Annotated in this window: 101 protein-coding genes and 2 tRNA genes (2 of these 103 cut by a window edge); 71 read left to right on the top strand and 32 right to left on the bottom strand. The window is 41.4% G+C overall.

Going from position 1 to position 115343, the window contains the following annotated elements; genetic code table 11:
- A protein-coding gene (locus tag AAEY94_RS05600; RefSeq protein ID WP_101085830.1) for an OmcA/MtrC family decaheme c-type cytochrome crosses the window boundary here: on the top strand, positions 1 to 857 show its 3' end. Its footprint begins 1540 nt before the window's first position; the window shows 857 of its 2397 coding nt (coding positions 1541-2397); the start codon falls outside the window, past its left edge; it ends in the stop codon at positions 855 to 857.
- Positions 858 to 1586: 729 nt separating this feature from the next.
- Here the strand turns inward: AAEY94_RS05600 and AAEY94_RS05595 are convergent.
- From AAEY94_RS05595 to punC, 7 genes are all read right to left on the bottom strand, one after another.
- Entirely contained in the window at positions 1587 to 3122 is a 1536-nt protein-coding gene (locus AAEY94_RS05595) for an MFS transporter (protein ID WP_101085829.1), read from the bottom strand.
- Positions 3123 to 3404: 282 nt separating this feature from the next.
- Positions 3405 to 3743: a PBPRA1643 family SWIM/SEC-C metal-binding motif protein gene (locus tag AAEY94_RS05590; RefSeq protein WP_011636389.1), complete on the bottom strand. Its 339-nt coding sequence runs from the start codon at positions 3741 to 3743 to the stop codon at positions 3405 to 3407.
- A 219-nt stretch (positions 3744 to 3962) separates the two neighbouring features.
- A complete protein-coding gene (locus AAEY94_RS05585) occupies positions 3963 to 6869 on the bottom strand; it encodes a valine--tRNA ligase (RefSeq protein ID WP_350977817.1) in 2907 nt (968 codons plus the stop codon).
- Positions 6870 to 6902: 33 nt separating this feature from the next.
- On the bottom strand, positions 6903 to 7352 hold the full coding sequence (locus AAEY94_RS05580) for a DNA polymerase III subunit chi (protein ID WP_011636391.1): 450 nt from the start codon (positions 7350 to 7352) through the stop codon (positions 6903 to 6905).
- A gap of 466 nt (positions 7353 to 7818) precedes the next feature.
- On the bottom strand, positions 7819 to 8511 hold the full coding sequence (locus tag AAEY94_RS05575; protein ID WP_182744838.1) for a hypothetical protein: 693 nt from the start codon (positions 8509 to 8511) through the stop codon (positions 7819 to 7821).
- Positions 8512 to 8745: 234 nt separating this feature from the next.
- Positions 8746 to 9528 (bottom strand): substrate-binding periplasmic protein, encoded by a 783-nt coding sequence (locus tag AAEY94_RS05570; RefSeq protein WP_182744837.1) that lies wholly within the window; start codon positions 9526 to 9528, stop codon positions 8746 to 8748.
- A gap of 190 nt (positions 9529 to 9718) precedes the next feature.
- A complete protein-coding gene (gene punC / locus AAEY94_RS05565) occupies positions 9719 to 11002 on the bottom strand; it encodes a purine nucleoside transporter PunC (RefSeq protein WP_101085825.1) in 1284 nt (427 codons plus the stop codon).
- A 203-nt stretch (positions 11003 to 11205) separates the two neighbouring features.
- On the opposite strand from punC, the gene punR reads away from it, so the two are divergent.
- A complete protein-coding gene (gene punR / locus AAEY94_RS05560) occupies positions 11206 to 12108 on the top strand; it encodes a DNA-binding transcriptional activator PunR (protein ID WP_101085824.1) in 903 nt (300 codons plus the stop codon).
- A gap of 110 nt (positions 12109 to 12218) precedes the next feature.
- Here punR and pepA read toward each other — a convergent pair whose 3' ends face one another.
- Positions 12219 to 13727 carry a leucyl aminopeptidase gene (gene pepA, locus AAEY94_RS05555; protein WP_101085823.1) on the bottom strand — a complete coding sequence of 503 codons (1509 nt, stop codon included), beginning with the start codon at positions 13725 to 13727 and terminating at the stop codon, positions 12219 to 12221.
- A gap of 272 nt (positions 13728 to 13999) precedes the next feature.
- Between pepA and lptF the strand changes: the two genes are divergently transcribed.
- A complete protein-coding gene (gene lptF, locus AAEY94_RS05550; RefSeq protein WP_101085822.1) occupies positions 14000 to 15112 on the top strand; it encodes an LPS export ABC transporter permease LptF in 1113 nt (370 codons plus the stop codon).
- Positions 15109 to 16167: an LPS export ABC transporter permease LptG gene (gene lptG, locus AAEY94_RS05545; RefSeq protein ID WP_101085821.1), complete on the top strand. Its 1059-nt coding sequence runs from the start codon at positions 15109 to 15111 to the stop codon at positions 16165 to 16167. The genes lptF and lptG overlap by 4 nt, the downstream gene beginning before the upstream one ends.
- 133 nt (positions 16168 to 16300) lie before the next feature.
- Here the strand turns inward: lptG and AAEY94_RS05540 are convergent, their stop codons facing one another.
- The 4 genes from AAEY94_RS05540 to AAEY94_RS05525 all read right to left on the bottom strand — a co-directional run bounded on the left by AAEY94_RS05540 (position 16301) and on the right by AAEY94_RS05525 (position 18327).
- Positions 16301 to 16810, bottom strand: coding sequence for an RDD family protein (locus tag AAEY94_RS05540; protein WP_101085820.1), 510 nt, complete (start codon positions 16808 to 16810; stop codon positions 16301 to 16303).
- A 27-nt stretch (positions 16811 to 16837) separates the two neighbouring features.
- Entirely contained in the window at positions 16838 to 17092 is a 255-nt protein-coding gene (locus AAEY94_RS05535; RefSeq protein WP_011636402.1) for a DUF2960 domain-containing protein, read from the bottom strand.
- 72 nt (positions 17093 to 17164) lie between these two features.
- Positions 17165 to 17440 (bottom strand): DMT family protein, encoded by a 276-nt coding sequence (locus tag AAEY94_RS05530; RefSeq protein WP_277949081.1) that lies wholly within the window; start codon positions 17438 to 17440, stop codon positions 17165 to 17167.
- Positions 17441 to 17832: 392 nt separating this feature from the next.
- Complete coding sequence (locus tag AAEY94_RS05525) at positions 17833 to 18327, bottom strand: GNAT family N-acetyltransferase (protein ID WP_101085818.1); 495 nt, start codon at positions 18325 to 18327, stop codon at positions 17833 to 17835.
- A gap of 115 nt (positions 18328 to 18442) precedes the next feature.
- Here AAEY94_RS05525 and AAEY94_RS05520 point away from each other — a divergent pair, with 115 nt between their 5' ends.
- Positions 18443 to 19015 carry a DsrE family protein gene (locus AAEY94_RS05520; RefSeq protein ID WP_101085817.1) on the top strand — a complete coding sequence of 191 codons (573 nt, stop codon included), beginning with the start codon at positions 18443 to 18445 and terminating at the stop codon, positions 19013 to 19015.
- 18 nt (positions 19016 to 19033) lie between these two features.
- On the opposite strand, the gene AAEY94_RS05515 is transcribed toward AAEY94_RS05520, so the two are convergent.
- The 3 genes from AAEY94_RS05515 to AAEY94_RS05505 form a co-directional block, all read right to left on the bottom strand.
- Positions 19034 to 19777, bottom strand: a complete 744-nt coding sequence (locus AAEY94_RS05515) for a substrate-binding periplasmic protein (protein WP_101085816.1) — start codon at positions 19775 to 19777, stop codon at positions 19034 to 19036.
- A gap of 51 nt (positions 19778 to 19828) precedes the next feature.
- Positions 19829 to 20473: a DUF2913 family protein gene (locus AAEY94_RS05510; RefSeq protein WP_101085815.1), complete on the bottom strand. Its 645-nt coding sequence runs from the start codon at positions 20471 to 20473 to the stop codon at positions 19829 to 19831.
- 157 nt (positions 20474 to 20630) lie between these two features.
- Positions 20631 to 21164, bottom strand: coding sequence for a DUF4136 domain-containing protein (locus AAEY94_RS05505; protein ID WP_162024288.1), 534 nt, complete (start codon positions 21162 to 21164; stop codon positions 20631 to 20633).
- 238 nt (positions 21165 to 21402) lie between these two features.
- Here AAEY94_RS05505 and AAEY94_RS05500 point away from each other — a divergent pair, with 238 nt between their 5' ends.
- Positions 21403 to 21714, top strand: coding sequence for a DUF1289 domain-containing protein (locus AAEY94_RS05500; RefSeq protein ID WP_182744840.1), 312 nt, complete (start codon positions 21403 to 21405; stop codon positions 21712 to 21714).
- 9 nt (positions 21715 to 21723) lie between these two features.
- Here AAEY94_RS05500 and AAEY94_RS05495 read toward each other — a convergent pair whose 3' ends face one another.
- Both AAEY94_RS05495 and AAEY94_RS05490 read right to left on the bottom strand, forming a co-directional pair.
- Complete coding sequence (locus tag AAEY94_RS05495; protein ID WP_350977806.1) at positions 21724 to 22311, bottom strand: TetR/AcrR family transcriptional regulator; 588 nt, start codon at positions 22309 to 22311, stop codon at positions 21724 to 21726.
- A gap of 132 nt (positions 22312 to 22443) precedes the next feature.
- Positions 22444 to 23865 carry a coniferyl aldehyde dehydrogenase gene (locus AAEY94_RS05490; RefSeq protein ID WP_101085811.1) on the bottom strand — a complete coding sequence of 474 codons (1422 nt, stop codon included), beginning with the start codon at positions 23863 to 23865 and terminating at the stop codon, positions 22444 to 22446.
- A 257-nt stretch (positions 23866 to 24122) separates the two neighbouring features.
- On the opposite strand from AAEY94_RS05490, the gene AAEY94_RS05485 reads away from it, so the two are divergent.
- Positions 24123 to 24554, top strand: coding sequence for a universal stress protein (locus tag AAEY94_RS05485; RefSeq protein WP_101085810.1), 432 nt, complete (start codon positions 24123 to 24125; stop codon positions 24552 to 24554).
- Positions 24555 to 24595: 41 nt separating this feature from the next.
- Here AAEY94_RS05485 and AAEY94_RS05480 read toward each other — a convergent pair whose 3' ends face one another.
- The 3 genes from AAEY94_RS05480 to AAEY94_RS05470 are packed head-to-tail and all read right to left on the bottom strand — an operon-like array spanning position 24596 to position 27567.
- Positions 24596 to 25156, bottom strand: coding sequence for a DUF924 family protein (locus tag AAEY94_RS05480; protein WP_101085809.1), 561 nt, complete (start codon positions 25154 to 25156; stop codon positions 24596 to 24598).
- Between the two features lie 4 nt (positions 25157 to 25160).
- A complete protein-coding gene (locus AAEY94_RS05475; protein WP_101085808.1) occupies positions 25161 to 26843 on the bottom strand; it encodes a PH domain-containing protein in 1683 nt (560 codons plus the stop codon).
- A complete protein-coding gene (locus tag AAEY94_RS05470) occupies positions 26836 to 27567 on the bottom strand; it encodes a PH domain-containing protein (RefSeq protein ID WP_101085807.1) in 732 nt (243 codons plus the stop codon). The genes AAEY94_RS05475 and AAEY94_RS05470 overlap by 8 nt, the downstream gene beginning before the upstream one ends.
- Positions 27568 to 27819: 252 nt before the next feature.
- Between AAEY94_RS05470 and AAEY94_RS05465 the strand changes: the two genes are divergently transcribed.
- The 19 genes from AAEY94_RS05465 to dinB all read left to right on the top strand — a co-directional run bounded on the left by AAEY94_RS05465 (position 27820) and on the right by dinB (position 46364).
- Positions 27820 to 28146, top strand: a complete 327-nt coding sequence (locus tag AAEY94_RS05465; RefSeq protein WP_101085806.1) for a winged helix-turn-helix domain-containing protein — start codon at positions 27820 to 27822, stop codon at positions 28144 to 28146.
- Positions 28147 to 28186: 40 nt separating this feature from the next.
- The gene (locus AAEY94_RS05460) at positions 28187 to 29155 is read left to right on the top strand and encodes a magnesium transporter CorA family protein (protein WP_101085805.1); all 969 of its coding nucleotides are present in this window, start codon (positions 28187 to 28189) and stop codon (positions 29153 to 29155) included.
- Between the two features lie 111 nt (positions 29156 to 29266).
- Positions 29267 to 29845, top strand: a complete 579-nt coding sequence (locus AAEY94_RS05455) for an alpha-ketoglutarate-dependent dioxygenase AlkB family protein (protein ID WP_242445119.1) — start codon at positions 29267 to 29269, stop codon at positions 29843 to 29845.
- 377 nt (positions 29846 to 30222) lie between these two features.
- The gene (locus AAEY94_RS05450) at positions 30223 to 31644 is read left to right on the top strand and encodes a DASH family cryptochrome (RefSeq protein WP_101085803.1); all 1422 of its coding nucleotides are present in this window, start codon (positions 30223 to 30225) and stop codon (positions 31642 to 31644) included.
- A 119-nt stretch (positions 31645 to 31763) separates the two neighbouring features.
- Complete coding sequence (locus AAEY94_RS05445; RefSeq protein WP_101085802.1) at positions 31764 to 32063, top strand: BolA family protein; 300 nt, start codon at positions 31764 to 31766, stop codon at positions 32061 to 32063.
- Positions 32064 to 32226: 163 nt separating this feature from the next.
- Positions 32227 to 33351: a TRAP transporter substrate-binding protein gene (locus AAEY94_RS05440; protein WP_162022512.1), complete on the top strand. Its 1125-nt coding sequence runs from the start codon at positions 32227 to 32229 to the stop codon at positions 33349 to 33351.
- Between the two features lie 87 nt (positions 33352 to 33438).
- On the top strand, positions 33439 to 33948 hold the full coding sequence (gene luxS / locus AAEY94_RS05435; protein ID WP_011636421.1) for an S-ribosylhomocysteine lyase: 510 nt from the start codon (positions 33439 to 33441) through the stop codon (positions 33946 to 33948).
- A 201-nt stretch (positions 33949 to 34149) separates the two neighbouring features.
- A complete protein-coding gene (locus AAEY94_RS05430) occupies positions 34150 to 36225 on the top strand; it encodes a TonB-dependent receptor domain-containing protein (RefSeq protein WP_101085800.1) in 2076 nt (691 codons plus the stop codon).
- A 458-nt stretch (positions 36226 to 36683) separates the two neighbouring features.
- Positions 36684 to 38018 carry a Na(+)-translocating NADH-quinone reductase subunit A gene (locus AAEY94_RS05425; protein WP_101086299.1) on the top strand — a complete coding sequence of 445 codons (1335 nt, stop codon included), beginning with the start codon at positions 36684 to 36686 and terminating at the stop codon, positions 38016 to 38018.
- Positions 38018 to 39217, top strand: coding sequence for an NADH:ubiquinone reductase (Na(+)-transporting) subunit B (locus tag AAEY94_RS05420; RefSeq protein ID WP_101085799.1), 1200 nt, complete (start codon positions 38018 to 38020; stop codon positions 39215 to 39217). The genes AAEY94_RS05425 and AAEY94_RS05420 overlap by 1 nt, the downstream gene beginning before the upstream one ends.
- Entirely contained in the window at positions 39210 to 39995 is a 786-nt protein-coding gene (locus AAEY94_RS05415; protein ID WP_101085798.1) for a Na(+)-translocating NADH-quinone reductase subunit C, read from the top strand. The genes AAEY94_RS05420 and AAEY94_RS05415 overlap by 8 nt, the downstream gene beginning before the upstream one ends.
- Complete coding sequence (locus tag AAEY94_RS05410; RefSeq protein WP_101085797.1) at positions 39995 to 40627, top strand: NADH:ubiquinone reductase (Na(+)-transporting) subunit D; 633 nt, start codon at positions 39995 to 39997, stop codon at positions 40625 to 40627. Before AAEY94_RS05415 ends, AAEY94_RS05410 begins: the two co-directional genes overlap by 1 nt.
- 5 nt (positions 40628 to 40632) lie before the next feature.
- A complete protein-coding gene (gene nqrE, locus AAEY94_RS05405) occupies positions 40633 to 41241 on the top strand; it encodes an NADH:ubiquinone reductase (Na(+)-transporting) subunit E (RefSeq protein ID WP_101085796.1) in 609 nt (202 codons plus the stop codon).
- A 46-nt stretch (positions 41242 to 41287) separates the two neighbouring features.
- Positions 41288 to 42535, top strand: coding sequence for an NADH:ubiquinone reductase (Na(+)-transporting) subunit F (gene nqrF / locus AAEY94_RS05400; RefSeq protein ID WP_101085795.1), 1248 nt, complete (start codon positions 41288 to 41290; stop codon positions 42533 to 42535).
- A 121-nt stretch (positions 42536 to 42656) separates the two neighbouring features.
- Positions 42657 to 43670 (top strand): FAD:protein FMN transferase, encoded by a 1014-nt coding sequence (locus AAEY94_RS05395; RefSeq protein ID WP_101085793.1) that lies wholly within the window; start codon positions 42657 to 42659, stop codon positions 43668 to 43670.
- 70 nt (positions 43671 to 43740) lie between these two features.
- Positions 43741 to 43965 carry a (Na+)-NQR maturation NqrM gene (nqrM, locus tag AAEY94_RS05390; protein ID WP_011636430.1) on the top strand — a complete coding sequence of 75 codons (225 nt, stop codon included), beginning with the start codon at positions 43741 to 43743 and terminating at the stop codon, positions 43963 to 43965.
- Positions 43966 to 44198: 233 nt separating this feature from the next.
- On the top strand, positions 44199 to 44669 hold the full coding sequence (gene bfr, locus AAEY94_RS05385; protein WP_101085791.1) for a bacterioferritin: 471 nt from the start codon (positions 44199 to 44201) through the stop codon (positions 44667 to 44669).
- 12 nt (positions 44670 to 44681) lie between these two features.
- Positions 44682 to 45149 carry a bacterioferritin gene (gene bfr / locus AAEY94_RS05380; RefSeq protein ID WP_059746496.1) on the top strand — a complete coding sequence of 156 codons (468 nt, stop codon included), beginning with the start codon at positions 44682 to 44684 and terminating at the stop codon, positions 45147 to 45149.
- A gap of 135 nt (positions 45150 to 45284) precedes the next feature.
- Positions 45285 to 46364: a DNA polymerase IV gene (gene dinB, locus AAEY94_RS05375; protein ID WP_101085789.1), complete on the top strand. Its 1080-nt coding sequence runs from the start codon at positions 45285 to 45287 to the stop codon at positions 46362 to 46364.
- Positions 46365 to 46473: 109 nt separating this feature from the next.
- Here dinB and AAEY94_RS05370 read toward each other — a convergent pair whose 3' ends face one another.
- Positions 46474 to 47937: an aminoacyl-histidine dipeptidase gene (locus AAEY94_RS05370; protein ID WP_101085788.1), complete on the bottom strand. Its 1464-nt coding sequence runs from the start codon at positions 47935 to 47937 to the stop codon at positions 46474 to 46476.
- A gap of 182 nt (positions 47938 to 48119) precedes the next feature.
- On the opposite strand from AAEY94_RS05370, the gene AAEY94_RS05365 reads away from it, so the two are divergent.
- The 4 genes from AAEY94_RS05365 (at position 48120) to AAEY94_RS05350 (ending at position 54539) form a co-directional block, all read left to right on the top strand.
- Positions 48120 to 49661: a M17 family metallopeptidase gene (locus tag AAEY94_RS05365; protein WP_101085786.1), complete on the top strand. Its 1542-nt coding sequence runs from the start codon at positions 48120 to 48122 to the stop codon at positions 49659 to 49661.
- Positions 49662 to 50573: 912 nt separating this feature from the next.
- Complete coding sequence (locus AAEY94_RS05360; RefSeq protein WP_101085784.1) at positions 50574 to 51863, top strand: NCS2 family permease; 1290 nt, start codon at positions 50574 to 50576, stop codon at positions 51861 to 51863.
- Between the two features lie 281 nt (positions 51864 to 52144).
- A complete protein-coding gene (gene proB, locus AAEY94_RS05355) occupies positions 52145 to 53254 on the top strand; it encodes a glutamate 5-kinase (RefSeq protein ID WP_101085781.1) in 1110 nt (369 codons plus the stop codon).
- A 10-nt stretch (positions 53255 to 53264) separates the two neighbouring features.
- Positions 53265 to 54539, top strand: a complete 1275-nt coding sequence (locus tag AAEY94_RS05350; protein WP_101085779.1) for a glutamate-5-semialdehyde dehydrogenase — start codon at positions 53265 to 53267, stop codon at positions 54537 to 54539.
- Positions 54540 to 54621: 82 nt separating this feature from the next.
- Here AAEY94_RS05350 and AAEY94_RS05345 read toward each other — a convergent pair whose 3' ends face one another.
- Positions 54622 to 54957 carry a hypothetical protein gene (locus AAEY94_RS05345; RefSeq protein ID WP_101085776.1) on the bottom strand — a complete coding sequence of 112 codons (336 nt, stop codon included), beginning with the start codon at positions 54955 to 54957 and terminating at the stop codon, positions 54622 to 54624.
- A 630-nt stretch (positions 54958 to 55587) separates the two neighbouring features.
- Between AAEY94_RS05345 and dnaK the strand changes: the two genes are divergently transcribed.
- From dnaK to secF, 12 genes are all read left to right on the top strand, one after another.
- Positions 55588 to 57504 carry a molecular chaperone DnaK gene (dnaK, locus tag AAEY94_RS05340; protein WP_101085774.1) on the top strand — a complete coding sequence of 639 codons (1917 nt, stop codon included), beginning with the start codon at positions 55588 to 55590 and terminating at the stop codon, positions 57502 to 57504.
- A gap of 111 nt (positions 57505 to 57615) precedes the next feature.
- Complete coding sequence (gene dnaJ / locus AAEY94_RS05335) at positions 57616 to 58746, top strand: molecular chaperone DnaJ (RefSeq protein ID WP_011636444.1); 1131 nt, start codon at positions 57616 to 57618, stop codon at positions 58744 to 58746.
- Between the two features lie 103 nt (positions 58747 to 58849).
- Positions 58850 to 60082 (top strand): DEAD/DEAH box helicase, encoded by a 1233-nt coding sequence (locus AAEY94_RS05330; RefSeq protein ID WP_350977784.1) that lies wholly within the window; start codon positions 58850 to 58852, stop codon positions 60080 to 60082.
- A gap of 122 nt (positions 60083 to 60204) precedes the next feature.
- The gene (locus tag AAEY94_RS05325) at positions 60205 to 61011 is read left to right on the top strand and encodes a M48 family metallopeptidase (RefSeq protein WP_162022520.1); all 807 of its coding nucleotides are present in this window, start codon (positions 60205 to 60207) and stop codon (positions 61009 to 61011) included.
- A 79-nt stretch (positions 61012 to 61090) separates the two neighbouring features.
- Positions 61091 to 61708 carry a BamJ family beta-barrel-assembly machinery protein gene (gene bamJ, locus AAEY94_RS05320; protein WP_101085769.1) on the top strand — a complete coding sequence of 206 codons (618 nt, stop codon included), beginning with the start codon at positions 61091 to 61093 and terminating at the stop codon, positions 61706 to 61708.
- Positions 61709 to 61791: 83 nt separating this feature from the next.
- Positions 61792 to 62604: a 4-hydroxy-tetrahydrodipicolinate reductase gene (gene dapB, locus AAEY94_RS05315; RefSeq protein ID WP_101085767.1), complete on the top strand. Its 813-nt coding sequence runs from the start codon at positions 61792 to 61794 to the stop codon at positions 62602 to 62604.
- A 174-nt stretch (positions 62605 to 62778) separates the two neighbouring features.
- A complete protein-coding gene (gene carA / locus AAEY94_RS05310) occupies positions 62779 to 63936 on the top strand; it encodes a glutamine-hydrolyzing carbamoyl-phosphate synthase small subunit (RefSeq protein WP_101085765.1) in 1158 nt (385 codons plus the stop codon).
- Positions 63937 to 63959: 23 nt separating this feature from the next.
- Positions 63960 to 67181 (top strand): carbamoyl-phosphate synthase large subunit, encoded by a 3222-nt coding sequence (carB, locus tag AAEY94_RS05305; protein ID WP_059746481.1) that lies wholly within the window; start codon positions 63960 to 63962, stop codon positions 67179 to 67181.
- Positions 67182 to 67411: 230 nt separating this feature from the next.
- The gene (greA, locus tag AAEY94_RS05300; RefSeq protein WP_101085763.1) at positions 67412 to 67888 is read left to right on the top strand and encodes a transcription elongation factor GreA; all 477 of its coding nucleotides are present in this window, start codon (positions 67412 to 67414) and stop codon (positions 67886 to 67888) included.
- Between the two features lie 458 nt (positions 67889 to 68346).
- A complete protein-coding gene (locus AAEY94_RS05295; protein WP_350977778.1) occupies positions 68347 to 69084 on the top strand; it encodes a hypothetical protein in 738 nt (245 codons plus the stop codon).
- Between the two features lie 136 nt (positions 69085 to 69220).
- Positions 69221 to 71032 carry a protein translocase subunit SecD gene (gene secD / locus AAEY94_RS05290; RefSeq protein WP_350977775.1) on the top strand — a complete coding sequence of 604 codons (1812 nt, stop codon included), beginning with the start codon at positions 69221 to 69223 and terminating at the stop codon, positions 71030 to 71032.
- A gap of 4 nt (positions 71033 to 71036) precedes the next feature.
- On the top strand, positions 71037 to 71960 hold the full coding sequence (gene secF / locus AAEY94_RS05285) for a protein translocase subunit SecF (protein ID WP_350977772.1): 924 nt from the start codon (positions 71037 to 71039) through the stop codon (positions 71958 to 71960).
- Between the two features lie 67 nt (positions 71961 to 72027).
- On the opposite strand, the gene yhbY is transcribed toward secF, so the two are convergent.
- Positions 72028 to 72327, bottom strand: a complete 300-nt coding sequence (gene yhbY, locus AAEY94_RS05280; protein ID WP_011636455.1) for a ribosome assembly RNA-binding protein YhbY — start codon at positions 72325 to 72327, stop codon at positions 72028 to 72030.
- Between the two features lie 90 nt (positions 72328 to 72417).
- Between yhbY and rlmE the strand changes: the two genes are divergently transcribed.
- The 14 genes from rlmE to rpsO all read left to right on the top strand — a co-directional run bounded on the left by rlmE (position 72418) and on the right by rpsO (position 85570).
- Positions 72418 to 73047: a 23S rRNA (uridine(2552)-2'-O)-methyltransferase RlmE gene (gene rlmE / locus AAEY94_RS05275; protein ID WP_101085754.1), complete on the top strand. Its 630-nt coding sequence runs from the start codon at positions 72418 to 72420 to the stop codon at positions 73045 to 73047.
- Positions 73048 to 73092: 45 nt separating this feature from the next.
- A complete protein-coding gene (gene ftsH / locus AAEY94_RS05270) occupies positions 73093 to 75066 on the top strand; it encodes an ATP-dependent zinc metalloprotease FtsH (RefSeq protein WP_101085752.1) in 1974 nt (657 codons plus the stop codon).
- A 123-nt stretch (positions 75067 to 75189) separates the two neighbouring features.
- Positions 75190 to 75969, top strand: coding sequence for a dihydropteroate synthase (folP, locus tag AAEY94_RS05265; protein ID WP_502959384.1), 780 nt, complete (start codon positions 75190 to 75192; stop codon positions 75967 to 75969).
- 54 nt (positions 75970 to 76023) lie between these two features.
- Positions 76024 to 77361: a phosphoglucosamine mutase gene (gene glmM / locus AAEY94_RS05260; RefSeq protein WP_011636459.1), complete on the top strand. Its 1338-nt coding sequence runs from the start codon at positions 76024 to 76026 to the stop codon at positions 77359 to 77361.
- Between the two features lie 139 nt (positions 77362 to 77500).
- A complete protein-coding gene (gene tpiA, locus AAEY94_RS05255; protein WP_011636460.1) occupies positions 77501 to 78283 on the top strand; it encodes a triose-phosphate isomerase in 783 nt (260 codons plus the stop codon).
- Positions 78284 to 78287: 4 nt separating this feature from the next.
- Positions 78288 to 78623 carry a preprotein translocase subunit SecG gene (gene secG / locus AAEY94_RS05250; RefSeq protein ID WP_059746473.1) on the top strand — a complete coding sequence of 112 codons (336 nt, stop codon included), beginning with the start codon at positions 78288 to 78290 and terminating at the stop codon, positions 78621 to 78623.
- A 13-nt stretch (positions 78624 to 78636) separates the two neighbouring features.
- Positions 78637 to 78723 (top strand) — tRNA-Leu (locus tag AAEY94_RS05245).
- A gap of 81 nt (positions 78724 to 78804) precedes the next feature.
- Positions 78805 to 78880, top strand: a tRNA-Met gene (locus tag AAEY94_RS05240).
- 169 nt (positions 78881 to 79049) lie between these two features.
- On the top strand, positions 79050 to 79505 hold the full coding sequence (rimP, locus tag AAEY94_RS05235; protein ID WP_041413431.1) for a ribosome maturation factor RimP: 456 nt from the start codon (positions 79050 to 79052) through the stop codon (positions 79503 to 79505).
- Between the two features lie 31 nt (positions 79506 to 79536).
- Positions 79537 to 81036 (top strand): transcription termination factor NusA, encoded by a 1500-nt coding sequence (nusA, locus tag AAEY94_RS05230; protein ID WP_101085745.1) that lies wholly within the window; start codon positions 79537 to 79539, stop codon positions 81034 to 81036.
- Positions 81037 to 81061: 25 nt separating this feature from the next.
- The gene (gene infB / locus AAEY94_RS05225; RefSeq protein ID WP_162022527.1) at positions 81062 to 83707 is read left to right on the top strand and encodes a translation initiation factor IF-2; all 2646 of its coding nucleotides are present in this window, start codon (positions 81062 to 81064) and stop codon (positions 83705 to 83707) included.
- 66 nt (positions 83708 to 83773) lie between these two features.
- The gene (rbfA, locus tag AAEY94_RS05220; RefSeq protein WP_101085742.1) at positions 83774 to 84205 is read left to right on the top strand and encodes a 30S ribosome-binding factor RbfA; all 432 of its coding nucleotides are present in this window, start codon (positions 83774 to 83776) and stop codon (positions 84203 to 84205) included.
- Positions 84205 to 85158: a tRNA pseudouridine(55) synthase TruB gene (truB, locus tag AAEY94_RS05215; RefSeq protein ID WP_101085740.1), complete on the top strand. Its 954-nt coding sequence runs from the start codon at positions 84205 to 84207 to the stop codon at positions 85156 to 85158. Before rbfA ends, truB begins: the two co-directional genes overlap by 1 nt.
- A 142-nt stretch (positions 85159 to 85300) precedes the next feature.
- Positions 85301 to 85570, top strand: coding sequence for a 30S ribosomal protein S15 (rpsO, locus tag AAEY94_RS05210; protein ID WP_011636467.1), 270 nt, complete (start codon positions 85301 to 85303; stop codon positions 85568 to 85570).
- A gap of 1103 nt (positions 85571 to 86673) precedes the next feature.
- On the opposite strand, the gene AAEY94_RS05205 is transcribed toward rpsO, so the two are convergent.
- Positions 86674 to 88710, bottom strand: a complete 2037-nt coding sequence (locus AAEY94_RS05205; RefSeq protein ID WP_101085738.1) for a putative bifunctional diguanylate cyclase/phosphodiesterase — start codon at positions 88708 to 88710, stop codon at positions 86674 to 86676.
- Between the two features lie 398 nt (positions 88711 to 89108).
- Between AAEY94_RS05205 and pnp the strand changes: the two genes are divergently transcribed.
- From pnp to deoD, 11 genes are all read left to right on the top strand, one after another.
- Positions 89109 to 91205, top strand: coding sequence for a polyribonucleotide nucleotidyltransferase (pnp, locus tag AAEY94_RS05200; protein ID WP_192114422.1), 2097 nt, complete (start codon positions 89109 to 89111; stop codon positions 91203 to 91205).
- A 146-nt stretch (positions 91206 to 91351) separates the two neighbouring features.
- Positions 91352 to 92263 (top strand): lipoprotein NlpI, encoded by a 912-nt coding sequence (gene nlpI / locus AAEY94_RS05195; RefSeq protein ID WP_101085734.1) that lies wholly within the window; start codon positions 91352 to 91354, stop codon positions 92261 to 92263.
- Between the two features lie 76 nt (positions 92264 to 92339).
- Positions 92340 to 93920, top strand: coding sequence for a peptide chain release factor 3 (gene prfC, locus AAEY94_RS05190; RefSeq protein WP_101085732.1), 1581 nt, complete (start codon positions 92340 to 92342; stop codon positions 93918 to 93920).
- 81 nt (positions 93921 to 94001) lie between these two features.
- The gene (locus AAEY94_RS20880) at positions 94002 to 94196 is read left to right on the top strand and encodes a DUF5363 family protein (protein ID WP_502959383.1); all 195 of its coding nucleotides are present in this window, start codon (positions 94002 to 94004) and stop codon (positions 94194 to 94196) included.
- Positions 94189 to 94950, top strand: coding sequence for a TatD family hydrolase (locus tag AAEY94_RS05185; RefSeq protein WP_101085728.1), 762 nt, complete (start codon positions 94189 to 94191; stop codon positions 94948 to 94950). The genes AAEY94_RS20880 and AAEY94_RS05185 overlap by 8 nt, the downstream gene beginning before the upstream one ends.
- 177 nt (positions 94951 to 95127) lie before the next feature.
- Positions 95128 to 96393, top strand: coding sequence for a NupC/NupG family nucleoside CNT transporter (locus tag AAEY94_RS05180; RefSeq protein WP_350977755.1), 1266 nt, complete (start codon positions 95128 to 95130; stop codon positions 96391 to 96393).
- Positions 96394 to 96755: 362 nt separating this feature from the next.
- On the top strand, positions 96756 to 97601 hold the full coding sequence (locus AAEY94_RS05175) for a nucleoside-specific channel-forming Tsx family protein (RefSeq protein WP_101085724.1): 846 nt from the start codon (positions 96756 to 96758) through the stop codon (positions 97599 to 97601).
- 378 nt (positions 97602 to 97979) lie between these two features.
- Positions 97980 to 98753, top strand: coding sequence for a deoxyribose-phosphate aldolase (gene deoC, locus AAEY94_RS05170; protein WP_101085722.1), 774 nt, complete (start codon positions 97980 to 97982; stop codon positions 98751 to 98753).
- A 127-nt stretch (positions 98754 to 98880) separates the two neighbouring features.
- Entirely contained in the window at positions 98881 to 100212 is a 1332-nt protein-coding gene (deoA, locus tag AAEY94_RS05165; RefSeq protein ID WP_101085721.1) for a thymidine phosphorylase, read from the top strand.
- Positions 100213 to 100224: 12 nt separating this feature from the next.
- Positions 100225 to 101442 (top strand): phosphopentomutase, encoded by a 1218-nt coding sequence (locus AAEY94_RS05160; RefSeq protein ID WP_101085719.1) that lies wholly within the window; start codon positions 100225 to 100227, stop codon positions 101440 to 101442.
- Between the two features lie 102 nt (positions 101443 to 101544).
- Positions 101545 to 102255, top strand: coding sequence for a purine-nucleoside phosphorylase (deoD, locus tag AAEY94_RS05155; RefSeq protein WP_059746461.1), 711 nt, complete (start codon positions 101545 to 101547; stop codon positions 102253 to 102255).
- A 76-nt stretch (positions 102256 to 102331) separates the two neighbouring features.
- Here deoD and AAEY94_RS05150 read toward each other — a convergent pair whose 3' ends face one another.
- Positions 102332 to 103024: an AhpA/YtjB family protein gene (locus tag AAEY94_RS05150; protein WP_101085717.1), complete on the bottom strand. Its 693-nt coding sequence runs from the start codon at positions 103022 to 103024 to the stop codon at positions 102332 to 102334.
- Positions 103025 to 103186: 162 nt separating this feature from the next.
- Between AAEY94_RS05150 and serB the strand changes: the two genes are divergently transcribed.
- Positions 103187 to 104173, top strand: coding sequence for a phosphoserine phosphatase SerB (gene serB, locus AAEY94_RS05145; protein WP_101085715.1), 987 nt, complete (start codon positions 103187 to 103189; stop codon positions 104171 to 104173).
- A 118-nt stretch (positions 104174 to 104291) separates the two neighbouring features.
- Complete coding sequence (locus tag AAEY94_RS05140) at positions 104292 to 105200, top strand: alpha/beta fold hydrolase (protein ID WP_101085713.1); 909 nt, start codon at positions 104292 to 104294, stop codon at positions 105198 to 105200.
- 150 nt (positions 105201 to 105350) lie between these two features.
- Here AAEY94_RS05140 and AAEY94_RS05135 read toward each other — a convergent pair whose 3' ends face one another.
- Positions 105351 to 107735 (bottom strand): PilZ domain-containing protein, encoded by a 2385-nt coding sequence (locus AAEY94_RS05135; protein WP_101085711.1) that lies wholly within the window; start codon positions 107733 to 107735, stop codon positions 105351 to 105353.
- 428 nt (positions 107736 to 108163) lie between these two features.
- On the opposite strand from AAEY94_RS05135, the gene radA reads away from it, so the two are divergent.
- On the top strand, positions 108164 to 109543 hold the full coding sequence (gene radA, locus AAEY94_RS05130) for a DNA repair protein RadA (protein WP_101085709.1): 1380 nt from the start codon (positions 108164 to 108166) through the stop codon (positions 109541 to 109543).
- Between the two features lie 86 nt (positions 109544 to 109629).
- Here radA and AAEY94_RS05125 read toward each other — a convergent pair whose 3' ends face one another.
- The 4 genes from AAEY94_RS05125 to ubiU form a co-directional block, all read right to left on the bottom strand.
- Entirely contained in the window at positions 109630 to 109995 is a 366-nt protein-coding gene (locus tag AAEY94_RS05125) for a PilZ domain-containing protein (protein WP_101085707.1), read from the bottom strand.
- 157 nt (positions 109996 to 110152) lie between these two features.
- Complete coding sequence (locus AAEY94_RS05120) at positions 110153 to 111430, bottom strand: YjiH family protein (protein WP_243756207.1); 1278 nt, start codon at positions 111428 to 111430, stop codon at positions 110153 to 110155.
- A gap of 442 nt (positions 111431 to 111872) precedes the next feature.
- Complete coding sequence (locus AAEY94_RS05115) at positions 111873 to 112814, bottom strand: U32 family peptidase (protein WP_350977746.1); 942 nt, start codon at positions 112812 to 112814, stop codon at positions 111873 to 111875.
- 9 nt (positions 112815 to 112823) lie between these two features.
- A complete protein-coding gene (gene ubiU, locus AAEY94_RS05110; RefSeq protein WP_101085701.1) occupies positions 112824 to 113825 on the bottom strand; it encodes a ubiquinone anaerobic biosynthesis protein UbiU in 1002 nt (333 codons plus the stop codon).
- 140 nt (positions 113826 to 113965) lie between these two features.
- Between ubiU and ubiT the strand changes: the two genes are divergently transcribed.
- Positions 113966 to 114463: a ubiquinone anaerobic biosynthesis accessory factor UbiT gene (gene ubiT / locus AAEY94_RS05105; protein ID WP_101085699.1), complete on the top strand. Its 498-nt coding sequence runs from the start codon at positions 113966 to 113968 to the stop codon at positions 114461 to 114463.
- A gap of 223 nt (positions 114464 to 114686) precedes the next feature.
- Here the strand turns inward: ubiT and AAEY94_RS05100 are convergent, their stop codons facing one another.
- A complete protein-coding gene (locus AAEY94_RS05100) occupies positions 114687 to 114938 on the bottom strand; it encodes a YfhL family 4Fe-4S dicluster ferredoxin (protein WP_101085697.1) in 252 nt (83 codons plus the stop codon).
- A 13-nt stretch (positions 114939 to 114951) separates the two neighbouring features.
- Positions 114952 to 115343: the end of a prephenate-dependent tRNA uridine(34) hydroxylase TrhP gene (trhP, locus tag AAEY94_RS05095; RefSeq protein WP_101085695.1), read on the bottom strand. The gene runs 973 nt beyond the window's last position; 392 of the gene's 1365 nt are visible here — the last part of the coding sequence; its start codon lies beyond the right edge, outside the window; it ends in the stop codon at positions 114952 to 114954.

Here is a 115343-nt window from a genome sequence, read left to right as displayed (position 1 = left end):
TGGTTGTTGTTAATACCAAACTAGCTGAAGGTGCAGGAACCGATACTGGTGCTTGTGATGTACCTGTTCCAGCTAACATCGTCACTAAGTACTTTATGTTTGATGCAGTTGCGGCTAAAGGCGTATTAACTGAGGACAATCTACGTTTCGTTAGTCCTGAGTTGACAGCTTATACCTCACCTACACAGGCTGGTAACGACCGTACAACAGCTGACGAAGCTAAATGTAATGCTTGTCATGACAACTTGTCTCACGTTAAATCACCTAACCATGGTGTGACTAACTTTACACAATGTGCTGATTGTCATAACAACAACTATGCAGGTTCTTACCATGCAGATGTTTACAAGCAAGCTGGTGTAGATGCTGATGGCGAACCTACGTTTGAAGTTGTTGAAGGGTTAACTTATAACAACCGTGATCTAGTGACCGTAGCACATCGCTTCCACAGTGGTTTGTTTGCAGGTAGCACAGGTGCTGGCATTTACTTAGGTACAGATGGTGAAACTTGGGTTAACTATCCTGCAACTAAAACAAATTGCCAAGCTTGTCATAAAGATGCGAATGCTGCAGGGGATGCTATGCCATTCTTCTCTGGCACTGGTACGTTAACATCTGGCAGAACTGCAATTGCAATCAGTGGTGGCGAATTTATTTCTCCTGTCGCTGAAGCATGTCGTAGTTGTCACGCTCACTCTGGTGCTGCTGCTCTAGCTCACTTCAAGAGTAATGGTGCGACAGTTGCTGGTGATAGCGTAATGTCTGCTGCCGGTGTACCAATTGAGTCTTGCGCAACTTGTCATGCTGAAGGTAAAACTTACGGTCTTGATAAAGTTCACTCTGGTGCAGCGCACTAAATATCTAGATAACTTCTTAATCATCACTTAAGAAAGTAAGTAAGAGGGAGGCAGCAATGCCTCCCTTTTTTTATTCATTTTATCCATCAGTGTATAAGCACTTAATGGCCAGCCGGTATTAATATTTCTTCTCAAGAAGATATCGTTCAGTATCATTTATTACCCAATCTAATCCGACTTAAACCAAACCAACCTAATCAAATCTGCTCAATCCAACCAATGCCAATAGCTTTAGTTATCGCTATTTAATCGACCATTGAAGAGGTTAATGACATTTCAACGTCAACTGAATCATCTAACCTAGTGGCGCTTTATCTAAACTGATAATGACTTAATGGGCCAGACAGTTCGGCATGTAAATCGTTGAGATTATTGACACATTACGTCTGTTATTTGATGTGCGTCATTTGATGTATATGGGCTACCAATTGGCAGTGGACTGTGTAGATAATAAATAGAGTAGGTAATAAATAGAGTAGGTAATAAATAGAGTAGGTAATAAATAGAGTAGGTAATAAATAGAGTAGGTAATAAACCATAGTCGGTAATAACAACGGAGTTAATGCGTTATAAGTTAATGGGAAGTAAGTTGACGAGAGGGACGTTAACGAGGGACTGTATTATTGCTTCATTAATAATCTATCAACCTATTTTGGGCGAGAAAAACAAAAGGGAAGCATTGCTGCTTCCCTTATATCAAATATGGAAAGTACTCTACAGTCAGCTCAACTAAGCCACTTGTTGGCGCAGCATCCTTAATAGCCATTTTCCGTAGATGAAAATACCTACTGCAGAAATAATCCCAATGGCGGCTATAATATACCAAGCCATGCCGATATTGTTGGCTTGATATAAAGCTTGGGTTAATGCCTGTGGGTCTTGACCTGTGGTACTGACTAAGCGACTAAATGCTTCACCTTGAGGGATGTTAGCAATATCGGTTAAGTTCATACCATGTTCAGATAGCGCTTCACGGGCGATGCGTTCTTTTGACGCGTACATGTCATAAAGCTTAGGGCCGAAATAACCTTCTAACGTCCAACCTATGCCTTGAGGAAGCATGACAAAGCCTAAATACATGGCTTTTTTACCTTCAGGTGCGATGTTACCCATAAACTCGTTTTTCTTTGGGCTGATCATCATTTCGCCGACAGAGAACATGGCAATAGCCAATACAATCATCCAAGCCGCATTAAATGCACCGACCAAGGCAATGGCTAAAATACTCAATAAGCAACCGACAAACATGGTGGTGGTAATGCGATATTTAGCCGTAAGCGCAGCAACAATAAAGCAAGTGGTCATGATCATCCCCGCGTTGAGGTTAAGCATACCCTCTGGCATCACTTTGGTGCCGTCATTATTCAACCCTAGCCAGAACTGCAATATGCCGCTGCTGGTGCCTTCTGGGCCAAATAAAGAGGTGACAATGACGCTGGTATCAACCCATTCCGCAATGTGAATAGGCAATACATCAAATAATGAGTTGTATAAAAACCAAAAACCGGCAAACACCAGCATGTAGTAAATCACCACAGGTTTCTTTAGTTCTCTTAAGGCATCCTTCCACAGTGCTTCTTGTGTGATTTCACCATTTTTCACTTGGCGTGCGCGCTCTAAGCGCTCAGCTTTGCCGGGCTCTTTGTAAGCCAATAAGAATAAAAAGTTAAACGAAATAATGGCTGCACAGGCGTAAAACACGTTATCCCAAGATAATTGACGCATATGTACCGCCACCAATGGACCTAAAAATCCACCGATGTTAACCACTTGGTAAAAAATGCCCCAAGCCATTGAAGTATTATTTCGGTTGGTTGACAGTACTAAAGTGCCTTGAATACCAGGTTTGAATACCCCTGTACCCATGGCTAGCAACATGGCGCCAGCGAGAAAACCCCAGAAGCTAGGGAAGAATGCCATGGTTAAATAGCCACAGATTTTGATGATGGTAGAAACGAAAATGGTTTCTTTGTAACCGACACGGTCAGAAATTCCGCCAGTTAGCACTGGTACGAAGGTTTGTAGCAACGCCCACACGGATATAATAATACCGTAATCGCTTAAATTAATGCCCAGTCCGCCTTGTGATACTGGCGCTTTAGCGTATAAGCCAGCACTGGCTTTGACACCATAATAGGCAATGCGTTCTATTAGCTCCATACCACCGACAAGCCAAAATATATAGCCTAAACTGGTGATCGCGGCCCACATGCCTAACTGTTTTACTTCACTCAAATCATTGTCTGAGTGCGAATTAGTGCTCATAAGTCACCCTTTTATTTTATGGTCTGTTTCATTTTTATAACAAAGGCTGACACTTTACCTAAGTTCGTGATTAATACCAAACCCTATCCATAAGTGATCCGCCAAGAGTGCCGCTCATTTGTGAATTTGTGATGTGGTTACATAGGTAAGCCTCGATTGTTAAGTGTATACAACGTTAACGTTAACAATCTAAAGGCAATAAAAAAGCGGATCGTAAGATCCGCTTCAATATTTAATCATTGGTCCGTTAGTGACCAACGAGCCTAACGTTGGTATTTTGGTTTAAGCACCGCAACACTTTTTGTACTTTTTACCACTGCCGCAAGGGCAAGCATCATTGCGGTTTGGCTTAGCTTCAGAAGTAACCGCTTTGGGTTTATTCAATAAACCAGTTAAATCAACAATGTTTTCAGGCTTATCTGCATCAATAGTGATATTAGCAAAGAGTTGCTGTTCAGCGACCATAGCAGCCACTTCATGTTGGCGAGCTTCGGTTTGAACTGACAATATTAACGGTAACGCTTCCGTGCCCAGTTTGGCGGCACGTTTGGTGTTATAACCACTTTCACCATAAGCTGGCTTAGGGGTTCTACGACCTTTAAAAAAGTATTTATCAGACATGGTTTTGACCCATTAGATAGAATGATGATATTGGCCGAAGCTTATACACCAAAAATGTAAGTTGAGATATCAAAGTTTCAATTTTGAACCAAATAAACCTAATATTATCGCCATGGGTCACATCAACGAATATAAAAAACCAGCGAGTTATTCGCTGGTTTTTTTGAAGAGTGCTTTGTTAAACAAAGTAAACCTTAAGACAACAACTTATGTTTGCCGTTAAATCTTAGCTAATTCGACTTTTTGTTCGTTTAACTTTTCAATGTCACGAGTTAAATCGGTCATTTTAGCGCGTTCTTTATCAATTACCGCAGCAGGGGCTTTAGCCACAAAACCTTGATTAGATAATTTACCTTCAATACGGGCAATCTCTTGAGCAAGCTTTTCTAACTGTTTATCGATACGGGCCATTTCTGCGCCTACATCGATCAAACCTGCCATTGGGATTAATAGCTCCATATTGCCAACTAACTGAGTGCTCGACATTGGCGCCGTTTCACCTTCAGATAAAATGGTCATCGTTTCGAGTTTAGCCAAACTTGCAAAGAATGTTTGGTTTGCTTCAAGACGAATACGATCTTCGTAGCTCACACCACGCAGTAACGCATTAAGCGGCTTTGATGGGGCAATATTAAGTTCAGCACGAATATTACGTACAGCCACAATCACTTGCTTAACCCATTCAAGATCGGCCATCGCGGTCGCATCAACTTGATCTGCTTGATAAGTTGGGAATGATGCTAGCATGATGGTATCGCCAGTTACGCCTGCTAACGGTTTAACACGTTGCCAAATCGTTTCAGTAATGTACGGCATAAATGGATGCATTAGACGTTGCATTTTTTCAAGCACGTTGACCAAAGTGTGGCGAGTGCCGCGCATTTGCGCTTCAGTGCCATTTTGCATAACAGGCTTGGTTAATTCCAAATACCAGTCACAGAATTGATTCCAAGTGAACTCGTATAAGGTGTTAGCGGCTAAGTCGAAACGGAAAGCGGCCATGTGGTCTTCAACGGTTTTCACGGTTTGATTAAACAAACCAATGATCCAACGATCGGCTAACGACAATTCCATCTCACCCGGTTTGCCATCTACTAACAGTTGACCGCAATCTAAAGGCTCGCCCGCTTCATCGCTATCAGGATCCGTCTGCACTTCAGTGTTCATTAACACGTAACGTGACGCATTCCATAACTTGTTACAGAAACTGCGGTAACCATCAAGACGTTTCATGTCCCAGTTGATGTCGCGGCCAGTTGATGCCATTGCTGCTAAGGTAAAGCGCAGTGCATCAGTACCATGAGCTTCAATGCCGTCGGCAAATTCTTTACGGGTACTCTTTTCAATCTTCGCGGCAAGTTGCGGTTGCATCATGTTGCCAGTGCGCTTTTCAACTAAGGTTTCAAGCTCGATACCGTCAATCATGTCTAATGGATCAAGTACGTTACCTTTAGACTTTGACATTTTATTGCCGACTTCGTCACGGATAAGACCGGTAACGTAAACGGTTTTAAAAGGCACTTGTGGCTTGCCATCTTCATCTTTAATAAAGTGCATGGTCATCATGATCATGCGGGCAACCCAGAAGAAGATGATGTCAAAACCGGTAACCAACACGTCGGTTGGGTGGAAGGTTTTTAAATCTTCTAAATTGTCTGGCCAACCTAAGGTTGAGAATGTCCATAATGCTGAACTGAACCAGGTGTCTAATACGTCATCGTCTTGACGTAGTACCACAGAGTCAGCAAATTGATGTTTAGCGCGCACTTCTGCTTCGTTACGACCAACGTAGACTTTGCCGTTTTTGTCGTACCAAGCTGGAATACGGTGTCCCCACCATAACTGGCGTGAAATACACCAGTCTTTAATATCGCGCATCCATGAGAAGTACATGTTCTCGTATTGTTGCGGCACAAACTTAATTTCGCCAGTTTCTACTGCTTCAATGGCTGTTTTAGCCATTGACTGCACAGCCACGTACCATTGGTCGGTTAGTAATGGTTCAATCACCACACCAGAGCGATCGCCATAAGGTACTTTTAAGCCGTGCGGAGCGACCTTTTCAAGTAGACCTAAGCTGTCAAATTCAGCCACGATAGCATCACGGGCTTTAAAGCGATCGAGGCCAACATAACGCTCTGGCAAGGCCATCTCGACGCCTTTGTTTGGGGTGCCATCAGTATTAATCACTTCAACAAAACTGCGTACGGCGGCATCTAAGGTGAAGATGTTGTACATAGGCAGTTGATGACGTTTACCGACTTCATAGTCGTTAAAGTCATGGGCTGGAGTGATTTTTACACAACCGGTTCCAAATTCCATGTCGACATAATCGTCGGCAACAATCGGCACTAAACGGTTAACGATAGGCAATAGAATGAATTTACCAATTAATGACTGGTAACGTTCATCATCTGGATGCACGGCTACTGCGCTGTCACCTAACATGGTTTCTGGGCGCGTAGTGGCCACTTCTAGGTAATCTTTACCGTCGGCTGTTAATGCGCCTTGGGCCAAAGGATAGCGGAAGTGCCACATGTGGCCTTGCTTCTCTTTGTTTTCAACTTCAAGGTCTGAAATGGCGGTGTGAAGCTTTGGATCCCAGTTAACTAGGCGCTTACCACGATAAATGAGCTCATCATCGTATAGGCGAACAAACACTTCTTGAACCGCTTTTGATAAGCCTTCATCCATAGTGAAACGTTCGCGATCCCAATCAACCGATGCGCCCATACGGCGAAGCTGTTTGGTAATCGTGCCACCAGACTGTTCTTTCCAGTCCCACACTTTATCAATAAAGGCGTCACGGCCTAAATCATGGCGAGTTTTACCTTCTTCGGCTTCAAGCTTACGCTCTACCAACATTTGAGTCGCAATACCCGCGTGGTCGGTGCCGACTTGCCATAAGGTATTTTTACCTTTCATCCGCTCAAAGCGGGTAAGGGTATCCATGATGGTGTCTTGGAAGGCATGACCCATGTGCAAGCTACCGGTTACATTCGGTGGCGGGATCATGATGCAGTAATTGCCTTTTGATTCATCACCATGCGGCTTGAAGTAACCTTGCTCTTCCCAGTTTTGGTAAAGGGCTTGTTCGATAGACTTTGGGTTGTATGTTTTTTCCATAGGAGCGTTATGTTCTCTATCTAAATTAAGTGTTTATTCAGCTAATGCTTGAGTGCTGGGCGTAATGCCTACATTCTGATATTGACGGTAGCGATTGCGAGCAATGCGCTTAAGTTCGTCATCATTAGCGACAAAATCGATAATATGGGGCAAGTTTACCGCAAAACTGGGCATTTGGTCTGCAAGATTAATCAGAACTTGACGACTTTTATTTGGCCCTAAAGTGTCAAAACCTATTTCCACAGGTGCACCTGTTACTGGGCCTTCACCTTTTAAGTTGTGTGGTACAAAGGCGTTTGGCTCAAATTGCCACAGTAATTCGTCAATGGCATAAGCTTGCTGTTTGTCTTTGCAGTGAATGTAGACGGTTTTTTGTTGACGATATTGTTGTTCAGCTAACCTGCAAGCAGCTAAATAGAGCGCATCTAATGCACTCATTTGATTATGATTATCAGGCATAAGGTAAAACAAGGCTTGAGTCATGTGGTGATGCTTATAACAGGTTAATAAGTTGGGCTCGAGTTTACACTAAAATCGTCTGCGGGTTAATGGCCTCGTGATGCGATATTCATATGACGTTGGAATAGATTAATATCCCTAGCGTCAGTTTAATACTGCTAATTAATCCTAAATATATCGCGATCATAATGGATTTTCTACGCCGTTCAGGCAGAAGTTCTATAATTGTAGGATGGCGGTCTGACTGCTGAGTAGGGGTTAAACTGGATCGCCACAATAAAAACCAAATGATGGTTAAGTTGTATGGCGTGTTGTTTATAAGGATTTGTTGCTTTCGCCATGGGCTTAACAGCAGTAGTCGACTATAAACCTGTTGCTGATTTATGGATAAGCTAAAACGGGTGGTGACACGATTGTAATAGACATCTATTTTCTGATTATCAATTAAATGTGTTTTGTGTTGTTTGGGTTCAAATCGCATTGGTTTGCCTTAACGGATTAACTCACATTTTACATGAGTAGGACGAGTCCCTTTGGTGCACTCTTTTAAAGCTCTGCGTTGTGCTTTTAACATTGAGTCATAACCATAACCGTATCCATATCTAACATTACCCATATCGTTAACCGATACAGCCAGTGCTTTATGGTTTTTAAAGCCTTCATACTTGATTAACACATCAATAAGTTTCTGATCATTTGTCACAAACTGACACGCTTTAGGTTGCGGCGTTTGTTCACAGGCTAATGGGTAATGGTCAAATACAGGGTAGGAAATATCGATACTGTCAAACCAAGAGGACCAAGTCGTTTCTTGAGTCTCAATTACGATATCAGCTGGAATATGAATTTGCAGTTGTTGGTCGTCAGAATCTTGTTGTCCTAACCAGACTAAGTTGAGTTTATTATCGTTAGGATGGTCATTGGCAACGAACACGTCGCCAGCACAATTGTCACACAGTTGCTCGTCAGCTTTTATGATTGATATTTGAGTTGAGTAGCCAGAAGCGCCACCGCAACTTCTTTCAAAGATAACAGCCTTGTACATTTTATCTAATGAAAGTGATTCGGTGTAAACGTTATTACCGCACATGGAACTGAGTAGCCAGCCCAATAAAATAGCCATTAACCCAAAAAGCGCCAACGCGCTGACTATTGAAATGAGTATGACTTTCATCGCCTTCATCTGAACATTCCTTTCAGTGAGTTTTATTTCATTAAATTATACATTTAAGCTATTTTGGGTTTTATATTAAATTTGTTACTTACATGTAACAAGTTAATCATTGTTTATTCTTAGTCAGTTTGGTTTAGAGAGGATCTTTTGGGGATATTGCATTAAGCATATTTAGCGGATAACGAAAATTCGATAGTAAAAATTATCTATTGCAGTTGTTATGTATTGGAAATTAATGATCCGTTATCGCTTAGCAATATCGGTATCAGTTGGAAAATAATCTTGATAAATGGTCTGGTACATACCTGATGATTTTAACTCATCAAATGCTTGCTGCCATAGTGCAATAACCTCATCAGAAGTGTCGTTTGAAAATGCGATATACAAGGTAGAGTCGTATAACTTAATCGGGGTACGTTCTATTGAGTTGATATCGATATCGGCTGCTTTTGCCAAAAATGGCATCACTAGTTCGCTCATTGGCGCAACATCAACTCGGCCATAACTGAGCATTTTGAGCGATTGTAATTGGGATTTATCAGTACTGAGGTTAGTGAATCCTTGGGAATCCAAATAGGTGTGATCAGCATTACCAAGTACTACACCAACATTTCGGACACGTTTTAAGTCTTCTAAATATGCTAATGAGAGTCCGGAATTACGTTTTTGGTAAAAATACACTCCGCTGCTAATAATGGGACCTACCCATTTCATGTTTACTTCTCTTTCTGGCCTTTTAGCAATGACAAACAACGCAGTGTTTGGTTGTGATTTCAATATCTGAAATGCTCTATTAAAGGGATACATTTCAATGTTGGCTGTGTGCTGGGTATGTTGCATCATCGCTTGAACAATATCGATAGAAAAACCGCTTAAAAGATCATTGTCAAGATAACTAAATGGGGGTAAAGGATGGGTGATAAATCGAACTTGCGGATGGTCTTTTGCAAATAGCTCGCCCGTTGGCGTGAGTGCAAAGCAAACGCTGAGGAAGATGATATAAAGCGTTAAAGGCAAGCGTTTCATTTATTGGTTTGCCAACGCTAATGACATTATCAAGCGGTTGTGTTGCGTCATTCAACCCATTCCTTGTGATTGTTAATTTGATGATTAATTAGAACATTAAATTGTTCAATAAATAACCTAGCATATGATGAAGTTATAGACAAATTTATAACCTCATCATATAAGGCGTTATTTTATCGCCAGACCACGGTTACTGGTCATTTTTAGTTGAGGCTTGAGATAATCTTGCTGGATCAGGAAAGGTAAAATTCTGATGTATTTGTGCCCAAGAATCATGGCTTTTAATTATGTGGCCAACGGCAACCAATACTGAACAGGCCAGAATTCCCCAACCAATAGCGTTATCACCCGCACTTGCCCAAATTGCCACCAGACTTGATGCCCCAAAAGAGATAGTAATCTGCAAAAAGTTTTGTAATCCTGCAGCTTTAGCCGCGTTATTGCTGAACTCTTGCAGAGCATTATTGACCACAATAGGATAAATAGCGCCATTGCTTCCTGCTAGCAAAGAGAATGCAATGAGCAGTGGCAATATTGTTTCTGTATCGAGGATCACACTGGAGGTGAAAATGGCCGCAACACACAAACCAAACAATATCAGTAAACAGTTTAGGCTGCCTTTGGTGCCAAATTTGCGGATCAGTAATTTACTTGAGTAGCCACCGACAATAAACATGATGGTTTGGGGAATAAAACTTAAGCCAATTTCTGTCGCGGCGTAACCATACTGCTCCATCACTGCAGGCCACAACGTTAAGTAAGCAAAAAAAGCCCCTGAACACGCACCAAAAATTACTACATTACCTAGATATTGGGTATTGGCCAGTAGTTGCTTATAGCGGATATGAGTTTTGCTTTTGTGTACGCTAGCTTTTTCTTTTGGCACAAAAAAATACGTCATGGCAATGAGTAATACTGCAATGATACATAAGCTAATAAACACCGCACGCCAACCAAAACTATTCAGTATCAGTGCGCCAGCAATGGGCGCTAATGCTGGAGACAATGCCACTAAAGGCATAATATTAGAGAAAATATTTTGAGCTTTATCGGCTGGGTATTGTTCTATCACAATCGCTTGCCAAATAACGGCTGCACTGCAAGCACCAATGGCTTGGAAGAAGCGGGCAATATTCATCATCAACATGCTGTCACTGAACGCAATGAGTGCACTTGCCAGCATAAACAGGCTTAGACCCGCAAACAGTGAATTCCGTTTACCTATTTTATGCACTAACGGCCCATACAATAACTGTCCGATAGCGAGGCCAGCCAAAAAGCTGGTTAACGAGATGGCCACTTCTGAGGTACTTGCATTAAAAGTCCCTTCAATAGATTTGAATGATGGCAGGTACATGTCGGTAGCGACAAAACCTAACATACTCAGTAAGGCTAAATAAAACAGAAACAAGTAGAATGTTATATTTGTTTGTTTTGTGTTGATTAATATATTGTTATTGTTCAAATTAGGCATATCTATTTTCGTCAGTTCAATAAAGGCCGCTAGCTTAATGGTTTACTAAATTAGCTGGAAACGTTTATTTTTGACAGCTGCTATCAAAAATATTGATACCATGATGTAATTACAGGCATGGAGGGTTTCAGTTCAATATTAAACCTCGAATGCGTTATTCATCTTGTGCTGTTACCGTACATTTTCTAGCGAGTTAAATTGATATGCTTTCACAGCAAGTTTTTGAGCTAATAGACGTTGTCGCCCAAACGGGCAGTTTTACCGCCGCTGCGAAAAAATTGCACAAGGTACCGTCAGCGATAAGTTATTCAGTCAAACAAATTGAAACTGAACTGGGAGTCGAGTTATTTATTCGCCATCATCGCAGTGTCAGCCTAACCCCAGCAGGAAGGCATTTCGCCGTAAAAGCGCGCCAGTTTCTTAACGATATGGAGTTGATGAAACGAGACACTCAACGAGTGGCTAATGGCTGGAAGCCTATGCTCTCTATTGCATTGGATAATATTGTGAGAACGGATAGCGTTCATGCGTTAATTGCAGATTTTTATAGACAGTTTCAAGATGTTGAGCTGATTATTCGGATTGAAGTATTTAATGGCGTATGGGAAGCACTTGCCGCAGGAAGAAGTGATATTGCCATTGGTGCGACAACCGCAAATCCAGTCGGTGGGGCGTTTAAATTCACTAATATGGGCAATATTGATTGGCTGTTTGTGGTCAGCCCTGATCATCCATTGGCAAATATTATGGGTCCACTTCATGATGATGAGTTGCGTGTTTTTCCGTCTATTTGTCTTGAAGATAGCTCTCGTGATATTCCTAAACGGATTACGTGGTTGTTAAACAGTCAACGACGCTTAGTGGTGCCCGACTGGCACAGTGCCATTAACTGTTTTGTCGAAGGTTTAGGGATAGGCTACATGCCGCAGCATTTGGCTGGACCGTTAATTGAGTCAGGTAAGTTAGTCTGTAAAACGCTCCATAGAGTTAAACAACCTAGCGCCTGCTGTTTGGCGTGGAATGATGAACAAATGTCACCCGCGCTGGCTTGGGTATTGGATTATTTAGGCGATGAAGAGCAGTTACATCGTCAATGGTTAGCCTAGTACAGATGGTTTTAAGGGTTTACTTTACAGGTTAATTTATTGGCGTCTTCCACAATAAAAAAAGGGTAAAGCCTTAAGCTTTACCCTTTAATATGCGTCAAAGTTAATACTTATTCGCTAATTTCAACACCAGCACGATTAATTAAGAACTGGCTTAAAATGGGTACCGGACGACCGGTAGAGCCTTTGTTTGCACCGCTGTTCCAAGCTGTACCTGCGACATCTAAATGTGCCCAGTTGTACTTTTTAGTAAAGCGAGACAAGAAACACGCTGCAGTAATCGAACCTGCCGGACGACCACCTAAGTTAGTCATGTCAGCAAATGGGCTGTCTAGCATGTCTTGGTATTCATCCCATAACGGCATGCGCCATGCGCGGTCACCACTTTGCTCACCAGCATTTAGCATTTCGTGTGCAAGCGGGTTATGCGAACTGAATAAACCAGAAGCGTGCTTACCTAATGCAATAACACAAGCACCGGTTAAGGTAGCGGTATCAATCACTAATTCAGGGTCAAAGCGTTCAACGTAAGTTAATACATCACACAACACTAAACGACCTTCGGCATCGGTATTAAGCACCTCAACCGTTTGGCCCGACATAGTGGTTAAAATGTCGCCTGGACGATATGCGTTACCAGCAGGCATGTTTTCACAACCCGCTAATACACCAATAACGTTGATAGGCAATTTCATTTCACACAATGCTTTCATGGTGCCAATAACACCAGCAGCGCCACCCATGTCATATTTCATTTCATCCATGGCTTCGCCAGGTTTTAATGAAATCCCGCCAGAGTCAAAGGTTAACCCTTTACCGACAAGGACAATTGGCTTTTCAGTACTGTCAACGGCGCCCTGATATTCCATCACAGTCATGATAGATTCATTGGCACTAGCACGACCCACAGCAAGGTAAGCGTTCATGCCCAACTTGGCCATTTGCTCTTCGCCTATCGTCGTGACTTTAAGGTTTTCATACACTTCAGCCATTTGACGCGCTTGAGATGCCAAATATGCAGGGTTACAAATGTTAGGCGGCATGTTGGCCACGTCACGACATAAATGCATACCAGCAGATACGGCTGTTCCGTGTTCAATTGCACGCTCACCAATGGTGAGTTCACGGCGTGTCGGCACGTTGAATACCATTTTTCGTAATGGACGACGAGTTTCGCCTTTACGGGTTTTTAATGCATCAAACGAATACAGACTATTTTGGGTGCTCTCAATGGCTTGGCGAACTTTCCAGTAGGTGTCGCGGCCTTTGACATGCAGTTCAGTTAAGAAGCACACAGCTTCCATTGAACCGGTTTCATTTAGGGTACTGATGGTTTTTGTGATAATTTGTTTGTATTGGCGCTCGTCTAACTCACGCTCTTTGCCACAACCAACCAGTAAAACACGTTCGCTTAGTACGTTTGGTACGTGATGCAATAGCAACATTTGCCCTGGTTTACCTTCAAGGTCACCCCGACGAAGTAGGTTACTAATGTAACCTTCACTGATTTTATCCAATTGCTCTGCGATACCAGACAGACGGCGAGGTTCGTACACGCCGACAACGATACAGGCTGAACGTTGTTTTTCTGGGCTGCCGCTCTTTACGCTAAACTCCATGAGCACTCCTAGATTCTTAAAGACAAATTTTTATATTTATTAGATAATGTTTGCATTAGGCCATCTGGCATATAATCAACGAAAAGGTGATAACTGTTTGGGATTATTAACGAAAAGAGGCGTAAATTGACAGCCAAAATAGATGTTAACCATGACCCCAAAGCACCTTCCGCGCTGGTCAGAAAACTAGCAAAACTGCTGAAAGTAGACAGTTTACATGAAAGTTGCTCTGATACCAGTAAAAAGATAAGTTTAGCCACCGGATCCTACTTGTGATTGTATTTAGATATCTTATTAGTGAAGTTTTAAAAGCACAATTTGCGGTACTTTTGGTGCTGTTAACTATTTTTATTAGTCAACAATTTGTGCGCGTTTTAGCCGATGCATCTGATGGTGAATTCCCCGCTTCGTTAGTGATGACATTATTAGGGCTAAATCTGCCTCAATTGACGGTGTTAGTGTTACCGCTGAGCTTCTTTTTAGCGATATTATTAGCTCATGGGCGAATGTATGCTGAAAATGAAATGGTGGTATTGCATGGCGTCGGCGTGAGTGAATGGTATGTCACTCGAGTAACCCTGTTGCTTGCTTTTGCCAATTTATTATTCACAGCTTATTTGTCGGTTTATGTCGGACCTTGGGCCGAAGAACGTCAGAATCAGGTATTAGAAAAAGCCCAATCTGAAGCTGGATTAGCAGCCTTAACACAAGGTCGTTTTCAAGCTAGTCCGAATGGTCGAGCCGTTTTGTTTGTTGAAAAAATAAATAAAGACAATAGCTTAGATAAAGTTTTTGTGGCGCAGCTTCCTGATCCTGAAGATGAAAATGGCCTGACAAATATTGTCGTCGCTAATAAAGGCCGTGTGATTGAAGATAATATTGGCAGCCAACAGTTACAACTTGAAAAAGGCTTTCGTTATCAGGGCAGTCCTAAATCACTCGAACTGCAAGTGATTGAGTTTGGTGGTTATAAAATGGAGATTAAAGAACAGGAAGTGGATGAGCGGCGACGTAAATTATCTGCAATGCCAGTTGATCAATTATTGGATACTCCAGGACCTGAAGCTGCAGCTGAATTTCAATGGCGCTTAGCTATCCCTATCGCGATCCCATTATTGACCTTGATTGCGGTGCCGTTAGCGCGGGTTAATGTTCGCCAGGGTAAGTTTGCTAAAATGGGTCCCGCTATTTTGCTGTATTTAGGTTACTTTGGATTAATGATTGCAGGCCGAAAAGCCCTGCAAGATGAGGTGGTGCCGCAGTATTTAGGCATGTGGTGGATCCATGGCTTTGCGCTGTTATTAGGATTGTTGTTACTTATTAAAGAACGCCCGACAGGGATGAAGTTCTTAGGCTTATTTAAACGTAAGCAGGTGACGGCATGAAAATATTAGACCTTTATATCGCACGTATGATCGTGAGTACATCAGGCTTGTGTTTACTTATTTTGACTGGGCTATCAGGCATCATTAAGTGGGTTGATCAATTACGTTTGGTCGGGCGCGGTGCTTATACCATGCTAGATGCCGGTATTTACGTGCTGTTTTTAGTGCCACGTGATATTGAAATGTTTTTCCCAATGGCGGTACTGCTTGGTGCGTTAATTGGTATGGGCATGCTGGCATCAAACTCTGAATTAGTGGTGATGCAAGTTTCTGGCATGTCACGTTTACAAATCACTCAATCTGCGATGAAAACGGCAATTCCGTTGATGATTATGGTCATGGCGCTGGGAGAGTGGGGCGCACCCATTGCGGAGAAAAGCGCAAAAGAGCTTCAAGCGACTAAAATATCCGGTGGCAGTTTGATTAAGTCTCATCGTGGTATTTGGGCAAAAGATGGTGATTTATTCGTTAATATTGGTGAGGTTCAAGACGTTAATACGCTCAGTAACATCAGTTTATATGAGTTTAACGATCAACAAGAATTAACCCGAGTGACCCATGCGAATACCGCGGTATTTATTGACGATGCTTGGCAGTTATCTGTGGTTGAAAATACTACGGTTAAAGATGATCGGGTTATTCGTGATCACCTTGATACCGATGTGTGGCAATCTTCGTTAACACCAGATAAGTTGAGTGTAGTGTCGGTTAAGCCAGAGGCATTATCCATTAGCGGCTTAATTGACTACCTCGATTATTTGAAGGTTAACCAACAAGATCCTAGTCGTTATGAACTGGCTTTATGGCGCAAGGTTATGCAGCCGGTAACGGTAGCTGTGATGATGCTGGTGGCATTATCGTTTGTGTTTGGACCGTTACGCACGGTGACCATGGGAGCTCGTGTACTACTGGGTGTTGTGGCAGGATTTAGCTTTTATATCAGTAATGAGATATTTGGCCCGATGAGCATAGTATATGAATTGCCAGCGGCGGTGGGTGCAATTGCGCCCAGCATGTTATTTACTGGCTTAGCTTTGTATTATATTCGTAAATAATCACTTGGTTGTTTAGTCTATATTGAAAGTGAAAGTGTATATAAAAATGGCAACCCAAGGGTTGCCATTTTTATTACTTGTTTGATGCGTGTTTATTCGTTTTGCAGGTAAGTTAGTTTGGTATGTGGCTTATTTATGCACCACGCCAGTTACGCATTTGATTGGCTTCTACTGATAACACGACAACCTCAGAACGAGTCATCATGTCTTGTAGTGCTAACTTATCAGCATTGATGATAATCCACAGATTACCAACACCTAATAAAGACCAAATGACGCGAGCACAGGCCGTAATAAAACTTAAGTTCTGACCATTAGGGTGCTGAACCTTAAGTCGCCAAGCTCGCATACCTAAAGTTTGTCCACCTCTGCTCCAAAACATGGCGTAAAACCCACCAACACAAATGGCTATCCAAAATTGATAAATACCATGGTAAAGCGGGGTGTTGTTGAGCAAGTCTGACACATGCTCGTACTCACCCATCGCGATAAGTCCGGTGCTCTGCAGACCAAAGAAAAACCCAAAACCTAACGCACCAGCAAACATATAAACGGCAATAGCAAGCATTGAGTCATACGCCATTGCACCTAAACGTCGAACAAAACTCGCTCGTGGGAAATTAGCATGATCTGAATTCAACATAGTTAGCCCTTACGTAAACCAAAATGATTAAATCTCATCATCTTCACGAACAAATTTGATACTCGTAAAACCAAAACGTGCAAACTCGGTTTTACGAAATTCTTTCTCTGCTTTAGCGCCTTTTTTGGACGTTAACGCAATTTGCTTTTCCAAGATTAGAAACTTTTTTAAATCAATCCCTTCAGCTTCAGCTGCTGCTTCATAAAGATCATGATGTACGTCATAGCTAAAGGCGATAGTTTTGGTTTGGCCTTTAAAGGTATAGATCACTTGGCGCGCCATGGAGAACTCCTGAAATTAATGTAATTCACTTTTAAATATAAATAATACGGCACCTAAAAGGCATAACCCAGCCTATAAACAGTTAAGCTTTAAGGGGTGTTTGAGATACCTAACGGCAAAAGGGATAAATACACATAAGGTGATGACCTCTTGCACAATCTTTAATTGTCCCACGTTAATCACGGTATAACCAAGACGATTCGCAGGAACTTGCAATAAATATTCGAATAAGACGATACCTCTGCTCACTAAAGCCGCGATAATCCAGAGTTTGCTATTTAAGGTTTTTAAATGACCATACCAAGCAAAAGTCATGAAGATATAACTAATACCAATCTCATTAAATATCTGCTCAGTTCAGAGTCTCTCAGGTTTTTCAATTCAAGGCGCATTGATGTAGAAATGGTTGTTCCCTTTTAAATCGATGCAACACAGAAGTGGAATACCTGAGAGACTCCATTCTGGCGGGTTTCAAAGTACTTTATGCTGCGTTAGATGTTTTCAAAATACGACGGCATGGTCTATTTTTTTCCATAAAAAATAAGACATTCCCACCATCCATGGCGGTCAGATGCTGGAGGTAGAGTAACGCAGGAGCTTGTTACCGAGAATCACTATTCGCTTCAATCATCTGCCTTGCCTACAGCACTTTGAACTCCCGCTGAAAGAGCACATATTTAATAGGATTGGTATAACACAATAAACCGATGGTGATGACAGATGGGTGCATGAGATAGACCTTATGATAAGGATAAATACAGGTAACATGCACCAGCAGGATAACTGTCGAGTGACTTTGTCAGTTTTGCTGAGGTGGTGCTTGGTGTAAACCCTTGTTGCTGCCAATAAGTTTGTGCACCTTGCACAGCCACTAGCCCAATGCCATTAACCGCCGCTGATTTAGCCTGATTGACTATATGATTAAACAGCTTTTTACCTATGCCTAAACCTTGAGCGTTGGGTGAGATGGCCATGTCATGTAAATACCAGCTATCGGCATTAATCTGGCCACTTATCTCGGTATCCAGCGATGGGGCATCGCCTTGCAACCAAGGATGAACAAGCGCGTAGGCTAGCATGTTACCTTGTTGTTCAAACACCACACAGCTAGCGGGCGAAGATCGCCATTTACTCTGCATGACAGATAGTGATTCTGGCGTGAGTTCGACATAGCATTGTGCTTGTATCGCCATAATAGCGGGCCAGTCTGTAGCGGTAATTGGGCGGATTGACATATCACTCAGTGTTCATATTATTTAAGTGACAATTATACTCAGAAACAGCCTAAAACCTAAGCGTTAATCTGTGCTAGAGTAAGTATAAAAAATAGATATAAGGAATATCAACATAATGAAACTCGGTTTACGTTCAATGAGTAAAAACCTGTTTACATCGACAATAGTGACGTTAATTGCATGTTCATCATTTACGGCAACAGCGGGTATTGATGCATTTAAATCGGGTTCTGTGATTAAAGACTATGGCAAAGTGGCTGAAGTAAATAGCGGCTTAGTCATACCAGCCGGTATGAAGTTTAAAGTCGCTTTTGATTTAAGTAGTGCATCTAAACCAGCAGAATTAAATCGTAGTATCGATACCCTGGCGCGCTTTATTAATATGCACGTCGCTGCTGGAGTTAAGCTTGAGGACATTTCTGTTGCGATGGTGGTGCATGGTAAAGCGGCTAATGATATGACTAAGGACAGTTTTTATCAGCAACTTAATGCAGGGCAAAAGAATGCTAATAAAGATTTAATTGCGCAGCTGATTAATAATCAAGTTAGGTTTTATGTGTGTGGTCAAACAGCTGCATATTACGGCATTACACCACAAGACTTATTACCAGGCGTTACCATGGCATTATCCGCGTTAACTGCACATGCAGTATTAGCCCACGAAGGCTACAGCGTAAACCCGTTTTAGCGTAATTGTCTTATTGAATTATCGATTAAATACATCTTGCTTGGTGTATTTGTCGATAATGCTTTGAGTTGTACCATTTAGTTCAAGTTCTGCTATAGCGGCATTAATTTGTGGCAGTAAGGCCGCATGTTCTTTACGAAGGCGCATAACTAAGTGGCCTTTTGAATGAATAGCAGCGAGGGTAATTGGGTTGTTGAGTTTTTTGGCCCAATACAACGCTGGTAAATCACCAGATATAGCAGCACCAACGCGATTTTTATAAAGTGCTCTTATGAGGTCGCGTTCAGAAGTAAAATCGACTCGAATAAATTCAGCATCATCATGGTACAAATAACCACGTACTGTGCCTATTTCTTTACCTTTAATGTTATCAATACTTTGCCAATCGTTGGCTTTTTCTTCTAAGGTAATAATGTTTTCTTGGATAGCGATAATGGGGTTTGACTGGACAAAAAGTGTGCCTAATTCTTGATTAGGAAACCAACCAGGGCTCACAAAGTCAAAGTCTAATAAGCCATTATCGAGTGCATAGTTTGTTCTTTTCGGCGGAAAATTGTGTTTTTCAATTTCAATATTAGCTTTGGCAAGCAATAACGGAACCAACTCCCCTAATATTCCAGGCTCTTTTGGCGATTCTGTAATGTAGTAGGGCACCCAACTGCTTGAAGCGTTGACGTTGTACTTCAGCGCTGTGTTCGCTTGAACGGTGGGACCACAAAAAAACATCACAAGGCAGGTGAGTGCAATAAAGCATTTTTTCATGGTGTTTCCTTATTCTTACCGTTGTATTAATACGACACCAACTTTTAATACTTAATATAGATCAAGACACAGTAAGCATAAACTCTGGTGTAAATTGCTTGGCATTAATACGTAAGTTTTATGGTGTTTGATTAATGAGGTTTTTTTATTGCCTGGACTGAGTAATATACCTTGCTCTAGCGCTAAACGAGCCACCAGCTTTTCATCTCCCCGAATGTACATTGAGATGGGTTTTACTATTTTGTCATCTACAATGTGTTGATTAAAATCTTTTGCTGAGATAATTAAACTGGATTTACCATCACTGTCGAGTTTCAGTTTTGCATCAATATCGGTATCGGTGATCACTACCCATTCTTGTGCTGTGAGCCCCGCTAACATGTTCTTAAGACCAACACCTGTAGCGATGTCACTGTTGTTAGCCTGTTGGTATTGATCGGCAATACAGATTAATAATCGTTTTAGTTGAGCCCCAGCTCCTTGACTACGCGCTTGACGGATCCAGGCCGTTAAGTCGTCGGCCATTAGTTTTGAAAAACGTTTTGTTTTTAACGACTCAACCATCCAGTTACATAAAAAATGGCTTTCTTGTGCTGGCGTTCTGACCGCTTTGTGCTGTGACGCGGAGGTGTTTATGGCTTCTATTCCAGCTAGCGCAAGTGTTAATAAAGCTTGGTTATATGTTTCTGTCGTCATTTCAACTGGGTCAATAAAGTAGTGTGATGGCTAGTTTACCGTGTAGTGGCAAATTGCTAAATAGATATTTGTGTTTAGTCGCTTAGTTGAGCGGTAGTCTCTATTTGAATAAGCCGCAATTCACTTATGAGTAAGTTGCGGCTAAATCGATGGTAGATTATTTTTTGGGTGGAAATTGCGCCAAAATAGCAGCAACCGTTTGATTAATACCTTTGGCTTTATCTTCACCGCCCTCGTCAAAGTGGTACTGACCATTACCACGCCAAATGAGGCGTTTATCTGTGGGATCGATAATATCAATTTGAATGGTTTGAGTTTTAGCGGTGTCACTGCCTAGCGGGATACCAATACTGGTGCCAAGACTAATACCGCCACCAGACCCCCAAGTACCCGAACCTAAGCCAATAGATAATCCTGAATCTTTTTCTTTGTTTTCAGTCACAAAAGCATAGTTCACTACAAAGTCGGCATTATCGGCTTTAAATACATAACCTTGGCTAAGTAATGATTGTTTAATATCATCATTAATGCGATCTGCAGTTAACGGATCATCTGTTTGCTTTACAGTGAGTTGGTTGAATGTTTTGAGTGTTGAAAAATCATAATTAACATCATAATCTTGCTTTGGTTTTGTTGCACAAGATGCAAGTAGTACTAAGCCACTTAACAGTAAAATAGTTTTAATCCACATTGGTTTACGTGTTGAATCTTGCCCTGAACGTCTTAAATTTATCATGAGACCCTCCTTATTAACTTGCAATAATGTACAAAATTAGCTCAATTAGTATAACCTTAATATAACAATGTTTAATGCTGGCTTTGGTTGATATGGCAAGCGATTGCTTTCTATCTCAGTTACAAATAACTATATCGTGTATTTAAATGTTAAGTACCAAATTCAATATTAGCTGAGGTTAAGTATTCTAATGATGGAACAGTTAAGTTTTTTTGCGGTGCCCAGTCCATGTATCGGCGTTTGTCAGTCAGACAGTCGTGGGTATTGTATGGGCTGTCTTCGAAGCCGTGATGAACGTTTTAACTGGATGAGTTACAGCGAATTGCAAAAACAAGATGTGATCCGTTTGTGCACACAGCGCAAACGTCGCCGTCAATATGCCTTACATAAAGCTAAGCAGCTGGAGTTACAAACCCAGCAAACGTCACACACTCCACAATTAGATTTTGATAGTGCGTCAACACCTGCTGATGATGTTGATTTAACCAACTTTAGTTTAGATTAATACTTTCTATCACGCTTTCATTGCCTGCCAAAATAGTCTGAAACTGGCGTGTCTGTATATTTCGTCATCACCTAAATGCGGGTTGTCAGTAAAAAAGCGGATGGCCGCTAGGTATTGACCATGGCAATTTTCGAGCAATAAGGCGTTGGGAATGTCAGCGATAATTTGCTGTTGTTTACCTTGAGTAATCAATTCGACGACAAATCCAAGAATGCTGTTCATTGCTTGCTTTCTGACCTCAGCATCAATGTCTGCTGACATCGAGTATTGTAGAAAAAAAAGTTGCTTTAAGGGTTGTGCAATGGCCCAGTCGATGGCTTTTTGCCATAACGTATTGGCATCTTGTTCGATATCGCCACTAAAATCGGTACTGCTCACCATGTTGGTGGCAAACTCTTGTTTAATCGATAAAAAAAGCTGATTCATGATGTCTTTTTTTGTCGGGAAATGATGAAACAACGTGCCTGTTGCCACGCTCGCCGCTTTGGCTATGGATGCCGTCGATGTCGCATTGAAGCCTTTGTTAACAAACAGCTGTAAAGCCGCGTTTAAAATGGCTTGTTTTTTATCGGTGTTCACAATCGATTTATTGCTCATGGAGTCAACATACCTACTTTATCTATTTATCTATTAGGTTATGGATAATTTATCTAGTCATATTTTATGACAAACTTTGCTCAGCAAGTATCGCTAACAACAGCAATACTTGCAGTCGCGACTATGAGAGAGTTAACGTAAGAAAAACTTCATCAATAATTTTTGAATCACGCCGCCATAAGGAGGATGAACAAAAATGCCGGTATTGATTTTGCCACTGTTCAATATGGTCTTAGCATGACTAAAGGTTAAGAAACCTTCCTTGCCATGATAGTGCCCCATGCCAGACGGACCAATACCGCCAAAGGGCGCGTCATCCGCGGCCACATGGAATACTGTGTCATTAATACAAACGCCACCAGAATGAGTTTGCTGCAATACTTGTTGCTGCGTTTGTTGTTCAAAGCTCATGAGATACAAGGCTAATGGTCGGTCATTTCGGTTGATATAACCTATTGCTTCATCTATCGACTGATAGCCAATAATGGGTAATAAAGGGCCAAAAATTTCATCCTGCATAATGAGCATATCGTCTGTGGTATGTGTGACTAGTTGAGTGGCTATTTTTCGCTGAGTTGTCGATATTGAACCATCAATTGCGGAGGTGACTGTTGCACCTTTGGCTTTGGCATCTTCTAGCACCGCTAGCAGACGCTGGTATTGGCGATCATTAATGATATTGCCGTAATCTTGGTTGGTGTCGAATTTAGGGTACATTTTATTAAAGCGACGTTGATAAGCAGCAATAAACGCGTCAACTTTTTCCGCAGGGCACAACACATAGTCAGGCGCGACACAAATTTGGCCAGCATTTAAACATTTACCAAAAATAAGTCGTTCTACAGCGGTGTCGATTGGCATGTCGGGAGCGATGATGGCTGGAGATTTACCACCTAATTCTAATGTTACAGGTGTCAGGTTATCAGCTGCTGCACGCATAACATGGCGGCCAACAACGGTTGAGCCGGTAAACAGAATATGGTCAAACGGTAATGCTGAAAATGCAGCGGCTACATCAGCTTCACCTTCCACTAGCTCGACTTCAGTAGGGGCAAAAATAGTTGCTAACATTTTGCGTAATACGGTGTTGGTCGCCGGCGTAAATTCTGACATTTTCAACATTGCCCCGTTACCAGCAGCAATGGCGGTGGTTAACGGACCCATAGATAACATTACCGGGAAGTTCCACGGCACAATAATACCGATTACGCCCAGGGGCTGATATTGCACCGACACTTTGGCAGGGGAGAGTAATAAACCGGCATGACGACGACTGGGTTTCATCCATGTTTTAAGATGCTTGATAGTGTAATTGATGTTATTTACACAAGGCATAATATCCGAAATGATGGTGTCGTTTGGCGATCTGTGACCGTAATCACTAATTAATGCATCGATGATGGGTTGTTGGTAATCAAGTAAAGCTTGTTTTAGCTTGGTTAATTTATCTACCCGAGATTGGTAATCAGGTGCCGGATTGGACTGAAAACGTGCTCGTTGATCAGTCAGTAACTGTCGCAATTGAGTTTGATTATTATCAACGGCCATATTCATATTAAAGCTCCAGCAAAAATAACGATGTTGATTTGATAAACCCTACATGAATCGAGCTAACAAACCGACTGATTAGTCGGTCTGATATTATGCTTGTTTATGATCCAAAGCAAGTTTTCGCATTTGATTTGATTTTGATCACTAAGTAAGTTTTTAATACTGACTATACTTAATTTGTTGAGATGGATCCGAGTGTGTTCTAGTAAGGGGTGTCATGTCGTTGCAAAAGCACACTTTGCATTGTGGAGGAGAATAATATGCGAACACGTAATATTTTATGGCCTACCGATTTTTCTGATACAGCGGCACATGCTTTACGATATGCCATTGAAATGGCGAATTTATATCAAGTGGGCATTCGTATTTTACACGTAGTAGATCAACCTTTCGGTGATGAGAATTATATGATTCTTGCGATAACGCCCGAAGAGTTGGCTAAAAGTATGGAAGATGCAGCGGCGAGTAAAATGCACGAGTTATTAGGTCAGTTGAATACTAATTTAAAGATTGAAACGGTTATTCGACGTGGTGATGCCATTGATGAAATTTTGGCCGAGGCCAACAGCGGTGACATTGGTATGGTGGTTATTGCCAGCCATGGTCGAAGCGGACTGTCTCATTTTTTGCATGATAATGTGGCTGAAGCGATTGCCAATAAAGCTGATTGCCCGGTGTTAGTGGTTAAATAAAATCGACATTTATCGTTTATGTCGTGGTGATTTTCGTCTGCTTAAAAGCGAGAACCGGGTTGAGTTAAAAATGTGAGTTCGGCAGCCGTAGACTCGCGGCCTAATAAGGCATTGCGGTGTGGATAGCGATTAAATTGAGCAATAATCGCTTGGTGTTGTCGCTGGCTGCGTAAATTGTCGGGTGCATATTGTTCAAATAAAGGCAACGCTTGCTGGTGGATAACTATTGATTCGCTATGCATGTAGGGCATGATTAAAAATGCAGCCTGTTGAATGGGTAACTCTGCTAAACAACCTAGTGCAACGGCTTGTTGCGCAAGCTCTAACGCGATATTGTCAGCGGCAAACGCGGTTGGAGTATCGCGATAAATGTTTCGCGAAAATTGGTCTAATACGATTATTTCGGCCAATCGACCTTGGGCATCTTTACGCCAATGTTGTAACTCACCCTTGATGGCCGCCTGTAACGTGGCGCCATATGTGTTTTTTATGTGCAAATCTAACTCGATATCTTTTACCCACCATTGTTTAGGGGATATTTGAACAAACCAAAAGTCGATAACATCGTCGACGCTGACATTTGTTGTGTGTATTTCATTCATTATATTAAATCCAATTGTGATTATTATGGACCGTGGCATTGAGCGACAGGGCCACTATTTGTTGTGCAACCGATATGGGAATATACGGGAATATCACACTGCCACTGGCTAATCCGATTTCAACATAGGCTAGCTGAGCATGTTTTTGGCCTTTAGTTTGGGTAATTTTAACATGTTGAACTTTGTCAAATGCGACCCGTTTCCATTGTTGACCGAAAAAGCCGCTATGCTGCCAAATAACCTTATCTGCTAATACATATCCCCATTGTTTATAACGAATATAAATCGCTAGCATCATCATTGTTGTAGCAAACCAAGTGAACTCAAAAAACTCATGGCTATGATGACCACTGTAACCCACAATGGTAAGTACGATGGCTACAAACAGCGGTAAAACGATTCGCTTTGTGAGCCAATTAATATGGATAGGCTTATAACTACTGGGTAATGCACTTGCACCGCCACTAATATTTGGAATGCTAGCCAAGAGTGATGCTATTTCAGCTGACTTTACACTAGGAACTAACATGTGCTGCTTGGTTTTTTGTTCAACCTCATGGCCTTTGACTTGTTTAAAGTATAAGGTCCAGCGGTTAAATAAACGTGCAATAGCAGGTTGTTGAACCTGGATTAGTTGAATGCGTTTTATGGCCAACGCATCTTGTTGATGCGAAATGACACCGCCACTTCGCTGTAGGGTTTCATCATGTTTGTCGAGCTGATATGGATGATATTTTAAAATGGCTGCCACAATTGAAATTAACGAAAACAAACTGTAAATCGCAACTAAGGCCACGATTAGCATAATAGTTTGCAAACCAATGTTTTGATGGGTTTGCTGCTGGACCCACAGCCAAAACTGTTGCGCAAGCGGTGAGTCGAATATGTTATCCCAATCTATTTGGCCTGCAATGGGGCCAGCGATAACCGCAAACCAAATAAAATTGTTTTGATAAAAACCAAATAAGACTAAATCAGCTAAACTTTTACGCACAATGGGTTGGGTGTTATCAACGTTTTGTTGACTGTTTACGTTTGGAAGCTCATATGTCGAGGTTGCTTTTGTATGGCTTAAATTTAACAGTAAACGTTTTAACGTTTGTGCCTGTAATGTATCTAAGGCTGCTAAATGAGCTTCGTCTTTTTTAGAACCAGCGGTTTCAATCACTAGAGTGCCGAGTGACAGCGGCTTAAAGTAAAACGGCTGTTCATAACGAATGTTTTGTATTCGGCTTAGCGGTATTTCATCCTTTTTGGTAAATATTAAACCGCGTTTGACTTCAAGTTGATGGTTATGAAGACGAAAACGAAATTTACGCCATTCTATTATCGCAAAAATTGTCACCAGTATTAATAAAACACTCGAGGCCAATATGCCCCACTGCATATCAAAACCTTGTTGCCACCCTGTATACACGATTGGCACGATAGCGAAACCGTTACTGAGGATATTTTTCAACGTACTGAAAATATTACTGACAATGGACCAAGGTGACAATGCTTGCCATTGTTGTAAATCACTTATTGAATTGCTGTTCTGCTCCCTTGTATCGGCGCTATTGTTTTCTATTGTCGTATCAAGGGTATTGGCCACCTCGGCAATATTGGCATCGGATGAACTATTCGTTGCGATGCCATTGGTATCAACAGGCTGGGCATCATCTGATGATGTTGATGACTTATCCATTGTGATTATCCTGTTGAGGAGGTTGAATGGATAACGGATCCATTTCAGCGTCAGATGGCGTTGGATCAACAATTTCTGTTTCGGTGCGGAGTAATTGATGACTTGCTGCTGCTTGGCTCAATAAATGTTGACGTAAATGTTCAGCTAAATCGGCATTAAGACCTGGCAGATCTATCTCAGCTAATCCGCTGCCAGCACTGAAGCATTTTAAGGTGACTAAGTTGTATTTTCGCTCGAGCGGCCCTTGAGACAAATTAACATGTTGCAGCCGAGTGTAAGGTAGTGCCGTTGTTGATACCCAAAATAAACCTTCACGAAACACCATTTCATGTTTAAACAATCCGTAAGCAATTTTATGTGCTTTAAGGTGGATAAGTTTAATCATCACAACGGCCAATAACATGGCTGAAACCAAACCAACTGAGGCTATCATCAATGGCAGCGGTTTAGTGATTAATAGAAATGCGCTTAAAACAGTTATGATTATCACCGCCACGACACTGCTAATGATCAATAATAGTTTAGGGTAATTAGGATCAATATTGCTCAGTGGTAACTCGGTAAGTTGAATATACTCATCTTGGGATAAACGTGGCCCATGGTCATAAACGTGCGCTAATGTGTCTCCTGCAGAGGACGTAGCTGAGTTGGTATCACTTACCGCTGACGGATCATTTGATTGCGGTTGTGCTATTGGGCTCTTTGACTGCGGCGGGGTATCCATGTCTATTGGTTTTCCATCTTTGATGCTATCGATTGTTAAAAACTATAACCAGATTGTCTCTACTTAGGTAGCGTTAATCATAATGGGTTATTGATAAATCAATCAATTATCCTTTGATCCATGATTAATTCAGTCGCAATGCTGCGATTAATTCAGTCACAATCAACTGACACTGGCAATAGTGCTTGCGTGATTGGCTACAGATGCAGTAATTTCTATTAAGTGATGAAGAGGTAATAGGGCGTGTGAAGGATGTTTTCGAATAATTACGTGATCAATAAATCGCAAAAAGCATTTTTACGAAAATTGTATTTAGCGCACCTGCTGGATGAAGAACAACACAACTTATTAAGCTTACATAAACTGACTCTTATGCCAAGAAGGACATTGCAAGATGCGATAGCTGCATTTGCTGATATTGGTATTGAAGTGGATTTTGTGCAGCAAGGTCAGCGTCATAATGAAGGTTATTATCGCATTTCAACTTGGGGCCCAATCAGTAGTGCTTGGGTCAATAGTCATTTTGAGCAGATTAAACAACACATTGAAACGGCTGGCGAGTCAGAGATGATCAGTTAGGCCATATATAGAGTAATAATGGGTTGTTGAAAGGGTTTTCATGGCGATACAAATACTATTATTTAATGGGCAAGGTCAGTTGATATCACAAGGTGATGAGACTCTCATGAGCCAGTATGACCCGCAACAGCAGCTAATATGGGTCGATATTTCAGGCCAGCATAGCCAAGCGTTTTTCAAGCAATATCCTTTGTTTGGGATTGACCACCTCGATTTTGAAGAAGCACAACGGGAGCGTCATCCCCCTCAGTTTGAAGAATATGATTCACATTCATATTTGTTAACCCACGAGCTTATGGCTAGAGATGAGTATCTTCTGCTCGAGCGCAGCCAGTTGTTATTGCATGTAAATGACCGTTTTTTAGTCACTCAGCACCTGAAACCTTCTATCAGTGTCAACAAAGTTATCCAACGCATTAGTGCACAAGGTAGCCTCGAAAGTTCAGAGATGAGCCGAGTCAGTTTTGAATTGATGCGCCAAATTGTGATTGATTATCTGGCGGTGATGTTGGCATTAGAAGAGCGTTTAGGGGAAATAGAAGATGAAATTTTTGATGTATCTACAGATGATTTATTAGCAGAGCTAATCGCTTATAGCAGTAAGCTACAAAAAGCCAAACGTTCGTTTAGTTACCACGAAGAAATCTTGCAACAATTACTAGGCGAGGACACCCATCTGCATATTAAGATGGACTACGAACAATTGAGCTATTTATATAATCAATTTGAACGCCTATCCAGTCGTGCCAGTCTTTATCAAGGTTTAGTGGACAGTTTAATCAATGGTTATATTTCGGTGAGTGCTCATAAAACTAACCGCGTGATGATGACATTAACAATGGTCACCGCGATTTTTTTACCATTAACATTAGTCGCCGGCATTTACGGAATGAACTTTGACAATATGCCTGAATTAAAATGGCATTTTGGCTATTTTTCGGTATTAATCTTAATGGCAGTCATTGTGGTTTCAGGTTTATGTATTGCTAGAATCAAACGTTGGTATTAATTAAGGTAAACGAGATAAAAGGGTGATCGGGTGACAGGATTTCAACATGGATTAGATTTTGGTGAGCCACAAAGCGGCTTCACTCAAGATACCGTTGTTGTGCCAACAGCGATGAACCAAATCAGTCCACCAGTTACTTGGATTAAAGGTTTTTTGTCACCCAAGCAGCAACAGTTGTTAATGATGGAAGTCGAACAATACCCATTAGATCGCGTGGCGATTGAAGTCTATGGTAAGCAGCATTTTATTCCTCGCACCCAAGCTTGGTTTGGTGACCTTGGTTGCGATTATCACTATTCTAAATTACACATCACCGCGCTCGCTTGGCCAAAAGTGTTAAGTCGATTACGGGCAAAATTACTCAACGATCATCAAATAGACAGTAATTCAGTGTTAGTTAATCGCTATGCCGATGGCCGTGACTGTATGGGCTGGCACAGTGACGATGAACCTGAAATTGTCACGGGTTCGGCGATTGCGTCTATCACGTTAGGCGCCTGTAGAGATTTTGTTGTGCGCCATAAACCGACGCAAACCAAAGTTACTTTTCCCTTGGCATCCGGCGACTTACTGATTATGCATCCCGGTATGCAGCAACACTGGCAACATGCGTTACCTAAGCGTCTTAAGGTAACTGAACCGCGTATTAATTTTACTTTTCGACACATTATCCCTAATTACTATGGTTAACAAATCTCGTTAATGGCCATAGCTAAAAGCTAAAAGCTAAAAGCGAAAGGCCTAGAGGCTAGTAAGCTGCGCGGCTAGATGCTATAAAATCTTAGCAGCCAAGCGGTTCCTATCCTATAAATGACAAGCGATAACAAGCGAAAAGCTAAGCGCCTAGGATGCTGCGCGATTAGATGCTATAAAATCTTAGCAGCGAAGCTGTTCCTAGAAGCGAAGCGCTCTATCCGCGTAGCGAACTAGCAGCGAAGCGACTCTAGGACCTCGAAGACCGAAGGTCTAGCTAGTTTGGGGATATCGCTAAAATGGATCATTATTGAACCGTTAACCGCTATGTATACGTACTCATTAGCAATAGTACAAGCCGTGGTAATGAATAGATGAATAATGCTGATGGGCAAACTTTCGAAGAAACGAATTTACAATCGACATCACACTCTACTGTCAATGCACTTTATTGGTTAGGTGATGATCTGCGGGTAGCAGATAATGCCATCTTTGCAGATATAGCCCTGCATGCACAACAGTTGATGGTGGTGTACTGCATCGACCCTAACTGGTTTCGCCAAGCTCAATATCAGGCTGAGTATGTCGGTAAGTACCGACTGCGGTTTTTATTAGAATCATTGCGGGCTTTAGATGAAACGCTTAATCAATATGGTCAACAAGTGCATATTGTTTATGCCTCAGCGCAAAAATCGTTACCCTATATAATTCAAGCCCATAATATTTCAAGGGTATATCGTAGTAACCATAGTGGTGCTGATGAGCAATCGGCTTGGCAAGTCATTCAGCAGCAGTGCTCCAATGTTGAATATTCGACGATTACCACCCAAACTCTGTTTGATCTGCAGCAACTGCCTTTTGAATTAGCCGATCTAGCTCCGACATTTAGTCAGTTCCGTAAAAAGGTCGACAACGTTAATATCAGCCCTGCCATTGATGCAGTATCTTGGCTCCCGTCTATGGTCGCACTTAAGCCACATGACAAACAACTTCAGTCTTGGCTGGCTTATCCTAGCTGGTTGCCACAAACTCAAACGATGAGTAATGTCTTTTGCGGTGGTGAAGCACAAGGGAAATTGCAACTAGACAGTTACTTTTCGTCAAATTTAGCCCATAACTATAAAGCCGTACGAAACGAACTTGATGGCTGGGAATGTTCAACAAAGTTTTCGCCTTGGTTAGCCAATGGTTGTCTATCGGCAAGACAAGTCGTCGCAGCATTAAAGCAATTTGAGTTACAACAAGGTGCTAACGAATCGACCGAGTGTATTTTGTATGAGCTGCTTTGGCGTGAGTATTTCCATTTTTACGCGCATAAATTCAATACGCTGGTGTTTAGATTTTCAGGCATTAATGGACGTAAACCATTAACCAGTTTTTACGCCCAACGCATTCGAGCTTGGAAAACCGCCACTACACCTTATCCGTTTGTGAATGCATTGATGAAGCAGTTAAATGACACTGGCTATATGTCAAACCGCGGCAGGCAAATTGTAGCAAGTTGCTTGGTCAATGAACTGCAATGTGATTGGCGATATGGGGCGGCGTATTTTCAACAGCAATTAATTGATTATGATTCAGCTGTGAATTGGGGTAATTGGCAGTATCTAGCCGGTGTTGGTGCTGATCCACGCGGTTCGAGACGTTTTAATCTGCAAAAACAGCAGCAGACATACGACCCACAAGGATTATTTATTAATGCATGGTTGGGACGTGAGGCATTACAGCAACACAATGAGAGTCATGCGTCATATTGTATCGATAGTGTTGATATAACCGATTGGCCAAGGAGTTAATTTCAGATCGACTTGAGAAAGTTGTGCTCAAACGTTAACTTTTACCCTGCTTGTTTGACCTTTATTCGGCAAACCAGTACCCTTTGATTTAATCGATATGGATTAATAAGAGTACCACTATGTCTGTCGAACAAATCATTACCGATAAATTGAATCACGCCTTTTCGCCTTTGCATCTTGAAGTGATTAATGAGAGTAATCGTCATCATGTGCCGCCTAACTCAGAAACCCATTTTAAAGTGGTTGTAGTTAGCGATCAATTTAGCGAACAGCGCTTACTTGCCCGTCACCGGTTGGTAAACCAAGCGCTAGCAGATGAATTAGCCAATGGCGTTCATGCGCTTTCCATAAATGCTTATAGCCAGCCAGAATGGCAAGCTTTGGATGAAGTGCCTAGGACTCCTAATTGTAAGGGATAACGATAAAGGTTAATTGTTATTAACTTGCTGACAGAACTATACAAAAAACCTCACATGTCCTGTGAGGTTTTTTATTTTGTATTGTAGTGAGGTGATGTTTGTCACTGGTTATGATTATGTTACAGTTATGAAAATAAGCGTGCGATTGAGATAGGATATTTACATGAGCAAGGTGATACAAACCTGCTGGTTGCTGGGCTTAACGTTATTGTTAGGCTGTCAACAAGATACGCCTTCGAAGACAAGTTCTGTTGCGCAAAATGATTATATTCCTCATCAAGTGATTGAATGGCGTTTAGCCACCTCATGGCCAAAAAACTTGCCCGGTTTAGGCATGGCTCCAGAAAGATTTGCTCAATTGGTCGAGCAAATGTCTAACGGTCGCTTAGTGATTTCCGTTTATGGTGCCGGCGAATTAATGCCAGCGTTGTCGGTTTTTGACGGTGTGAGTAATGGCACGATTGAAATGGCTCATAGCGCGTCATATTATTGGAAAGGTAAAGCGCCTGCCGCTCAGTTTTTTTCATCTATACCATTTGGATTAAATGCACAGCAAATGAATGCGTGGCTTCATTATGGCGGTGGCATGGAATTATGGGAGGAAGTTTATCAGCCTTTTGGCGTATTGCCGCTTGCTGGTGGAAATACTGGCATGCAAATGGGCGGCTGGTTTAATAAAATCATTGCAACCCCAGAAGATTTTAAAGGCCTCAAGATGCGCTTACCAGGCATAGGAGGTGAAGTGCTCAAGAAGCTCGGCGGCGTTCCTGTTGATGCACTCGCTGGCAGAGAATTATATGGCGCACTGCAAACTGGCGCGATTGATGCTGCTGAGTGGGTAGGGCCTTATAATGATTTGCCGCTCGGGTTGGATCAGGTGGCTAAATATTATTATTACCCTGGCTGGCACGAGCCGGGTTCGACGATGGAGTTTTTGATTAACAAACAGGCATTTTCCACTCTGCCCAATGATTTGAAAATGATTGTTAAAGTTGCAGCCAGAGCCATTAATCAAGATATGTTAGATGATTATACTCAAGGCCATATTGCTGCAATGGACGTATTGCTTAACGAGCATAATGTGCAAGTTAAACCTTTTCCCGACACTGTGATCCGCGCATTAAAATATGCAAAAGATGATGTGCTTAACAGTGAAGCGGCTAAAGACCCGTTATTTAATAAAGTACTGAAGTCTTACATGGCAAACGAGAAGTCAGTAAAGCGCTACTTTAGTTACACAGAAGACGCCTTAAGTCGCTTTGAGTTAGATGGCAAACATCAACCGTAAACTCTCACTGTGACCATGCATAAATAGTGATATTATCGTGTTATTAGGCTTTATATTGTCAGATTATTATTTACTTTGGAGAAAGCAATGCCTTTATTAGACAGTTTTACCGTAGATCATACACGTATGAATGCTCCAGCGGTTCGCGTTGCCAAGCACATGAGCACCCCTAGTGGCGATGCCATTACGGTATTCGATTTACGTTTCTGTGCACCCAATAAAGATATCCTCAGCGAACGTGGCATCCATACACTTGAACATTTGTTTGCAGGTTTTATGCGTGAACATCTAAACGGTGATGGTATAGAGATTATTGATATTTCTCCGATGGGATGCCGTACCGGTTTTTACATGAGCTTAATTGGTCAACCGACAGAGAGTAAAGTTGCAGACTCCTGGCTAGCGGCAATGGTTGATGTAACCAATGTGATTGATCAGAAAGATATTCCTGAGTTAAATGAATATCAATGTGGTACTTACGAAATGCATTCATTAGAACAAGCGCAAGATATTGCTCGGATGATCATTGCTGCAGGCGTGAGCGTCAACCAAAACGATGATTTGAAACTGAGTGACGAAATTTTAGGGAATCTTTAATCTAATCGATTAACTGATATCTTGATAAAAAAGCGGCTTTAGCCGCTTTTTTTTGCGAAGCAACGATTAATATGTCGAGTAAACGTTAACAGTACGCTATTTTTATGTAACTGAAACCGTTATTGTAATGAACGATTTTTACTAAGTGATTCGCCATTTTAGCGATTTTTTGCGTGAACAGACACATATACGGAGATTAATATGTCTAACCACCCATTTAGCCTGTCAGTGATAGCAGCCGCAGTGCTTTATGTTTGCCATTCTACCAATGCCGTTGCAGAAACGGTGACCGAGTCTATTGATAACCTTAATAATCAACTCGATTTACAACAGTTATCGATAAGCCAATTTCATTATCGCCAAAGTGATATTGCACTAGGGTTGACGGGCGCGACAGTGTTACCTACCGGACCACATCAGGATGTGACGATCACACATGCAGGTGCCACTGACGGTGTTGCCATTTTACAAGATGGTATATTCTTTTCTCCAGCGCCGTATTCTGGACAACATTTAGTATTGCAGCCCAATTTATTGCACCAGCAAAAAGTGTCTTTTTCGAGCATGACCAGTGTGACTGAAAGTTCAGAAGCTGCTTTTGGTAAGCTTGATTATGAGTCTGTACAAATTAGTCCGCAAAAATATGCAACCGATATCAACGTTGAAGGCAGTAACAATAATGCCATCAATGGTGGGGTTGTGCTAAGTGGTACTTCGAAGCAAAATGGCATGTTATTAGCCGTGGATTATCAATCTGCAGCTGACGATGTGGGTTATCGTATCGCCCGAGATGCCGACACGACACAAAAAGATATTCTGTTCAAAATCGCTGCCGATAGTTTACCCGGAGCGCGCAATGAACAAATGACCGAATTTAGTTATCAGTACTCATCGCAAGAAGCTGACCGCGGAACGTTGGGGTTAACCAGTGTTGATTTTTCGGTAAATCCGACTCAATTATATTCAGCAGCCAGCACCGACAATACTGAAGGCGAGCGTCAACGCTACGTGTTAGCACATAAGCTAATCATGTCATCCACTTCGACGATGGCTACCGACTTTTATTATCAAACCTATTCACAACAATCTCAAGCAATGCAATTTGTTGATGGCGAACAAATTAATAGAGCGTTGCTGTCTCGTATTGCCATGTTTGAAGCAACACCTACCGCTGATGGGATGAACTTAGGATCGTTAACCCAAAATAACGATTTTGCTGGGTTTGGTATGCAAACTAAAGGTGTCAGCATGTACGGTCAGCATCAGGTGACTTATAGTGCGCGCTACCATACAGATAAAGCTGAAATGCGTTTAGGTCAACGTGATTGGTCTTGGAACAATGATTTATCACTGACGCCGACAACAGATGATGAATATGCACTGACGTATACTGATGATGCTTCGGCATTTTCATCAGCGGTAGACACTAAATTAAATTATGGTCAGTGGTCTATTAATCTCGGTTTAGGTTATGAGCATGTCAGCGTTTCTCGTGAGCTTGGTGATGTAAATACGAGCCTTAATGCGGCAGACTTTTCTGATGATGGCTGGTCGCCTTCTATTGAAGTAGCTTATCAGAGTGGGCCGTGGTTAGCCGCGTTACAAGCTAAGCAAGCTTGGACAGCCGCTTCAGCCGGCAATATTGAGCAAACGGCGCAAGAAGCGCTGCAATATCAATTAGCATTAAGCTACCAACAAGATGCTTTATCGATTGCCATGACGGCTTATATGCATGATTACGATAACCAACATGTAAGCTGTATGCAGGGCATGATATGTGATTATGAACAAATATCATTACAAGAGAATATTAAGGATGTCTCTGTTGTCGGCGCAGATTTGAGCATAGCGTATGGACTAACATTTGATCACTTTTCAATTCCATTCAAAGCCAAATACCAATATACCCAAGCAGAAACAGACAGTGCTAATTGCAATGAATTGATGGCATGTTTTGCTGCCAATAGCCAACTACCTTGGGTGCCAGAACAACAACTGGCGTTAAGTTCTGGTGTTGTTTATGGTGATATGTCCGTTATGGCGCAAGCTTTGTATCAATCTGAGTTAGGTTATCAAGGTGGGTTCACCAATGAACGTGCTATTGATAGTCAGTGGAAGGTTGATATCGCTGCAACTTACCGTTTGACTGAGCAGCACGAGTTGTATTTACGTGTAGAGAATTTGTTAGACGAAGAGTTAGTGGCAAATAGCACCGCAATGGGATTTCAAGCACAATCTGAAATGACTACGTACTTTGGTTACCAAGGCCATTTCTAAGTGGTTTTTTCCAGACATAGGCAGTGTTGAACACTATTTGAACGCTGCTTGCTGTGCCTTTTATTCCCAAATACTAATACTGCTCAAGTGATGACTCATTTGGGCGGTGTTATTTGAGGCGCAACTGTTCTTGTAAACAAACAACTAAAATTATTTCTTTAAAAATTAATGCTATATTTTTTTTAAATCAGAATTCAGCAGATAACATTCACTCCTAGGTTCTAATTTAATTAGTCTGATCTAAAAGCCACCGATTGTGTTAGGTATTGGTTTGAAAACACCTATAATTTTCGTGGCGATAGTCTCATATTTGCGGTAAAATGCGCGCGACCAGCGTGATTATGATCGCATTTTCGAGTTAAATCTGCGCTAGCTCAAATGGCAAGTGTTTGTTAACACTTTGTTTTTGTAGCGGAACGTGGCGCATTGTCTTTCCTTCAAACGTAGTGCTTGTGGATATGATTACAATTAAGAAAGGATTGGAACTGCCTATAGCAGGCGGACCAGAGCAAGTTATCCATAATGGCCCAGCCATTAGACACGTAGCGACTTTGGGTGAAGAGTATATTGGCTTACGTCCAACGATGAAAATCAAAGTGGGCGACAAAGTACAAAAAGGCCAAGTTCTTTTTGAAGATAAAAAGAATTTAGGCGTTAAATATACGGCTTTAGCCAGTGGTACTATTTTAGAAATCAACCGAGGTGCAAGACGTGTACTTCAGTCAGTTGTTATTGCTGTGGAAGGTGACGATAGCGTTGCTTTTGCTCAATACGATGCTGATAAGTTAGACACGTTAGACGCACAAGTTGTTCGTGATAATCTGATTGATTCAGGTTTATGGACTGCTTTGCGTACACGCCCTTTCAGTAAAGTGCCAGCTGTAGATGCTACTGCTGCGGGTATTTTTGTGACTGCAATTGATACTCAACCTCTTGCTGCCGATCCTGTGGTAGTCATAGCTCAACATAAAGAAGATTTTGCAAATGGCCTAAAGGTCCTAGCACGATTAACTGAAGGTAAAGTTTACCTATGTAAAGCTCAAGGTGCCGATATCCCTGCAGCTAATGCCCAAGTTCAAGAGTTTGCGGGTAAACACCCAGCAGGTCTTGCAGGTACGCATATTCACAACGTTCTACCAGCTTCTGCAACACGTACTGTTTGGCATATTGGCTATCAGGATGTGATTGCTTTTGGTCAACTGTTCACTCAAGGTGTGTTAAACACTGAACGTGTGGTTGCTATTGGTGGTCCTAAAGCGAAAAACCCTCGTCTAGTTCGTACCGTTTTAGGTGCTAGCATGACTGAACTGACTGCTGATGAAACAGTTGGTGATGGTGTTCGTGTGATTTCGGGTTCAGTGTTAAGCGGCCGTACTGCGGTAGGACCTCAAGCTTATTTGGGGCGTTATCATCAGCAGGTGAGTGTACTGGAAGAAGGTGATGAAAAAGAATTATTTGGTTGGGCTATGCCTGGTGCTGACAAATTCTCTATTACACGTGCATTCCTAGGCCATTTAAGCCCATCGCGTCTATTTAATATGACCACTAGTACTGGCGGTTCAGACCGTGCAATGGTACCTATTGGTAACTATGAACGCGTGATGCCTCTAGACATTCTACCTACTATGCTACTTCGTGATTTACTCTCTGGCGACTTTGATGGCGCAGTCCGTTTAGGCGCATTAGAGTTAGATGAAGAAGATTTGGCATTGTGTACGTTCGTATGTCCAGGTAAGTATGACTATGGTTCATATTTACGTGATTGTTTAGATACGATCGAGAGGGAAGGCTAATGAGTTTGAAAGATTTTATCGAACGTATTGAGCCGCAATTTGAAAAAGGCGGCAAGTACGAAAAGTGGTATGCCCTTTACGAAGCGGCAGCCACAGTATTTTATACTCCAGGTAAAGTGAACAAAGGGGCAACCCACGTTCGCGATAATGTCGACCTAAAACGTATTATGATTACGGTTTGGGCATGTACATTCCCAGCAATGTTTTTTGGTATGTACAACGTAGGTTTACAGGCTCAAGTAGCGATGGTGGCCGGTTTCGGTACACCAGATGTTTGGCAAGTAGGCTTATTTGAATTATTTGGCGCTCAACTCTCTGCAGACTCGGGCATTACGTCTCTGATGTTCTATGGTGCGTGTTTCTTCTTACCTATCTATGCAGTGACTTTCATTGTTGGTGGTTTTTGGGAAGTACTCTTTGCGTCAGTGCGTGGCCATGAAATTAACGAAGGTTTCTTCGTTACTTCAGTGCTATTTGCATTAACTCTACCGCCAACAATTCCTTTATGGATGGTCGCTTTAGGTATTACCTTTGGTGTGGTTGTAGCAAAAGAAATCTTCGGTGGCACAGGGCGTAACTTCTTAAACCCTGCATTAGCTGGTCGAGCTTTCTTGTACTTTGCTTACCCATTAAGCATGTCTGGCGATACCACGTGGGTTGTTGCTGACGGTTATTCTGGGGCAACGGCCTTAAGCCAAGCAGCGCAAGGTACATTTGACTACGCCTCAACGGCTAACTGGATTGACTCATTTATGGGCTTCATTCCAGGTTCTGTTGGTGAAGTGTCTACCTTTGCTATCTTGCTAGGTGGTCTAGTTATCATTTACGCCCGTATTGCCTCTTGGCGAATCGTTAGTGGTGTTTTCTTAGGTATGGTCGCTATTGCGACGTTGCTTAATATGATAGGTAGCGACACCAACCCGATGTTTGCAATGCCTTGGTATTGGCACTTAGTGTTAGGTGGATTTGCATTCGGTATGATGTTTATGGCGACAGACCCGGTTTCTGCGTCGTTTACCAATACTGCAAAGTGGGCATACGGTTTCCTCATTGGTGCAATGGTGGTGTTTATCCGTGTGGTTAACCCTGCATTCCCAGAAGGTATTATGTTAGCTATTTTGTTTGCTAACCTATTTGCTCCATTATTTGACCACTTTGTCGTACAGTCAAATATCAAGCGGAGGATTGCTCGTGGCTAGTAATAAAGATTCGTTCGGTAGAACGCTATTTGTTGTTGTCGGCTTATGTCTTGTTTGTTCAGTACTGGTTTCGACTGCTGCCGTGGTGTTAAAGCCTATTCAGCAAGAAAATAAGTTACTCGATAAGCAAAAGTATATTCTTGAAGCGGCGAGCCTGATAAACACCAAAGAAGGCAAAGTCACAAAGAAAGAAATTCTAAGCAAGTATGAGCAATATGTTGATGCTCGCTTAGTTGACCTTAAAACCGGTGAGTTTGTTGAGGGTAATGCTAACCTTTACGATCAACGCAAAGCGTCTCGTGATACTGACACTTCGTCAGTGCCAGAAAACGATATTGCTTCGATCAAACGTGTTGCAGATACCGCCGTTGTATACCTTGTTCATAATGATGAAGGTAAACTGACTAGCGTCATTCTTCCTATTCACGGCTATGGTTTGTGGTCAACGATGTATGCACTTTTGGCACTTGAGGCTGACTTAAACACAGTTCAAGGACTTGTTTACTATGACCAAGGTGAAACACCTGGTTTGGGTGGCGAAGTTGAAAATCCAAAATGGAAAGCATTGTGGAAAGGTAAAAAGTTATTTGATGAGCAAGGTAACTTGGCCATTAGTGTAACTAAAAACCCTACAGTGGCTAGTTCTGTTCATGGTGTCGATGCTCTTTCAGGTGCAACACTTACCAGTAACGGTGTACAACACTCATTGACGTTTTGGTTAGGTAAAGAAGGCTTCGCAAACTTTATCGCTAAAGCACGCAACGGAGGGTTAAGCTAATGGCTGACGTTAAAGAACTTAAACAGGTTCTGACCGGACCGATTATCAATAATAACCCAATTGCATTGCAAATTTTGGGTGTGTGTAGTGCTCTTGCTGTCACTAGTAAATTAGAAACAGCATTAGTAATGACGATTGCATTAACTGCGGTAACAGCGTTTTCTAACCTGTTTATCTCACTTATTCGTAACCACATTCCAAGCAGTGTGCGTATTATTGTACAGATGACCATTATCGCTTCATTAGTGATTGTAGTTGACCAAGTATTACAAGCTTATGCTTATGCCATTTCTAAACAGTTATCGGTATTCGTAGGGTTGATTATTACTAACTGTATTGTAATGGGTCGTGCTGAAGCTTACGCAATGAAAACCCCTCCAATGATGAGCTTTATGGATGGTATCGGTAACGGTTTAGGTTACGGTGCAATTCTATTGTCTGTTGGCGTTGTGCGTGAACTATTTGGTAATGGTTCATTATTTGGCGTAGAAATCCTCAGCAAAATCTCTGACGGCGGTTGGTATCAGCCTAACGGTTTATTACTACTGCCACCGAGTGCATTCTTCTTGATCGGTGGTCTGATCTGGTTGATCCGTACGTATAAGCCAGAGCAAGTTGAAGCAAAAGGGTAAACGCAATGGAACATTATATTAGTTTATTAATTCGCTCCGTTTTCATTGAAAACATGGCGCTAGCGTTCTTCTTGGGTATGTGTACTTTCTTAGCTGTATCAAAGAAAATCACTACTGCAATGGGCCTAGGTGTTGCAGTTATCGTGGTACTGGCTATTTCGGTTCCTGCTAACCAAATTATTTATCAAGGTTTATTAGCTCCAGGCGCATTAGCTTGGGCTGGTTTTCCTGATGCTGATTTGAGCTTCTTGAAGTTCATCACCTTTATCGGTGTGATTGCAGCACTTGTACAAATTTTGGAAATGGCTTTAGACAAGTACTTTCCACCTTTGTACAACGCGTTGGGTATTTTCTTACCTTTGATTACTGTGAACTGTGCGATTTTTGGTGCAGTATCTTTCATGGTTGAGCGTGATTATAACCTTGGCGAGAGCGTAGTATTTGGTATTGGCTCTGGTATTGGTTGGGCGTTAGCAATTGTATTGTTAGCCGGTATCCGCGAAAAGATGAAGTATTCTGACGTGCCAAATGGCTTACGTGGCTTAGGTATTACCTTTGTTTCTGCAGGTCTTATGGCTCTAGGTTTCATGTCATTCTCAGGTGTTTCTCTTTAAGAGACCTTGAGAAGACGCATTAATTTGAACCTTTAAGGATAAGTGAATGGGTATTCTTGAATCTACTCCGCTAGATGTCTATCTAGGTGTGAGTATGTTTACTGTGATTGTCTTGGTTTTGGTGTTAGTGATTTTATTTGCTAAATCAAAACTAGTGGCAAGCGGTGATATCATGATTGGTATTAACGGCGACGCAGATAAAGCAATTAAAACAGGTGCTGGTGGCAAACTACTTAGTGTTTTAGCTGACAACGGTATCTTTGTATCGAGTGCGTGTGGCGGTGGTGGCTCATGTGGCCAGTGTCGTGTACACATTAAGTCTGGTGGTGGTGATATTCTACCTACTGAGCTTGATCACATTAGTAAAGGCGAAGCACGTCAGGGTTGTCGTTTATCTTGTCAGGTAAATGTAAAAACTGACATGGAAATCGAACTTGATGAAGAAATTTTCGGCATCAAGAAATGGGAATGTGCGGTTCTATCTAACGATAACAAAGCGACGTTCATTAAAGAACTTAAGCTGCAAATTCCTGACGGCGAATCTGTGCCTTTCCGTGCCGGTGGTTATATTCAGATTGAAGCTCCTGCTCATCATGTTAAATATGCTGAGTTTGAAGTGCCTGATAAATATCGTGGCGACTGGGAACACTTTGGTTTCTTCAAGTTAGAGTCAAAAGTAGACGAAGAAACCATTCGTGCCTACTCAATGGCTAACTACCCAGAAGAGTTCGGTATTATTATGTTGAATGTGCGTATTGCTACGCCACCGCCACGTAATTTAACCTTGCCTTGCGGTAAAATGTCTTCGTACATTTGGAGCTTAAAAGCCGGTGATAAAGTGACAATTTCTGGTCCATTTGGTGAGTTTTTTGCTAAAGACACCGAAGCAGAAATGGTATTCATTGGTGGTGGTGCTGGTATGGCCCCAATGCGCTCACACATTTTTGACCAATTAAAGCGTCTTAAATCTAAGCGTAAAATGAGCTTCTGGTACGGTGCGCGTTCGCAACGTGAAATGTTCTATGTTGAAGATTTTGACGGCTTAGCGGCTGAAAATGAAAACTTCAAATGGCACGTGGCGTTATCAGATCCGCAAGCTGAAGATAACTGGACTGGTTATACCGGTTTCATTCATAACGTATTGTATGAAAACTACTTACGTGACCATGATGCGCCAGAAGATTGTGAGTTCTACATGTGTGGACCTCCAATGATGAACGCAGCAGTTATTGGTATGCTAAAAGATTTAGGTGTCGAAGACGAAAACATCTTACTAGATGATTTCGGTGGTTAATGAGTTAATCCATAACATCGACATGTAAGTCATGAGATTGCAGCAGTGCAGACAGGGTGGTTAAACACTGGTCTTGCACGCTGCAATTTTTTTGTTTATTTATTACAAGTGTAAATTTGACATGACTGTAAATTCAATCAAGTTATTGCTATTGCCGGCGTTATTGCTATTGGTGAGTGCTTGCAGTTCACCAGAGCCCATTATTTCATTATCTGGTAGTACGATGGGGACCACTTATCACATTAAAGTAGTCAACAATGACCGCTTGCCAGAACCGCAGTTACTGCAAGCTGAAATTGATATGGCATTGGAAGTGGTAAATGATCAAATGTCGACTTATCGTTCGGACTCAGAACTGTCTAAGTTCAATCAATTACAAGTTCAACAAAGCGTTAAAGTATCCGCTGATACCATTAAGGTTATCGAAGAAGGTATGCGTCTTTATCAAGAGACTGATGGGGCGTTAGATATCACCTTAGGGCCAGTGGTTAATTTGTGGGGCTTTGGTCCCGATAAACGACCTACAACCATCCCGACGCAAGCTCAAATCGATAATGCTAAAGCTAAAATGGGCATCAAGGAACTGTCGATAAAAGGCTTAACATTAACTAAGCATAATGCAGACCTGTATGTTGATTTATCTTCAATAGCAAAAGGTTTTGGTGTCGATAAAATTGCCGCGCTATTAGACAAATATCATGTGTCTGGTTATTTAGTCGAAATAGGTGGTGAGCTTAATGTTAAAGGTACTAAAGCCGATAAAACCCCATGGCGAGTGGCTGTTGAGCAACCTACGAGTGAAGGGCAAGCCGTTCAGCAAGTGATTGAACCTGGCACCATGTCATTAGCAACATCGGGTGATTACCGTAACTTTTATCAAGAGAATGGCGAACGTTTTTCACATTTAATCGATCCTCGTAACGGTTATCCTATTAAGCATCAACTTGCCTCTGCAACCGTGTTACACTCAAGTTGTATGACCGCAGATGGATATGCCACCGCTATGATGGTGTTAGGTACTGAGGCTTCATTGGCACTTGCTAAAGAGAAAAATTTAGCAATAATGTTGATTGAGAAGCAAGAACAGGGTTATCAGGTCTATTACAGCGATGCGTTTAAATCGTATGTTAAGTAGGTTCTTTATTTTAAACTGATTGATTAAAAAAGTATTATACCCTTATCTGAATGAGTAATTGGAGTTTGTAATGAGTACATTTATAGCAGCATTTGTAGTGTTATTATTGTTCTTTTTGTTAATGTCTATCGGCTATATCGTAAAGAAGAAAGCGGTAGAAGGTAGTTGTGGTGGTTTAGGTGTTTTAGGAATTGAAAAAGCGTGTGACTGTGATGATCCATGTGACAAACGTAAACGCCGTATGGAAAAAGAGCAAGCTCGCAATGAGTTGCTAAATCAAAATCGAATTATTTAACACCGTTAATTGCCTAAAGCTTAAGTTAATAAACTCATGCTTTGTAAAGAGCCTTCATTTTGAAGGCTTTTTTTATGTTTATGTATTGCTAACGAGTTACAAAGCTTAGTTATAATGATAATGGTTATCAATTGTAAGTGTGTGAAAATAAAGGAAAATTTGCAATTACCCCTATAGTGTTTTATCCTGTTTGTAATTGATCGAGATCACATTATTTATCGAGGGACATTACTATGAAAGGTCATCCTAAAGTCATCAGCCAACTCAATCGTGTACTTACCTGTGAGCTGACCGCCATTAACCAATACTTTTTACATGCTCGCATGTTTAAGCATTGGGGATTGGAAAAGCTTAATGAGAAAGAGTATAAAAAATCGATTGAAGACATGAAGCATGCTGACAAGCTGATTGAACGTGTATTGTTTCTTGAAGGTTTACCTAACCTACAACAGTTAGATAAATTGCGCATTGGTGAACATGCTGAAGAAATGCTTAGCTGTGATCTAACTGCAATTACGGAACAAATTGCCATTTTGCGTGAAGCCATTAAGGTATGCGAAACTCAGCAAGATTATGTTAGCCGCGATTTATTTGAAGATTTACTCGAAGACGAAGAAGAACATCTAGATTGGATTGAGTCGCAGCAAGAGCTAATCAATCAAACCGGTATTCAAAATTATCTTCAATCACAAATTAACGACTAATAGGAAATTATCATGAAAGGCCATCCAGAAGTCATCGACGCTTTAAATAGTTTATTAACCGGCGAATTGTCTGCCATGGATCAATATTTTGTCCATGCTCACATGTATGAAGACTGGGGGTTCAATGAACTGTATACCCGTATTCTGCATGAGTCAGACGACGAGAAGTTGCATGCAGCTAAATTAGTTCAACGCATTTTGTTTTTAGAAGGCACTCCAGATGTTGGCAGCCGTGAAGCGCTGAATATTGGTAAAGATGTGCAAGAAATGCTGAGAAATGATCTTGCATACGAATATCATGTAGCTGATCATTTGCGTAAAGTTATCGCGCTATGTGAAGAAAAAGCTGATTACCAAAGCCGTGAAATTTTAGAAGTGTTATTAGATGACACTGAATCTGACCACATGTACTGGTTAGAAAAGCAACTCGGTCTAATCGAACGTATTGGTTTACAAAACTATTTACAGACCAAAATGTAATGTCTTAATTGCTATGTTACATGTTAATAAAGCCCAACTGCGTTTGGGCTTTTTTGTATCCTTAAGAGAATGATTGAATACTGTTTATATGTACAGTATCATGGTTTTAATTGAGATAATGATGATGGTTATAGAATGCGTAAAATCATTCACATCGATATGGATTGTTATTTTGCTGCGGTAGAAATGCGTGATTTTCCTGAGTTAAGAGGAAAGCCCATTGCTGTTGGCGGCAGAAGTGATCGCCGTGGTGTGATAAGTACTTGCAGTTATGAAGCCCGCAAATTTGGGGTGCGAAGTGCTATGTCCAGTTATCATGCGTTGCAGTTATGTCCGCAGTTAATTTTAGTGCCTGGACGCATGGAGGTGTATAAATCTGTGTCACTCCAAATACGTGAGATTTTTCATCGATACACTGATCTTGTCGAACCATTGTCTTTAGACGAAGCTTATCTTGATGTCACAGATTGCGATGCTCATCAAGGCAGTGCGACATTAATTGCCAAAGCGATACGTGATGACATTTATGAGGTCACTGGATTAACGGCTTCAGCAGGTATTGCACCCATTAAGTTTTTAGCCAAAATTGCATCCGATTTAAATAAGCCTAATGGACAATATGTTATCACCCCAAATCAAATTGCTGATTTTGTAAAAGACCTACCTCTGAGTAAAATTCCTGGCGTCGGTAAAGTCACTTCAAAAAAGTTAGCCGATATTGGCTTAACCACTTGTTATGACGTGCAACAATACCCTAAAGTGCAATTAATTGAGGCCTTTGGTAAGTTTGGCCATGTGTTGGCTGAGCGTGCACAAGGTATCGATTCAAGGCAAATTAGCCCGCACCGAGTGCGTAAGTCCGTAGGGGTTGAAACCACGTTAGCCAAAGACATTTTTACGTTAGAGCAATGTCATCAAGTATTACCACAGCTTATTCAAGAGCTGAGTGCTCGGGTTCATCGGAGTGCGAAAGATAGACAGATCCATAAGCAGGTTGTAAAACTGAAATTTAATGATTTTAAGCAGACCACCATCGAGCATCGCAGTGATGAGATTTCAATTAACCTGTTTCATGAATTATTACTGCAAGCATTACAACGAAGCCAAGGGCGAGGGATTCGGTTACTCGGTGTGAGCGTTGGCCTAGCGGATGTGACGTTGGTTTCTTCCGAGAATAGTGCCGATCAAATTACTCAACTCGATTTACAATTTTAGGCGCCCATTTTATAACGGAAACCATAGAGAGCAAAAAGGCGACATTGCTGTCGCCTTTGATTTATAGCTTATCCGCCAATTATAACCTTGGCCATAATCACTTGATTGATTACGCCTCTTTAGCAGGAATACGCTCTAATACAGCAAGCAGTAATTCCCAATATTGACCAACCGTGGTGATGTTAACCATTTCATCTGGGCTGTGCGGATAGCGAATCGTCGGACCAATCGATACCATGTCCATATGTGGATAAGGTTCTTTAAATAAACCACATTCAAGACCCGCATGAATAACCATCACAGTAGGATCTTTTTTATAAATATCGTTATAGGTGTCACGCACAATTGCCATAACAGATGAGCTAGTGTCTGGTTTCCAACCTGGATAAGCACCGCTTAAATCAATGCTAGCACCCGATAGATTTGATAGTGCGGTTAGCATACCGGTGACTTCTTCACGCCCCGAATCGATTAATGAACGAATAAGGCATAATATTTCTACGCTTTCATCTTCAGTACTGATCACGCCTATATTTAGTGATGTTTCAGTCACACCCTCCACTTCATCACTCATGCGCATTACGCCGTTAGGGCAAGCATGTAATAAGTCGATTAAGGTATTTTGCGCTTCTTCGCCCATGACTTTTGTTGGTGCATCAATAGCGGCTAATGTGAGTAACATCGATGGGTCAGCTACGGCTAACTCTTCACGCACTAACGCTTGGAATGACTCAATAGCTTGTTTTAATGCTTCAACATTTTCAGCTGGCAACATCAATTGAACGTTAGCTTCACGTGGAATAGCATTACGCAGCGAACCACCACTAAAGCTGACCAGCTCTAGGGCTAATTCGTCACTGTATTTAAACAAAAATCGCGCTAATAACTTGTTAGCGTTACCACGACCAAGATGAATATTGACACCAGAATGGCCGCCTTTTAAACCCGACATAGTCAGTGAAAAGCTGGCGTTGCTTTGTTCTGGTGCTTGCCAAGACATTGGTATACTTATCTGTGCATCAACACCGCCGGCGCAACCCATGTAGATTTCACCTTCTTGCTCTGAATCAGTATTAATTAAAATTTCAGCATCAAGGTAACCGGCTTCTAAACCAAAGGCGCCAGTCATGCCGGCTTCTTCATCAATGGTGAGCAGCACTTCGAGTGGCCCGTGCTTAATGTCTTTACTGCCTAAAACGGCCAGCGCCGAAGACATACCAATACCGTTATCTGAACCTAAGGTTGTGCCTTTGGCTTTAACCCAATCACCGTCTACATAGGCTTCTATCGGATCGGTTTCAAAGTTATGTACTTTGTCGGCATTTTTTTGCGGCACCATATCAATGTGCGCTTGTAACACTACTATTTTGCAGTTTTCCATTCCTGCAGTAGCAGGCTTACGGATGATTAAATTACCCACTTTGTCTTCAACAACCGCAAGGCCTTGAGCTTTTGCCCATTGTTGAATATGTTGTGATAACGCATGTTCATGTTTTGATGGATGTGGAATAGCACAAATTTGTTCAAACCATTGCCATAGAGGCTGAGGATATAATTGAGTTAATGCAGTCACGAAACGCCCTCTAAGATGAAATCAAGTCGATATACGACACAAAATATTACTGCCACTATTTTAACATATTCTGCGCAGTTACTTGATATTGCGATAGCGATTTGCCAAGGTTTAGTCCACAAATCTGTAAATAATTATGAACCCACTAATTTATCTATATTCCTAAAGAGTAAGGATCTTGTATGACCCAAGTGAATAAAGCGGTTACCGCGTTCCAAGTGCCAATTATTGATGTCACAAGTGATGAGGCTATTTTTGAAGGCGAAGGTTGGGACGCTGTTGTTGTGATAGCGACGAGTTTAGCTGAGATCAAACAAGATGAAGTGAGTTTGCTTGCTGCACACGCTAGTCAAATAGATTTCCGTGTCGGTAAAAGTGCCACGCTCCTTTTTGCGCCAGGGTTAGCCGGTGGTCGTTTGATTATCTCCCCAGTGACAGATAGCGACAATGAGTATAGCGATGTCAGGATTTTTGCCAAAGCCGCTCGAGAAGGTATTGCCATTGCTAAAGCCGCAGGTGCCACTAAACCTTTACTTGTTGTTCCAAGGGTAACTGACAATCGCTTTGCCAATGCAGAACAAGTTGCCGCACTGGCGTGTGGACAAGAGCTTTGGCAACCGTTAGAGGCGCGAGAAGCAAAGTCTTTGCAACCGAGTTTAGAGGCTATTGGATTATTGAATACCGCCGCGCACAGTAGGTTAATTAATGCGGCAGAATCTGGACGAGTATTGGCGCGCGATCTTTGTGGTACAGAACCTGAGCGTATGTCGGCTATTGGGTTTGCACAATATTGTGTTGATGCTTTTGCTGATAGCGGTTTGGCTGTATCTGTGGTTGATCAAGTCGAGCAGTTAAAAGCGCAATACCCATTACTCAGTGCGGTGGGCAGAAGCTCTTTTGATGTTGCACGTCATCATCCTCGAGTGGTAAAGCTTGAATATGTTGGTGAAGGCCCTATTACAAAAACCTTATTCTTTGCTGGCAAAGGTGTTGTTTACGACACAGGCGGCGCTGATATTAAAGTTGCAGGTTCTATGGCTGGTATGAGCCGTGATAAAGGTGGCGCGGCAGCAGTTGCCGGTTTAATGAAAGCACTATCAATACTGAAACCTAAAGGTATTAAAGTCATTGCTGAACTCGGATTAGTAAGAAACAGTATTGGCAGTGATGCATTTGTCACCGATGAGATCATTACTAGCCACGCAGGTGTGCGAGTCCGTATTGGTAATACTGATGCAGAAGGTCGCTTAGTATTGGCTGACTTATTATCGCATTTGCGAATACAGGCTCAAACCGCAGTGAATCCACAATTATTTTCGGTGGCGACGTTAACTGGTCATGTTGTGCGAGCCTACGGTGGTTACCCTGCATTAGTTGAAAATAGCGCGGCTAAAAAGCAAGGGGTTGCAGCAACACTCGCTGAAGTGGGTCAGTTATGCGGTGAACCATTTGAGGTTTCACGATTACGTCCAGAAGACTTTGATAAAGTTGCCGATAAAAATGGCGCTGCAGATGTGGTGTCATCGAATAATGGTCCGTCTTCAATTACGGCTCGTGGGCATCAATATCCTGCCGCTTTCTTGATAAAAGCCTCTGGATTAGCTCAAACAGAGCTGGCATTTACCCATATTGATATTGCAGGTAGTGCGGTGGAGGGCGATCCTCTGTATGGAAAGCCAACTGCAAGCCCTTTGGTTGCTTTATTACAGTTTTCAAAGTTGTAGTCATATAATATCTAATTATCTGTTTTATATTGATTTTATTTGCAGTTTACATGTTGATAACAATAGTTATACATAGTTTTAATACGAAGTGATTGTAATTAAATCACTTTTAATGATGTTTTTGTGAATTAAAGCAAATAATACTTGTAATTAAATTACAGTTTTGTATAATTCACTTCGTCGACAAGCAATGTGTTTGTCGACTCTAGTTAATCCAGGATGGATATAACCTCCAAGGATCTGAGTGACAAGTTGTCTCAATGGATTTGAGAAATGTACGTTCCAGGGAACCGAGCCAAGCTTTACTAGGTTTATACAACTTTACTTTAATCAGGAGCATGACTATGTCTTATACAGGTAACAGCAAATTTTATTGGCAGAACACTTGGTTTGCCGACGTAACAGTTTTACGTGGCGGTATATTCGCCATGAAACGTTAAGAATTGACCCTCTTTACGTAGTGTTAATATCCATCAACCTTTTGTTCGTCTCGTTTGACGGTTTTAGACAGGGTGGTAAATTAATTAATTTATCGCCACATCACGTTAAGTGGTGCTAGCTTTCCTTTCCCCATATGGGATGCTTGTAACATGTCTGCCTACTCTATTGAGTAGGCTTTTTTTTGTCTTAAATTCAGCTAGCTTTTAGTTAGATTCAAGCTAATTGGTTAGTAGCTAATTGGTTAGTCGCTAATTGATTAGTGCGCTATATAAAAAACTGAAATCTTTCAACAAAAAGGCTATTGATAGCTATAAAGGTCGTAAGTATTTATAATTCCCCGCAATAAAGTAAGCCCTCTGTAATGATGTCGACTCAGCGAGTATGGTCAGTAGCACAAGGCTTACCGCATCCTCATCTGTAGCAATTTAACCATTAATCCAATGTTAACCTTTGCCCAAGGAACCCCGTTCCATGTTAGAAAAACTATTTAAACTTAAACAGAACAACACCAGTCTTAAGCAAGAGGCTGTGGCCGGTCTGACTACTTTTTTAACGATGGCCTACATCATTTTTGTTAACCCTATGATGCTTGCTGATGCAGGGATGGATCATGGTGCAGTATTTGTTGCCACATGTTTAGCTGCTGCCATCGGTTGCTTAGTTATGGGGTTATTAGCTAATTACCCGATTGCATTGGCTCCGGGTATGGGACTGAATGCTTTTTTTACTTACACCGTTGTTGGTGAAATGGGTTATAGCTGGGAAACAGCACTTGGCGCGGTCTTTATGTCAGGAGTGTGTTTCTTAATTTTATCCTTAGTTAGGATCCGAGAGTGGATAGTCAACAGTATTCCAATGTCGTTACGTTTTGGTATCGCAGCTGGTATTGGATTATTTTTAGCCTTAATTGGCTTAAAAAATGCCGGTATTGTAGTGGCTAGCCCTGCAACATTAGTGACTATGGGCGATATCACCTCATTTCCTGCATTGATGGCTGCGTTAGGTTTCTTCTTAATTATTGCTATGGTTCAACGTGGCTTAAAGGGTGCTGTTATTTTCAGTATCCTAATTGTGACTGTTCTGGGAATGATATTTGGCGATGTGCAATACCAAGGCTTAATTTCAATGCCACCGTCTATTGCACCAACATTTATGAAGATGGACTTGTCTAGTGTATTAGAAGTAAGCATGTTATCGGTGGTTTTTGCCTTCTTGTTTGTCGATTTATTTGATACATCAGGTACCTTAGTCGCTGTTGCTCAACGTGGCGGACTGCTTGATGAAAAAGGCCGTTTACCTCGAGTAAAACGTGCCTTAACCGCAGACAGCGTCGCCACGATCACTGGTGCTGCATTGGGTACATCAACTACCACTAGCTATATTGAAAGTATCGCAGGGGTGAGTGCAGGTGGTCGCACAGGTTTAACTGCCGTTGTAGTTGGATTACTGTTTTTAGCGGCGTTATTTGTGTCGCCATTAGCGGGTATGGTGCCAGCGTATGCCACAACTGGAACCTTGTTTTATGTTGCTATTTTAATGATGTCTGGCCTAGTCAATGTTGATTGGGAAGACTTAACTGAAGCCGCTCCTGTTGTCGTGACTTGCTTATTAATGCCGTTAACCTTTTCTATTGCCAATGCTATTGGGCTTGGGTTTATTTCTTATGCTGCGATCAAATTGATGACAGGGCGTTTTAAAGATTTAAATCCAGGTATTTTAGTGGTGGCCGCATTGTTTATTGCCAAGTTTATTTACGGTTAATTAGCTGTCCATGAGTACAGTGAGTTAATAAATTGGCTAAAGCCAATATAAAAAAGGGCTATTAGCCCTTTTTTTGTTTTTCTAATAAGGCGCCAATAACTACCCTATTGCAGCTCAATGCAACTGAGTTAGCAGAATTAAGGACTGTTTGATAACTATTTATTAACCTGAAAATGGTTAATCTAGACAAATATTCCAGTATTAGCGGCTTTCACTATGAATTATCGAGTGAATTGGGTATAAAAATGAACTGAATATTTTTTGTAAGCTGAGTAATACAAATGGGTTATCGCCGCGTAGTAGTTAAGTTAGGCACCAGCGTGCTGACATCGGGCAGTAAAAAGCTTGATAAAGCACATATGGTTGAATTAGCCAGGCAAATGGCCTCGCTTATGCGTTCAGGCGTTGAAGTCGTATTGTGTACATCAGGCGCTATAGCTGCTGGGCGAGAGCATTTACAATATCCGGTGTTGCCAGACACTATGGCCAATAAACAGTTACTTGCAGCTGTGGGTCAAAGTCAGTTAATTTTGGCTTGGTCACAATTGTTCGGTATTTACGGGTTGCATGTTGGCCAGTTATTGTTAACTCGTGCTGATTTACAAGATCGTGAACGTTACCTTAATGCGCGCGACACCTTAAATGCATTATTAGCTCATAATATTATCCCGATAATTAATGAAAATGATGCAGTTGCAACCAATGAGATTAAAGTGGGTGATAATGATAATTTATCAGCCCGTGCAGCCTTACTTTGCGATGCTGATTTACTTATCTTACTGACCGACCAAAAAGGCTTATTTGATGCCGACCCACGCACCCATCCCGACGCACAGTTAATTAAACAAGTTGTCAATATTGACGACAGTTTACGTTTATTGGCTGGCGGTTCAGTGTCAGGACTTGGAACGGGCGGAATGGCGACTAAACTTGAAGCGGCGGATGTGGCTCGACGAGCGGGCATAGAAGTTGTCATCGCTTCCGGTCATCATCCTGATGTTATTGCCAAAGTGGCGGCGAGGGAGTCTGTCGGTACTCATTTTAGTGCAATCGAAAATCCATTAGAAAGTCGCAAACAATGGATATTGGCTGGTCCTGCTTCACAAGGTAAATTAGTTGTAGATGCTGGAGCATCGGTTGCCGTTGTTGCTAATGGTCGTAGTTTATTATCTAAAGGCATTGTCGATGTTGAAGGCAATTTTGAGCGCGGGGCGACCTTACTGATTGTGAATCAAACCGGTAAGATTTTGGCTAAAGGCATTAGCCGATATTGCGCCAATGATTTAACCAAAATTAGCGGTAAACATTCTGATGATATAGAAAGTCTACTGGGCTATAACTACGGCGATGCCGTGGTTCATCGCAATGATATGGTCGTACTTGATAATTAAGGATAAACATATGTCAGCCACAGAAACAGAATATTTAACTCAATTAGGGCAACGTGCTAAGGCTGCAAGTTTTATTTTAGCGAGTTTAACAGCGAAACAAAAAAACGTATTGTTAGCTACGATTGCAGACCACTTAGCGCAGCGGAAAAATGATATTTTACAAGCGAATGCACAAGATATCATTGCAGCGAAGCAAAGTGGTTTAACCGAAGCCATGATAGATAGGTTGATGCTGGACGAAGGGCGGCTAGGCGGAATTATAGCTGACATTGATAATGTCATCGCACTAGCCGACCCTGTCGGCAAAGAAGCTGACAGTCGGGTATTGGATAACGGCTTACGCTTAACTCGTCGCAGTGTCCCATTAGGTGTGGTGGGGGTTATTTATGAGGCTCGGCCAAATGTCACCGTTGATATTGCCGTGTTGGCGTTAAAGACCGGTAATGCAGTAATTTTGCGTGGCGGTAAAGAAACCCTAACCTCAAATAAAGTGCTAAGTGAAGTTATCCGTGATGCATTGGTGAGTTTAGATTTACCTAAAGATGCCGTGCAGCTCATTGATTCACCAGAGCGGAGTCTTGTCAGTGGCTTACTAAGACTCGACAAATATGTTGATATGATTATCCCTCGTGGTGGACAAAACCTGCAGCGATTGTGTGCTGAGCAATCGAGTATTCCTGTCATTTTAGGCGGCATTGGCATCTGTCATTTATTTGTCGATAAACAAGCCGATTTAGTGCGTGCAATCGATGTGATTGCCAACGCTAAAGTTCAACGCCCGACTGTGTGTAATGCCTTAGATACATTATTAATACATCAACAGGTTGCTGCCGAATTTATTCCTAATATTGCCTCACATTTACACTCACTTGGGGTTCATTTCCATGCTTGTGCAATGACTTTACCTTATCTTGATGGGTTAGGTTTTGATGTTACACCTGCACATGATGAATCGTTTTCAACAGAGTGGTTATCGCTCACGTTAGGGATCAAAGTGGTTAACGATATTGACGAAGCCGTGGAGCATATCCGTCATTATTCTACAGGACATTCTGAAGCCATTTTAACGGATAATATTCACACAGCGAATGACTTCATGAATCAAGTAGATTCCGCCGCAGTGTATGTGAATGCCAGTACTCGTTTCACCGATGGTTCACAATTTGGTCTTGGCGCTGAAGTGGCCGTGAGCACCCAGAAATTACATGCCCGTGGTCCAATGGCGTTAGATGCACTGACCACATACAAGTGGCTAGCTTGGGGTGATTACACCTGTAGGCAATAATGCATTTTGTTGTACTTATAACAATAAAGGGCGCAAATAAGCGCCCTTTATTGTTTGTGCTGAGAGACGCTATAACAGAGCGCTATAAATTATAAATAAGATGACTGGGCGTTACTGGCTCAACCAAACGTTCATAGGTGGTTAATAACCAAATTGCAAAAAAGGCACAAGTCATTAATATCGCCACAATTCTAAATGCTTGCGCGTATTCCATCACATAAGTGAAATATCGACGTTGTACTGCATTGGTCATAAAAGTGGCGATAAGTGAAAATACACACAAATACATAGCTGGATATTGTGTGGTACTTACGCCATAAAACTTTTCATAAACTAGAATTACCATAACAATTGCTAAGGTAACAATGCGTATCTTACGTTCGGTATTATCACTGAAATTCCATCTTGGCAGTCCCATTGCCTTACTTCCTCTACAATCATTTGAATTTTTAGTACTTTTTTAAACATCTATATATACTTTTATAACGCTAGTTGTATTTTTTATCAAATGATTAGCGTTATTTAATGCTTTTGTTTGCAGTGTGACAGCAAAATACGACTAACACCGCTGAAATGCCAAGCAGGTTAATATGATATAAACCAATGTCGATTGAAAATGAACGATGTGCTTAATAAACTCAATACTGGTATGAGTAACGATTATATCGCTATTACAATCTAACTCATCATTAGAGTGGGTGACTTTCGGTAAAGTATTAACGTGTCTACGCTTTGTTACTGCACTATTCCGGCTGGTTTTACTGTTTTTTTCACTATTTCGCTTATTTTGGCAGTGGTTGTGATTTATTGTTCATCCATCTTACCTTATTGGTATGGCCCGCATAAAAAAACCCATAAAACAGGATAAATATTTACTTATCCCCTTGTAATTCACTTTGTTGTCCCAATATAGGTATCAAGGCTGATATGAGTGGTTAATTTTGAATCTCAAGTTAAGCAACAAAATGCTTGAAATACTTGTTGTTCATCCCCATATCAACATCAAATAACATATTTGTGACGACTAACGTCAATTTCGGAGGACCCCATGGGCAAAATTATTGGTATCGATTTAGGCACAACAAACTCGTGTGTAGCAGTCCTTGATGGCGGCAAAGCACGCGTAATTGAAAACGCAGAGGGTGATCGCACAACCCCATCAATTATCGCTTATACCGATGATGAAATTATTGTAGGCCAGCCAGCAAAGCGTCAGGCTGTAACCAACCCAACAAACACATTCTTTGCCATCAAGCGTTTAATCGGTCGTCGTTTTAAAGATGACGAAGTTCAACGTGATGTGAACATCATGCCATTCAAAATTATCGCAGCTGATAATGGTGATGCATGGGTTGAGTCACGTGGTAACAAAATGGCACCACCACAAGTTTCAGCTGAAATCTTGAAAAAGATGAAAAAGACTGCTGAAGACTTTTTAGGTGAAGAAGTGACTGAAGCGGTTATTACCGTTCCTGCTTACTTTAACGATTCACAACGTCAAGCCACTAAAGATGCTGGTCGTATCGCAGGTCTTGATGTTAAGCGTATTATCAACGAACCTACTGCTGCTGCACTTGCATACGGTATCGACAAGAAACAAGGCGACAACATTGTTGCTGTATACGATTTAGGTGGTGGTACATTCGATATCTCTATCATCGAAATTGACAGCAACGATGGCGACCAAACATTTGAAGTACTAGCAACCAATGGTGATACTCACTTAGGTGGTGAAGACTTTGATAACCGTATGATTAACTATTTAGCTGATGAATTCAAAAAAGACCAAGGCTTAGATCTTCGTAGAGATCCTTTAGCAATGCAACGTTTGAAAGAAGCCGCTGAAAAAGCAAAAATCGAGCTTTCAAGTACTAACCACACTGAAGTTAACTTGCCTTACATCACTGCTGATGCATCAGGTCCTAAGCATTTAGTGGTTAAAATTACTCGTGCTAAGTTAGAGTCATTAGTTGAAGATTTAATTCAACGTACTCTAGAGCCGCTTAAAGTTGCACTAGCTGATGCTGATTTATCAATATCAGATATCAATGAAGTGATTCTTGTGGGTGGCCAGACTCGTATGCCTAAAGTACAAGAAGCAGTCACTAACTTCTTTGGCAAAGAGCCTCGTAAAGATGTTAACCCTGATGAAGCGGTTGCTGTTGGCGCGGCGATTCAGGCTGGCGTACTTTCTGGTGAAGTGAAAGACGTACTTCTACTTGACGTTACCCCACTATCTCTTGGTATTGAAACCATGGGCAGTGTGATGACAAAGCTTATCGAGAAGAACACCACTATCCCGACTAAAGCTCAGCAAGTATTCTCAACAGCTGACGACAACCAAAGTGCCGTGACTATTCACGTACTTCAAGGTGAACGTAAGCAAGCGAGTGCTAACAAGTCATTAGGTCAATTTAACCTTGAAGGTATTGAGCCAGCACCACGTGGCCAACCACAGGTTGAAGTGATGTTCGACATTGATGCTGATGGTATCTTACATGTGTCTGCAACAGACAAGAAAACAGGTAAGAAACAAAACATTACTATCAAAGCCTCTTCAGGTTTATCTGATGAAGAAGTTGAACAAATGGTACGTGATGCTGAAGCTCATGCTGATGAAGATGCTAAATTTGAAGAGTTAGTTAAAGCGCGTAATCAAGCAGATGGTTTAGCTCATTCAACTAAAAAACAAGTTGAAGAAGCTGGCGATGCACTAGCTAGTGACGAAAAAGAAAAGATTGAAGCAGCAATCGCAACTTTAGAAACTGCCATAAAAGGCAAAGATAAAGAAGCTATTGATACAGCAACTCAAGCGCTAATCGAAGCGTCTGCTAAGTTAATGGAAATTGCTCAAGCTAAAGCTCAAGGTGAAGCAGAAGGTCAAGCGCACGATGCTGGCCAAGAAAAGCCTGCTGATGATGTTGTTGATGCTGAGTTCGAAGAAGTTAAAGACGACAAAAAGTAATTAGCAATTTCAGCTAGTTACCGTTAAAGCGGGCGTTGGGGTTATCCTCAAACGCCCGTTTGTATAATTTAAGTTTAACAATTTACTCACACCTTCGAGAAACAGAACACTATGTCAAAGCGTGATTATTACGAAGTTCTCGGTGTTGGACGTGACACCAGTGAACGCGAAATTAAAAAAGCGTACAAACGCTTAGCGATGAAGTTTCACCCAGACCGTAATCCGGGTGACAAAGCCGCAGAAGCTAGCTTTAAAGAAATTAAAGAAGCGTACGAAATTTTAACCGACAGCGACAAAAAAGCGGCTTACGATCAATTTGGTCATGCTGGCGTCGACCCTAATCGTGGTGGGCACGGTGGTGGCCAAGGTGATTTTGGCGATATCTTTGGTGATGTATTCGGTGATATTTTTGGTGGTGGTCGCCGTGGTGGTGGTCAACGTCAAGCTGCGCGCGGTAGTGACTTACGATACAACCTTGAATTGTCTTTAGAAGAAGCCGTACGCGGCTTAACCAAAGAACTGCGAATTCCTACTTTAGCTGCCTGTGATTTATGTGACGGGAGTGGCGCTAAAAAAGGCACATCTGCAACCACATGTGGTACGTGTCATGGCCAAGGCCAAGTGCAAATGCGCCAAGGTTTCTTTGCTGTTCAGCAAGCGTGTCCTACTTGTCATGGTCGCGGTAAAATCATTAAAGATCCTTGCGGCAAGTGCCATGGTGAAGGTCGAGTTGAGAAAAGCAAAACCTTATCAGTTAAAATTCCTGCCGGTGTCGATACAGGCGATCGTATTCGTCTTACTGGCGAAGGTGAAGCGGGCGAGTTTGGTGCTCCACCAGGTGATTTATACGTTCAAGTTAGTGTGCGTGAACACGCTATCTTTACCCGTGACGCCAATAACCTTTACTGTGAAGTACCTATTTCATTCAGTAAAGCAGCATTAGGCGGCGAGATTGAAGTACCGACATTAGACGGTAAAGTTAGCCTTAAAATCCCAACAGAAACCCAAACAGGGCGCATGTTCCGCCTACGCGGCAAAGGGGTTAAGTCGGTCCGTAGCCATGCAGTAGGTGACTTACTGTGTAAAGTGGTAATGGAAACACCGGTTAACTTGAATGAAAAACAAAAAGAGTTATTGCGTGAGTTTGAAGCAACGTTAACTGGCGAATCAAAAAAGCACAGCCCTAAAGCTGAAGGCTTCTTTGATGGCGTTAAAAAGTTCTTTCAGGATTTAAACAGTTAATCGCGATGATCTAGCGACCTCGTTAAAGGCTGTTTACTTTGGGTAAGCAGCCTTTTTTATTGGCGAATATCGTCAATTTATCCTATTAACATTAGGCGTTAACATGTCATTTTCAGCGTTATCACTCGATTCAAGTTTATTAGCCGCATTACCGCCGACAGTGAATCAGCCGAGTCGTATTCAACAACTGGCTATTCCAACTATATTGGCGGGGCAAGATGTGTTGGCATTAGCCCAAACCGGCAGCGGTAAAACCTATGCTTATGGTTTGCCTGTATTGCAACGCATTAGTCTGCTTCCAACGGCTCATTTGTCTGCCGTGATCATCGTACCGACCAGAGAGTTAGCATCACAAGTATCGCAAAACTTAGTGCCGCTGGCACAATCGCTTAATTTGCGCGTAGAGGTACTGTGTGGCGGTGAAGCAATAGAGCTTCAAATTGATCGCTTAGCTCAACCGGTTAACATCGTCGTTGCTACACCGGGCCGTTTACTCGCATTAGCACAACAAGGTGTTATTGATTTTGAACATCTGCAGAGTTTGGTCCTTGATGAAGCAGACCGATTACTGGACATGGGATTTATCGCTGATATTAATGCGCTGATTACATTAATGCCAGGTGGCCAACGGTTATTATTTTCGGCGACGTTACCCGAATCTTTGGTCGCATTAGCTCAAAAGGTGCAGTCTGCATCTTGCGTGCGAATTGAAGCGCATGCTTTAAATAGTACCGTGGCTGATATTGATCAAACTCTCTATCACGTCAATAAAGGCAGCAAAGCCAAAGCGCTGATTCATTTAATTGCTTTACATCAATGGTCGCAAGTATTGGTGTTTGTGAATGCTAAAGATGATGCTGATGCATTGTGTAAAAAGTTAATTAAAGCGGGTGTTAACGCTGCGGCGCTTCATGGCGATAAAGAACAAGCGCTGCGAAGTAAGACCTTAGAGCAATTCAAAACGGCACAACTGACTGTATTAGTCGCAACCGATGTATTAGCGCGCGGTATTCATGTCGACGCATTGCCAGTAGTCATTAATGTTGATTTGCCTGCCCAAGCAGCAGTATATGTTCATCGTATTGGACGTACTGCACGGGCGGGATTAAGCGGCGTGGCATTATCATTAGTCGGTCATTCTGAATTACTCAGTTTAGAGGCTATTCGAGAATTAACCGGACAGACATTACCATTAGATGAATTAGCTGGTTTTGCGGTAACAGACAAACCGATTAGCGAAAACAGTAAGCGAGCGCCGCGTGATAAGCAAGCCAATCGTCGTACCGCCAATAAACGCAGTATTAGTGATTTCGCTAAACGTAAATCAACACGTTAATTAACACATGAATGCTGGCTGATGTTTAATATCGCAAATGGTGCATTGGTCCAGTTTATTGGTATAAAATAAATGAATGATCGATTAGCTTTTTGGCTAAATGAATTTTAAGGGATGACAACATGAAACCTCTCGCGCTAACCCTACTCGTTTCTGCTTTATTAGTTGGCTGTGTTAATAGTCAATCGCCAACAGGGCGAGGGCAAACCTTGTTGTTTTCTGATACCCAGATGCAGCAAATGGGTGCTCAGTCGTTTGAGACCATGAAGCAAAGTGAAAAAATAAGTCAAAACCAAGCGCAAACTCAATATGTGAACTGTGTTGCCAAACGTATCACTGCGGTGTTACCCGACCAATCGCAGCAATGGGATGTCGTGTTGTTTGAATCAGATCAAGTCAATGCGTTTGCGCTACCTGGTGGCCATATTGGTGTTTATACCGGTTTACTAAATGTGGCGACGAATCAAGATCAGTTGGCTACAGTTATGGGACATGAAGTGGCGCACGTTTTAGCACAACATGGAAACGAGCAAGTATCTCGAGCGCAGATAACGGGTCTTGGCATGCAAGCTGCGGATGCCGCATTAGGAGCATCGGGTATTGCCAATAAAGATTTGTACATGGCCGGACTGGGGCTAGGGGCGAATGTGGGCATTATTTTACCTTTTGGCCGCAGTCAGGAATCTGAAGCTGATATTGTTGGTCTTGAGCTAATGGCCAAAGCAGGTTTTAATCCAGCTCAAAGTGTTAATTTGTGGCAAAACATGGCTAAAGCGGGCGGAGCCCAAGGCCCTGAACTGTTATCGACTCACCCGTCACACAGTCACCGAATTGAAGACTTGCAAGCGGCACAGAATCAAGTGATGCCGCTTTATACACAGGCAAGAAAACAGTCTTTGGCTGAGTGTAAAATTGCTCAAGTTAAATAGCGTTTTTTGCCAACATTTACGGGGTTTATTGTGATAAACTCTTGTGCGAATTTTTTATGTTTATTGAGAGAAAATTATTATGTCAGATTTGTTCAGCACTATGGAACAGCATGCTAGCTACGGTGTAGGTCGTCAAATGGGCGAGCAACTAGCAGCAAACTCTTTTGAAGGTATTGATATCCCTGCTGTTCAGGCTGGTCTTGCTGATGCATTTGCCGGTAAAGAAAGCGCAGTATCAATGGAAGAGCTTCAAGTTGCATTTACTGAAATTAGTCGTCGTTTACAAGAAGCACAAGAAGCTGCTGCAGAAGCTGCTGCCGCTGAAGGTGATACATTCCTAGCTGAAAACGCTAAGCGTGACGGTATTACGATAACTGAGTCTGGTCTTCAATACGAAGTGCTTGTACAAGGCGACGGTGAAACACCAACGTATGATTCAACCGTACGTACTCATTACCATGGTACTTTCATCAGTGGTGATGTGTTCGACAGCTCTGTTGCTCGTGGCCAACCTGCTGAATTCCCAGTATCTGGTGTTATCGCTGGTTGGACTGAAGCATTACAGTTAATGCCAGTTGGCACTAAGCTAAAATTATATGTCCCGCATCACTTGGCTTACGGTGAGCGTGGCGCGGGTGCTTCAATCCCGCCTTATTCAGCTTTGGTCTTCGAAGTTGAATTGTTAGAAATTATCTAGTTGTTAAAAACGCCTAAGTTAACTTAGGCGTTTTTGTATATGCTGTTTGTGTGTTTACCTTTAGTTAACACTGGGAGAATGAAATGACTGCAAAAGTGAGAATTGCTGTAGTTGGTGCCAGTGGCCGTATGGGCCGTACACTGATTGAATCTGCTAAACAGCAACAAGTCATAATACTTGGCGCAGCTATTGAACGTACAGGTTCAAGTTTAATCGGTATTGATGCTGGTGTACTTGCTGGTGTTGGCGCGATGAATGTTGCCATTACCGATTCACTGGATAAAGTGGTTGACGACTTTGACGTATTAATTGATTTTACGTCACCTGAATCTTCCATTATTCATCTCGATTGGTGCGCAAAAAATCACAAAGCTATTGTCATTGGTACCACAGGTTTTAATCATGCTCAAAAAGAGCAAATTGGTGCCTATTCAGAACAAGTGCCAGTGGTATTAGCGCCTAATATGTCTGTCGGTGTTAACGTGATGTGGAAGTTGCTCGCACTGGCTACAGAGGTGATGGGTGATTATACCGATATCGAAATAATCGAAGCGCATCATCGGCATAAAAAGGATGCACCGTCAGGTACTGCACTTAAAATGGGTGAAATTATAGCCCAAACATTAGGTCGTGATTTAGACCAATGTGCGGTATTTGGGCGTGAAGGTATTACTGGTGAACGTGATCCTAATACCATAGGTTTTGCAACGGTTCGTGCTGGTGACATTGTCGGTGAACATACCGCAATGTTCGCTGACATAGGCGAACGGCTGGAAATAACCCATAAAGCATCGAGTAGAATGACCTTTGCTAATGGGGCAATGAGGGCGGCTTTTTGGCTCTCCGATCAAAATGCAGGTCTGTATGACATGCAACAAGTATTAGGATTGAACTAGATAATAAAAACACCATTCGTTGGTGTTTTTTTTTGAAAACAATCCTACAAAATATAGACGTAAAAACGAATTTCTTATACAATCGCTAGAATTTGTCAAAATTTCGTAATTTATCGAAAATTGGTATTTTAGTGCAAAATAAAAACACATAATTTTAAGTGGCTTGGCTCTTTTCTGGAGGTCGCGTTGACACAGTCTGCCTTACTCGTACTCGAAGATGGATCAGTATTCTCTGGCACCGCAATTGGTGCTACCGGTATCTCTGTTGGTGAAGTGGTATTTAATACTTCAATGACAGGTTATCAAGAGATCCTTACAGATCCTTCATATTCACGCCAAATAGTAACATTAACCTATCCTCACATCGGTAACACAGGTACTAATGATGAAGACACAGAATCGGATTCGGTTCATGCATGTGGCTTAATTATTCGTGACTTACCGCTTATGGCGAGTAATTTCCGCAACCAACAATCATTAAGCGATTATTTAAAAGCGAATAATGTGGTTGGTATTGCTGATATTGATACCCGCAAACTAACTCGAATTTTGCGTGAAAAAGGCGCCCAAGCCGGTTGTATTATGGTCGGCGACCTAGATGAAGCGAAAGCTCTGGCAGCTGCGAAAGCGTTCCCAGGTCTAAAAGGCATGGATTTAGCCAAAGAAGTGACCACCGATAAAGCTTATACATGGCGTAACGGTAGCTGGAAATTAGTCGGTGGTTTACCGTCTGAAACACCAGCAGCGGAACTCAAATATAAAATTGTCGCGTACGATTACGGTGTAAAACGTAATATTTTACGTATGTTGGTTGACCGTGGTTGTGATGTGACGGTAGTGCCTGCTCAAACATCTGCTGCAGATGTCCTTGCCATGAACCCTGATGGGGTCTTCCTATCAAATGGTCCTGGCGACCCTGAGCCATGTGATTATGCTATTACTGCTATCCAGCAAATATTAACAACTGATATTCCAGTGTTTGGTATTTGTTTAGGCCACCAGTTACTTGCATTAGCCTCTGGTGCGAAAACCTTAAAAATGAAGTTTGGTCACCATGGTGCAAACCATCCAGTGAGCAATGTTGAAAATGGTCGCGTGATGATCACCAGTCAAAACCACGGTTTTGCTGCTGATGAAACCACATTGCCAGCAAACATCAAGGTGACGCATAAGTCGTTATTTGATGGTTCGTTACAAGGTATTCACCTAACGGATAAGCCAGCATTTAGCTTCCAGGGACACCCTGAAGCGAGTCCTGGGCCAACCGATGCCGCACCGCTGTTCGATCATTTCATCGAGCTAATTGAACAATACCGTCAGCACGCCAAGTAGTTATCTGGGAGAAGACAGAAGCAATGCCAAAACGTACAGATATAAAAAGTATTCTTATCCTAGGTGCCGGTCCAATTGTTATTGGCCAGGCGTGTGAGTTTGATTATTCAGGTGCGCAAGCTTGTAAAGCACTTCGTGAAGAAGGCTATCGCGTTATTCTGGTTAACTCTAATCCAGCAACGATTATGACCGACCCTGAAATGGCCGATGCAACCTATATCGAGCCTATTCATTGGGAAGTGGTACGCAACATCATCGCCAAAGAACGTCCAGATGCAATTCTACCGACGATGGGTGGACAAACTGCACTGAACTGCGCGCTTCAGCTTGAAGCACAAGGCGTACTAAAAGAGTTTAATGTTGAAATGATTGGTGCGACAGCGGATGCGATTGATAAAGCTGAAGACCGTAGTCGTTTCGACAAAGCGATGAAATCCATTGGTTTAGACTGCCCGCGTGCGGGTATTGCTCATAACATGGATGAAGCGTATGGCGTATTAGATATGGTGGGCTTTCCCTGTATCATTCGTCCGTCTTTCACCATGGGTGGCAGCGGCGGTGGTATTGCCTACAACAAAGAAGAGTTTGAAGAGATTTGTTCTCAAGGCTTGGACTTGTCGCCAACTAACGAATTATTGATCGATGAATCATTAATTGGTTGGAAAGAATATGAAATGGAAGTGGTTCGTGATCGCAACGATAACTGTATTATCGTGTGTACTATCGAAAACTTCGATGCGATGGGTGTTCACACCGGTGACTCAATTACCGTTGCACCGGCACAAACGCTAACCGATAAAGAATATCAATTAATGCGTAACGCTTCTTTAGCGGTACTGCGTGAAATTGGTGTTGAAACCGGTGGCTCAAACGTACAATTTGGTATTTGTCCTAATACTGGCCGTATGGTTATTATTGAGATGAACCCACGTGTATCACGTTCATCTGCTTTAGCCTCTAAAGCAACCGGTTTCCCGATAGCTAAAATTGCTGCTAAGTTAGCGGTTGGTTTTACGCTTGATGAGCTTAGCAACGACATTACTGGCGGTAAAACACCAGCGTCGTTCGAGCCTGCAATCGATTACGTTGTGACTAAAATCCCCCGTTTTAACTTTGAAAAGTTTGCCGGTGCAAATGACCGTCTAACAACCCAAATGAAATCTGTGGGTGAAGTAATGGCCATTGGCCGTACTTTCCAAGAGTCATTACAAAAAGCGTTACGTGGCCTTGAAGTGGGTCGTAACGGTTTTGATTCTCTGGTTGATTTACAATCACCAGAAGCGATGCAACGTATCCGTCATGAATTAAAAGAGCCAGGTTGTGACCGTATTTGGTATATAGCCGATGCATTCCGTGCTGGTTTAAGTCGTGATGATATCTTCACTCTGACTAACGTTGATCACTGGTTCCTCGTTCAAATCGAAGATTTGGTTACCCAAGAAGCGAAAGTCGCTGAGCTTGGTATGTCAGGTTTAGAGCAAAACTACTTACGTCAATTAAAGCGTAAAGGTTTCTCTGATTTACGTTTAGCTGATGTGTTAGGTGTGAGTGAAGGCGAAATTCGTAAACTACGTCATCGCCATGAAATTCATCCGGTATACAAGCGTGTAGATACATGTGCTGCTGAATTCTCAACTGACACGGCTTACATGTACTCAACGTACGAAGAAGAATGTGAATCTAACCCATCGAACCGTGACAAAATCATGATTTTGGGTGGTGGCCCTAACCGAATTGGCCAGGGTATTGAGTTCGATTATTGCTGTGTCCATGCTGCATTAGCATTACGTGAAGACGGTTATGAAACCATCATGGTTAACTGTAACCCTGAAACGGTATCAACCGACTACGATACATCTGACCGCTTATACTTTGAACCTGTAACGCTAGAAGACGTACTCGAGATTGTGCGTATCGAAAAGCCAAAAGGTGTAATCGTCCAATACGGTGGCCAAACTCCGCTTAAACTCGCGCGCGAATTAGAAGCCGCAGGCGTACCGATTATTGGTACCAGCCCTGATGCGATTGACCGTGCAGAAGACCGCGAACGTTTCCAACAAGCCATTCAACGTTTGAACATGAAGCAGCCAGAAAATGCGACAGTGACAACAGTTGAAAGTGCTGTGATAGAAGCGGAAAAAATAGGTTATCCGTTGGTTGTACGTCCGTCTTATGTGTTGGGTGGACGTGCGATGGAAATCGTATACGACAAGCAAGATTTACTACGCTACTTCAATGAAGCGGTTAAAGTATCTAATGCATCACCAGTATTACTTGATCACTTCTTAGATGATGCGATTGAAGTGGATATCGATGCAGTGTGTGACGGTGAAACTGTGGTGGTTGGCGCCATTATGGAGCATATTGAACAAGCAGGAGTTCACTCTGGTGACTCAGGTTGTTCATTACCACCTTACACCTTGAGTGCTGATATTCAGGCCAGAATGCGTGACCAAGTGTCTAAACTGGCTTTTGAATTAGGCGTGATCGGTTTAATGAACGTGCAGTTTGCGGTAAAAGATAACGAAATCTATATGATTGAAGTTAACCCGCGTGCCGCTCGTACAGTACCATTTGTGTCTAAAGCGACAGGCGTGCCGTTAGCTAAAATTGCAGCTCGAGTGATGGCTGGCCAAAGCTTAATTTCGCAAAACTTTACTAAAGAAGTGATTCCACCATATTTCTCGGTAAAAGAAGTGGTATTACCGTTTAATAAGTTCCCAGGTGTTGACCCGCTATTAGGCCCAGAAATGCGCTCAACCGGTGAAGTCATGGGCGTGGGTGATACTTTTGCTGAAGCTTATGCCAAAGCACAGCTTGGTGCTACATCTGAAGTGCCTAAATCGGGCCGTGCGTTATTATCTGTGCGTAACAGTGATAAAAAACGCGTTGCCGATTTAGCTTCTAAGCTGATTGAGCTAGGTTATGAAATTGATGCCACTCATGGTACCGCGATTATTTTAGGTGAAGCAGGGATTAATCCTCGCTTAGTTAACAAAGTGCATGAAGGTCGTCCACACATTCTTGATCGTATTAAAAATGGTGAATATACCTACATTGTTAACACCACTGAAGGTCGTCAAGCAATTGAAGACTCACGTCAGATCCGTCGTGGAGCATTGCGCTATAAAGTGAATTACACTACGACATTAAATGCTGCCTTTGCGACGTGTTTAGCGCATTCTGCAGATGATCGTATCAAGGTGACGTCTTTACAAGAGTTACACAAACGCATCAAAAGCTAATTTTATGGTGCGTTAACGATTAAGGTCGCCTTTTGGCGACCTTTTTTATGACATTTTGATGATGGATGACTAGCAAGTCTGTAAAAGCTTAGGTAAGCTGTCTGCCATCATCGAAAAGATGCATCCTAGATACGCACGCTAAGTCGATTGCGTACTTCCAACTGAATTTTTACTGTGTTGACTTATCGTCAGCACGGGATGCTTTTGTTTTTAAAGGAGACAAAGACATTATGAGTAAGGTCCCAATGACTGTAGTTGGCGCTGATCAATTACGTAAAGAACTTGAATTGTTAAAGTTCGATCGCCGTCCAAAAATTACTGAAGCAATTGCTTCAGCACGCGAATTAGGCGATTTAAAAGAAAATGCTGAATATCATGCAGCCCGTGAAGATCAAGGCATTTGTGAAGCACGTATTCGTGACATCGAAGGCAAGTTATCTAACGCTCAAATTATTGACGTCACAAAGTTAGAAAATACTGGCCGAGTCATTTTTGGTACAACAGTAACTATTTTGAACATAGATACTGATGCTGAAGTGACGTATCGCATAGTCGGTGATGACGAGGCGGATATTAAGCAAAATTTAATTTCTGTTAATTCACCTATTGCACGTGGATTAATTGGTAAAAGTGAAGGCGATGAAGTATCGATTACCACTCCAGGTGGATTGACTGATTATGAAATCATAACGGTTAAATATCTTTAAGTATTGTGAATAATCGAGTGTGCCTTTTTCTTAACCATTTGTTTTAGTTATTGTATTAAACTAACTGCTTAAGCATTTATCATACTTTTATGCACAACCCAATACCGATATAATGGCCACTAGCCAGACATCGCACTAAATAGAATACTGTTTAGTGCTTTTTTATATCCATCGTAGAGTTAATGCATGTGCTAGATATGATAGAACATGTAAAAAAATTCATTTGCAGATTAAAGGTGCAATAGATATTATCGTTTAAGTTTACATTGTTGTTACATTTTACTGTATGAGCAATAATATTCTTTGAACAATCTGTTAGAAAATCGTTTAAAAACTAATTTGTTAGATTACTTTATTAGGCAGTGTTGTTAGATGATTTTATTAGATAGTGTTTTTGACATGTTAATTTTAGAATTTTGAATTTTAGAAATTGTGTAGCTTGATTAAATAAGGTCATTATGACGTTTCCATGGGCTCGTATACTACTAATGCTGGTAATTGTGGGGTTGTGTTCAATCTTCCTCCTCAATAGCCGTGTGTTAGTTTTAGCATCGATGCCATTTGCTTCGTCTACTTCTTATTCTTGTTCATATAATGTGGATTCGCTGACAGATGATCGAATTTGTGAACAACCAATAAGTTCAGCCCCTGTTGATATCACCTTGGCGTCAGTTAAATCAATAGACAGTTCAATCGACAATTTAGCCAATAATTTAGTCAATAATTTAGAAAATAATTTAGAAAATAATTTAGAAAATAATTTAGAAAATAATTCAGCAGATAGCACAATTGATACTCTCGTTAACAGTCAAGTAGATTCAAATCAACTAACTGCGTTAACCAATACGCTTATTGATGTTAATAGCACATTGTTGGGCTACGTTGGCGAACCTTCATCAACAAACCCAGTCTCTGAACGTTCGGTTTCTGAGAATTCTAGTTCAAACGATATTCATTTTGTTCCTACCTATTCAGCGCGTTACCTCAGTATTGTTCAATATCAATCGGATGAATCAAAACCTAATTATCTATTGGCCTATGAATTTGTTTCTCCGCCAGTACCAAGTTTAACCATAGGCTATCAAATTAACTTTAGTCCGCAATTGGACTGGGTATTATCAACGGCTTCAGCCCCTTCAAGACTTTCCGCTTGGAAAGAGTCTAATCTACTTTTCGTTCACACTCACACCTGTTAACTACATTATATTGATTAAAAATGTCATTAGCCTTGCTAATGAGTTTTGCTGTGGGTAGATGAATGGGGTCAATACCTATCATCACTCACGTACATTTTTATCGAGGTTTTACCCCGATGTAGTGAGATCAAGTGTTATGAAATCAAAATCGAATACCAAACCGTTAAATCAATATGCTCAGTGGAAATACTGGCTATTAATTAGCACACTCATCATCTTATTTATGAGTGCTTTGCCATCTTGGTATGGTGAAGACCCTGCCGTACAACTTGCCGTTAAACCGACTCAATCGCTAACAGTGGAACAAATTCACTATGTGCTACAACAAGCGGGCATAAATAGTAAGCGTATCGAACAACAACAAGATAATTTACTTGTGGTGTTAGATAATCCCGATATGCAAACCCAAGCTAAAAAGACTTTAGCACAACAGTTTGAACACCAAGCTCAAGTGACCTTAGCGTTAGCTCCAGCAGCGCCGGATTGGTTGTTAAATTTCGGCGTTAAACCGATTAAGCTAGGTTTAGATTTACGCGGCGGAGTGCAGTTTCTACTGGATGTAGATCTTGATTTAGTCTTTCAAAACCAAGCCGTATTAGTGAGTGATGCTGTAAAGCAATTTGTCAGAGAACAACATATCAGCGGTGTAATGGTGCGCTTTGGCGTTGGTCCTGAACTGACAGTTAACAGCGCCAGTGATGATGCTCTTGGACAAATAAGACAATTTATTGCTCAGCAATACCCTCAATGGCATGTCACTGGGCATCAACAAACTCTGAATATCAGTCTGTCTGAAAATGACCAGCTCAAATTAACCAATTTAACGGTACAACAAAACTTACAAATCATGCGCAGTCGTATAGAAGAGCTTGGTATTACCGAAGCGTTAGTTCAACGTCAAGGAGAGCATCGTATTCGAATTGAGTTACCTGGAGTGCAAGACCCTGCTACCGCTAAAAATGTTATCGGCGCGACCGCTAGTTTGGCATTTTATCCTGTGGTGCAGGCAGACTCTGCCAACGCGGTTGTGATGAATGATGAGCATAATGAGCCAGTATATGTGTCAAAAAAACCCGTACTCGGTGGCGATCATATTATTGATGCTCGAGCCACTACTGGCGATTTTGGTATGGCGAAAGTAAACATCAGTCTTGACGCTGCAGGTGGCAAGTTAATGTCTGATTTTTCGCGAGATAATATCGGTAAACCTATGGCAACAGCTTATAGCGAATACAGCCGTGATGAACAAGGTAAAGCCAAACAAACCACTAAAATTATCAGTGTTGCAACCATTCAGAGTCAACTCGGTAACCGCTTTGAAATCACTGGAGCAGGTAGCCATCAAGAGGCGCAGCAATTAGCTTTGTTATTAAGAGCCGGCTCTATGACTGCACCTGTAACCATAGTGGAAGAACGTACTATTGGGCCTAGTTTAGGGGCCGAGAATATTGTTAATGGTTTTGCTGCTCTAGCCTTAGGTTTATCGGCTACATTACTGTTTATGGCTTGTTGGTATCGCCGTTTAGGTTGGGCTGCAAATATAGCGTTAATCGCCAATTTGGTGATGTTATTTGGATTGTTAGCGCTCATTCCTGGAGCGGTATTGACCTTACCAGGTATTGCCGGGTTAGTGCTTACTGTCGGTATGGCAGTCGATACTAACGTACTTATTTTTGAGCGAATAAAAGAAAAGCTTGCGGAAGGTCGTAGCTTTGCCAATGCGATTGATGTGGGATTTGATAGTGCGTTTTCAACCATTTTTGATGCTAACTCCACCACGATGATCACCGCAGTGGTGTTATTTTCGATTGGTAATGGCCCTATTCAAGGCTTTGCGTTGACCTTAGGTTTGGGGTTATTAACCAGTATGTTTACCGGTATTTTTGCTTCACGCGCATTAATCAACTTAGTTTATGGTCGTGACACTCGTCGCGCTATTAAGGTGTAATTTTATGAACTCAACTCAAACAAATTATTCAACAGACAAGCTCAAATACTTAACTAGGTGGCGTTATGCATCGAGTCTGATTTCGATTGTATTAATGCTGTTATCGTTAACCGCGATAGGAATAAAAGGGTTTAATTGGGGCTTAGATTTTACCGGCGGTGTGGTCACAGAAATTCAAGTGGATCATCACATCACTGCCAGTGAAATACAGCCATTAATGATTGCAGCATATCAACAAGAGGTCAGTGTTATTTCAGCCAGCGAACCAGGCCGTTGGGTATTACGATATGCCAATATACCTGATGAGAATCAACGCCCAGAACTGGCTGAAGTATTGGCGCCATTAAAGACTGACATCAACGTGTTAAATAGCAGTATCGTCGGACCACAAGTAGGCCAAGAGTTGGTTGAACAAGGCAGTTTAGCTTTATTAGTCGCCATGCTATGTATTATGGGGTATCTAAGTTTTCGCTTTGAATGGCGTTTAGCGTCAGGTGCACTGTTTGCTTTGGTACATGATGTAGTATTTGTGTTGGCTTTTTTTGCGTTAAGCCAAATGGAATTTAATTTAACTGTATTAGCCGCAATAATGGCAATTTTGGGGTATTCACTCAATGATTCAATTATTATTGCGGACAGGATCCGGGAGCAGTTAGTGGCTAAACCACAGTGGAATATAACTGACATTAACAACTTAGCAATTAAATCAACCTTTTCCAGAACTATGGTCACTTCAGGAACTACATTGATAACGGTTGTGGCTTTATGGATTCTGGGTGGGGCACCGCTTGAAGGTTTTTCTATCGCGATGTTTATTGGTATTTTAACCGGTACTTGGTCATCGATTTCAATTGGTTCTACCTTGCCTGAGTTTCTAGGCTTAAAGGCAGAGCATTATCAAGTTATCCCAATACCTGATCATCCCTGATTAACGATAATTCATCTCCAATAAAAAAGCCGCTGTATTCAGCGGCTTTTTATAAAAGGGTGCGAAATTATTTGGCTTTAGGCAAAGCAATTTTCATTTCAGCCGAATGACGGAAAATAACTAACACATGACCGATAAGTTGCACTTTCGTAGACTGGGTTTCACGTACAATGGCGTCAACGATGGCATTTTTTAGCTCTCTGTCTGCAGAGGCTACTTTCACTTTAATCAATTCATGATGTGTAAGAGCGCTATCAATTTCAGCCAGAACACCTTCAGTTAGTCCATTGCCACCAAGCAGCACCACTGGTTTTAGACTGTGCGCCAGACCTTTTAAATGCTGTTTTTGTTTGGTTGTTAAGTTCATTTGTACCAACTTTTGCTGAGTTACTGTTGAAAAACGGGTATTCTACCCTTATATAGAGCTTATGTAACTCTGAATCGTTGCGGAATTTAAATGACAACCAAAAAACGTACGGCGAGCTCAACTCGCTGGATGCAAGAACACTTTGATGATCACTATGTGAAATTAGCCCAAAAACGAGGCTTACGTTCACGAGCAGCATTCAAGTTAGAAGAGATCCAACAAAAAGATCACTTAATAAAACAGGGTATGACAGTAGTTGACTTAGGTGCTGCTCCTGGTGGTTGGTCACAAGTGGCTGTTAAACTTACTGGCGACAAAGGTAAAGTGATTGCTTGTGACATTTTACCGATGGATCCTATTGTTGGCGTTGATTTTCTTCAAGGTGATTTTAGAGAGGATAAAGTGCTGCAGGCATTGCTTGAGCGAGTAGGTCAAGATAAAGTGGATGTGGTACTATCAGATATGGCTCCGAACATGAGTGGTTCGGGTGCTGTAGATCAGCCAAGAGCTATGTATTTAGTTGAATTGGCGCTAGATATGTGTCATCAAGTGTTGACGCCTAACGGCTGTTTTGCTGTTAAAGTCTTTCAGGGGGAGGGCTTTGACGACTACATAAAAACAGTCAAACAGGCATTCAAAGTAGTAAAAACCCGTAAACCAGACTCCTCTAGAGCGCGCTCTCGAGAAGTCTATCTAGTGGCGACTGGTTACAAGTTGTAGTAGTCTAAAGTTAATAATCGCAGGACTGTTAAGAGGTCGAGTAATTTGAGTGACATGGCTAAAAATTTAATACTCTGGGTTGTCATCGCTGTTGTGCTGATGTCAGTTTTCCAGGGTTATTCCCCCTCTTCTTCGAATTCGCAGAAGATGGATTATTCCGCCTTTTTGGACAATGTTCGAAATGGTCAAGTTAACAAGGTCGAAATAAAAAGCGATCAACGAACTATTGAAGGGACTAAACGTACCGGCGAGAAGTTCACCACAATTATGCCTATATATGATCAAGATTTAATCAATGATCTTCAAACTAAAGGTATTGACTATAAAGGCCAAGAAGCTGAAGAATCTGGTTTCTTAACTCAAATCTTTATTTCATGGTTCCCAATGTTACTGCTAATTGGAGTATGGATATTCTTCATGCGTCAAATGCAAGGTGGTGGCGGTAAGGGCGCAATGTCATTTGGTAAGAGTAAAGCCAAATTGATGAGCGAAGATCAAATTAAAACCACTTTTGCAGACGTCGCTGGTTGTGATGAAGCAAAAGAAGAAGTGAAAGAACTGGTTGATTATTTGCGTGACCCAACTAAGTTCCAAAAATTAGGCGGCCGTATTCCTACGGGCGTGTTAATGGTTGGGCAACCAGGTACAGGTAAAACCTTGCTAGCGAAGGCTATTGCTGGTGAATCTAAGGTGCCATTCTTTACTATTTCAGGTTCTGATTTTGTGGAAATGTTTGTCGGTGTTGGTGCATCTCGTGTGCGTGACATGTTTGAACAAGCTAAAAAATCTTCTCCTTGTATCATCTTTATCGATGAAATTGATGCTGTAGGCCGCCAACGTGGCGCTGGTGTTGGTGGTGGTCACGATGAGCGTGAGCAAACATTAAACCAGTTACTGGTTGAGATGGATGGTTTCGAAGGTAATGAAGGCGTTATTGTCATTGCGGCAACTAACCGTCCAGACGTACTCGATTCTGCATTACTTCGTCCAGGTCGATTTGACCGCCAAGTCGTCGTCGGTTTACCAGACGTGCGTGGTCGTGAACAAATCCTTAAAGTACACATGCGTAAAGTACCTTTGTCAGACGATGTTAAAGCAAGTGTTATTGCCCGTGGTACCCCAGGATTTTCTGGTGCAGACTTAGCAAACCTTGTTAACGAAGCTGCGTTGTTTGCTGCTCGTGGTAATCGTCGTGTAGTCGGTATGGAAGAGTTCGAGCGTGCTAAAGACAAAATCATGATGGGTGCTGAGCGCCGTTCTATGGTGATGTCTGAATCGGACAAAGAGATGACGGCTTATCATGAAGCCGGACATGCTATTGTTGGTTGCTTAGTGCCAGAACATGACCCTGTACATAAAGTGACCATTATTCCGCGCGGTCGTGCATTAGGTGTGACGTTCTTCTTACCTGAAGCTGATGCTGTTAGTCAAAGCCGTCGCAAATTAGAATCACAGATTTCAGTTGCTTACGGTGGACGTTTAGCCGAAGAGCTTATTTACGGAAGCGAACAAGTCTCTACCGGCGCTTCGCAAGACATTAAATACGCGACATCAATTGCACGTAACATGGTTACGCAATGGGGTTTCTCTGACAAGTTGGGTCCTTTACTCTATGCAGAAGAAGAAAACGAAGTTTTCTTAGGTCGCAGTATGGGTAAATCAAAGGCTATGTCAGGTGATACAGCGTCATTAATTGATTCAGAAATCAAAATGTTTATCGATAAAAACTATCAACGTGCACAAACCATGTTGACAGAAAATATGGATATCTTACATGCGATGAAAGACGCACTGATGAAGTACGAAACGATTGATTCGTTGCAAATTGACGATTTAATGCATCGCCGTGAAGTGCGTATGCCAGCTGAATGGCAAAAAGATGAATCATCTGACGATAAAGATAATGGCAATACCACGCCTAAATCTGAAATTGAAACGCCAGTGGATGACGCTAAAACCGACGCTAAAGTCGATAATAAAGCCGATACTAATGATGCGGATGAATCACCAGCTAAATAAATAATTTAGTGAATAAAGAAAACCCCGCAAGGGGTTTTCTTGTTTTTAATCTACTGTAGGAAAATACCATTGTTTCAATTAACTCATGCCAATAAAACGCTCGACTTGTCAGCCCCTGTAGTAATGGGAATTGTAAACGTGACACCAGATTCGTTTTCTGATGGTGGCGAATACATCGATTTCGAACAAGCTTGTCGACATGTTGATTATATGGTTGAACAAGGTGCATTAATTATAGACGTCGGCGGTGAGTCTACTCGCCCTGGGGCAGCAGAGGTTTCTGTTGAGCAAGAGCTCGCACGGGTTATTCCTATTATTGAATATACTGCAAAAACACACGACGTATGGATTTCGATAGACACTAGCAAACCTGAAGTGATGGAACTGGCGGTAAATGCCGGTGCTAATTTGATTAATGATGTGCGCGCATTACAAATGCCTGGGGCTTTAGCAATGGCTGCGACGTTAGATGTGCCAATTTGCTTGATGCACATGCAGGGCGAGCCAAAAACAATGCAAAATAAACCTGAGTATCAGGATGTGATTGATGAGGTTGCCGCTTTTTTTGAATTGCGTATTGCTTACTGCGAAGCAGCCGGAATTGAGCGCGAACGTTTAATTCTTGATCCAGGTTTTGGCTTTGGCAAAACTTTAGCGCATAATTACCGCCTGTTAGCTGCGTTGCCAAAATTGCATGAGTTTCACTTACCTTTACTGGTGGGCTTATCACGTAAAAGCATGATGGGTGACCTGTTAGCGCGTGATACCGATCAACGTCTTGCGGGTAGTCTCGCAGGGGCATTGATTGCTGCTCAGCAAGGTGCGCATATTATACGTGTCCATGATGTACCCGAAACTGTCGATGTACTTAAAGTGATGTCAGAAACAATGGCCTACTTGTAGTGGCAGCGGCACAATAACGTTATAAGTACAGTGAAATCACTTAAGTAGGGATCTGTGAAACAAAGAAAATTTTTTGGAACCGATGGTATTCGCGGCAGAGTCGGGGCGGGTAAAATGACCCCTGAACTGGCATTGAAGCTCGGTTGGGCTGCTGGACGAGTATTGTCTCGAAATGGCACTCAAAAAGTGATTATTGGTAAGGATACCCGTATTTCAGGTTACCTATTTGAATCGGCGTTAGAAGCTGGATTATCAGCTGCTGGATTAAACGTGTTATTACTTGGCCCAATGCCGACCCCTGCAGTGGCTTATTTAACTCGTACTTTTCGTGCAGAAGCTGGTGTGGTAATTAGTGCTTCGCATAATCCTTACTATGACAACGGTATCAAGTTCTTCTCTACCGATGGCAGTAAGCTTGATGATGCAATTGAATTAGAAATTGAGGCTGAACTTGAAAAGCCGTTAGTGTGTGTAGAGTCCCACTTATTAGGCAAAGCTCGTCGAATTGAAGATGCTGCAGGGCGTTACATCGAATATTGTAAAGGGAACTTTCCTGCCGACCAAACTCTTGAGGGCTTAAAAATTGTCGTCGATTGTGCTCATGGTGCAACGTATCATATTGCCCCTAATGTATTCCGTGAATTAGGTGCTGACGTGATTGCTATTGGCGATAAACCCGATGGACTCAATATCAATGATAAGGTTGGCGCAACGTCAATGGCTAAGATTTGTGAGACTGTATTGGCTGAAAAAGCTGATTTAGGGATTGCATTAGATGGTGACGGTGATCGTATTATGATGGTTAATCGTCATGGTGAAGTAGTCGATGGCGATCAGATCCTGTATATTTTAGCGGTAGATGCTCAAAAACGTGGTATTTTAAAAGGTGGAGTGGTCGGCACCTTAATGTCTAATTTAGGTTTAGATTTAGCGTTGCAAGCACTTGATATTCCTTTTGTTCGCTCTAAAGTCGGTGACAGATATGTCATGGAAATGCTGAGGGAGAATGAATGGCGTATAGGTGGTGAAAACTCTGGTCATATTCTCAACCTAGATCATGGTACTACCGGTGATGGTATTGTTGCAGGTATTTTAGTGTTAGCAGCGATGCGTCGTCAAAATGCGTCGCTTGAACAATTAACAGAGCCGATGAAGATGTTGCCTCAAGTATTGGTTAATGTCCGCTTTGAAGGGGACTCTAATCCGTTAGATACCGATGCGGTGAAATCTGCGCAAGCCGATGTTGAGTTGCAATTAGGTGCTCGCGGACGGGTTTTATTACGAAAGTCGGGTACCGAACCGTTAATCAGAGTGATGGTTGAAGGTGATGATCATCCGCAAGTGCTTGCACATGCAAATCGTATTGCTGACGCGGTAAAGGCAGCATGTTAATCATTTGAATATTCAGATATGTTGTTGCTCGCTTAAAAAGTAGACGCTTCGACACTTTATGTGAAATATTCCCCTTTTAGCTCTTGTAACTTGATAAGTGGTTCGCTATTATTCACGCCGCTTTCAGAGGAGACAGTGAATGGCACTCAGACGTCCTATGGTCGCTGGCAACTGGAAAATGAATGGTAATTCAGCACTAGCAGAAGAACTATTTAAGAAGTTTGCTACAAAGCTCCAAAATGATTCCGCTGAAGTGGTTTTATGCCCGCCTTCAATTTATCTTGAAAGTGTTAGGCAGCTGCTTGAAGCCAATAAGCAAACCTTAGATGGTGCGCTTGTTAGAATGGGTGCACAAAATCTTAGTCAACATGATTTTGGTGCATATACCGGCGAAATATCCGGGCAGATGCTAAAAGATTCTGGATGTCGATATGTTATTATCGGCCATTCCGAACGTCGCCGTATGTACGGAGAGACGAGTAATATCGTGGCAGAGAAGTTTGCCGCAGCACAAAAATATGGTCTGACACCGATTTTATGCGTAGGTGAATCAGGGCCAGCTCGTGAAGCAAGACGTACCTTTGAGGTGATTGCGGAAGAGCTTGATATAGTAATTGAAAAAAACGGTACCATGGCTTTTGATAACGCAATTATCGCCTACGAACCTTTATGGGCTGTAGGGACAGGTAAAAGCGCAACACCAGAACAGGCACAAGAAGTACATGCGTTTATTCGCAGTCGCCTCTCTGAAGTATCTCCCTTTATTGGTGAGAATATCAGAATTCTATACGGTGGTAGCGTCACCCCAAGCAATGCGGCAGATATATTTGCCCAGCCTGATGTTGATGGTGGTCTGATTGGCGGTGCAAGTTTGAACTCAAGTGAGTTTTTAAGTTTATGTACCATAGCAATGAGCGCGTAATTATATGTACGAAGTTCTGATAGTTGTATACTTGGTGGTAGCTTTAGGTCTTATTGGCTTAATTTTAATTCAACAAGGAAAGGGTGCCGATATGGGCGCATCTTTCGGAGCCGGTGCCTCAGGCACTTTATTTGGCTCAAGTGGATCAGGTAATTTCCTGACTCGCAGTACTGCAGTATTAGCCATTGGCTTTTTTGCATTAAGTTTAGTGATTGGTAATTTAAGTGCTAATCACACTGAGCAAAATGATCAGTGGAAAGATTTAGGTCCAGCAGCAGAGCAAATCATTGATGATGCGCCTGTTCAGACCGAACAGTCAGAAACGAAAATTCCTGACTAGTATACCAGGTGTCGCCGAGGTGGTGGAATTGGTAGACGCGCAGCCTTGAGGTGGCTGTGTCTTAACGGACGTGCGGGTTCAAGTCCCGCTCTCGGCACCAGATTTAAACTAACAAATCATGGATTGAGTTTGATTAGTTATTGCAAGATATAGTGTAAATCAATATACTTGCATCAGTTGACGCGGGGTGGAGCAGTTGGTAGCTCGTCGGGCTCATAACCCGAAGGTCGTCGGTTCAAATCCGGCCCCCGCAACCAGCTCCTTGTGATTTAATTTCGTAAGAAAATAAATCACAATTTACAGGTTTTATAATAAAATAACCTCGTGATTACGGGGTTTTTTGTTATATGAACTTTTAAATATCCGTGTTAGATGCGGGTTGCAATGGGGCTATTAGCCCTTTTTTTGTTTTTTTGGGGGTCATTTTTGGCAACAATAGAATCCAAGCTAGTTGAAATGTTAACAGTACCTGTTGAAGCTCTAGGCTTTAAACTATGGGGCATTGAGTATATTCAAGCTGGTCGTCACTCAATTCTTCGTGTGTTTATTGATCACGAGAATGGCATCAATATTGAAGATTGTGCAGAAGCCAGTCGTCAAGTTAGCGCAGTTATGGATGTTGAAGACCCTATTTCTACAGAATACACATTAGAAGTATCTTCACCTGGCGTAGATAGACCGTTATTTACCGCCGAGCAATATAGAGCTTATATAGGTGAAGAAACAAAAGTACAATTGACTATGCCTGTTGCCGGTAGTCGTAATTTAAAAGGCGTCATCAGTAGTGTTGATGGGCAAATGCTCACTATCACCGTTGATGGTAAAGACTTGATTGTTGCTTTGGATAATATCCGTAAAGGCAACGTTATAGCTAAGTTTTGATAGTTTCAGGTGAAGAACGAGGCAAGACCAAATGAATAAAGAGATCCTGCTAGTCGCAGAAGCGGTTTCCAATGAGAAAGGCCTTCCGCGCGAGAAAATTTTCGAAGCGCTAGAAATTGCACTGGCTACCGCAACAAAGAAAAAATATGAAGGCGATATCGAAGTTCGCGTTGCTATTGATCGTAAAACAGGCCATTACGACACTTTCCGTCGTTGGATGGTAGTTGACGATAAAGGCGAAGCTTTGGAAAATCCATACAGCGAAATTACGTTTGAAGCCGCTCGTTATGAAGAACCAGAGATTCAAGTGGGTGAGTTTATTGAAGATCAAATCGACTCAGTTGCATTTGACCGTATCACCACACAAACCGCGAAACAAGTTATCGTACAAAAAGTACGTGAAGCTGAACGTGCACAAATTGTTGAACAATTTATTGAACGTGAAGGTGAGATTGTTACTGGTGTTGTTAAGAAAAGCACCCGTGAAAGCGTAGTTGTTGATTTAGGTAACAATGCTGATGGCGTGTTATTTAAAGAAGATTTAATCAGCCGTGAATCTTTCCGTCCTGGTGACCGTGTGCGTGCATTATTGTACTCTGTACGTCCAGAGGCACGTGGTGCGCAGTTATTTTTAACCCGCAGTAAATCTGAAATGTTAATTGAACTGTTTCGGGTTGAAGTACCAGAAATTTACGACGAATTAATCGAAGTAATGGGTGCCGCTCGTGATCCAGGCGCTCGTGCTAAAATCGCTGTCAAATCAAATGATCGTCGCATTGACCCTATTGGTGCTTGTGTTGGTATGCGTGGCGCACGTGTACAAGCCGTATCAAACGAATTAGGTGGCGAGCGAGTCGATATCGTGTTGTGGGATGATAATCCTGCACAATATGTGATCAATGCCATGGCGCCAGCTGATGTTGCATCTATCATTGTGGATGAAGACAACCACTCGATGGATATTGCTGTAGAAGCTGACAGTTTGGCACAGGCTATTGGTCGTAATGGCCAAAACGTACGTTTAGCCACTCAACTTACTGGTTGGGAACTAAACGTAATGACAGTTGAAGACATGAACAAAAAACACCAAGCCGAAAGTGCAAAAGTGATTGATTTGTTTGTAGCTTATCTGGATGTAGATAAAGATTTTGCAGCCGTATTGGCTGATGAGGGATTCACTTCGCTAGAAGAGATTGCTTATGTCCCAGAATCTGAACTATTAGCAGTAGAAGGTTTCGACGAAGGAATCGTTGAAGCATTACGTGAACGTGCAAAGGCGGCAATCTCTACAAGAGCATTAGCGTCGGAAGAAGCGTTAGATGGTGCAGAGCCAAGTGATGATTTACTAGCATTGGAAGGATTAGAAAGACATTTAGCTTATGTTCTTGCGAGCAAAGGCGTAGTGACTTTAGAAGACTTGGCCGAGCAAGGTATTGACGATTTAATTGATATTGAAGAATTAACAGAAGAAAAAGCAGGCGAGCTCATCATGGCTGCCCGCAATATCTGTTGGTTTGGCGAAGAAGCATAAGTCGATCAACAGGGGGATCTAATTGATGGCAGATACAAGCGTAGAAAAATTAGCAGCGGAAGTGGGTAAATCGGTTGATCGATTAATCGAGCAATTCTCACAAGCTGGTATGAACAAAAAACAACTCGATACTGTTTCAGAAAAAGAGAAGCAACAACTTCTTGATTATCTAAAAAAACAGCATGGTGCAGATTCAGTTCCGACTAAAATGACATTGCAACGTAAAACGGTGTCTACGTTAAGTGTTGCAAGCACTGGCGGTCAGTCGAAAGACGTGAAGGTAGAAGTACGTAAAAAACGTACTTTTGTTAAGCGCGATGATGCAGAATTAGCAAAACAAGCTGAATTAGAAACTCAAGCAAAAGCCAAAGCAGAAGCTGAAGCCCAAGCAAAAGTGGAAGCTGAAGCAAAAGCAGCTGCAGAAGCGAAAGCTAATGCAGAAGCGAAGAAAAAAGCGGAAGCAGAAGCCAAATTGAAATCAGAAAAAGTAAAGTCTGAACCTAAAGTAACTAAAGTTGCTGACCCAGAAACTGCAGCAGCAAAAGTTGAAGCAGATCGTTTAAAAGCGACTCAAGAAGCAGTGCTTACTCAAAAGCAAAAAGATGAAGCCGCTAAAGCAGCTGAAACTGCACGCCTCCTTGCTGAAGTAAACTCAAAGCGTTGGGCTGAAGAAGAACGCCAACGTTTAGATGCTGAAAAGAATGGCGATCACCACATCACAACCTCTAAAGTTGCTCGTGCAGCAGAAGACAGTTCAGATGCTGATGATGAAAAACGTGGTCGTCGTGCGCGCAACAAAAACGCCAACAAAAAACGTGGCGGAAAAGATGCTCGTGACGGTCGTGAAAAACACATGCGTAACCGCAGTACAGCACCTGAATCTATGGCACACGGTTTTAATAAACCTGCTGCAGCTGTTAGTCGTGATGTGCGTATCGGTGAAACCGTAACCGTATCAGAATTAGCGCATTTAATGGCAATTAAAGCCACTGTTATCATCAAGCAAATGATGAAAATGGGCACTATGGTAACGATTAACCAAGTACTTGACCAAGAAACAGCCCAAATGGTTGCTGAAGAATTAGGTCATAAAGTGGTGCTTATTCGTGAAAACGAACTTGAGCATCAAGTACTGAAAGATCGCGATGACAATATCCAACTAGAGTCTCGTGCTCCAGTTGTGACTATCATGGGTCACGTTGACCATGGTAAAACGTCATTACTTGATTATATCCGTCGTGCGAAAGTTGCTGCTGGCGAAGCCGGTGGTATTACTCAGCATATTGGTGCATACCACGTTGAAACTGAAAACGGCATGATCACTTTCCTTGATACTCCTGGTCACGCGGCGTTTACGTCAATGCGTGCTCGTGGTGCTAAGGCGACTGATATTGTTATTTTGGTTGTTGCTGCCGATGATGGCGTAATGCCACAAACGATTGAAGCGATTCAACATGCTAAAGCGGGTAACGTACCGTTAATCGTAGCTGTTAACAAAATGGATAAGCCAGATGCTGATCCAGAGCGCGTTAAGAGCGAACTGTCTCAACATGGCATCATGTCAGATGATTGGGGCGGAGATAACATGTTCGTTCACGTTTCAGCCAAAACGGGTATGGGCGTTGACGAATTGTTAGAAGGTATCTTACTTCAATCTGAAGTATTAGAACTTAAAGCAATACGTGATGGTATGGCAGCGGGTGTTGTTATCGAATCAAAACTTGATAAAGGTCGTGGCCCAGTAGCTACTGTCTTGGTTCAAGAAGGTACGTTACGCCAAGGTGATATCGTTTTATGTGGTTTAGAGTACGGTAAAATCCGTGCGATGAAAGACGAAAACGGTCACGCTATTACCGAAGCTGGTCCATCTATTCCAGTAGAGATTTTAGGTCTTTCTGGTGTGCCTTTAGCTGGTGATGAAGCGACAGTTGTACGTGATGAACGTAAAGCTCGTGAAGTTGCATTGTATCGCCAAGGTAAATTCCGTGACATTAAGTTAGCGCGTCAGCAGAAGTCTAAGCTAGAAAACATGTTTGCGAACATGGAAGAAGGCGAAGTACAAGAGCTGAATATCGTACTTAAAGCTGATGTTCAAGGTTCTCTTGAAGCGATTTGTGAATCTTTAGCTAAACTGTCTACAGATGAAGTTAAAGTGAATATTATTGCTCGTGGTGTAGGTGCATTAACCGAAACCGACGCAACATTAGCAGCAGCTTCAAATGCGATTCTTGTTGGTTTCAACGTCCGTGCTGATGCACAGGCTCGTAAGACCATTGATTCAGAAAGTGTTGATTTACGTTATTACAGCATCATCTACAATCTAATTGATGAAGTTCGTGCTGCAATGACAGGTATGTTAGCGCCTGAATTTAGACAAGAAATTATCGGCCTTGCAGAAGTTCGTGATGTGTTTAAGTCACCTAAAATCGGCGCTATCGCTGGTTGTATGGTTACCGAAGGTATTGTTAAACGTAGCGCACCAATTCGTGTACTACGTGATAACGTGGTTATCTTCGAAGGTGAACTTGAGTCATTACGCCGCTTTAAAGACGATGCACAAGAAGTCCGTAATGGCATGGAATGTGGTATCGGTGTGAAGAATTACAATGACGTCCGAGTGGGCGATCAAATTGAAGTCTTCGAAATAGTCGAAATTGCTCGCAGCTTATAAGTACCAATGGAAGGGCGGCTTTAGCCGCCCTTTTTGATTGTAGACCTAACGATATGGCATATCATCATGGCAAAAGAATTTAGTCGTACCCGCCGTATTGCACAACAACTCCAGCAAGAACTGGCAATGGTGTTGCAACGCGATATGAAAGATCCTCGCATTGGTTTTGTCACAGTAAATGACGTCGACGTCTCTCGTGATTTAAGTTATGCAAAAGTTTATGTGACTTTTTTTGAAGAAGACACTGAACTTGTTCAACAAAAAATTGATGCGCTGACTGTAGCCGCGCCTTATGTACGTACTTTAGTTGCTGGACGTATGAAATTACGTGTTATGCCTGAATTACGTTTTATTTATGATAGTTCGCTAGTAGAAGGCATGCGTATGTCTAACCTAGTCACACAAGTCATAAATAAAGATAAAGCCAAACAGCAGCAATTTACGCCTGACGCACCTGATAACAGCGAGTCTGTTGATGGTGAAAAGGAGCAAGATTAATGGCTCGTCGCCCTAAAGGTCGCTTCATCGACGGAATCGTATTACTCGATAAAGATACTGGCATGAGCTCTAATTTTGCCCTGCAAAGAGTGAAGCGTTTTTTTAATGCCAATAAAGCTGGCCATACAGGTGCTTTAGACCCGTTAGCAACAGGTATGTTGCCTATTTGCCTCGGAGAAGCGACTAAGTTCTCTCAGCATCTATTAGATTCGGATAAGCGCTACCTGGTGACCGCTAAATTGGGTCAACGTACTGATACGAGTGACTCTGATGGGGAAGTCGTGCAAACGCGCCCTGTGAATGTGACTCAAGCATTACTAGATGAAAAGCTCGCGTTTTTTCGAGGAACCACTCAACAAATACCATCAATGTATTCGGCATTAAAATACCAAGGTCAACCTTTGTATAAATATGCCCGTGAGGGGATTGAAGTTCCACGTGAGTCACGGCCAATTACCGTATTTGAGCTAAATTTTATTAAGCTTGAAGGTGATGAACTAACCCTAGACATTCATTGTTCTAAAGGGACTTACATACGTACCATTATTGATGATTTAGGTGAAATGCTTGGATGTGGAGCACATGTTATTATGTTGCGTCGTACTCAAGTTGCCGAATATCCTTATGAAAAAATGGTTACCTTAGCGCAATTAGAAGCACTACTTGAACAAGCTCATAGACAAGATGTTGCTCCTCAGACCCTAATGGATCCGTTATTGTTACCAATGGACACTGCAGTGGCTAAATTCGCTGAAATTAACTTGCCTGAGGCGATGTTATATTACGTCATGCAAGGACAAGCAATTCAAGCTGCGGGACTTAAGCCTGATGAGTTAGTTCGTATCACTATTGGCGATGAACGTCGATTTGTTGGTATGGGTATCATGAATGATGATGGTTTATTAGCGCCAAAACGTTTGATTGTAATCCACGATAATGATACTGCTGAGTAGTCGAGTCGGTTTCGTCGTTGGCTTTTTCAGATAAATAATCGAATTTTATTGCGGTTAACTAACAATCTGGTTAGAATATCGCGCTCACTCTGGCTGAGTTAGTGATCGGCTAGAGATACATTTACTTTTTTTGGAGATACACATGTCACTAAGTGCTGAAACAAAAGCAAAAATTTTGGCTGATTTTGGTCGCTGCGAAAACGATACTGGTTCAACTGAAGTTCAAGTAGCTTTGTTAACTGCTCAAATTAATCACCTTCAAGGTCACTTTAAAGAGCACATCCATGATCACCACTCTCGTCGTGGTTTATTACGTATGGTTAGTGCACGCCGTAAGCTTTCAGCTTACTTAAAGCGTACTGACGTAGCTCGTTATACTGCTATGATCCAGAAGTTAGGTTTACGTCGTTAATTCGACATCTGCTTACTTTTGTAAGTAGTTTAACCGTAAAGAGGGAGGCCATAAGCCTCCTTTTTTTATTGCCTAAAATAATGAACTCGCCTCAAAATATTGCCAATTTCGTACCTACCAGTTGTCTTGGCGTTATCTCCCCAATATATGGGAGTATCATCTTGGTAGTCTTTTATATCTTCAGGCTATTCTAATGGCTAAATATCCCAATGTAAGTTGTTGTACGATGTTTTGCTGGACGAGAACCGCTGTTTTTGTTCTTGCATTGTTTATACTCGCTTAATCCCACCCTGCTAGCTAATTTCATCGATATTTATCGTTTAATTGACTATGACTAATTTACGGTTCGATCTTTCATAGTCATCATGATTTCTGAATATTTTATTTCATTATTTCAGAAGATCTTGATTCAGAAACTATATGGCCATTTGATTAAAGATATAAGCTATTTATTTGTCTAAGCATTTACGTTTCAGCATAATCTTCAGGTTATTATTCATCTGCAACATCTTTTAACATCATACCCAACACAGTAAATTGAATACTTAATTTGTTCCATAAACATAGGTGTGAGCACTCTTATATGATTTAACATTGAATGTAGACTAGAGATTGCAGGATTAAAGGCGTTAGGGCTCGCAGGAGTCGTTATCTAGTACAATCACACCAACAATTATGCAGTAGCCAAGAAAGTGCTAATCACTTGCTCAGGGACTTAATAGTCAATGCATGGGCTTTGACAACTTAATATCCTGCCATCGGCAACTTCTAGTGAGTGAGTAAATAAAACAACAATTTGAACCCTACATTTGTCTCAAACCATTACGGCAATGTACTAAGTTTGATGACCATTTCAATAGAGTGCTGCTAGGATTGTTTAGAGAATAGAGAATAGAGAATGCTTACAATTTTGCCGAAACAATTAAGCTCTTTAGATGAGGTAATATAACCTGCGGAAGGTTAAGACAGCCACCTTTAGATAATACCGCTTTATTGTGACGAACTCGCCACAGACCAACCCAACTCTTACGATCAAGCTTTATTCATAATTGGCCGCTAATGAATACTTTGGCATGTCTGATTTAGGCTTGCATTTGTTGCCGTTAAACATGCATTATTTTCGCGGTATTGCAGGCAATATATTTTTCTTCAAATTCTTCTATGGGTAATGGCTGGCTGAAGTAAAAACCTTGACCGATTTCACATTGATTTTCTTTTAACCATTCAAGTTGTTGAATGTTTTCAATACCTTCAGCAACAATGGTCAAATCAAGCTGGCGCCCGAGCATTAAAATAGTTGACGCAATTGCGCTATCTTCTGGAAGATCGCTAACAAATGCACGGTCAATTTTCATTGTGGTAATCGGCAAATGACGTAGATATGATAATGAAGAATATCCTGTGCCAAAATCATCGACCGCAATACCAAAACCCGCTGATTTGAGTTGTTCTAATTTGGTAATTGCTTGTTCAACATCATTCATCAGTGACGTTTCTGTAATTTCTATTTCAAGTAATTCCGGACGTATTTGATAACGGATCGCCAGTTGCTTAATATCAGGTACTAAACTGGCATCTGCAAATTGTTGCGAGGCCACATTCACAGCAATAGGGATAGCATAATTATATTTACGTTGCCATTCCCTGATGACTTTACAGCTTTGCTCGATAACCCAACGTCCAATAGGGATGATAATACCGGTTTCTTCGGCTACAGGGATAAATGACATAGGACTTATTAATCGGCCGTCTTTTTGCCAGCGAATAAGAGCTTCACATCCGACGACTTTATTGGTCTTTAAGTCAAATTTAGGTTGAAAATATAATAAAAACTCGTTGTTTTTCAAAGCATCGTGTAACGAGGCTTCTGTACGTAATCTTACTGCAGCACGTTCGGTCATTTGTTGTTTAAAGAACGACCATTGATTAGAACCAGCGGCTTTAGCGCTGTACATGGCAATATCTGCATGACGAATTAAATCCTCTGCGGTGTTACCATCTTCGGGATATATCGATATACCGATAGACGCTGCTGGGTGAATAGCATGTTCGTTTAGCTGAATTGGAGTGTTTAATTGGATCAGCAACTTATCAACAAAATCAGCTGCTTGTGACGGGGTTTGAATTTCATCGGCTAAAATCACAAATTCATCGCCGCCTAAGCGCGCTACGCTACCTCGATCACCTACCACTCTTTCTAAAATACGTGCGATTCGGGCGAGGAATTGATCTCCTAATGCATGACCTAAAGAGTCATTGACGTTTTTAAAACGATCTAAGTCTATAAAAAGTAGTGCAAAATTTCGCTTATGAACACGTGAACGTTGAATTGTCACATTGAGTGTTTCTAACAATAAGGTTCGATTCGGTAGCCCTGTTAATGGGTCACGCGTCGCCATTTTTCGCAGTTTATTTTGAGTTTGGCTGAACTGTAATAAGATTTGATTAAATTTACTGGTCACTAGGCCTAATTCATCATCTTTATGGGCTTGAGACATCGGCAACAAGTTTTCATCAGGATAGTCTGGATCAATTTTATCAATAGCTTCACTAATGCGTGCGATGGGTTGTGTTAAAAAACGATGAAACACCACTGTTAATACTAAAGTGAGCAATAGTGCGCGAGCCAATGTTGCTATTAGCCCAAGTTGTAGCTGACTAAAGAGTTTAGTCGTCAGTTTTTGGGTGTCGTAAAAAATGGTCAATGTGCCAATGAGTTGCTGTTGTTTGTTGCCTTCAAAGTAGAACGGACGATACAGCGAACGGGAAATTTCTTTCAAATTACCAAAAAGACGATTACTTAACGATATGTAGTTATTGGAAAACTCATCAGATTCATTGGCCACAGATACAAATAGCGAACCATCATCAAGCTCAATGACCGCTGAACCAACGTTATCAACTTTGATGATGCCTTCGAGTGTTTGACTCGCAAGTTTGTCATCTAACGACCATACCGCATTCGTAGTGGTTTGCTCGACGGAATTGAGTAGTTCTTGCTGTGCTGCTGTAAGCTGTTGTTTAGTCGTTATAACAACTAACGCAATTTCTACGATAAAGATGGCAATTGCAAAAAACAAAGCAGTAAATACCACTAAGTTAGTTTGTTTCCATGTAAGAGACTTAAAACGAGCAGTCATGTATTATTCCATGTCATATAAGTGACTAATTCTACGTTGGTTTTAGCATTTTTAAATGCTAAAGTTACTCATGATTTATAGGTTCTATTAAATCAATCTTAACGTGGCTAATTAATTAGTTAACCCTTACAAAAATTGACACTATTGGCTACAACTTTAGTCAAATTCATCTGTCTTGTCATCAATAATCAAATCAAATAGCAAACCTCAGGTCACTTAATCGTAAAGTTTTTTGCTTAATAACGTCTAAATCATTTGTTAATACGATGATCTCATGTAGGAAAATGATTATTTTAAAGATTTTCACATTCTGTAACTCGCGTCTATTTAACTATTCAGTCTAATTGAAGTATACTTGTGCGCGTAATTAAAGGTCATTAAATTAAGGAATGGGTCACGTGAATCCAATTGTAAAGAGTTTTGAGTATGGTCAACATACAGTCACCTTAGAAACAGGTGTTATTGCACGTCAAGCTGATGCTGCAGTTTTAGCAAGCATGGGCGATACCACAGTATTAGTTACTGTAGTTGGTAAAAAAGTAGCGGATTTAAGCCGTGACTTCTTCCCGCTAACTGTTAACTATCAAGAAAAAACCTATGCTGCAGGTAAAATTCCTGGTGGTTTCTTCAAGCGTGAAGGCCGTCCATCAGAAGATGAAACTCTGATTGCGCGTCTTATTGACCGTCCTATTCGTCCTTTATTCCCTAACGGTTTTAAAAACGAAGTTCAAGTTATCATCACTGTGGTTTCTGTTGATCCACAAATCGAGCCAGATATTGTTTCGATGATTGGTACCTCAGCAGCGTTAGCTATTTCTGGTATTCCTTTCAGTGGCCCACTAGGTGCTGCGCGTGTTGGGTATATCAACGATGAATATGTACTTAACCCAACAGTTGATCAGCTTGCAACAAGTTCACTAAACCTAGTGGTTGCGGGTACTAAAGCTGCTGTACTTATGGTTGAATCTGAAGCTAAAGCGCTTGCAGAAGAAATCATGTTAGGTGCGGTAACTTACGGACATGATCAACAACAAGTTGTTGTTGATGCTATTGCCGAGTTCAAGGCTGAAGCTGGCAAACCAACATGGGATTGGACTGCACCAGTTCAAGATCAAGTGTTAGTTGCTAAAATCAAAGATCTTGCAGAAGCTGGCATGACAGAAGCTTACCAAATTGAAGTTAAACAAGACCGCTATGTACAAGTCGGTATTGTTAAAGCTACTGCTAAAGCTGCACTAGTTGCAGAGAATCCAGATGTTGATACTCGTGAAGTAGACAACTTACTCGGTAGTTTAGAGAAAAGCGTTGTTCGCGGCCGTATTATCAGTGGTAAGCCTCGTATCGATGGTCGTGAACCAGATATGATCCGCGCGTTAAGTGTTTTAGCGGGTGTACTTCCACGTACTCACGGTAGTTCATTATTTACACGTGGTGAAACTCAAGCATTAGTAACCTGTACTTTAGGTACTGAACGTGATGCGCAGAAGATTGATAGCATCATGGGCGAACGTACTAATCGCTTTATGCTTCATTATAACTTCCCTCCGTATTCTGTTGGTGAAACAGGTATGGTTGGCTCACCTAAGCGCCGCGAAATCGGTCATGGTAAGTTAGCATGGCGTGGTATGAATGCCGTGATGCCTTCAGCTGAAGAATTCCCGTACAGCATTCGTGTTGTATCTGAAATTACTGAATCTAACGGTTCAAGCTCAATGGCTTCAGTATGTGGTACTTCATTAGCATTGATGGATGCAGGTGTACCAATCAAGACTTCTGTTGCGGGTATTGCAATGGGTCTAGTTAAAGAAGGCGACGATTTCGTTGTGCTTTCTGACATCTTAGGCGATGAAGATCACTTAGGCGATATGGACTTTAAAGTAGCCGGTACTCGTGATGGTATTACTGCATTGCAGATGGATATCAAAATCGAAGGTATCACTAAAGAAATCATGGATATCGCACTGCAACAGGCTTATGGTGCTCGTGTTCATATTCTAAACGTTATGGATCAAGCTATTGGTTCACATCGTGACGATATTTCTGCCCATGCTCCACGAATCACTACCATCAAGATTAACCCAGAGAAGATCCGTGACGTTATTGGTAAAGGCGGTGCGGTAATTCGTGCGCTTACCGAAGAAACGGGTACTACAATTGAGCTTGATGATAATGGTACTGTGAAGATTGCCTCTTCAAACGGTGAAGCGACTAAAGAAGCAATCCGTCGTATTGAAGAAATCACTGCAGAAGTTGAAGTGGGCCGTATCTACAACGGTAAAGTTATTCGTATCGTTGATTTTGGTGCGTTCGTTAACATTCTTCCTGGTAAAGACGGTTTAGTTCACATCTCGCAAATTAGCGATGAGCGTGTTGCTAACGTGTCAGACCATTTAGAGATGAACCAAGAAGTTGCTGTTAAAGTAATGGAAGTGGATCGTCAAGGTCGTGTAAGACTATCAATTAAAGAAGCTCAAGCGAAAGAAACTGCTGAGTAATGTAATTTAAAGGCTTAACGACACAAAAGGAGATCATTTGATCTCCTTTTTTTATCTATAAAAAAATAATCTGTAATGTGCATGGCTCTTAGATTGCCAGATTGCTATGATATTGAATATTAATAGAACCTGATAAGGTAAAGCGGATGGAATGTAAACTACGCACCACAATCGTTGCCGTTGTTGTCGGTGCAAGTATGTTGTTGTCAGGGTGTGCTGCAACGTTAGGTTCAAATGATAATATTGCAGGGCAGATGATTGTCGCGCCGGTTATGCCTGATTATAAATTAGAAGTGACACTCGCAAAGCTAAATGAAATTTTAGCTACCATGGAGTTAACTGACGAACAACGTGCACGTTTTCATTACGATCGAGGGGTCATTTATGACAGTGTCGGATTACGTCTACTTGGCAGAATCGATTTTCATCAAGCATTAAAATTACAACCTGATCTAGCCGATGCATATAACTTTCTTGGTATTTATTACACTCAAGAAGGCGAGTTTGATAGTGCTTATGAAGCATTTGATGGTGTACTCGAACTGTCACCAAACTATGACTATGCCTTTTTAAATCGTGGTATTGCATTATATTATGGCGAACGTTACGAATTAGCCGTTGATGATATGAAAGCATTCTATGATCGTGACCCAAGTGACGGTTATCGAGCTTTATGGTTGTATTTGATGTCTTCCTCAATCGATAGTAAGCCTGCTTTGGCAGACCTTGCGATACAGCGTCAGCAGTTAAAGGATAAAGACTGGTCTAGTGTGTTAGTCGATTTTTACTTAGGTAAGATAAATCAAGAACAAGTATTTGCTGCCGCAAAAGAAGGTTTGTCTCAACCTAAAGAATATGCAGAACGTTTATGTGAAGCCTATTTTTACTTAGCGAAACATGCTGCTGAAAATGGTCAATATCAGCAAGCGGCTAATTTCTATCGTTTAACGTTAGCCACCAATATTTATGATTTTGTTGAGCATCGTTATGCGAGAATTGAATTAGCCAGAATGAAAAATATGATTCAACAATCTAACGAATTGTCATCTAAGAGCTAAAAAACACTTTGCCTAGCCAATTCTATCGATAGGCGCTATAATTTGCGCCTTTTTTAGCGGCTAGTGCAAGGTTAACATGTCAGGCAATAAAGTTGAGGTCGACAAGCGTCGTACCTTCGCCATCATTTCGCACCCCGATGCGGGTAAAACCACCATCACCGAAAAAGTGCTTTTATTCGGAAATGCCTTACAAAAGGCTGGCACGGTAAAAGGCAAAAAGTCTGGTCAACATGCTAAATCTGATTGGATGGAAATGGAAAAAGATCGTGGTATTTCGATTACCACCTCTGTGATGCAATTCCCTTACGGTGGCGCGCTCATCAATTTACTTGATACGCCTGGTCACGAAGACTTTTCGGAAGACACCTACCGTACACTAACCGCAGTAGATTCATGTTTAATGGTTATCGACTCCGCTAAAGGTGTCGAAGATCGTACTATTAAGCTTATGGAAGTGACGCGCTTGCGTGACACACCTATTGTGACATTCATGAACAAATGTGACCGCGATATTCGTGATCCCATTGAATTGATGGATGAAGTAGAAGACATCTTAAAAATAGCTTGTGCACCGATTACTTGGCCAATTGGTTCAGGTAAGGAATTTAAAGGTGTGTATCATATTCTGCGTGATGAAATCATTTTATACCAGAGCGGTATGGGTCATACAATTCAAGATGAGCGTATTATCAAAGGATTACATAATCCTGAATTAGATAAAGTTCTTGGATCGTATGCCTCTGAAATACGTGATGAAATGGAACTGGTCGCTGGCGCTTCAAATGAATTCAATCAAGAAGCTTTTCTAAAAGGCGAGCTTACGCCAGTATATTTTGGTACAGCCTTAGGTAACTTTGGTGTGGATCATATTTTGGATGGTATCGTGGAATGGGCTCCAAAGCCGCTTCCCCGTGAAAGTGATGTACGAAATGTCACGCCTGATGAAGAAAAGTTTTCTGGTTTTATTTTTAAGATACAAGCCAATATGGATCCAAAACATCGAGACCGTGTTGCTTTTATGCGTGTTTGCTCGGGTATATATGAACAAGGTATGAAAATGCACCATGTTCGCATCGGTAAAGATGTCAATGTTAGTGATGCTTTGACCTTTATGGCTGGTGATCGAAGTCGTGCCGAAGTGGCGTACCCAGGCGATATTATTGGATTACATAATCATGGCACCATGCGAATTGGTGATACATTTACTCAAGGCGAAAAACTTCGCTTTACTGGGGTGCCAAACTTTGCACCTGAAATGTTCCGTCGTATTCGTTTAAAAGATCCACTAAAACAAAAGCAGCTGCTTAAAGGGTTAGTGCAATTATCTGAAGAGGGAGCCGTTCAGGTCTTCAGACCAATTGATTCTAACGATTTAATCGTAGGTGCGGTTGGTGTGCTACAGTTTGAAGTAGTTGTTGGACGCTTAAAAAGTGAATATAACGTAGAAGCTATTTACGAAGGTATCAGTGTGAGTACCGCACGTTGGGTGTATTGCAAAGATGAACGTAAATTAGAAGAGTTTCGACGTAAATGTAGTCAAAATTTAGCCCTAGATGGCGGTAATAACTTGACCTATATTGCTCCTACTATGGTGAATCTAAACTTATCGATGGAACGCTACCCTGATGTTGAGTTTGCCAAAACACGCGAACATTAAATGTTAAGAAGTTTTTTACAGATATGTTAAAAAAGGTGGCTGTGCCGCCTTTTTTATTATTATTTTTAACAGGGAATTAAGATGATTAAGGCTATTTTTAGGCTATTTATTGTAAAACCCTGGCAAAGGTACATTTTATGGTGTGATGAGATGGGGTTAACCCTAGAAAATAAACGCAGCTGTGTACCACGATTGAGCGAACCTAAAAATGAAGCATCGACATCTGAGCCCGTCATAAATCAGAATGGCAATAAAAAAGAGCAACCTTATGATTGATACTCATGCTCATCTCGACATGTCAGAGTTCGATGATGATAGAACACAATTATTTGATGCCATGCATCGCCATGGTATTAGCTCTGCTATTTTACCTGGTGTGTCGGTTGATAAATGGCAAAAGCAAATTCTAATAGCACAGCAGTTTAATTGCTATTTCTCCCTTGGTATTCATCCGTGGTACGTGCCTGAGGACATTGATGCTGCCATTATTAAGCTTGAAGCAACGATACAACAATATAGCAAGAATAGGCGTTTGGTTGCTGTTGGGGAGTGTGGGCTGGATAAATTGCACCATTGGTCAGATAAACAATTGTTGTTACTTGAGAAACAGTTATCGCTTGCTCAAATTTACCAATTACCCGTCATTTTACATGCTGTTAAAGCTCACCAAGAATTATTGTCAATGTTGGCACATATTAGACTGCCTAAAGGCGGCGTAGTGCATGGGTTCTATGGCAATAGTGAAATTGCGAAACGTTATATTTCACTCGGTTTTAAATTAGGTGTTGGTGCTTTAATACTCAATCCAAGTGCGAAAAAGCTCCGAGAAACAGTGGTTAATTTACCTTTAGAACACTTTTTATTGGAAACTGATTCACCAAGTATGCCTCCTTTTGATCATCCTAAATCACGTAATACCCCTCTTATTCTTCCTCGAATTGTGTCCGAAATCGCATTTTTAAAGAAAAAGCCGACTGTTTGTATATTAGAACAGTTGAATAAAAATGCATTGCAACTGTTTGAGCTTTAATTGTTTTTTAATGAACATAGAGGCATAAATTGTTTTTAATGTCGTAAGGGTTTGAAATTAAACTTTAAAAACTTGATCAAAACGACGCTTTTCGTTTCACGCTCAGTTATAATCATCAGCGGAAATTAGGTGAGTTAACAACATTCAAAAAAACTGTTAACAAAAGGGTGATGATTAATGGATATAGTAATGAGTTTAGTAGGGGTGGTCACCTTACTATTGATAGGTTTTGCACTATCAAATAATAGAAAAGCAATTAGTGTACGTACCGTTGGTGGTGCTTTAGCAATTCAAGCATTCTTCGCTGGTTTCGTATTATATGTTCCAATCGGTAAAGACATTCTGAAAGGTGTTTCTGACGCAGTATCAAGTGTGATTAGTTATGCACAAGCAGGTACTAGCTTCTTATTTGGTGATTTAGCTAACTTTAAAGTTGGTTTTATTTTCGCCATCAACGTATTACCTGTCATTATATTCTTCTCTTCTTTAATTGCAGTGCTTTACTATTTAGGCATTATGCAGTGGATCATCCGCATTATTGGTGGCGGTCTACAAAAAGCATTAGGCACAAGCCGCACTGAATCAATGTCAGCAACAGCGAACATTTTCGTTGGTCAAACTGAAGCACCGCTAGTTGTGCGTCCGTTTATTGCTACTATGACTCAATCAGAGTTATTCGCCATCATGGTGGGTGGTTTAGCATCAATCGCTGGTTCTGTATTAGCGGGTTACGCGCAAATGGGTGTTCCAATTGCATACTTAGTTGCAGCGTCATTCATGGCGGCACCAGGTGGCCTATTAATGGCTAAACTGATGCACCCAGAAACAGAAGCGGCTATCAATGAAATGGACGATTTACCAGATGATCCTGATAAGCCAGCAAACGTGTTAGATGCTGCTGCTTCAGGTGCTGCATCAGGTATGCACCTTGCATTGAACGTTGGTGCTATGTTGATCGCATTCGTTGGATTAATTGCAATGGTCAACGGTATCATCGGTGGCGTAACAGGTTGGTTCGGTTTAGAGGGTATTACGCTAGAACTTATCCTTGGTTATATCTTTATGCCTCTAGCTTTCTTAATCGGTGTACCTTGGAACGAAGCGCTTGTTGCTGGTTCTTTCATCGGTCAAAAGATTGTTGTTAACGAATTTGTTGCTTACTTAAACTTCGCTCCGTATCTACTAGATGCATCTGCTGAAGGCTTTAAAGTAGTAGCTGAAACTGGCGCAATGATGTCAGACCGTACTAAAGCGATTATCTCTTTCGCATTGTGTGGATTCGCTAACTTATCTTCTATTGTTGCAATCTTACTTGGTGGTTTAGGTGCTATGGCTCCTTCACGTCGCCATGACCTTGCAAAACTAGGTATCCGTGCTGTTATCGCTGGTTCATTAGCTAACTTAATGAGCGCGACATTAGCCGGTTTATTCTTAGCTATCTAAGTTAAGAGTAATTCCAGGGGGAATACCTCCTACAGCTGGGTCTTTACTTTAATAATTATTAGAGACCCAGTTTTGTAATAAAGTTGTTATTGATTTTTGTGTTAATCCACCGTTTCCCAATACGAAGTTATGCTGTTTTAGTGATTGCAAAAGAGGATGCATTAAATTCTCTAGTCAAGATTGAAATGTCAAATTGTTAATGATGTGTGGACAAAAAGTCGCGACATTGTTCACAAAAAAGAATTTTGTATTCGTTTTTTATCGATTAAATATTGAGATTTATATCAGTAACGGTAAAATACGAATGATTAAAAAGAAGTGCTATCCAAGAAGATAGTTAAATAATATACATGGGGTTGATGATGAAAAATGTAAAAATGTTAGCTTTAGCGGGTGCAACAGTTGCTGCTATTTCTGGTAATACTTTCGCGGCAGATCGTACAGATCTTCACGCTACTGATTATAAATGGTTGCAGTTTAATGCGATGTATTCTGTTGGCGAGAAGCCTGATGACAAATCAACTGGTGATCGTCACAATTATCTAGAAATGGAGTTTGGTGGACGTTCTGGTGTTGTTGATTTATATGGTTATGTTGATGTTTTCAACTTAGCTAACCAAGAGTCTAGCAATAGTGATAAAGGTGCTGGAACAAGTAAATTGTTCATGAAATTCAATCCACGTTTTTCACTAGACGCTATTACAGGTAAAGATCTTTCTTTTGGTCCAATCCAAGAAGTATATTTTTCTACACTTTTCAACTGGAATGGTCAAAACAATGATAAATCTGGTAATAGTGTAAACATGTCTTTTTGGGGACTTGGTGCAGATGTAATGGTTCCTTGGTTAGGTAAAACTGGCATGAACCTTTATGCAACTTACGATTTCAATAAAAAAGATTGGAATGGTTATCAATTCTCTGCAAACTGGTTTAAGCCTTTCTATTTCTTCGACAACAAGAGCTTCATGTCTTTCCAAGGTTATATCGATTATCAATTTGATGGCGATGACAAAGGTAACGAATTCGTACCAATGACCTCTAACGGTGGAAATATCTTCTTTGGTTTATACTGGCATTCAGACCAATATGCGCTTGGTTATGGCTTAAAAGGCTTTAAAGATGTATATCTACTTGATGATGGTGCTGGTATTGTCGGCTTAGAATCTACTGGTTGGTCACATTACCTATCTGCAACTTACAAGTTCTAAGATTGGTATAGTGAATCTGTTGGAGTCGCATTAGCGGCTCCAAATTTTACAATAAAAAAATATCGAACTTTCATTTAAAATCATTGTCTAATAAGAGTGTTTTTATATAAAAGTTTGTACCCTACAAAGTTTTATTTTTACGCGCTAAAATGGATTTTTCGCGGAACAGTTGAAACAATTATCTTTGTTTTATCTTTTCCGGTCTTCAAGGATTCAAGTCGTGGTACTCGTTATCAGATTGAATACTTAGGTTAGTAAATAGTAGTAAGATTTACTGGCAATACTGAAGGCCCGGCCATAATTATAATCATATGCCAGCTACATAGTGTTGCCTGAAAAAAATTTATCAACTTTGATTTATCGTTTCGGAGAGCAATTATGACTGATTTAAAAAAAGCGGCACAACGTGGTATTGAATTAATGGATTTAACCACTTTAAATGACGATGATACTGATCAAAAGGTCATCGATTTGTGCCATAAAGCCAAGTCTCCAGCAGGTAATACTGCCGCAATTTGTATTTATCCTCGTTTTATTCCTATTGCACGTAAAACACTAAATGAACTTGATTGTGAAGACATTAAAATCGCAACCGTAACTAATTTTCCACACGGTAATGATGATATTGCCATCGCAGTACTAGAAACTCGTGCCGCAGTTGCCTATGGTGCTGATGAAGTCGATGTTGTGTTTCCATACCGTGCATTAATGGAAGGTAACGAAACCGTCGGTTTTGAATTGGTTAAAGCCTGTAAGGAAGAGTGCGGCGATGATGCGATTTTAAAAGTTATCATCGAATCTGGTGTGTTGAAAGATCCAGCTTTGATCCGTAAAGCATCAGAATTAGCTATCGATGCCGGTGCTGATTTTATTAAAACATCAACGGGTAAAGTACCGGTGAACGCCACACTTGAAGCGGCTGAAATTATGCTAACTGTAATCAGTGAGAAAAATCGCAATGTAGGCTTTAAGCCTGCCGGCGGTGTTCGTGATGCAGCACAAACAGCAGAGTTTTTAGACTTGGCTGCGCGCATTTTGGGTGCTGATTGGGTTACCCCACAAACTTTCCGTTTTGGTGCATCTAGCTTATTAAATAGCTTATTACATACATTAGAATTAGTTGATACCCCTAAGCCTACTTCAGGTTACTAATCGCATAGATAGTCAAAAATCTCAGTATGGCCTTGGATCATTGTCGTACTGAGGCGCTATCACTTGATAGCATCCTATTATTAAAGGCGACCCTAAAGGTGATGGGTTGCCTAAAGGGAGACGTAACATGTTTTTAGCTCAAGAAATTATACGCAAAAAACGTAATGGCGATGTATTAAGCACTGCAGAAATTCAATTCTTTGTTGATGGCATTACTCATAACACCGTTTCAGAAGGCCAAATTGCTGCGTTCGGCATGGCAGTGTATTTCAAAGATATGAATATGGACGAACGGATTGCATTAACGATTGCAATGCGCGATTCCGGAACCGTATTAAATTGGGATTCTCTGGGCCTCAATGGCCCGATTATCGATAAGCATAGCACTGGTGGTGTTGGCGATGTAATCAGCCTAATGCTTGGCCCTATGGCTGCAGCTTGTGGCGGTTATGTACCAATGATTTCAGGTCGTGGCTTAGGTCACACCGGTGGTACGTTAGATAAATTTGATGCTATTCCTGGCTATCAAACTGAGCCTTCAAGTGAATTATTCCGCAAAGTGGTTAAAGATGCTGGTGTTGCCATTATTGGTCAAACCGGTGACTTAGTCCCTGCTGATAAGCGTTTCTATTCGATTCGTGATAATACCGCCACCGTTGAATCTATCTCACTTATCACCGCATCTATTTTATCTAAAAAGTTAGCCGCGGGGCTTGATGCTCTTGCAATGGATGTCAAAGTCGGCAGCGGTGCATTTATGCCTACTTACGAAGCATCTGAAGAATTAGCTCGCAGTATTACTGCTGTTGCTAATGGCGCAGGAACTAAAACAACGGCATTGTTAACTGACATGAACCAAGTATTGGCTTCGTGTGCAGGTAATGCGGTTGAGGTTCGTGAGGCGATAAACTTTTTGACTGGTCAATATCGTAATCCACGTTTATATGCTGTCACCATGGGATTATGTGCAGAAATGCTAATTTTGGGTGGTATTGCACAGAATGAAGCAGAAGCTCGTCATAAACTAAATACTGTATTAGATAATGGTAAAGCAGCAGAGGCATTTGCTAAAATGGTGTCTGGCTTGGGTGGCCCAACAGATTTTGTTGAGGCATATGATAAGTATTTACCTCATGCGAAAATTGTACGACCTGTATATGCCAATACATCTGGCTTTGCTTACAAAATGGATACACGAGAACTTGGTTTAGCCGTAGTGACCTTAGGTGGTGGACGTCGCAAACCAGGTGATGCACTGGATTACAGTGTTGGATTAACTCAAGTATGCGCATTGGGTCAGGAAGTTAACAAAGATATTCCGTTAGCGATGATCCATGCTCAATCTGAAGATGCTTTCGCCGAAGCTGCCGCTGCTATTCAGCAAGCCATTATTATTGGTGATAGCGCGCCTGAGAAAACGCCTGAAATATATCGTTATATTCGCGCTTCAGATTTATAAAGGAAACAAATAATGAAACGTACTTTTATCTTAATGCTCGACTCTTTTGGTGTTGGTGCTGCTACCGACGCCGATAAGTTTGGTGACGTTGGCTCTGATACTTTTGGTCACATCGCGCAAGCCTGTGCTGACGGCAAAGCGGATATCGGCCGTCAAGGTCCATTGAAATTACCTAATCTTGCTCGCTTTGGTCTAGGCCATGCTGGTTTTGAAAGTACGGGTAAATTTGCTGCTGGATTTGCTGATAATGTCGAACTCATCGGTGCTTATGGCCATGCTGACGAATTAAGCTCAGGCAAAGACACTCCTAGTGGTCACTGGGAAATGGCGGGTGTTCCTGTCCTTTATGAGTGGGGTTATTTTAGTGACTTAACCAACTCATTTCCTAAAGAACTTACAGATAAAATTCTTGAACGTGCTGGTTTAGATGGTTTTTTAGGTAACTGCCATGCGTCAGGTACTCAAATTCTTGAAGAGTTAGGCGAAGAGCACATGAAAACAGGCAAGCCTATTTTCTATACCTCTGCGGACTCTGTATTCCAAATAGCATGTCATGAAGAAAGTTTTGGTGTAGAAAATCTATACAACTTGTGCAAAATAGCGCGTGAAGAGTTAGAGCCTTATAACATTGGTCGCGTAATTGCTCGTCCGTTTGTTGGCACTGGCGCGGCTGATTTCGCTCGTACTGGTAACCGTCATGATTATGCGGTATTACCACCAGCGCCTACGGTATTAGATAAGCTTAAAGATGCTGGCGGTGAAGTGGTGAGTATCGGTAAAATTTCTGATATATATGCGCACAGCGGTATTACTCAACAATTTAAAGCGACTGGTCTTGAAGAGTTATTTGACGAAACCTTAGCGCAAATTAAACGTGCTGGCGATAACACGATTGTGTTTACCAATTTCGTTGATTTTGACTCTCATTATGGTCATCGCCGTGACACTGCCGGTTATGCTAAAGCACTTGAGTACTTTGATTCTCGTTTACCGGAATTATTAGCGATTTTACAACCTGAAGATTTAGTGGTTTTCACTGCTGATCATGGTTGTGATCCTACTTGGGTTGGCACCGAACATACTCGTGAACGTGTGCCGGTACTCGCTTATGGTGCAGGTTTATCTGCAGGCTCGCTAGGCCGTCGTAAGTCTTTTGCTGATATTGGCCAGTCTATTGCGAGTTATTTTGAGTTAGAACCGATGAATTATGGTGAATCTTTTATTAATTAGTCACATTTTCAAACGACGGTTCTATATAAAGTTTAATGGCTTTGCTAAACTGTAAACATGACTAAGCAATACAAAATAAAATAGAAACATAGGGGTTATAACATGGCTACACCACATATTAATGCTGTTGAAGGTGCTTTTGCTGAAACGGTACTTTTTCCAGGCGATCCATTACGTGCAAAATATATTGCTGAGACATTTTTAGAAAATGTTGAGCAAGTGACTGATGTACGTAACATGCTAGGTTTTACCGGTACCTATAAAGGTAAGCGTATTTCTGTTATGGGTTCAGGTATGGGTATCCCATCTTGTTCAATCTATGCACACGAACTTATCAAAGACTACGGTGTTAAGAACTTAATCCGTGTTGGTACTTGTGGCGCAATCAGCACTGACGTAAAAGTACGTGATGTGATTATCGGTATGGGTGCATGTACTGATTCTAAAGTGAACCGTTTACGTTTTAAAGATAACGATTTTGCTGCAATCGCAGACTACAGCTTACTAAGTGCTGTTGTTGATTCAGCGAAAGCGCACGGCACTAAAATCCGTGTAGGTAACGTTTTCTCTGCCGACCTATTTTATACTCCAGATCCTCAAATGTTTGATGTTATGGAAAAAATGGGTATTCTTGGCGTCGAAATGGAAGCCGCTGGTTTATACGGTGTAGCACATGAATTAGGCGCCAAAGCGTTATGTGTTGTAACGGTATCAGACCACATTCGTACCGGTGAGAAGACGACCTCTGATGAGCGTCAAACGACATTCAGCGACATGATCATCATGACTTTAGATGCAGCGTTAACACTGTAATTTAATCGTTAGTCATAAAAATGGGCACTCATTGAGTGCCCATTTTTTATGTTTGTCATTTCTGTCAGCAATCTCTCTAGGCAGGAGGATCTTGTTTTACATCTTCTGACTCGTCTGCTTGCGTTTCGTTTGAAGCGATCAAGGTCGATTTTTTAGGCTTTTTACGTAATTTAGCTTGGGCTTTTCGGCGGTCAAAATCGGCACGCTTAAATGAAAGTGCTCGCGATAACAGCAAACCAATAAAGCCAGCTACAATTAACATCATCTGCTGTAATTGCATGTTCTGTTCATGCAATATTTTTATTTCGTCGAAAAATATATCAAGATTTAAACGTACTTCAACGTAACCTAAATTGTTGTCGTCTTGAACAACGTTCTCAATCAGGGGGGGATATGGTTTTAATAAGCCTTTTAATATTTCAGAGTCGGCTTCTAAGTTTTCATAAGACACACTTTGGGCAAAGGCTAGCCTTACACCTTGTGAATTATAGATATTCACCGACATCACTTTAGGATCAGCAGCAAGTGCTGATGCTAACCATTGCAGTTGCTCATCATTTTGTAAAAACATTGCTGGAGCCGCACCATTAGCGGCTTGCTGTGCTAATAGCCTTGCCATCACTTTGGTTTGTGAATTTAATAATTTTTGACCATTACGTAAACTTGATTGCCACAAGTACATTAGGCCGAAGATCAGTGCTATTGCCACAATGATTTGCACAATTCTGCTAATTTTTTGCCTTTTCTTAAGACCTTTAACAAAAATCACTTTAATCCTCAGTGTTTTTTCTATTTAATTGGAGGCTGTTTTAGGGAGTTCTTTTACCGAGCAACCATTCTGTGCTAACCCAATTACAGAGAATTATCAAAAAGCTATACTAATCGAAAAATTTGTCAGTAGATAGTCGTAACATACTAAGAGGCCGTATTGATGCTTGAACAACGTGATAATGTTTTACTAAATTTTTTATTTTCAGATACTTGTGAGACATATCAACATTTAGGCTGTGTGCTATATCGTTATCAAGAGTCAGATTATTTACGTAACTTACAATCTCACTTACCGTATCGTTGTCGAGTTATTTTTAGTGCGCAATGCTCAACAGAGATAGAAGCCTGGTTATCTTCAATATCAAGCGATACTCATATCGCAAGGCTTGACAGGCAAAACGATTTATTTGGTTTTGAACTGTCGGCTCAAACTGCTAATGACGGGTGGGTCGCGTCATTTCCTCAAAATATACCCGCCGAAATTGTACTCATTCAACAGCCATTAGCACGGTTAAACCAACCCGGTTTATTAGTGATGGATATGGATTCTACTGCCATTCAAATTGAATGTATCGACGAACTCGCCGCTATGGCTGGCGTGGGTGAGGAGGTCGCAGCAGTTACGGCAAGTGCTATGCGTGGTGAATTGGATTTTGAACAGTCTTTAAGACAACGAGTCAGTAAACTTGCTGGTGCTGATGCCTCTATTATTCAGCAGTTGTGCGATACCTTGCCTTTAATGCCTGGTCTTGAAGTGATGTTAGCCGAGTTAAAAACGCATCAATGGAAACTGGTTGTCGCTTCTGGTGGATTCACACCATTTGTGGGCCATTTAAAAACATTACTTAATCTTGATGCGGCGTTTGCCAATGAGCTGGTTATTGTTGATGGTAAGCTAAGTGGCGCAGTGACAGGTGAAGTAGTAGATGCTCAATACAAAGCTAATGTGATTAGTCAATGTGCTGAACAGTGGGGCATTCCATCAGGTCAGCGAGTGGCAATTGGTGACGGCGCTAATGATATTCCGATGATCCAAGCTGCAGATTTAGGTGTGGCATTTCATGCTAAACCTAAATTAATTGCTGCTGCTGATGCATCGATACAAAATGTCGATTTACGAGCATTAGTGTTTTGCCTACAACTATAACGTTTTGATGTTTATCTTTATGAACAAGGCTAAATATAGAATTATTACTCTATTCTAGTTGTATTTCATGGTAGTAATGTTAGTTTTATATTTATAATCACTAACATAACTGCCTATTTTGACTATAGAACTCCTCCAAGATTCACTTTTTATACCATACAGAGTTGGTCAATTGCACCTGCGGCATATTCGTCCTTCGTTGCCGACAGCCCTAGGTATTCCTATTTTGATGTTGCATGGAGCTATGTCTAATGGAAGAGTGTTTTATAGCAGTTCTGGCCGTGGTTTAGGCTGTTTTTTAGCTAACGCTGGTTTTGATGTTTATGTGATGGATACCGCAGGACGAGGCTTAAGCGAGCCTAAAATTCACCGTGACTTTACGTTGGGACAAGGAGAAGTCATCCGTGAACAATTGCCACTAGTGCAGCAGTTTATTCTACAGCGTCATCCTTTGGTTAATAAAGTCCATTGGTGTGCCCATTCATGGGGCGGGGTGTTAATGGCCAGTAGTCTGGCTCGTTATAGTCATTTACAGTCTAGTGTTGCATCGTTACTAACCTTTGGTTCCAAACGTACTATCAAAGTGAAGTCATTTAAAAAATGGCTTATGGTCGATTTTTTCTGGAATCGTTTTGCGCCTTTTTATATTGGCAGACAAGGCTACTTTGATGCCTGTCGACTCCGTGTTGGTATGGATAATGAGAGCAGTGCATCATTATTACAAACGATTGATTGGGTGCGAGGTGATTGGGTTGATCATGATGATAATTTTCACTATGCAGAAGCCGCAACTAAAGCGGTATGGCCACCGGCATGGTTTATCGCTGGTAAAAATGATCACGTATTAGGCAATCCGTCAGATGTACGCGATATGATTGATGAATGTGGTTTTAGCCAGGTTAAGTACACTTTACTCGCCAAAGAAAAGGGCAATTTATTGGATTATAATCATGCTGGTATGTTGACTGAACGACAAGCCGAGCAAGATCACTTTGTACAAATTAAACAGTGGTATTTATCAATGTGAGCCAAGTTAGCTGTATGGGAATAGTAAGTGGTTATTAACCTATTCTCTGGTTACTCAATCTTTGACTAGCAAAAAATGCTGATTTGAACTAAATCCTTCTTATCGATTTATGCCATAGCTTATTACGAGTAGCGGTTTCTGAAAGATTGCTTAGGCTAGTATCATTAAGCTTGGAAAACGGATTTCAACTTCAGTAGTAATATCTAATAGCTCACCCGAACCGATAACTCTCCATAATTGTTCTTCTAATTGCTTTGCACGGTGATTAGCATGAATGTGGATATATTCTAGCTCGCGTCGAATATAGCTCATATCGGGCTTGTCAGTTGCTCCTATATACACCCTTAACGCCATGAAGCGACCCACTTTTTTGCTTTGAGTAATAAATTGAATTTGTTGTTCTCTATTACCCAGTTCTGATTTAAGTTTACATTGGATCTGTACTGTACCTCTAGGGTGGCGGGTGAGTTGCATAAACACTTCAAAAAAGGCCATATCATGAGTGGGTTTCATTAACTTGATAGGGTCTATGATGTGTTGTTTTAATACATTGTTGTCTAGTAGTGGCTTTAAATTGTATTGCAGTACCTTATCGCTGTCTTGAGCAAATAAATGGCTTATTTCATCAGTCGTGGTACCAATACCTATGTAAGCCATTTGTGCCGCTTTTACTGTTTTTTCGATAAAATATGGCACTCCTGGCAATTGGCGCATCACGAGATTTTTCATACCATCAGCCAGTTCTTTTTTCTGGCCTTCATTGTCTGATAATTGCTCGAGTTTTTGTTTATTGTGAGCAATTAATTTACTTAAAAACTCAACGCCTTCATGCGGAGAGTGGCCAATGATGGCACTCAAATGCAAAGTTGCACCATTCATCCGGCTGCGAATTAGCTGATAAGGTAAATTCGATAAATTAGTTTTTCCAGCAGCGGCTTGCAGGCGTGGAAATGATAATGTAACCGGACCCGGTTCGTTGAAATTAGCTGATTTATCTAGAGTCAGTTGTAAACCTCGACTCGAAATATCATGAGTAATACCAGTGGCCTGTTTATCACCTTGTTGAATTGTGACTAAGGTTTTAAAGACGAATCGAGCCTCATGGCGCCGCTCACTAAATGGCATTGATACTTTTTTGATGCTGTGTTGTTTTATTTTTGCTTGAGAGAAAATCTTTAAGCCATTCACATCAGATTGATCAAACCAGCATTGATAGTCTTTACGAGCTTCCTCGTTGGTTAAATCAATAAGTTGTAAAGTATGACTAAATTGAGCTAATTGTTGCTCAGTGAGGGCCGCATAACGAGCATCATCCCCCGGTAAGGTGGATGTTTTATAGTTTTTGCTATGATCAATAGGCTGCATTACAATTTTAAATACGCGCCAGCTGGTTTTTGTCGACGCAAAACCTAAAAAGAGATGCATATTTTTGGTTGCTTTAAGCTCTGCTAAGGTAGCAGAATAAAAATGTAATTTACCATTAGCATTGTGTGTAAAACTGAATAAATAACAATGTTCATTATTTTCGGAGCTTTTGATCATTTGGCTTAAGCGTCGGGTATTAATAAAGCTCGGTAGCTGACTTATTTCATTTTCATCTTGAAAATAATGTTGGATTGGTTGGTTACCTCTACCCAGTAATTCGTAGGCTATGATTGGTTTACCATCGACAATCGAAACAAATAAAGGAAGATGCGTTAATAGTGGTAAGTAATGACGTTCATAACCTAATCCGGTAGCAGTAACGATGACGTCGTTGACATCAACTTTATAACGGAATTTATAACTGCGTATAAGCTGCGATAGTACGCCGTCTAATGCTTCTCCACTACCCAGTCTTTTCAATCTAAAAATAGCACTATCATCTTTGTTTTGAATATCCACTATTTGATATTCAACACCATGCTTTAGATCATCTAGATAAAATTCATCGCTGAGTTCAAGTAGTTTTACTCGCAAAGGTTTATCTTGGTCTAAATGATGCTTTAATGGCAACTTAATGCGAGCGCCGCCGACAGATAAATCTAGCGTTGCGCCATTCACTTCGGTTATGCCTTGCTGAGAAACCATAATTCGAATGCTATAATTCATTCGTTCTTCACAGCGATTAAAGTAGCTGCCAAGTACCACACCAGGCACTAAAAATGGATTTTCCTCGTCGACAACCTCAATTGAAACATTTTCTCTGAGTTTCAGACGTCGCAGTTTATGCGCTTTTATAACGTGCTCGTATACACCTAAGGTATATTTGTTGCGGTATAATGGTAGTGCTTGTAGCAGTGCTTCTTTAGCGGGTTCGTCTAGAAAATATCTTTGGTTAGCGATGACAACTTCTTCGCATGGCAGTTCCGTTTTATCTCGTAAATCTATAATTCGTGTACATAAAGATGAGATACGGTTTAGCTCCATTTTCAATAGAAAACGGGTTGAATTAGATTCGTCAACGGTTAACTGTTCAAATACGTCCTGAAAATCAGGTTCCATGATCAGTGGTTTTAGTTGTTCGATTAATGCCCTGTGGTTATCTAAACTCATTATTTTATCGTTTTAAATGCTTATTGTGAGCCTGGCTGATAATTTTATCGGCAAGAAATTGCTGATCTTTATAGTAATATACATTTCAATGTTGTTCGATAGGTATGCACAAATGATATCGTTGTTAATTACTCTGAAACGAAGACTAACATAGCGTATTAATGTTAATGCTGTATTGATGTAACGTTTGTTTATTGATTTTTACAGTTTGTTTACATGAGTGTGGACAATATTTTAATCATTGGCAAGACTCTGACTAAAGATCGTTGTTATTATTATACTTATGAGTTGCCTAAACCGTCATATTTGATTCGTTCGATGTGAGGTTTAGGCAGTAAAGAAATTTCTAACAATGATGCTTTATTGATTCGTAGACTGAGTGACATGGGTCATAAAAGTACTAATTGATTTGCAACCTAGGAACTAACATGGCGAAAGCTCCAAAAATGGCATTTGTTTGTGACGATTGTGGCCTGGATTATCCGCGTTGGCAGGGACAGTGTCGTTGTGGTGCGTGGAATTCTTTGGTGGAAATGAAACTGTCGGCCTCAAAGAGTTCAACTTCACGTTCATCGGTATTGGGATACGCTGGTGCTGTGGGGGGGGGCTCTAAAAAACTCAGTGAAGTTGAATCACAAGATGCCGAAAAAAGACTGACTGAAATCGGTGAATTAGATAGAGTGCTCAGTGGTGGTTTAACGACGGGATCGGTGAATATTATTTCCGGTGACCCAGGAGCTGGTAAAACAACATTACTGTCTGATTTGGTTGCTCGGATGTCACAATCTATGGCTTCACTGTACTGTACTGCAGAAGAATCATTATCTCAGTTCAAAAACCGTGTTAATCGTTTAAAGCTTAATTATAACGAAGATAACTTGTTTCTGCTGTCTGAAACCAGTGTAGAAGCCATTATTGAAGAATTAGAAGCCAAGCAAATCAAGTTTGCTGTCATTGACTCTATTCAAGCGGTTGTCACAGATGCGGCCAATGGCAGTCCGGGGTCGCCTTCACAAGTTAAAACGGCGGCTCAAGCATTTACTCAATATTGTAAAAAAAATAATGTCACCATGTTCATTATTGCTCACGTAAATAAAAATAACGAAATAGCAGGCCCGCAAACCTTGGTTCATATCGTAGATTCATTGCTACATATCGACACCAACGACGGGCAAATTCGTACCTTGCGCGCCAATAAAAACCGTTTTGGTGATGTTGATACCGTGGGGATATTTCGCATGAGTGAACGCGGTATGATCAGTGTTGATAACCCAAGTGAAATATTTTTATCGGGTTCAACCACCGAATCGCCGGGCTCGACCATCACTTGTATTCGTAAAGGTAACCGTAATTTACTATTGGAAATACAATGTTTAACCACCGAGACTGAATCTGAGTTTCCACAACGAGTGTGTGTGGGCTTAAACATGAATCGGATTAAAATGTTAACCGGTATTTTACGTAAGCATACTAAAACCAAAATTTTTCATGATACATTTTTTAATATAGTAGGCGGTTTAAAAATTGATGAGTCAGAAACCTGCATCGATCTAGCGCTTGTTACGGCATTACTGAGCAGTTTAAACGACTTTGTCGTGCCTAGAACCACTTGTATTATGGGCGAGTTGAGTTTGAATGGCGATGTCCGCCCAATTGATAGTGGTGTGCCGAGAGTCAAAGAAGCTGCGCAGCATGGTTTTACTGAGATTTTTATCCCATTTCGTAATTATCACAAAACCATGGAAGGGCTTGGGGCAAAAATTATTCCAGTGAAAACTATCCATGAGCTGCTTGAATTAATTAATTAACCCTCGGTTGCTAAAAGCAAAACTTGAGCATAAAAAAGGTAAGTCATTGACTTACCTTTTTTGCATTTTACGGTATATCTGAAAGCTTAAGGCGCTGGAGTGATTAACGACGTAAGCTCACGATCTAATAACTCTGCATCGCCTATGTTGAGTTCAATAATTCGGCGCAGGTGGGTAATACTGTCAACGTCAATGTGAGTACACTTTAAGCCCAGGTGTTCTGGGGTTTTATGGACAATTGCCGCTTCCATTTTGAGTTCAATATCAGAGTCGGGTAACACAAACTCTAAGGTTAAAATGCTATTGAGTTGACCTGTATACCCAGATGGTAATTCTACTAATGCACCGTTAAGACTTAAATCTAAAATTTTAGTGCGCCAAGTTTGTTCTGTTTGCGCGAGATGAGCACTGGCTGCAAAAAAAATACGAGAAAATTTACGTCTGTCGTCCATAGTTTGCCCTTAGTAATCAATATCGCAAAGACACATAGTCAGTGTTTATTGTTTAAGCATACTCGATTTATCTCGATTACGCTGATAATATTTAGTTTAAAAAAGGAGCGCATTGCGCTCCCTGGTTATTTTGAGTGGTTATATATACTGACTTCAACTAAATGAGTAAATGACCCATTAATGCAATAATCGGTAGTGTTACTAAGGTTCGTAGAATAAAGATAACGAATAGCTCAAAAAAGTTAACCGGTATTTTACTACCAATTAAAAGAGCACCTACCTCGCTCATATAAATAAGCTGAGTAACCGATAAAGCAGCAATAACAAAACGGGTCAAATCTGATTCTATAGAGCTGGCCAAAATGGATGGGATAAACATATCGGCAAACCCTACCACAATCGTTTTCGAGGCTTCGGTAGCTTCTGGAATATGCAGCAGTTCTAACAGCGGAATAAATGGCATACCTAAGTAATTAAAAATAGGCGTATGCTCAGCCAACACTAATGCGACGGTACCAATAGCCATAACAACAGGGATAACCCCGAATATCATATCGACAACGTTTTTAATCCCTTCCGTTAGCACATGCTTAATTCCACCTGCAGAAGATGCGCGTTGCATTGCTTGATCAAATCCCCACGAAAACACACCATGATTGGCTGGGATCGTTTCGTCATCTTCATGGCGAGGGGTATTATCAATATACAGATCTTTCTTCCATGATAGCGGCGGTAATTTAGGGACTATTATTGCAGCAACAAAACCAGCTAAGCACACTGTCAGATAGAACGGCACAAACAAGTGCTCAAGTTTGACCTGTGATATCACCACTAAGCTAAAGGTTATCGATACGGCAGAAAAGGTTGTACCAATAACAGCAGCTTCGCGTGCAGTATAGAAACGGGTTTCGTATTGTTTAGTGGTCATTAAAATGCCCACACTGCCATCACCTAACCAAGATGCCATGCAGTCAATAGCACTGCGACCAGGTAAATTGAATATTGGGCGCATTACTTTGGTTAATAATGTGCCAAAAAACTCCAATAAACCAAAATTGAGCAATAGCGGTAATAACATGCCAGCAAAAATAAATACTGAAAATAGTACAGGTACTAAATCATTCAGAACTAAGCCACCCGTGGCCGATGAAATAATCGCTTCGGGGCCCACTTGCAAATAAACCATGACGATAAAAATTGCGCCTAGAATGCGCACCGCTAACCAAAATAAATTCACTTTCAGTAAAGTGCGTAAAAAAGTACTTTTACGTACGAATTTAGGATTAATGAGCTGTGTGAGTAACGAGGCCAATGCCATTAATACTACAATGCAGGTAACAATAAGCTGAATCGAACTGCCCATTTGGCTTTGCAACGCTTTTGAGATGATTGCAATCGGAATGGTAATCGAACCTTCGACATTGATAGGCGTCATAAACAGTAACAAGCCAATCAGTGACGGAATAATAAAGGTGAGAATTGTTTTAATGTTATGTTTTTTATGTGTCACGTTAAATACACCTTACTTATGTGTTCTAAGTTGGCCAGCTGTGCTACCCAACTGTTTATTATGGACCAAAATTGAATGTCCATTCAGTTGTTTTTTTGGGTAGGCAAGGTTACCCCCTTATTTGCTGTATGTAAAATGATAACTTAATCGAATAGATATTAGTTAAATGTGAGTAGATATTTACTTTAAGAAATTGTTGGGGTATATGGTTAAAATCTAATTTAATCAGCCTGTTGAAACTTTGTTGCGGGTGTGTGTTATCTTTGGATCTAGCACTTTTTTATGTTTTGTATGCCATTAATAAACATGGATATGATGACGGTTCATGACCACTTTTATTAATGGCTATCAAGTAGCGTTTATAAGGTTAACGCGCTGGAGTATTGGGCTCAAGGGAATAGTCCATGCCCGGTAACCCTAACCAATAGCCATTGCAATGATGATTGATAATCGATGCCTGTTTATTGTCGTTAAACTGTTTATTAATTAGCGATTTACTATTAAGCGGCTCTTCTGTTATTTGCGCTAATACATGAGCAAGTTCTGAACCCATCGTTATATCGGCTAATTTATTGGGGGATATACGCCAATAATCAATCCCCATGTCTATCATTTGTGGAATTTGGTTAATCAGGTTTACCTGCGCCGCAGATTGAGTTTGAATGCCATTTAAGCGGAGTAACGGTTGTGACTCTTGAGTTTGAGCCAGTAAGCCTTTGCTATGGCGTTGGCAAATAGTTTGACACTTATCTTTTGGCAATTGGTAATGTTTGGCGGTAAAACAGCGTGCAGAATGTGCCAAGGGTAAATAGCCGTGACCGAGCACCTCTATTTCAAAAGCGGGTTTATCGCCTTGATTAATGACGGTGTTTAACCACTGCTGTGATAATTCACAAGGCATGACAAAACGATACATCCCTTTTTGGTGCAATAAATCAAGACTGGTCCGATTGTAATTATTGATTGTTGGCCCACACACAAAGGGGACTTTCGCTTGGTGCGCATAATGTACTGCAGCCATATCATTCGCTTCGATACTAAAATCACCATTATCAATAGCTCGTTTCAGTTCATTAAGCTCAGATTGTGCTTCTATCAAAGCCATGGTTGATAACACCACATGTTTGCCATGAGACTTAAGCATATTGGCGAGATCTAGGTAGTCGTTAAACTTCAGTTCACGGCGGCGGCTGCATACGGTTTCACCTAAATAAACGCTATCGATGTTACTCAATGCTACTTGCTGATAAAAGTGCTCAACGTCAGATTTTGACCAGCAGTAACTAATTGGAGCGAGAGATATTTTCATTGTAAAACCTTATTGCCATTGACGCTCGTAAGCGCCCAATGTAGTGATTTGTCCTTCGGATACTTTTGCTAACGCTTGCGACCATTGTGGTTGCTCGCAAAAAGACTCGGGGTTGGCTAAATAAGTGTCGATAGCGCTACGCCAAACGTGGGTGACTTGGCTGACGTAAGCAGGGCTTCGCTGACGTCCTTCTATTTTAAGTGATTTAATTCCCGCTTGGGCGAGCTCGGGTAACAAGCTTAAGGTGTTTAAACTGGTAGGTGACTCCAGTAAATACTTTGCATCATGATCGTACTCAGCAACATAACGGCCTTTACAGACCACTGGATAACCCAGTTGTTGGTTCGCATCAGCTTTATCGATTAATACATTATTGAGTCGGGTCAATTTATCGCTGCCAGAATCTTGCCAGCGCACATGATTAGCCGGGGAACATGAGCCGCCGGTATTAGGTGATTGTCCTGTTACATATGATGATAAATGGCAGCGTCCTTCAGCCATGATACATAAACTACCAAAAGCAAATACTTCAAGCTCAACAGGGCTCACTTTAGCTAAATCTCTAACCTGTTTAATCGACAACACTCGTGGCAATACTGCTCGTTCGATATTAAAAGCTTGTTGATAAAATGACAGAGCCCCTAAGTTTGTGGCGCTGGCTTGTACCGATAAATGTAGCGGAAGGTGCGGATAATGCTGGTGGGCATAATCGAGTAATGATAAGTCAGCTACGATGAGGGCATCCATTTCTAATTGTGCGGCTAAATCAACGGCCTGATACCAGCGCTGTTCTTCGCCGGGTTTCGGAAAAGTGTTTAGGGTTAAAAATACCTTTCGCCCTTGGCTTTGGGCCAGTTTTGTCGCTTGTGCCAGTTGTACTGCAGAAAAGTTTAGACCTGCAAACGAGCGCGCATTAGTGTCATCTTTTAGTCCGAGGTAAACCGCATCAGCGCCAGCGTTCAGAGCGGCTTTGAGCGACGCTAAATTACCTGCAGGGCATAAGAGTTCCATGTTGGTGTTCTCATTTTTTTCAAAGAACAGGAGTGTAAATGTGATTGAGTTAACATGATTTGATTTAAAACAGGTTTCGTTAGATAAATTGCCAGTAAACTGACTTGATTATTGGTTCAATTTACAAGTAGGTACTCTCGATGGCTCAAGCATTTACACAACAATTATCGGCGCACTTGTTACATTTCGCGCCTCAAGTAAGCCGTCGCTCGCTGAACTTGATGCCTGAAGCGTTAAAAATAATCGTCATTAATAAGCTGCTTAATTTAGTGTTAGCGGAACAATTGAAGGCAGATGAACTCCATTTTCTCAAACAAAAGTGGGTAGGCATTTGTGTTGATGATATTGGTTTGCGTTTTGAGGTGGGTGTCGAACAACAACTACGAGTGCGTGCTTTTACTCAGCCTGATGTGACATTAAGTGCCAATGTGCCTGAGTTAATTTTGGTTGCAGCAGGCAAAGAAGATCCCGACACGCTATTTTTTCAGCGTAAATTACGTATAGAAGGGGATACAGAGTTGGGGTTAGAGGTTAAAAATTTATTGTTGTCTATAGAGTTAGATAACTTACCCAAACCTGCTCGGATCGGCATTGAGCAACTGGCAAAAGTATTACAAACATTAACAGCCAGTGAATAGTGATGGTGTTATTTGACTATAAAAATCGGCGCATTAAGCGCCGTTTTTGCAGATACTAGATGCTAGATGCTAGATGCTAGATGCTAGATGCTAGATGCTAGATGCTAGATGCTAGATGCTAGATGCTAGATACTAGATACTAGATACTAGATACTAGATACTAGATATTAGATGCTAGGTACCTAGGCACTATCTATTAGCTCTTAGTTGCTCAATCCTGAGGTTACACATTGCCCGTGAGAGCAGCGTATTTTAGTAATAGCGCATCATGTGACTCGACATGTTTTGGGTCGGGGTCGATACAATCTATAGGACAAACAGACACGCAAGTTGGCTTGTCGTAATGACCTACACATTCGGTGCACAACGCGGGATCGATTTCATACACCTCTTCACCCATAGTAATGGCCTCATTAGGACATTCGGGTTCGCACATATCACAATTGATACAGCTATCGTCAATGATTAGTGCCATAAAAAACCTTAATTTAAGCTGGTTGATGAGGGTTTCGGGTATCCATTCCCTCAGGTAAATTACGCATTAACATGGCTTTGTCGATATTAATAGCTGCTGGAAGCGCTAGAAACACAAAATGGCCTGAGCCTAAAGCAGAGTCAATCGATTCGCCTTTGCGATTTATTAACCATTCAATAGTGATAACAAAATTACCTTCAGTTGTCATTATTTCAACACTGTCACCGACTGAAAATTTATTTTTTACATCAATTTCAGCCAAACCCTCAGCATTTCGTTTACCGGTGAATTCACCAACAAATTGCTGGCTATCACTCACAGAATGGCCATATTGATAGTTTTGATATTCGTCATGAACGTGACGACGTAAAAACCCTTCGGTATAGCCACGATGCGCCAAACCTT

It is taken from the genome of Shewanella sp. AC34-MNA-CIBAN-0136 (genome assembly GCF_040309945.1).
Taxonomy (GTDB): domain Bacteria; phylum Pseudomonadota; class Gammaproteobacteria; order Enterobacterales; family Shewanellaceae; genus Shewanella.
This window is presented reverse-complemented; position numbering and strand designations above follow the sequence as displayed.

Coding starts and splice junctions, on each gene's coding strand:
- AAEY94_RS05595 (WP_101085829.1), bottom strand. CDS start 3,122: ATGAGCACTAATTCGCACTCAGACAATGATTTGAGTGAAGTAAAACAG.
- AAEY94_RS05590 (WP_011636389.1), bottom strand. CDS start 3,743: ATGTCTGATAAATACTTTTTTAAAGGTCGTAGAACCCCTAAGCCAGCT.
- AAEY94_RS05585 (WP_350977817.1), bottom strand. CDS start 6,869: ATGGAAAAAACATACAACCCAAAGTCTATCGAACAAGCCCTTTACCAA.
- AAEY94_RS05580 (WP_011636391.1), bottom strand. CDS start 7,352: ATGACTCAAGCCTTGTTTTACCTTATGCCTGATAATCATAATCAAATG.
- AAEY94_RS05575 (WP_182744838.1), bottom strand. CDS start 8,511: ATGAAGGCGATGAAAGTCATACTCATTTCAATAGTCAGCGCGTTGGCG.
- AAEY94_RS05570 (WP_182744837.1), bottom strand. CDS start 9,528: ATGAAACGCTTGCCTTTAACGCTTTATATCATCTTCCTCAGCGTTTGC.
- punC (WP_101085825.1), bottom strand. CDS start 11,002: ATGCCTAATTTGAACAATAACAATATATTAATCAACACAAAACAAACA.
- punR (WP_101085824.1), top strand. CDS start 11,206: ATGCTTTCACAGCAAGTTTTTGAGCTAATAGACGTTGTCGCCCAAACG.
- pepA (WP_101085823.1), bottom strand. CDS start 13,727: ATGGAGTTTAGCGTAAAGAGCGGCAGCCCAGAAAAACAACGTTCAGCC.
- lptG (WP_101085821.1), top strand. CDS start 15,109: ATGAAAATATTAGACCTTTATATCGCACGTATGATCGTGAGTACATCA.
- AAEY94_RS05540 (WP_101085820.1), bottom strand. CDS start 16,810: ATGTTGAATTCAGATCATGCTAATTTCCCACGAGCGAGTTTTGTTCGA.
- AAEY94_RS05535 (WP_011636402.1), bottom strand. CDS start 17,092: ATGGCGCGCCAAGTGATCTATACCTTTAAAGGCCAAACCAAAACTATC.
- AAEY94_RS05525 (WP_101085818.1), bottom strand. CDS start 18,327: ATGTCAATCCGCCCAATTACCGCTACAGACTGGCCCGCTATTATGGCG.
- AAEY94_RS05520 (WP_101085817.1), top strand. CDS start 18,443: ATGAAACTCGGTTTACGTTCAATGAGTAAAAACCTGTTTACATCGACA.
- AAEY94_RS05515 (WP_101085816.1), bottom strand. CDS start 19,777: ATGAAAAAATGCTTTATTGCACTCACCTGCCTTGTGATGTTTTTTTGT.
- AAEY94_RS05510 (WP_101085815.1), bottom strand. CDS start 20,473: ATGACGACAGAAACATATAACCAAGCTTTATTAACACTTGCGCTAGCT.
- AAEY94_RS05505 (WP_162024288.1), bottom strand. CDS start 21,164: ATGTGGATTAAAACTATTTTACTGTTAAGTGGCTTAGTACTACTTGCA.
- AAEY94_RS05500 (WP_182744840.1), top strand. CDS start 21,403: ATGGAACAGTTAAGTTTTTTTGCGGTGCCCAGTCCATGTATCGGCGTT.
- AAEY94_RS05495 (WP_350977806.1), bottom strand. CDS start 22,311: ATGAGCAATAAATCGATTGTGAACACCGATAAAAAACAAGCCATTTTA.
- AAEY94_RS05490 (WP_101085811.1), bottom strand. CDS start 23,865: ATGAATATGGCCGTTGATAATAATCAAACTCAATTGCGACAGTTACTG.
- AAEY94_RS05485 (WP_101085810.1), top strand. CDS start 24,123: ATGCGAACACGTAATATTTTATGGCCTACCGATTTTTCTGATACAGCG.
- AAEY94_RS05480 (WP_101085809.1), bottom strand. CDS start 25,156: ATGAATGAAATACACACAACAAATGTCAGCGTCGACGATGTTATCGAC.
- AAEY94_RS05475 (WP_101085808.1), bottom strand. CDS start 26,843: ATGGATAAGTCATCAACATCATCAGATGATGCCCAGCCTGTTGATACC.
- AAEY94_RS05470 (WP_101085807.1), bottom strand. CDS start 27,567: ATGGATACCCCGCCGCAGTCAAAGAGCCCAATAGCACAACCGCAATCA.
- AAEY94_RS05465 (WP_101085806.1), top strand. CDS start 27,820: ATGTTTTCGAATAATTACGTGATCAATAAATCGCAAAAAGCATTTTTA.
- AAEY94_RS05460 (WP_101085805.1), top strand. CDS start 28,187: ATGGCGATACAAATACTATTATTTAATGGGCAAGGTCAGTTGATATCA.
- AAEY94_RS05455 (WP_242445119.1), top strand. CDS start 29,267: ATGAACCAAATCAGTCCACCAGTTACTTGGATTAAAGGTTTTTTGTCA.
- AAEY94_RS05450 (WP_101085803.1), top strand. CDS start 30,223: ATGAATAATGCTGATGGGCAAACTTTCGAAGAAACGAATTTACAATCG.
- AAEY94_RS05445 (WP_101085802.1), top strand. CDS start 31,764: ATGTCTGTCGAACAAATCATTACCGATAAATTGAATCACGCCTTTTCG.
- AAEY94_RS05440 (WP_162022512.1), top strand. CDS start 32,227: ATGAGCAAGGTGATACAAACCTGCTGGTTGCTGGGCTTAACGTTATTG.
- luxS (WP_011636421.1), top strand. CDS start 33,439: ATGCCTTTATTAGACAGTTTTACCGTAGATCATACACGTATGAATGCT.
- AAEY94_RS05430 (WP_101085800.1), top strand. CDS start 34,150: ATGTCTAACCACCCATTTAGCCTGTCAGTGATAGCAGCCGCAGTGCTT.
- AAEY94_RS05425 (WP_101086299.1), top strand. CDS start 36,684: ATGATTACAATTAAGAAAGGATTGGAACTGCCTATAGCAGGCGGACCA.
- AAEY94_RS05420 (WP_101085799.1), top strand. CDS start 38,018: ATGAGTTTGAAAGATTTTATCGAACGTATTGAGCCGCAATTTGAAAAA.
- AAEY94_RS05410 (WP_101085797.1), top strand. CDS start 39,995: ATGGCTGACGTTAAAGAACTTAAACAGGTTCTGACCGGACCGATTATC.
- nqrE (WP_101085796.1), top strand. CDS start 40,633: ATGGAACATTATATTAGTTTATTAATTCGCTCCGTTTTCATTGAAAAC.
- nqrF (WP_101085795.1), top strand. CDS start 41,288: ATGGGTATTCTTGAATCTACTCCGCTAGATGTCTATCTAGGTGTGAGT.
- AAEY94_RS05395 (WP_101085793.1), top strand. CDS start 42,657: ATGACTGTAAATTCAATCAAGTTATTGCTATTGCCGGCGTTATTGCTA.
- nqrM (WP_011636430.1), top strand. CDS start 43,741: ATGAGTACATTTATAGCAGCATTTGTAGTGTTATTATTGTTCTTTTTG.
- bfr (WP_101085791.1), top strand. CDS start 44,199: ATGAAAGGTCATCCTAAAGTCATCAGCCAACTCAATCGTGTACTTACC.
- bfr (WP_059746496.1), top strand. CDS start 44,682: ATGAAAGGCCATCCAGAAGTCATCGACGCTTTAAATAGTTTATTAACC.
- dinB (WP_101085789.1), top strand. CDS start 45,285: ATGCGTAAAATCATTCACATCGATATGGATTGTTATTTTGCTGCGGTA.
- AAEY94_RS05365 (WP_101085786.1), top strand. CDS start 48,120: ATGACCCAAGTGAATAAAGCGGTTACCGCGTTCCAAGTGCCAATTATT.
- AAEY94_RS05360 (WP_101085784.1), top strand. CDS start 50,574: ATGTTAGAAAAACTATTTAAACTTAAACAGAACAACACCAGTCTTAAG.
- proB (WP_101085781.1), top strand. CDS start 52,145: ATGGGTTATCGCCGCGTAGTAGTTAAGTTAGGCACCAGCGTGCTGACA.
- AAEY94_RS05350 (WP_101085779.1), top strand. CDS start 53,265: ATGTCAGCCACAGAAACAGAATATTTAACTCAATTAGGGCAACGTGCT.
- AAEY94_RS05345 (WP_101085776.1), bottom strand. CDS start 54,957: ATGGGACTGCCAAGATGGAATTTCAGTGATAATACCGAACGTAAGATA.
- dnaK (WP_101085774.1), top strand. CDS start 55,588: ATGGGCAAAATTATTGGTATCGATTTAGGCACAACAAACTCGTGTGTA.
- dnaJ (WP_011636444.1), top strand. CDS start 57,616: ATGTCAAAGCGTGATTATTACGAAGTTCTCGGTGTTGGACGTGACACC.
- AAEY94_RS05330 (WP_350977784.1), top strand. CDS start 58,850: ATGTCATTTTCAGCGTTATCACTCGATTCAAGTTTATTAGCCGCATTA.
- AAEY94_RS05325 (WP_162022520.1), top strand. CDS start 60,205: ATGAAACCTCTCGCGCTAACCCTACTCGTTTCTGCTTTATTAGTTGGC.
- bamJ (WP_101085769.1), top strand. CDS start 61,091: ATGTCAGATTTGTTCAGCACTATGGAACAGCATGCTAGCTACGGTGTA.
- dapB (WP_101085767.1), top strand. CDS start 61,792: ATGACTGCAAAAGTGAGAATTGCTGTAGTTGGTGCCAGTGGCCGTATG.
- carB (WP_059746481.1), top strand. CDS start 63,960: ATGCCAAAACGTACAGATATAAAAAGTATTCTTATCCTAGGTGCCGGT.
- greA (WP_101085763.1), top strand. CDS start 67,412: ATGAGTAAGGTCCCAATGACTGTAGTTGGCGCTGATCAATTACGTAAA.
- AAEY94_RS05295 (WP_350977778.1), top strand. CDS start 68,347: ATGACGTTTCCATGGGCTCGTATACTACTAATGCTGGTAATTGTGGGG.
- secD (WP_350977775.1), top strand. CDS start 69,221: ATGAAATCAAAATCGAATACCAAACCGTTAAATCAATATGCTCAGTGG.
- secF (WP_350977772.1), top strand. CDS start 71,037: ATGAACTCAACTCAAACAAATTATTCAACAGACAAGCTCAAATACTTA.
- yhbY (WP_011636455.1), bottom strand. CDS start 72,327: ATGAACTTAACAACCAAACAAAAACAGCATTTAAAAGGTCTGGCGCAC.
- rlmE (WP_101085754.1), top strand. CDS start 72,418: ATGACAACCAAAAAACGTACGGCGAGCTCAACTCGCTGGATGCAAGAA.
- folP (WP_502959384.1), top strand. CDS start 75,190: ATGGGAATTGTAAACGTGACACCAGATTCGTTTTCTGATGGTGGCGAA.
- tpiA (WP_011636460.1), top strand. CDS start 77,501: ATGGCACTCAGACGTCCTATGGTCGCTGGCAACTGGAAAATGAATGGT.
- secG (WP_059746473.1), top strand. CDS start 78,288: ATGTACGAAGTTCTGATAGTTGTATACTTGGTGGTAGCTTTAGGTCTT.
- nusA (WP_101085745.1), top strand. CDS start 79,537: ATGAATAAAGAGATCCTGCTAGTCGCAGAAGCGGTTTCCAATGAGAAA.
- infB (WP_162022527.1), top strand. CDS start 81,062: ATGGCAGATACAAGCGTAGAAAAATTAGCAGCGGAAGTGGGTAAATCG.
- rbfA (WP_101085742.1), top strand. CDS start 83,774: ATGGCAAAAGAATTTAGTCGTACCCGCCGTATTGCACAACAACTCCAG.
- truB (WP_101085740.1), top strand. CDS start 84,205: ATGGCTCGTCGCCCTAAAGGTCGCTTCATCGACGGAATCGTATTACTC.
- rpsO (WP_011636467.1), top strand. CDS start 85,301: ATGTCACTAAGTGCTGAAACAAAAGCAAAAATTTTGGCTGATTTTGGT.
- AAEY94_RS05205 (WP_101085738.1), bottom strand. CDS start 88,710: ATGACTGCTCGTTTTAAGTCTCTTACATGGAAACAAACTAACTTAGTG.
- nlpI (WP_101085734.1), top strand. CDS start 91,352: ATGGAATGTAAACTACGCACCACAATCGTTGCCGTTGTTGTCGGTGCA.
- prfC (WP_101085732.1), top strand. CDS start 92,340: ATGTCAGGCAATAAAGTTGAGGTCGACAAGCGTCGTACCTTCGCCATC.
- AAEY94_RS20880 (WP_502959383.1), top strand. CDS start 94,002: ATGATTAAGGCTATTTTTAGGCTATTTATTGTAAAACCCTGGCAAAGG.
- AAEY94_RS05185 (WP_101085728.1), top strand. CDS start 94,189: ATGATTGATACTCATGCTCATCTCGACATGTCAGAGTTCGATGATGAT.
- AAEY94_RS05180 (WP_350977755.1), top strand. CDS start 95,128: ATGGATATAGTAATGAGTTTAGTAGGGGTGGTCACCTTACTATTGATA.
- AAEY94_RS05175 (WP_101085724.1), top strand. CDS start 96,756: ATGAAAAATGTAAAAATGTTAGCTTTAGCGGGTGCAACAGTTGCTGCT.
- deoC (WP_101085722.1), top strand. CDS start 97,980: ATGACTGATTTAAAAAAAGCGGCACAACGTGGTATTGAATTAATGGAT.
- deoA (WP_101085721.1), top strand. CDS start 98,881: ATGTTTTTAGCTCAAGAAATTATACGCAAAAAACGTAATGGCGATGTA.
- AAEY94_RS05160 (WP_101085719.1), top strand. CDS start 100,225: ATGAAACGTACTTTTATCTTAATGCTCGACTCTTTTGGTGTTGGTGCT.
- deoD (WP_059746461.1), top strand. CDS start 101,545: ATGGCTACACCACATATTAATGCTGTTGAAGGTGCTTTTGCTGAAACG.
- serB (WP_101085715.1), top strand. CDS start 103,187: ATGCTTGAACAACGTGATAATGTTTTACTAAATTTTTTATTTTCAGAT.
- AAEY94_RS05135 (WP_101085711.1), bottom strand. CDS start 107,735: ATGAGTTTAGATAACCACAGGGCATTAATCGAACAACTAAAACCACTG.
- radA (WP_101085709.1), top strand. CDS start 108,164: ATGGCGAAAGCTCCAAAAATGGCATTTGTTTGTGACGATTGTGGCCTG.
- AAEY94_RS05125 (WP_101085707.1), bottom strand. CDS start 109,995: ATGGACGACAGACGTAAATTTTCTCGTATTTTTTTTGCAGCCAGTGCT.
- AAEY94_RS05120 (WP_243756207.1), bottom strand. CDS start 111,430: ATGACGCCTATCAATGTCGAAGGTTCGATTACCATTCCGATTGCAATC.
- AAEY94_RS05115 (WP_350977746.1), bottom strand. CDS start 112,814: ATGAAAATATCTCTCGCTCCAATTAGTTACTGCTGGTCAAAATCTGAC.
- ubiU (WP_101085701.1), bottom strand. CDS start 113,825: ATGGAACTCTTATGCCCTGCAGGTAATTTAGCGTCGCTCAAAGCCGCT.
- ubiT (WP_101085699.1), top strand. CDS start 113,966: ATGGCTCAAGCATTTACACAACAATTATCGGCGCACTTGTTACATTTC.
- AAEY94_RS05100 (WP_101085697.1), bottom strand. CDS start 114,938: ATGGCACTAATCATTGACGATAGCTGTATCAATTGTGATATGTGCGAA.